Source organism: Allorhodopirellula solitaria (assembly GCF_007859855.1).
In the GTDB taxonomy this organism is placed as follows: Bacteria; Planctomycetota; Planctomycetia; order Pirellulales; family Pirellulaceae; genus Rhodopirellula; species Rhodopirellula solitaria.
This window is the reverse complement of sequence record NZ_SJPK01000005.1, coordinates 221100-336442: the sequence shown is the minus strand read 5'-3', so window position 1 is coordinate 336442 and position 115343 is coordinate 221100. Positions and strand designations below refer to the sequence as shown.

The 115343-nt window shown below is 57.7% G+C and carries 99 protein-coding genes (2 of these 99 cut by a window edge); 36 read left to right on the top strand and 63 right to left on the bottom strand.

Annotated elements, in window-relative coordinates:
- A protein-coding gene (locus CA85_RS12605; protein WP_146391683.1) for an HdeD family acid-resistance protein crosses the window boundary here: on the top strand, positions 1-348 show its 3' portion. The gene continues 291 nt to the left of window position 1, outside the view; only the last 348 of its 639 coding nucleotides appear in the window; the start codon falls outside the window, past its left edge; it ends in the stop codon at positions 346-348.
- Here CA85_RS12605 and CA85_RS12600 read toward each other — a convergent pair.
- The 10 genes from CA85_RS12600 to CA85_RS12555 form a co-directional block, all read right to left on the bottom strand.
- A complete protein-coding gene (locus CA85_RS12600; protein WP_186774908.1) occupies positions 345-2471 on the bottom strand; it encodes a galactose-binding domain-containing protein in 2127 nt (708 codons plus the stop codon). The two genes, CA85_RS12605 and CA85_RS12600, sit on opposite strands and share 4 nt — an antisense overlap.
- Before the next feature lie 55 nt (positions 2472-2526).
- Positions 2527-3231, bottom strand: a complete 705-nt coding sequence (locus CA85_RS12595; RefSeq protein ID WP_146391681.1) for a transposase — start codon at positions 3229-3231, stop codon at positions 2527-2529.
- Positions 3232-3386: 155 nt separating this feature from the next.
- The gene (locus CA85_RS12590; protein ID WP_146391680.1) at positions 3387-3725 is read right to left on the bottom strand and encodes a hypothetical protein; all 339 of its coding nucleotides are present in this window, start codon (positions 3723-3725) and stop codon (positions 3387-3389) included.
- Positions 3722-4480: a hypothetical protein gene (locus CA85_RS12585; protein ID WP_146391679.1), complete on the bottom strand. Its 759-nt coding sequence runs from the start codon at positions 4478-4480 to the stop codon at positions 3722-3724. Before CA85_RS12585 ends, CA85_RS12590 begins: the two co-directional genes overlap by 4 nt.
- The gene (locus CA85_RS12580; RefSeq protein ID WP_146391678.1) at positions 4473-4751 is read right to left on the bottom strand and encodes a hypothetical protein; all 279 of its coding nucleotides are present in this window, start codon (positions 4749-4751) and stop codon (positions 4473-4475) included. The genes CA85_RS12585 and CA85_RS12580 overlap by 8 nt, the downstream gene beginning before the upstream one ends.
- Positions 4752-5007: 256 nt before the next feature.
- A complete protein-coding gene (locus tag CA85_RS12575; RefSeq protein ID WP_146391677.1) occupies positions 5008-6858 on the bottom strand; it encodes a cupredoxin domain-containing protein in 1851 nt (616 codons plus the stop codon).
- Between the two features lie 969 nt (positions 6859-7827).
- Positions 7828-8859, bottom strand: coding sequence for a hypothetical protein (locus CA85_RS12570; RefSeq protein WP_186774907.1), 1032 nt, complete (start codon positions 8857-8859; stop codon positions 7828-7830).
- Between the two features lie 912 nt (positions 8860-9771).
- Entirely contained in the window at positions 9772-10980 is a 1209-nt protein-coding gene (gene rsgA / locus CA85_RS12565; protein ID WP_146391675.1) for a ribosome small subunit-dependent GTPase A, read from the bottom strand.
- 4 nt (positions 10981-10984) lie between these two features.
- Positions 10985-13009 (bottom strand): ATP-dependent zinc metalloprotease FtsH, encoded by a 2025-nt coding sequence (ftsH, locus tag CA85_RS12560; RefSeq protein ID WP_146391674.1) that lies wholly within the window; start codon positions 13007-13009, stop codon positions 10985-10987.
- A gap of 125 nt (positions 13010-13134) precedes the next feature.
- On the bottom strand, positions 13135-14463 hold the full coding sequence (locus tag CA85_RS12555; protein WP_146391673.1) for an outer membrane protein assembly factor BamB family protein: 1329 nt from the start codon (positions 14461-14463) through the stop codon (positions 13135-13137).
- Positions 14464-14606: 143 nt separating this feature from the next.
- On the opposite strand from CA85_RS12555, the gene CA85_RS12550 reads away from it, so the two are divergent.
- A complete protein-coding gene (locus CA85_RS12550) occupies positions 14607-15836 on the top strand; it encodes a M24 family metallopeptidase (protein WP_146391672.1) in 1230 nt (409 codons plus the stop codon).
- Positions 15837-15839: 3 nt separating this feature from the next.
- Here CA85_RS12550 and CA85_RS12545 read toward each other — a convergent pair whose 3' ends face one another.
- The 5 genes from CA85_RS12545 to CA85_RS12525 form a co-directional block, all read right to left on the bottom strand.
- The gene (locus tag CA85_RS12545) at positions 15840-16184 is read right to left on the bottom strand and encodes a hypothetical protein (protein ID WP_146391671.1); all 345 of its coding nucleotides are present in this window, start codon (positions 16182-16184) and stop codon (positions 15840-15842) included.
- A 108-nt stretch (positions 16185-16292) separates the two neighbouring features.
- Positions 16293-16961, bottom strand: a complete 669-nt coding sequence (locus CA85_RS12540) for an SCO family protein (RefSeq protein WP_146391670.1) — start codon at positions 16959-16961, stop codon at positions 16293-16295.
- A 34-nt stretch (positions 16962-16995) separates the two neighbouring features.
- Complete coding sequence (locus CA85_RS12535; protein WP_146391669.1) at positions 16996-17859, bottom strand: ABC transporter permease; 864 nt, start codon at positions 17857-17859, stop codon at positions 16996-16998.
- Positions 17860-18168: 309 nt separating this feature from the next.
- Positions 18169-19788, bottom strand: a complete 1620-nt coding sequence (gene groL, locus CA85_RS12530; protein ID WP_146391668.1) for a chaperonin GroEL — start codon at positions 19786-19788, stop codon at positions 18169-18171.
- Between the two features lie 60 nt (positions 19789-19848).
- Positions 19849-20166 carry a co-chaperone GroES gene (locus CA85_RS12525; protein ID WP_146391667.1) on the bottom strand — a complete coding sequence of 106 codons (318 nt, stop codon included), beginning with the start codon at positions 20164-20166 and terminating at the stop codon, positions 19849-19851.
- Between the two features lie 456 nt (positions 20167-20622).
- Here CA85_RS12525 and CA85_RS12520 point away from each other — a divergent pair, with 456 nt between their 5' ends.
- From CA85_RS12520 to CA85_RS12475, 10 genes are read left to right on the top strand one after another with little or no spacing between them, the layout of a single operon-like run.
- Positions 20623-21171: a Na+/H+ antiporter subunit E gene (locus CA85_RS12520; protein ID WP_146391666.1), complete on the top strand. Its 549-nt coding sequence runs from the start codon at positions 20623-20625 to the stop codon at positions 21169-21171.
- Positions 21168-21491 carry a monovalent cation/H+ antiporter complex subunit F gene (locus CA85_RS12515; protein ID WP_146391665.1) on the top strand — a complete coding sequence of 108 codons (324 nt, stop codon included), beginning with the start codon at positions 21168-21170 and terminating at the stop codon, positions 21489-21491. The genes CA85_RS12520 and CA85_RS12515 overlap by 4 nt, the downstream gene beginning before the upstream one ends.
- Positions 21488-21835, top strand: a complete 348-nt coding sequence (gene mnhG / locus CA85_RS12510; RefSeq protein WP_146391664.1) for a monovalent cation/H(+) antiporter subunit G — start codon at positions 21488-21490, stop codon at positions 21833-21835. Before CA85_RS12515 ends, mnhG begins: the two co-directional genes overlap by 4 nt.
- A complete protein-coding gene (locus CA85_RS12505) occupies positions 21832-22398 on the top strand; it encodes a DUF4040 domain-containing protein (RefSeq protein ID WP_146391663.1) in 567 nt (188 codons plus the stop codon). The genes mnhG and CA85_RS12505 overlap by 4 nt, the downstream gene beginning before the upstream one ends.
- Positions 22395-22841, top strand: a complete 447-nt coding sequence (locus CA85_RS12500) for a Na(+)/H(+) antiporter subunit B (protein ID WP_146391662.1) — start codon at positions 22395-22397, stop codon at positions 22839-22841. The genes CA85_RS12505 and CA85_RS12500 overlap by 4 nt, the downstream gene beginning before the upstream one ends.
- Positions 22831-23361: a sodium:proton antiporter gene (locus CA85_RS12495; protein ID WP_146391661.1), complete on the top strand. Its 531-nt coding sequence runs from the start codon at positions 22831-22833 to the stop codon at positions 23359-23361. Before CA85_RS12500 ends, CA85_RS12495 begins: the two co-directional genes overlap by 11 nt.
- Before the next feature lie 49 nt (positions 23362-23410).
- Positions 23411-24877, top strand: coding sequence for a monovalent cation/H+ antiporter subunit D family protein (locus tag CA85_RS12490; RefSeq protein ID WP_246112739.1), 1467 nt, complete (start codon positions 23411-23413; stop codon positions 24875-24877).
- Positions 24878-26431: a proton-conducting transporter transmembrane domain-containing protein gene (locus CA85_RS12485; RefSeq protein ID WP_186774906.1), complete on the top strand. Its 1554-nt coding sequence runs from the start codon at positions 24878-24880 to the stop codon at positions 26429-26431. It abuts the gene before it with no gap.
- The gene (locus tag CA85_RS12480) at positions 26428-26718 is read left to right on the top strand and encodes a hypothetical protein (RefSeq protein WP_146391659.1); all 291 of its coding nucleotides are present in this window, start codon (positions 26428-26430) and stop codon (positions 26716-26718) included. Before CA85_RS12485 ends, CA85_RS12480 begins: the two co-directional genes overlap by 4 nt.
- Entirely contained in the window at positions 26702-28411 is a 1710-nt protein-coding gene (locus CA85_RS12475) for a Na(+)/H(+) antiporter subunit D (RefSeq protein WP_146391658.1), read from the top strand. The genes CA85_RS12480 and CA85_RS12475 overlap by 17 nt, the downstream gene beginning before the upstream one ends.
- A 91-nt stretch (positions 28412-28502) precedes the next feature.
- On the opposite strand, the gene CA85_RS12470 is transcribed toward CA85_RS12475, so the two are convergent.
- The 3 genes from CA85_RS12470 to CA85_RS12460 are packed head-to-tail and all read right to left on the bottom strand — an operon-like array spanning position 28503 to position 33128.
- Positions 28503-29804 carry a DUF1552 domain-containing protein gene (locus tag CA85_RS12470; protein WP_146391657.1) on the bottom strand — a complete coding sequence of 434 codons (1302 nt, stop codon included), beginning with the start codon at positions 29802-29804 and terminating at the stop codon, positions 28503-28505.
- Positions 29805-29854: 50 nt separating this feature from the next.
- On the bottom strand, positions 29855-32317 hold the full coding sequence (locus CA85_RS12465; RefSeq protein WP_186774905.1) for a DUF1592 domain-containing protein: 2463 nt from the start codon (positions 32315-32317) through the stop codon (positions 29855-29857).
- Between the two features lie 58 nt (positions 32318-32375).
- Entirely contained in the window at positions 32376-33128 is a 753-nt protein-coding gene (locus CA85_RS12460) for an LON peptidase substrate-binding domain-containing protein (RefSeq protein ID WP_246112738.1), read from the bottom strand.
- A gap of 158 nt (positions 33129-33286) precedes the next feature.
- On the opposite strand from CA85_RS12460, the gene CA85_RS12455 reads away from it, so the two are divergent.
- Positions 33287-33871, top strand: a complete 585-nt coding sequence (locus CA85_RS12455; RefSeq protein ID WP_146391655.1) for a dCTP deaminase — start codon at positions 33287-33289, stop codon at positions 33869-33871.
- 114 nt (positions 33872-33985) lie between these two features.
- On the opposite strand, the gene sdhB is transcribed toward CA85_RS12455, so the two are convergent.
- The 4 genes from sdhB to CA85_RS12435 all read right to left on the bottom strand — a co-directional run bounded on the left by sdhB (position 33986) and on the right by CA85_RS12435 (position 38793).
- Positions 33986-34840, bottom strand: coding sequence for a succinate dehydrogenase iron-sulfur subunit (gene sdhB, locus CA85_RS12450; protein WP_146391654.1), 855 nt, complete (start codon positions 34838-34840; stop codon positions 33986-33988).
- Positions 34841-34899: 59 nt separating this feature from the next.
- Positions 34900-36906, bottom strand: coding sequence for a succinate dehydrogenase flavoprotein subunit (sdhA, locus tag CA85_RS12445; protein WP_146391653.1), 2007 nt, complete (start codon positions 36904-36906; stop codon positions 34900-34902).
- 71 nt (positions 36907-36977) lie between these two features.
- Entirely contained in the window at positions 36978-37862 is an 885-nt protein-coding gene (locus CA85_RS12440) for a succinate dehydrogenase cytochrome b558 subunit (RefSeq protein ID WP_146391652.1), read from the bottom strand.
- 166 nt (positions 37863-38028) lie between these two features.
- Complete coding sequence (locus CA85_RS12435) at positions 38029-38793, bottom strand: response regulator transcription factor (protein ID WP_146391651.1); 765 nt, start codon at positions 38791-38793, stop codon at positions 38029-38031.
- Positions 38794-39049: 256 nt separating this feature from the next.
- On the opposite strand from CA85_RS12435, the gene CA85_RS12430 reads away from it, so the two are divergent.
- The 3 genes from CA85_RS12430 (at position 39050) to CA85_RS12420 (ending at position 44121) form a co-directional block, all read left to right on the top strand.
- On the top strand, positions 39050-40366 hold the full coding sequence (locus tag CA85_RS12430) for a citrate synthase (protein WP_146391650.1): 1317 nt from the start codon (positions 39050-39052) through the stop codon (positions 40364-40366).
- 241 nt (positions 40367-40607) lie between these two features.
- Positions 40608-41138 carry a rhodanese-like domain-containing protein gene (locus CA85_RS12425; protein ID WP_146391649.1) on the top strand — a complete coding sequence of 177 codons (531 nt, stop codon included), beginning with the start codon at positions 40608-40610 and terminating at the stop codon, positions 41136-41138.
- Positions 41139-41148: 10 nt separating this feature from the next.
- The gene (locus CA85_RS12420) at positions 41149-44121 is read left to right on the top strand and encodes a VWA domain-containing protein (RefSeq protein WP_146391648.1); all 2973 of its coding nucleotides are present in this window, start codon (positions 41149-41151) and stop codon (positions 44119-44121) included.
- Positions 44122-44155: 34 nt separating this feature from the next.
- Here CA85_RS12420 and CA85_RS12415 read toward each other — a convergent pair whose 3' ends face one another.
- The 8 genes from CA85_RS12415 to CA85_RS12380 form a co-directional block, all read right to left on the bottom strand.
- A complete protein-coding gene (locus CA85_RS12415; protein ID WP_146391647.1) occupies positions 44156-44779 on the bottom strand; it encodes a hypothetical protein in 624 nt (207 codons plus the stop codon).
- A 40-nt stretch (positions 44780-44819) separates the two neighbouring features.
- Positions 44820-46364 (bottom strand): serine/threonine-protein kinase, encoded by a 1545-nt coding sequence (locus CA85_RS12410; protein ID WP_146391646.1) that lies wholly within the window; start codon positions 46362-46364, stop codon positions 44820-44822.
- Positions 46361-47107, bottom strand: coding sequence for an RNA polymerase sigma factor (locus CA85_RS12405; RefSeq protein ID WP_146391645.1), 747 nt, complete (start codon positions 47105-47107; stop codon positions 46361-46363). The genes CA85_RS12410 and CA85_RS12405 overlap by 4 nt, the downstream gene beginning before the upstream one ends.
- Positions 47108-47334: 227 nt before the next feature.
- Positions 47335-48567 (bottom strand): hypothetical protein, encoded by a 1233-nt coding sequence (locus CA85_RS12400; RefSeq protein WP_146391644.1) that lies wholly within the window; start codon positions 48565-48567, stop codon positions 47335-47337.
- Positions 48568-48736: 169 nt separating this feature from the next.
- The gene (locus tag CA85_RS12395) at positions 48737-49546 is read right to left on the bottom strand and encodes a dienelactone hydrolase family protein (RefSeq protein ID WP_315852713.1); all 810 of its coding nucleotides are present in this window, start codon (positions 49544-49546) and stop codon (positions 48737-48739) included.
- Positions 49547-49604: 58 nt separating this feature from the next.
- On the bottom strand, positions 49605-51620 hold the full coding sequence (locus CA85_RS12390; RefSeq protein WP_146391643.1) for a MutS family DNA mismatch repair protein: 2016 nt from the start codon (positions 51618-51620) through the stop codon (positions 49605-49607).
- A gap of 5 nt (positions 51621-51625) precedes the next feature.
- The gene (locus CA85_RS12385) at positions 51626-53125 is read right to left on the bottom strand and encodes a hypothetical protein (RefSeq protein WP_146391642.1); all 1500 of its coding nucleotides are present in this window, start codon (positions 53123-53125) and stop codon (positions 51626-51628) included.
- Between the two features lie 131 nt (positions 53126-53256).
- A complete protein-coding gene (locus tag CA85_RS12380) occupies positions 53257-53925 on the bottom strand; it encodes a DUF502 domain-containing protein (RefSeq protein WP_146391641.1) in 669 nt (222 codons plus the stop codon).
- A 454-nt stretch (positions 53926-54379) separates the two neighbouring features.
- On the opposite strand from CA85_RS12380, the gene CA85_RS12375 reads away from it, so the two are divergent.
- Positions 54380-55315, top strand: coding sequence for a phosphatase PAP2 family protein (locus CA85_RS12375; RefSeq protein WP_146391640.1), 936 nt, complete (start codon positions 54380-54382; stop codon positions 55313-55315).
- A complete protein-coding gene (locus CA85_RS12370) occupies positions 55315-58227 on the top strand; it encodes a mechanosensitive ion channel domain-containing protein (protein ID WP_146391639.1) in 2913 nt (970 codons plus the stop codon). The genes CA85_RS12375 and CA85_RS12370 overlap by 1 nt, the downstream gene beginning before the upstream one ends.
- A gap of 486 nt (positions 58228-58713) precedes the next feature.
- Here the strand turns inward: CA85_RS12370 and CA85_RS12365 are convergent, their stop codons facing one another.
- The 11 genes from CA85_RS12365 to CA85_RS12315 all read right to left on the bottom strand — a co-directional run bounded on the left by CA85_RS12365 (position 58714) and on the right by CA85_RS12315 (position 69278).
- The gene (locus CA85_RS12365; RefSeq protein ID WP_146391638.1) at positions 58714-59250 is read right to left on the bottom strand and encodes a hypothetical protein; all 537 of its coding nucleotides are present in this window, start codon (positions 59248-59250) and stop codon (positions 58714-58716) included.
- Entirely contained in the window at positions 59243-59797 is a 555-nt protein-coding gene (locus CA85_RS12360; protein ID WP_146391637.1) for a response regulator, read from the bottom strand. The genes CA85_RS12365 and CA85_RS12360 overlap by 8 nt, the downstream gene beginning before the upstream one ends.
- A gap of 117 nt (positions 59798-59914) precedes the next feature.
- On the bottom strand, positions 59915-61153 hold the full coding sequence (locus tag CA85_RS12355) for a sensor histidine kinase (RefSeq protein WP_146391636.1): 1239 nt from the start codon (positions 61151-61153) through the stop codon (positions 59915-59917).
- Between the two features lie 11 nt (positions 61154-61164).
- Complete coding sequence (locus CA85_RS12350) at positions 61165-61875, bottom strand: hypothetical protein (protein ID WP_246112737.1); 711 nt, start codon at positions 61873-61875, stop codon at positions 61165-61167.
- 44 nt (positions 61876-61919) lie between these two features.
- Complete coding sequence (locus CA85_RS12345; protein WP_146391635.1) at positions 61920-62810, bottom strand: RAD55 family ATPase; 891 nt, start codon at positions 62808-62810, stop codon at positions 61920-61922.
- Between the two features lie 8 nt (positions 62811-62818).
- Positions 62819-63418, bottom strand: coding sequence for a peroxiredoxin (locus CA85_RS12340; protein WP_146391634.1), 600 nt, complete (start codon positions 63416-63418; stop codon positions 62819-62821).
- A 124-nt stretch (positions 63419-63542) separates the two neighbouring features.
- Positions 63543-63860, bottom strand: coding sequence for a Dabb family protein (locus tag CA85_RS12335; protein WP_146391633.1), 318 nt, complete (start codon positions 63858-63860; stop codon positions 63543-63545).
- Between the two features lie 163 nt (positions 63861-64023).
- Positions 64024-65079: a ferrochelatase gene (locus tag CA85_RS12330; protein WP_146391632.1), complete on the bottom strand. Its 1056-nt coding sequence runs from the start codon at positions 65077-65079 to the stop codon at positions 64024-64026.
- Positions 65079-65594: an acetolactate synthase gene (locus tag CA85_RS12325; protein WP_146391631.1), complete on the bottom strand. Its 516-nt coding sequence runs from the start codon at positions 65592-65594 to the stop codon at positions 65079-65081. Before CA85_RS12325 ends, CA85_RS12330 begins: the two co-directional genes overlap by 1 nt.
- A gap of 124 nt (positions 65595-65718) precedes the next feature.
- A complete protein-coding gene (locus CA85_RS12320) occupies positions 65719-67653 on the bottom strand; it encodes a sulfatase-like hydrolase/transferase (protein WP_246112736.1) in 1935 nt (644 codons plus the stop codon).
- Positions 67654-67859: 206 nt separating this feature from the next.
- The gene (locus CA85_RS12315) at positions 67860-69278 is read right to left on the bottom strand and encodes a dipeptidase (RefSeq protein ID WP_146391630.1); all 1419 of its coding nucleotides are present in this window, start codon (positions 69276-69278) and stop codon (positions 67860-67862) included.
- 172 nt (positions 69279-69450) lie between these two features.
- Between CA85_RS12315 and CA85_RS12310 the strand changes: the two genes are divergently transcribed.
- Genes CA85_RS12310 through CA85_RS12300 form a run of 3 tightly spaced genes read left to right on the top strand, consistent with a single transcriptional unit; the run spans position 69451 to position 70935 of the window.
- Entirely contained in the window at positions 69451-69813 is a 363-nt protein-coding gene (locus CA85_RS12310; protein WP_186774902.1) for an ATP-dependent Clp protease adaptor ClpS, read from the top strand.
- A gap of 2 nt (positions 69814-69815) precedes the next feature.
- Positions 69816-70121 carry a hypothetical protein gene (locus CA85_RS12305; RefSeq protein WP_146391629.1) on the top strand — a complete coding sequence of 102 codons (306 nt, stop codon included), beginning with the start codon at positions 69816-69818 and terminating at the stop codon, positions 70119-70121.
- A gap of 4 nt (positions 70122-70125) precedes the next feature.
- Positions 70126-70935, top strand: coding sequence for a TatD family hydrolase (locus tag CA85_RS12300; protein ID WP_146391628.1), 810 nt, complete (start codon positions 70126-70128; stop codon positions 70933-70935).
- A 256-nt stretch (positions 70936-71191) separates the two neighbouring features.
- Here CA85_RS12300 and CA85_RS12295 read toward each other — a convergent pair whose 3' ends face one another.
- From CA85_RS12295 to rpsM, 8 genes are all read right to left on the bottom strand, one after another.
- Positions 71192-74665, bottom strand: coding sequence for an ATP-binding protein (locus tag CA85_RS12295; RefSeq protein ID WP_246112735.1), 3474 nt, complete (start codon positions 74663-74665; stop codon positions 71192-71194).
- Positions 74666-75039: 374 nt separating this feature from the next.
- Positions 75040-75222, bottom strand: a complete 183-nt coding sequence (locus tag CA85_RS25680; protein ID WP_246112761.1) for a YdeI/OmpD-associated family protein — start codon at positions 75220-75222, stop codon at positions 75040-75042.
- A 910-nt stretch (positions 75223-76132) separates the two neighbouring features.
- Positions 76133-77029 (bottom strand): alpha/beta fold hydrolase, encoded by an 897-nt coding sequence (locus CA85_RS12285; protein ID WP_146391627.1) that lies wholly within the window; start codon positions 77027-77029, stop codon positions 76133-76135.
- 546 nt (positions 77030-77575) lie between these two features.
- Entirely contained in the window at positions 77576-77980 is a 405-nt protein-coding gene (locus CA85_RS12280; protein WP_146391626.1) for a hypothetical protein, read from the bottom strand.
- A gap of 1133 nt (positions 77981-79113) precedes the next feature.
- Positions 79114-79749: a bL17 family ribosomal protein gene (locus tag CA85_RS12275; RefSeq protein WP_146391625.1), complete on the bottom strand. Its 636-nt coding sequence runs from the start codon at positions 79747-79749 to the stop codon at positions 79114-79116.
- Positions 79750-79880: 131 nt separating this feature from the next.
- Positions 79881-80876, bottom strand: coding sequence for a DNA-directed RNA polymerase subunit alpha (locus CA85_RS12270; RefSeq protein WP_146391624.1), 996 nt, complete (start codon positions 80874-80876; stop codon positions 79881-79883).
- Between the two features lie 124 nt (positions 80877-81000).
- Entirely contained in the window at positions 81001-81384 is a 384-nt protein-coding gene (rpsK, locus tag CA85_RS12265; RefSeq protein ID WP_146391623.1) for a 30S ribosomal protein S11, read from the bottom strand.
- 59 nt (positions 81385-81443) lie between these two features.
- Complete coding sequence (rpsM, locus tag CA85_RS12260; RefSeq protein WP_146391771.1) at positions 81444-81815, bottom strand: 30S ribosomal protein S13; 372 nt, start codon at positions 81813-81815, stop codon at positions 81444-81446.
- A gap of 119 nt (positions 81816-81934) precedes the next feature.
- Here rpsM and rpmF point away from each other — a divergent pair, with 119 nt between their 5' ends.
- The 5 genes from rpmF (at position 81935) to fabF (ending at position 86039) form a co-directional block, all read left to right on the top strand.
- The gene (gene rpmF, locus CA85_RS26025; protein ID WP_315852712.1) at positions 81935-82363 is read left to right on the top strand and encodes a 50S ribosomal protein L32; all 429 of its coding nucleotides are present in this window, start codon (positions 81935-81937) and stop codon (positions 82361-82363) included.
- Between the two features lies 1 nt (position 82364).
- Complete coding sequence (gene fabD / locus CA85_RS12250; protein WP_146391621.1) at positions 82365-83294, top strand: ACP S-malonyltransferase; 930 nt, start codon at positions 82365-82367, stop codon at positions 83292-83294.
- A gap of 69 nt (positions 83295-83363) precedes the next feature.
- Complete coding sequence (gene fabG / locus CA85_RS12245; protein WP_146391620.1) at positions 83364-84122, top strand: 3-oxoacyl-[acyl-carrier-protein] reductase; 759 nt, start codon at positions 83364-83366, stop codon at positions 84120-84122.
- 278 nt (positions 84123-84400) lie between these two features.
- Positions 84401-84646 carry an acyl carrier protein gene (locus CA85_RS12240; protein WP_146391619.1) on the top strand — a complete coding sequence of 82 codons (246 nt, stop codon included), beginning with the start codon at positions 84401-84403 and terminating at the stop codon, positions 84644-84646.
- 112 nt (positions 84647-84758) lie between these two features.
- The gene (fabF, locus tag CA85_RS12235) at positions 84759-86039 is read left to right on the top strand and encodes a beta-ketoacyl-ACP synthase II (protein ID WP_146391618.1); all 1281 of its coding nucleotides are present in this window, start codon (positions 84759-84761) and stop codon (positions 86037-86039) included.
- A 4-nt stretch (positions 86040-86043) separates the two neighbouring features.
- Here fabF and CA85_RS12230 read toward each other — a convergent pair whose 3' ends face one another.
- The 4 genes from CA85_RS12230 to CA85_RS12215 form a co-directional block, all read right to left on the bottom strand.
- The gene (locus CA85_RS12230; RefSeq protein ID WP_146391617.1) at positions 86044-86391 is read right to left on the bottom strand and encodes a transposase; all 348 of its coding nucleotides are present in this window, start codon (positions 86389-86391) and stop codon (positions 86044-86046) included.
- A gap of 108 nt (positions 86392-86499) precedes the next feature.
- Complete coding sequence (locus CA85_RS12225; protein WP_146391616.1) at positions 86500-86979, bottom strand: helix-turn-helix domain-containing protein; 480 nt, start codon at positions 86977-86979, stop codon at positions 86500-86502.
- A 177-nt stretch (positions 86980-87156) separates the two neighbouring features.
- Entirely contained in the window at positions 87157-87348 is a 192-nt protein-coding gene (locus CA85_RS12220; RefSeq protein WP_146391615.1) for a hypothetical protein, read from the bottom strand.
- A 106-nt stretch (positions 87349-87454) separates the two neighbouring features.
- The gene (locus tag CA85_RS12215) at positions 87455-88711 is read right to left on the bottom strand and encodes a DUF1559 domain-containing protein (protein WP_146391614.1); all 1257 of its coding nucleotides are present in this window, start codon (positions 88709-88711) and stop codon (positions 87455-87457) included.
- A 401-nt stretch (positions 88712-89112) separates the two neighbouring features.
- Between CA85_RS12215 and fliP the strand changes: the two genes are divergently transcribed.
- The 4 genes from fliP to CA85_RS12195 all read left to right on the top strand — a co-directional run bounded on the left by fliP (position 89113) and on the right by CA85_RS12195 (position 92328).
- A complete protein-coding gene (gene fliP, locus CA85_RS12210; protein ID WP_246112733.1) occupies positions 89113-90102 on the top strand; it encodes a flagellar type III secretion system pore protein FliP in 990 nt (329 codons plus the stop codon).
- Positions 90103-90202: 100 nt separating this feature from the next.
- A complete protein-coding gene (locus CA85_RS12205; protein WP_146391612.1) occupies positions 90203-90469 on the top strand; it encodes a flagellar biosynthetic protein FliQ in 267 nt (88 codons plus the stop codon).
- A gap of 2 nt (positions 90470-90471) precedes the next feature.
- The gene (locus tag CA85_RS12200) at positions 90472-91263 is read left to right on the top strand and encodes a flagellar biosynthetic protein FliR (protein ID WP_146391611.1); all 792 of its coding nucleotides are present in this window, start codon (positions 90472-90474) and stop codon (positions 91261-91263) included.
- A gap of 3 nt (positions 91264-91266) precedes the next feature.
- Positions 91267-92328 carry an EscU/YscU/HrcU family type III secretion system export apparatus switch protein gene (locus tag CA85_RS12195; RefSeq protein ID WP_146391610.1) on the top strand — a complete coding sequence of 354 codons (1062 nt, stop codon included), beginning with the start codon at positions 91267-91269 and terminating at the stop codon, positions 92326-92328.
- A gap of 247 nt (positions 92329-92575) precedes the next feature.
- Here the strand turns inward: CA85_RS12195 and CA85_RS12190 are convergent, their stop codons facing one another.
- Positions 92576-94114 (bottom strand): bifunctional aminoglycoside phosphotransferase/ATP-binding protein, encoded by a 1539-nt coding sequence (locus CA85_RS12190; protein ID WP_146391609.1) that lies wholly within the window; start codon positions 94112-94114, stop codon positions 92576-92578.
- Between the two features lie 105 nt (positions 94115-94219).
- Here CA85_RS12190 and CA85_RS12185 point away from each other — a divergent pair, with 105 nt between their 5' ends.
- From CA85_RS12185 to CA85_RS12160, 6 genes are read left to right on the top strand one after another with little or no spacing between them, the layout of a single operon-like run.
- Positions 94220-94423 carry a hypothetical protein gene (locus CA85_RS12185; protein ID WP_146391608.1) on the top strand — a complete coding sequence of 68 codons (204 nt, stop codon included), beginning with the start codon at positions 94220-94222 and terminating at the stop codon, positions 94421-94423.
- 14 nt (positions 94424-94437) lie between these two features.
- Positions 94438-95367 carry a cytochrome c oxidase subunit II gene (coxB, locus tag CA85_RS12180; RefSeq protein WP_146391607.1) on the top strand — a complete coding sequence of 310 codons (930 nt, stop codon included), beginning with the start codon at positions 94438-94440 and terminating at the stop codon, positions 95365-95367.
- Positions 95364-97847 carry a cytochrome c oxidase subunit I gene (ctaD, locus tag CA85_RS12175; protein WP_146391606.1) on the top strand — a complete coding sequence of 828 codons (2484 nt, stop codon included), beginning with the start codon at positions 95364-95366 and terminating at the stop codon, positions 97845-97847. Before coxB ends, ctaD begins: the two co-directional genes overlap by 4 nt.
- A gap of 5 nt (positions 97848-97852) precedes the next feature.
- Complete coding sequence (locus CA85_RS12170) at positions 97853-98212, top strand: transmembrane prediction (protein ID WP_146391605.1); 360 nt, start codon at positions 97853-97855, stop codon at positions 98210-98212.
- The gene (locus CA85_RS12165) at positions 98212-98925 is read left to right on the top strand and encodes a cytochrome c oxidase assembly protein (RefSeq protein WP_246112732.1); all 714 of its coding nucleotides are present in this window, start codon (positions 98212-98214) and stop codon (positions 98923-98925) included. Before CA85_RS12170 ends, CA85_RS12165 begins: the two co-directional genes overlap by 1 nt.
- A complete protein-coding gene (locus tag CA85_RS12160) occupies positions 98922-100013 on the top strand; it encodes a c-type cytochrome (protein WP_146391603.1) in 1092 nt (363 codons plus the stop codon). The genes CA85_RS12165 and CA85_RS12160 overlap by 4 nt, the downstream gene beginning before the upstream one ends.
- Positions 100014-101295: 1282 nt before the next feature.
- Here CA85_RS12160 and CA85_RS12155 read toward each other — a convergent pair.
- The 9 genes from CA85_RS12155 to CA85_RS12120 form a co-directional block, all read right to left on the bottom strand.
- A complete protein-coding gene (locus CA85_RS12155) occupies positions 101296-103641 on the bottom strand; it encodes an arylsulfatase (RefSeq protein WP_146391602.1) in 2346 nt (781 codons plus the stop codon).
- Positions 103642-104793: 1152 nt separating this feature from the next.
- A complete protein-coding gene (locus CA85_RS12150; protein WP_186774900.1) occupies positions 104794-105750 on the bottom strand; it encodes a DUF1254 domain-containing protein in 957 nt (318 codons plus the stop codon).
- Positions 105751-106302: 552 nt separating this feature from the next.
- Positions 106303-107361, bottom strand: a complete 1059-nt coding sequence (locus tag CA85_RS12145) for a DUF1254 domain-containing protein (RefSeq protein ID WP_222435442.1) — start codon at positions 107359-107361, stop codon at positions 106303-106305.
- Between the two features lie 522 nt (positions 107362-107883).
- A complete protein-coding gene (locus CA85_RS12140) occupies positions 107884-109260 on the bottom strand; it encodes a coiled-coil domain-containing protein (protein WP_146391600.1) in 1377 nt (458 codons plus the stop codon).
- Positions 109261-109385: 125 nt separating this feature from the next.
- Positions 109386-109517 (bottom strand): hypothetical protein, encoded by a 132-nt coding sequence (locus CA85_RS25965; RefSeq protein WP_261344712.1) that lies wholly within the window; start codon positions 109515-109517, stop codon positions 109386-109388.
- 102 nt (positions 109518-109619) lie between these two features.
- Positions 109620-110123: a DUF1269 domain-containing protein gene (locus tag CA85_RS12135; protein ID WP_222435441.1), complete on the bottom strand. Its 504-nt coding sequence runs from the start codon at positions 110121-110123 to the stop codon at positions 109620-109622.
- Between the two features lie 175 nt (positions 110124-110298).
- Complete coding sequence (locus CA85_RS12130; protein WP_146391599.1) at positions 110299-111666, bottom strand: DUF1254 domain-containing protein; 1368 nt, start codon at positions 111664-111666, stop codon at positions 110299-110301.
- 252 nt (positions 111667-111918) lie between these two features.
- A complete protein-coding gene (locus CA85_RS12125; RefSeq protein WP_146391598.1) occupies positions 111919-113616 on the bottom strand; it encodes a sulfatase-like hydrolase/transferase in 1698 nt (565 codons plus the stop codon).
- A gap of 61 nt (positions 113617-113677) precedes the next feature.
- Positions 113678-115343, bottom strand: the 3' portion of a protein-coding gene (locus CA85_RS12120; RefSeq protein WP_222435440.1) for an arylsulfatase. 713 nt of this gene lie beyond the right edge of the window; only the last 1666 of its 2379 coding nucleotides appear in the window; the start codon falls outside the window, past its right edge; it ends in the stop codon at positions 113678-113680.

The window sequence follows — 115343 nt, the reverse complement described above, 5'->3', positions numbered from 1 at the left end:
CTGGTGGGGATCCTCGTGTTCGCCCACCCGGCTCTCGTGGCGGGGATGACGGCGGTCATCATCATGTACATGGTTGCCTTTTCGGCCATCTTCAGTGGCGTGGTCGAGATTGTGGCGGCCATCCGAGATCGTCAATACATCGATGGCGTTGCGGGATACGTCCTCGGCGGCATTCTATCGATCATCTTTGGTGTGCTCTTGATGATGGCGCCCTTCTTTTTCGGGCTGACCATGGTCCGCATCATCGGCATCTTTGCCATCATCACCGGAATTGTGATGATCACGTTGTCGTTCCGACTCAAAGGAATCGGAAACCGGCTGACCTCGCGTCTCGACCAGGCCGACTAATCTTGGCTGGTTCGATGCCCGTAGATTTCGACATCGGCGATCCGCGCGGTGTTGTCCGCTCCGGCGTCGTCGATGATGAGTCGCACGAAGCGCGCATTTACGGGTGAGCACTCCAGATCACTGACGCTGGCAGTGTTGTCCGCGACGGCTCCGACCGTCTGCCAGGACTGCTCGTCGCGGCTCGTCCGAATGGTGAAGCCCCGGGTGTTCTTGTCGCGATTCAAACCGTGCTCTCCAGCGTGCCGGATTACGAACCGTTGGAGTCGACAATCCGAGCCAAGATCCCACTGCAGCCAGGGTGACGGGGCCGAATCGGCAGCCCGCGCTGTCCAAAGCGATGTCGGCGTGCCGTCGGAGACCGCATCGCCAACATCGATGTTGCCCTGACTCGTGGTCGTGGTGGCCGCAGACATGCTGAGGTTCCACGCCAGACCATGGACTTCATTGTACAACGCAAAGTAGTGATCGGCGCGAACGAACTCTGGCGCCCCCGGGTACTGCTCCCTCAACCGGGAGGCAATCTCAACGATCCGGTTCGGTTTCAGTTCGTTCCAAACGTCGACTTGATAGGCGAGGAACAGCGCTTCTTTCCCATCCCAATCGCTCAAGTTTTGCTGGAGTGACGATTCCAGATGCTCGACGGTGCCGGCGTAAGGGATGACGAGTTTCTCGAAGCGCACCCGGTCACTTTCCACGCTGCCGCGAACGCTCGGGACATCACGAAAGTTCTGGACGGTGGCCCCGTAGAGGTTGCGGCACTCACGCTCATAAGCTGCACGCTGCATCGCGGTGGCGTTGTCCCAGATCGTGATCACGCGAATCCCTGAACGCTGCAAGTAGGTCTCGGTCATGCGCGCGTACCCCTTCATTCTCTGGGGGTCTTTCAGGTAAACACCCACCGCTGCGCCGGGTTCGTTCAGTGTGTTCGCAGGCATGGCATAACCCATGCCTGAGGGACCGGTAACAAAGCAATCGTTGCTCGTCGCGGTGCTGTAGTAGTAGTTCAATATCCCGGGACCGATATCAACCAAACCGGGAGCGATCGTCCAGTTCAGTGGCATCTGACTGCGTGCCTCGGTACCGGCGTCCCAACGCAGCCGCATGGCGTGCTGGGTGTACTGGATGTTATCGCCATCGCTAATGAAGATCGCGATATAGGCTTTGTTCTGCAGTTTCGGCTTCTTCGGGACAGCCGGGATCTGAATTCGATGGTCGCCTCCCGACAGAACGCTGGCGTTGGTGTAATGGTCCGCTGGGAGCGTTCCGATCCCGAACTCCGATGCGGCTGTGATCCCGGAGCGTTCGCTGGCGTACCACCCCAACGCAATCGCGTCTCCTGCGGTCATGTCGGCATAAAACTTTCGCATCAAATCTCGCTCGGCGGGAATGCGGCTATCGAGCCACACGACGGCCGCGCCGCACGCAGCGGCGACATCGCGTGTGTGATGAAGATCGCCTCCATCCGCAGGCCGAGCACTGACGATCAGCCTCCGTGTGCAGCGATCCCAATATTCGTCGTAGAGATGCTCGTAAATTTCGATGGGTGTGATCAAGTCAAGCTTCGTGAGATCAACAACGATCTCAGGATCCATTCCCTGATCGCGCATCCGCTCGAGCACGTCATCGGTAACAGGGATTGCACCGGAGATGCCCGCGACAGTCCCCGCCAAATTACGATAGTGCGGGCTGAGCGTTGAGTCATACAGCACTACGCCGCCGAAGTCCGCGGCGTACTTTGCGAACAATTCATACCGCGACTCTCGCTCGTAAACATGGATCGAATCGAGCCCGACGGTGGAGGTTTGAGGCCACGTCCGCCAGCCCTCGTCTGAACGCCGGCTGGCCAGAAAGATCCGTGGCTGCTGCTTGTTGACCCGGCCTTGCAGAGCCGAAAATGTCAGCTGTTCGTCTGCCGAGAGCCTGTCGATTGCAATCGCGTCGAGTTCATCGGCTGGAGCGGCAAAGATTGGCAAGGCTTGACCCTCGGGCCACGAAATCCCTTCATTGACCGGAACAACAGCCGGGTAGGACCGATACTGGTTCTCGCCGAATTCTGCCAACGCGGAGCCTGCCGCCAAAGTGGCAATGCCGAGCATCCAAACGATCAGGGTGCGATGATTCATGGTCGTAGATCGGCCGTGGAAAAAAAGGGGAAGGTGGAAAAAAAGGGGAAGGGGGTCATTTTGGTGCTTTTTGAACCGCCTCAACCTGTGCTTTGCTGCGAGGGCGACCTCGCGGACGCATGGTTGACCAGATCCCCGTCCTTTCGCAAGTCCGCTCCATCCAATCTTTAGAGCCATACGGGCAACCACGCTTGATCGCGTTTTCGATGGCATCAAGCTCCTTCTTGGAGAGGGAGGCATTGACACGGCGCAGCCAATGAGGAGGTCTCCGCATCGGCCAGGGAGTAAGCCAAGGCGAATCCCGGTTGTTGCCGCTGTGCCAACGATGTAGCGAACCGAATTGCCAGTCTTCTGCATTAGAAACAAGTTTACTGCTTAAGGCATTGCGTTCGACGTAGCGGCACACGGTGAGGAAATGTTCATCCGCCTGGCAGGGAAAACTCTTGAACGGACCCTGATAGAGATGCCCCATTCCAACCCGCTGGTTGTGCGCGTTGTACCGAGACGTATGCGTTGCCGAGACCCACCCCAGTAGCTTTCCCATTCGACCGTCTTGGCGAGGCCGAACGACCAAATGCCAATGGTTCGGCATCAGGCAATATGCAAGCAAGTCGACGGGATACTTCTCCAGTCCTTGCTGCAAGGTCCGCTGAAACGCGAGATAGTCCTCCGGTTTATGGAAGATCTCCCTGCGGTCATTGCCTCGGTTCAGCGCATGATAAATACGTCCGGCTTCATCAGCTCGTTTGGTGCGTGGCATATTGCGGACCCATCCATATCTGAAACTGCCTTGCGTGGAGAGAAAGAAGACTAGCAGGAACCCCGGGTAAAACCAACCCCTTCCCCTTTTTCTGCTCTTCCCCGTTTTCTACTTCCAAAAAGTGTGGTGCGACGTTCCTGCGGTTTGCAGATGTGTCAGTAGATGGTCCCCAGCACAACGAAGGTCCACGTACCAAGCGTGACCAAAAGCGGAACGACCGCCACGCATCGGACCAGCCCAGAAGAAACTCGCACAGCCCAAATGGACGATGCGGTCGCGACCATCAGCGAAGCGGACGCGGTCATGCCGAGAGTCCGGCGAAGCGATGCCTCGTTCGGTATCTTGACTCCCGCGAAGCCTGGCCCGCCATAACCGGAATCCAAAATAGCGAGAATGCAAATCACACAGACGACAAGAGCCAGCAATGCCAGCGAGATGAAAAGCGTCGGCGACGCCACAATGGCGACCAAGGCAAATGGGCTACGAGGTTTCATCTTGTCGAGTCGCCTTCAAGAACCAGAACGAAACGTGCCGTGATCAGCTCGTTCAATCCGTCGTCGGCATCCGGACTACCCTTCGTCCACCAGTCGCAACGACAGCCGGGTTTTGGTGGAGTGTCCGCTGGACGGCCGTGACGACCGAAGAACAGTCCGGGAATGTCACCACATTCGACATCACCACTGTTTAGACCGTAGATGCCAAATTTATTTGGAGCGTTACCAGTCATCCCGGCGGGCAATCCTCGAGTTGGTTCAAAGTCAGGGCAGATTTGGTCGTATCCATCGCGACACGCAAACCTGTATTCCTGAAGAGTGGGGAGGCGATAATCGTATTGAGTGTCAAACTTTGATAGCGCTTTTCCGTATCGAAAAACCTCACACCATTCACTGGGAAAACCACCGTTGAAATGCCAATCGATGGTTTCGTAGGCTCCATCCCCGAATGCAGCCTGGCGAAACCGTTTGTGATCTTCATAATGTAGTTCGGTTTCCTGCAAGTAGTAAGACTTCGACGGATACGTCGGCAGGTGCTGCCATTTTTCGACATCGACTTCGACCAGACAGAACGTCATCCCGAACTGGTTCGTGATCCGACGTGGCAATGGCTTCGATTTGGATGCCGATTCAGTTGGCTCGGTCTTCGTTGATAAGTTCGGGTCATTAACGACTGACGTCGATGCTTGATCACCGCAACCGACAAGGACTGCTGTCAACATGGCGGCGAGCGAAGTGACGTTCGTGCTATTCATTTCGCTTGACTCCGGTAATGCGTAAGTCGATGTCTGCGTCGCGAATGTCGAGGAACAATGCGGCACCTTTCTTCTCCAGCTTCTCACCATCTGCCCAAACCTCTGCGTCGTGAAAGTCGTAGTCAGGGTGCTGAATCACAAGCCTTTGTCGACCGATGGGCCAATGGAGCAGTCGTGCGTAGCCTCCTTCATCGGTCACCGCAATGTTGCCGTGATCGGTGACGGCCAGGTAGCCGCGTTCGTCGTCGTGAATGTTGCACTTGATATGCATCAGTGCGGGTTCGCCATATGAAGAAAAGGGGAAGGGGGTCAGATGAAGAAAAGGGGAAGGGGGTCATTGTGGCGCTAAAAACGACCCCTTCCCCTTTTACCGCTCCCGACGTGGCAATGGCTTCGATTTGGATGCTGATTCAGTTGGCTCGGTCTTCGTTGATAAGTTCGGGGCATTAACGACTGACGTCGATGCTTGATCACCGCAACCGACAAGGACTGCTGTCAACATGGCGGCGAGCGAAGTGACGTTCGTGCTATTCATTTCGCTTGACTCTGGTGATGCGTAACTCGATGTCGGCGTCTCGAATATCGAGAAACAATGCGGCACCTTTCTTCTCCAGCTTTTCACCATCTGCCCAAACCTCTGCGTCGTGAAAGTCGTAGTCAGGGTGCTGAATCACAAGCCTTTGTCGACCGATGGGCCAATGGAGCAGTCGTGCGTAGCCTCCTTCATCGGTCACCGCAATGTTGCCGTGATCGGTCACGGCCACGTAGCCGTGTTCGTCGTCGTGGATGTTGCACTTGATATGCATCAGTGCGGGTTCACCACGAGCGACCGTCTCTTGATAAATCAAGGGCGGCTCGATGCGTGGCGTAAAACCTCGCTGCGAATTTCGAAACCACGGCAAATTGATGTTGTGGTCGATGATTGGTCGCGAACCGGTCGCTTCAATCTCAAACGTATCGCCCGCTCGAATCACCGATATTCGAGGTTCAAAACCATTGTCGCCAAGCTTCGTCCGAATTGTTCGCGGGCGTTTTGGTCGTGGCGGACCTTGGACGGGCGGACTGCCACGCTCACGCCAGAGAAATACCAAGTCCTGCAACGGTTGTAGTTCATCGGCGTCCGGCAGAGTGACCTTCGCTTGAATGGTGAGGCTAGCACGATCTTTCGGCCAACTCTCCGAAATTACGTGCCACCGATGGGCGTGCGGGTAGCGGTAGGTGACCAACGGTGTCAACTGTCGAGTGAATACGACATCTCCCTCCAGAGTAATTGAATTGGCATCTCGTTGTTGGACGTTGCGTTTCAACAACGGAAAGGAGTTTGCTTTCCATTGTCTCGTCTGCTGCCAATCGTTGTTGATGAGATGTGTCGCGTAGAGCGACAGTTCATCGCGATCACCTCGCCAAACACCGGCACCAAAGCCATCTCCATTCGGGATCGACAAGAGTGAACGCCGTTCGCCACGCTTTGCTTCCACAAGAAACAGCATCGTCGCGTGTCGACGCAAACTTACCGTCAACAGTTGATCGCCCAGATCAGCTTGCCAAGTCCCAAGCCACTCATCTTCGCCATCACGCGGGATTGGGCTGGATGCGTTTGCTTTGACAGTAGCGGCGAGACTATTCGGTTTTGGGTTGTTGGCTTCAATGACGACGTCAGCATCGGCAGCCGTGTCTGGCACATCGCTCGGAACCAAGAGTGGAACCACCGGCGTATCACGCCAGACATCGATCGCCGTGTAAATCAGTTTGGCACCGATGTAGACTGCCGGCGGCCAATCATTCTGATAGGGCTGGGCATCAAGTAATTGCTCCGCCAACTCGGGATCACAATCAGGTGGTAATAGGTGGCGTTCCGCAATTCGTTTTTTTACCGATTGCACAATTTCATCCGCAGTTACCAACACCCGATCATCCTCTCGGCGTAGTGCGGAGATAGCAGCGGTATCCCAGTGCTCCAAAGGGCTGGTCAGGTTAACCGCGCCGCTGATCCTGAGCAGTTCACCCTCACCACGGGTAAACAGCAGCCAACGAGTTCCAATGATTGGCTTCTTCGGCGGCAAGTACCTAGGATACGGTTGCCGGTACTCGGGATAAACGTGGAACTTCAGCCGGCATCGGTCAATGACCTCATCGGGGATACCGGGGATCGAATGATTCCCTTTGAGTGACCGTTCAATCTCAAAGCTACCTTCCCACGGCGACTCATCATCCGACGCGACAACGGCCTCGTAGATGTGGTCCGCCGAGTCCACTTTCCATTCCAGAGAAGCAGCCGTGCTCGAAACAGTATCGCCCTGGCACTGCTTCGCAATGGCGAACGACCCTAACCCGCAAACGACGGCAAGCACGATCCGCGTTTGGGCACTTCGATTCATCCTGTTCCCCCCTTTACTTGCTTCTTCGTAAATGCAACCTTCGAATTTCTCGCAGTATTTGCACTTGGATGCGATTGCCTGACCAATCGTTCCATTGTATGAGGGACGCGATCGGTGGTGTCGCTGCCGCAATCCGATTCAGAAAACGCGATTGACCGATGAAGAAAAAGGGAGGGGGCAATAGTGTTCGGCCCGGCGTTTGCTGAGTTGCTCCGATCGAGGCGTTTGGGCGTTAAAAACACCCCCCTCCCCTTTAACCGCTCCTGATGCTGGCATCGGCCACACTTCCAATGCTTGAACCCTTATCCTCCCGTTGACCACCAATCTAGCAGCGACTTTGGCCAGTAGGGGTGAGGTAAAGGCATCGCGAAAAATGGCGATTTCGAGGCAACGACTACTGGCATCAGTGGTTGTCGCAGGACTCCATCAGGCAAGTGAGCTCGCCGAAAGAGCGATGTCGATACGTAACTGTCTCGAGATCCGGCAAGATCCATGGGGACACATCGTCCAACCACCCGCGTGGTTTCGGCGTCCAGGTAGTCAGCCCATGATTGCAATTCGCTTCCTAAATTGGGTGTCGACCTGAGCCCCGCCAGTTCGCTAGCTATCCATTCCAGTTTGGCAGGCGAGCTCGATGTACTTTGACGCGAGAAAAGCAGCTCGCCTGGACGATCGTAGGTATACGATTCGCGCGAAGGGGCAGGTTCAAATAGTTCGTTGTTGGCCTGGACGATGTGCCCCCAGACCACAACACCAGTGCGAAATAAGCTTCGTAGAGTACTGTTCTGAACCAGTTTGGCGAGCGGATCACCAAAGCGAAGTTTCGTGACCCAGGGTGGATCGACAAGCAAGAACCGTTCAGTTTCACGATCAAATACTCGAGGAGAATTGCCGAACATAGATCGGCACTCCGCAAGACATTGCTCCCAATAGTGTAGAGGCAGGTGATCGTAGGTTGCGTCAGTGTAATTACGGGCCATCAGAGTTCGGAAGTGTCAAGTCTTCTCGCAACATGTGATAGGTGTAAGTTGGCCAGGCATCCCAGTTGCACGTAATGGTTCCGTCACTGTTCACCGCAACCACCGTTACCGTGTGCCATGACCCAGCGTAGCAAGCTTTGAGTTTTGCGTCCACTTTTACCTCCGTGTCTGCGAGAATCGGCGATTGATCGTCGGGTATCGGTATCGTAATGGGGTAACGCTTCAGCTTGTACGCGGGGTTCGGAGTTGACGGTGCGGCATGCTTGCTCGTGTCAGAGTCTTGCGGGTCAGTCGATTGCGACGCAGTTCGCGGCAGGGATCTCACCTTGGCGGGACGCTGGACAGGGCGACGCTGCATTGTCTCACGTATCCTGGTTCTCTCAGACACCATGTTTTCCTCAGACGCCATGTCTTCCTCGGGCACCGTGGTTTTCTCAGGCACCGTGGTTTTCTCAGGTGCCGTGGCTTTGTAAGTTGCCAGCGATTCCTGAATGGTTTCAAGTGATTGACGTTCGTTGTTCCCAGCCGCAGCCTTGATTTCTCTGCCACCTTTCATTGAAAACACCAAGTGCGTCTTCGGTTTGCCGACAACGTTCATTTCGTCACGGAGTTCGACCGACGCGACATTCGAAAACGGAACGACGACTTCGTTGCCACCGGTTTGCGAGAACGTAGATGCCATTTCAACACGGTCTGGATAGACGCTCACGTGCAATTTGTTGGGGAACAAGAGCGATATCGCGGCCAAGAAGAGCCCCACCGATCCCATGGCAAATCCGAACAGCGCCATGCCCACACGTTGCTTCGAACTGAGCTTATCCTTTGCTGTCACAGTCCGGTTCTTAGGCTTGCGGTCCGGCATCAAGCTCCCTGCGACAGCAATCGCGGCCAACAAGATCAAAGCAAGTCCGAAAACGGTTCGGATCGTCGCCCCGACCGATGAAGTTTGAAACACTTTCGCGTCACCTTCGGTGATCATCTCGGTGCATCCAGAAACCAAGGTGACTGCGAAACAGATCATGACGAATCGTATTACTTGCATTCAGTGCACCTTAAGGTATCCGAAAACGGGGCCCGCCCTTTGGAGGCGAATCATTTGACATGTTTTTCAACGGCCTCGCCGGAGAGGTCAGATCCCTGTCCGGATAGGCTCTTCGAATGTGAATGGGGCAAAGGTACAGGTAGAGATAGTAATAGACCTGGTTCACTTCGCGGCACCACGTGCTAGCGGTTCTCTGCCTGCGTGGGTTCAACCCTAGCCAGGAGGGGCGATTGGGGAACTCCCCGAATACAAACCGGGTGAGTAGGAGCGTTTAACTAATATCGCATGGCGCGCAAGCGGTCAAGCGATATCTCTTTTTCCCGCTCAACTAGCCAGTCGAGAACGCAACCTTGATTCACACGTGCTGCCGGCGAAAGTGTCGGTTGAGTGGGTCGAGACGCGTGAGCGGCCGGGTGGGCGGCGCTACCCGGGGCCTTGCGGCCAATGCTATCGATTGTTCCCCCGTTCGGGGCGTCATCACGATGGTAACCCGACGCGTCACGGCGTGTTGATTTAGTGAGCGGCAAGGCGCTAGCCATTACCGGTAGAACGCCGACTAAATCAACACGCCGGTCAGCGAGGAAAATGCAGTGTTTTGCATGGCGAACAAGTGATCCTCGCTGACGCGTCGGGTTACCAAGACCGCTTCGCGGTCGAAAGTAGATGGCATTGGCTTTGCGGCCCTCGGCTCACTAATGCGGCGATTGCATCGACAGGCCGTCTCACCACCGGCAATGGTTTGCCGTCCGATTCGGGACTCTCACACCAACAACAGCCCGGTCAGGGACGATGGCCCCCTGCTGGGGTTGAAAACCCCTGGAGGCGATACGAATTTCTAGCTACCTCGTGCAAGATACTCTCGGTGCACCGGCGTTCGTTGAACGCTCTGCCTTACTCAGGCAGCAGGTCGTCTTCGAGTAGGTGGCAGTAGGCATCGTAGCGGCGGGCGTCGATGCGCGCATCGGCGACGGCGTCTTTGACCATGCAGCCGTCTTCGTGCAGATGCAGGCAATCGGGGTAGCGGCAACCGCTGACGTAGGGGCGCAGGTCGGGCATTAGTCCGGCGACCTCGGTAGCTTCGATATCCCAGAGCTGGAATTGGCGGATGCCAGGGGTGTCAAACACGGCTCCTCCGCTGGCCAAGGGGATGAGTTTCGATGCCGTCGTGGTGTGGCGGCCTTTTTGGTTCTCGACGCTGACCGTCGATACAGCGAGCGCGAGATCAGGTTCGATCGAGTTGAGCAGGCTGCTCTTACCGACACCGCTTTGCCCAGCCAATGCCGTTTGGCGTTGGTGCAAGAACGCGCGGAGGTATTCGATATTCTGGCCCGTCGTCGCCGAGGTCGGTAGGACGCGAAACCCCAGCGATCCGTAAACGCCGATGAGTGCTTGCAATTGCAGCGGATCGACAAGATCGATCTTGTTGATGACGACGACCGGTTCGATCTCATGCTGAGCTGCGGTCAGTAACATGCGGTCGATCAGAGTGGGTTTGATCCCTGGTTCGGCGGCACTCGCGATGATCAGCAGCGCGTCGACATTGGCGGCGATCACGTGCTGCTTGCCACGGCTGGTACGACTGATGATACCGTGCCGGGGCTCGACCCGCTCGATCATTCCATCGGCGGTGATGACCTCATCGCTCGGCCGCTTGGATTGCCCATCGTCGCCTTGGCGAGCCTCGATGCGAAACCAGACCCGGTCTCCCGCCACGACCACGCCTCGTTGATCGGTGGCGAGGGATTTGAGGACTTGCCGGATGGCGCAGGCATAGATTTTGCCATCCTCGGTTTGAACCTTGCTCTGCCGTCCGTGGACGCTGAGCACGCGTCCGTGGGTCAGGCTGGTTTCATCGACATGGACGTCGACTTGGATGCCATCATTTCCCCGCGCCGAGCTATCGGCGCCTGAGATTGTCTTCCGGCGGGTCAGTTCTCCTTTCCCGCTCAACCTCTCGCTGTGGGCGACGTCGTCGAGCCGCGTCGAGTCATCTTGCTGAAACTCTCGCGTCAGGTCGCTGGTACGGACGCGTCCCTGATGCTTCTTGCGAAACTCAGCCCGCAGTTTACCCTTCGACTTGGCGTCTCTTTTCTTGGCCAACGTGTCATTCTTCTTGAGGGATCGAGGCGCCAGGCGTGCGTTCGGCGGCACCTTCGGGGGCCATGATCTGTTCGACCTTGCCCTCGCGGTCGCCCTTGCGTTTGTGGATCGATGGGCCGATCAATTCGGTCAGTTCGACCTCGCTGAGTTCCTCTCGTTCGAGCAGCCCTCGCGTGATCGTCTCGAGTTGCCCGCGGTGTTCCCGGAGCAGTTGTTCCGCTTTCTGGTCGGCTTCGAGCAGCAACCTCGCGACCTCTTCGTCGATCAGTTCTTGGGTATGCTCACTGAATTGACGCTGTTGGTGGATTTCGCGGCCGAGGAACGGATCCTCATCGCTCGTTTTGTAACTAACCGGCCCGATCTTGGGGCTCATGCCCCAGTGGGTCACCATTCGCCGCGCGATGCTGGTGGCTCGCTCGAGATCATTTTCAGCTCCGACACAGGTTTCGCTGTAGATGATTTTCTCCGCCGCACGGCCGCCCAGGAGAACGATCAGTTGATGCAAGAGTTCCTTCTTGCTCATGCTGAGCCGGTCTTCATTGGGCACGTACTGGGTGACGCCGAGTGCCCGGCCACGAGGGATGATGGTGACCTTGTGAACGATGTGGGAGCCTTCGAGGTGCCACGCGGTCAACGTGTGACCGGCTTCGTGGTAGGCCGTTTTCTCTTTCTCGTCGTCCTGCAAGACCTCCTCACGTTTGGCTCCCATCAAGATCTTGTCGCGAGCGTAATCGAAATCTTCCATCTCGACGACTTTCTTGTCCTGTCGAGCGGCCCACAGGGCGGCTTCGTTGACCATGTTCCGGATGTCGGCTCCAGTCAAACCAACGGTTCCTGCGGCGAGTCGATGCAGGTCAACATCTTCGGCGAGCGGGACATCACGGACATGGACTTTGAAGATTTCCTCGCGTCCTTTCATCGTTGGCCGACCAACGGTGACGTGTCGATCGAATCGGCCAGGCCGCAGCAACGCGGGATCGAGCACGTCGGGGCGGTTGGTTGCCGCGATCACGATGACGGCGTGGTTGCCACTGAAACCATCCATTTCACCGAGGATTTGGTTGAGGGTTTGCTCGCGCTCATCGTGGCCACCGCCCAAACCGGCACCGCGTTGGCGACCGACGGCATCGATTTCATCAATGAAGATAATGGACGGTGAATTCTCTTTGGCGGTTTTGAACAAGTCTCGCACGCGGCTGGCACCGACACCGACGAACATTTGAATGAACTCGCTGCCGTTGACGCTGTAGAAGGGCACCTCTGCCTCACCAGCGACCGCTCGGGCGAGCAGCGTTTTGCCTGTTCCGGGAGGCCCATTGAGCAGCACGCCCTTGGGTACCTGGCCACCGAGCCGAGAGAACTTGTCAGGTGTTTTGAGGTACTCGACGATCTCTTGAAGATCGGCTTTAACGCCCTGCAGCCCCGCGACATCGTCAAACGTGATGACTTTGTCGGTGGCTTCAAATCGTTTGGCCGGACTCTTGCTGAATCCAGACAGGAAGCCACCGCCGCCCATCATCTCGTTGCGGCTGCGGCGGATCATCGTGAAGATGAGGAAGAGAATCCCCAGCGGCAGGACCAGCATGAGCAGTACCTGCATGATGGCAGCGGTCGAGTCGGGCTTTCGAAATTCGTAGTTCTCGACTTGGTCGCCCTTGGACTCTAACTGCTTGGCCAATTCGGTGGCGTACTCGGTCCCGGCCGGCCGGGTGAAGACAAACTCCTTGCGGTATTCCTCTGGTTTGGTGTCCTCGTCAATGTTTTTGCCCTCGGGGAAAGGCTTCTCCGGTGCCACTTTGAACTTGCCGGTCACCTCGAGATCGCCGATCTGAACCGATTCAATATTGTTCTTGCCCAGTTGATCCTGGAAGAACTTGGCGGTGATGGTGTCGCGTTCTTCCCCACGATTGAGGAACAACAGCGCCGCGAGAGCCGCGATCACCAGCGCAATCATGACCGGATTGCCGCTGCGGCGACCGCCGTCTTGGTCAGTCGGTTCTTTAGAAGGGGACGGTGAGTCCTTGGCCATGTCGTTTTCCTATCGAGTCGCGAGCCACATGGCTGGGTCGGAAGCCCAGCGAACTCGCGTTTTCATTGGTAAGTGAGATAGTGGGAGTGTAACGCGAATTCGAATTCGCGACTAACCGAGTATTGTCAGTTGCCCATCAAGTAGAGATGGCTCTTCGTCCGCAGCCCGAGTTGCCCGCTCATCGGCACGGGGCTGGCCACAGTATACTCCTCATTGTCGTCAACCTGATTGGTCGCGACGACTTCGGCGTTTTCTTCGAGCGGTTCGATCACGTTCGTCACCGCGTCTTCGCTCGTGATATACATCCGATCGCCCACCAAGAGCGGCGAACTGCTATAGCTCCGACGCGTCCGCGGCAAATCGACGCTCCAGCGAGTTTCGCCTGTTTCGGCGTCCAGGGCGTAGGCGGTTCCCTTGTCGTGTTTGACGTCGGAGATCAGGTAGACGACGCCGTCGCGGAGAGCGGGAGTGGGCACGTCGACGCCGATGTCGTCACGAAACCAGACGATCGCGTCCTGGCCCGCGCCGGCGACCAGTTTCGACATGTCGACGGCCGTCAGGGTAGCTCCGCGGGAGTAGGGGCAGATGATCAAGTTGCCCTCTGCGACGGGGGATGCAATGGAGCGGAAGAATTTTTCGCCGCCGGGATTGAAACCGCCTAGGCGTCCCAGTTCTTTTCCGTCGGCGGCATTGTGAATCGTCAAATGGTCCGCGCCCATGGTTGCAATCGCGGGTTGGCCGTTGATTTCTACTGCCAACGGCGTGGTGTAGCTCTGAGCGGCTTCCTCGGGGGCGTCGGTGATGCGATCCGTTTTCCACTTCAGTTCACCGGTAGCGATGTCAAAGGCGGCCAGGTAGCTCGGCCCGGTCTGCATCACGGCGACGACGACCAGCGAGCCGACCTTGACCGGCGAGGATCCCAGATCCCACCACAGCGAATCTTCCCCGAATTGCTCCTGCACATTCTTGTGCCAGATAATCTCCCCTGCGGTGTCGACGCACGCTAGGTCGCCACTGCGGAAATAGGCAACGACGCGTTCGCCGTCGATGATGGCAGATGGATTGCTGCCGCTACCCTTGCGGTGCTTGTTGCCCCGGTCCTCGCCGAGGTCGACTTGCCAAAGAATTTCCGGTGCGTCCAGTTCGGGATCAACGTCGATGGCGATGAGAGTGTTTTTGCCGTCCACGCCACTGGTGAGATACGCCGTCTGCCCCGCGACGACGGGCGTGCTGCCTCCGCTACCAGGGAGTTCGATGCGTTTGGTGGCCGCCTCATCCCACTGGATCGGTAGATCGATCTGGCCGGCGACACCCTGCTGTGACTCTCCCCGCCACTGCGGCCACGTCGTGGCGTCCCCCGCTTGCGCAGCATCGTTGGCTGCACTGCGGTTAGCAGCGATTGATGCGACCAAGAGCAATCCGACAGCCGCGGCTGGAACCGATACCTTGAACATTCTCGTTCCTTTGATGTGGGGGACTTATGCGACGTTTGAGAGGTGTCATTGTGAAGCAAACCGCGGGCTATCGCTAGTAGCAGCCCCCCGGGACGAATCTCGGCCACTTGGGAGGGCTGCCTCGGTGCGTTAAACTAGGCTCTATGATTCACCAAACCATGATTCACGCGTCGAGGAACGCCTCGCCACCCGTCCCTCATTCCTCCGGATCGGCAACCTTGCTCGCAGGTTTGCCCGATCGGAATCCAAGCCTCTTTCGTCGCGTCGGACTGCCACTGGGCGATCCCTCAGCGTGCATCGGATTGCCTTCGGGCAACAAAATCCGGATTGTGCGCGACCTCGAGATGGATCGCGTCCAGGCGGTCGGGTCCGATACGGGCGATGATAGCGTCGCGATCGAATTGGGGACCGTCTTTTGTCCGGCCGATTTCACGCCGATCGACGGCGAACTCAGCGCCGATCGCGATACGGCCACCGCGCAAGCCGTGGCCGCCTGTTTGCTCAAGGAAGGCGTCTCGCGGGTCCGCTGCGACCGGACGCTCCCGATGGTCTACGCCTATCACGTTGCTGCAGCGGGAATCGAAGTCGATTACGACGATGAGCTCGGCGTGGTCGATCGCCGCGTCAAGACGGAAGCCGAGATCACCTCACTGCGTCAAGCTCAGCATGTGACCGAACAGGTCATGCTGCAGATTTGTCGCCGGATCGCCACGGCCTCCGTGGATGATGACGGGCACCTGATCGATGAGGCCTACCTGTTAACGAGCGAGCGGCTTCGCGCTTTCGCAGCGCGGCTGTTCATGGACCGGGGGTTCACGATGAGCCACGGCGCCATCGTCGCATCGGCCCCTGATTCAGCCGATTGTCACCACGCGGGCACGGGGCCGCTGTCGACGGGCGTGCCGATCATCGTCGACCTATTTCCCCGCGATGAATCAACCCGATACAACGGCGACTGCACCCGCACCGTCGTGCACGGCACGATCAGCGAAGAGCTCGCTCGGATGCATGCGGCTGTGGCCGCGTCGAAGGCCGCAGGTGAGGCGGAATTGGTTCCCGGAGGAACAGGCGACGCCGTGCACCGCGCCGTGCTCAGTTCGCTCGAAGCTTCGGGGTATGAGTCACACCGAGGCGAGCTGACCGACGAGCCGTCGATCCAGCACGGCACCGGCCACGGCATCGGGCTCGACGTGCACGAGCCCATCCTGCTCGACGAGGGTGGCGGTGAGCTGCTCGCCGGCGAGGTCTTTACCGTCGAACCGGGGCTCTATGGGCGGCGGACCGGTGGCATGCGTCTCGAAGACATGCTCGTTGTCACCGAGAACGGCCCTGAGAACCTGAACGATCTGCCGCTTGACCTGGACTGGACCTAAAGCCTAGCCGAGCGTGCGAGGGGGCAGCGATTCCGGCGATTCGTTGTCGGGGGCGTGGTCGTCAAATCGCGAGGCTTGCTCGTAGAGTCGTGAGACCTTGGCGACGACACCATCGATCGCCGCGCCGCGATGGATTGCTGGCTCGGGGCACTGCGTGCGGACCCGGTCTTTCAGCACTGTCGACAGAGGCGGGCCCTCTTTGGAATGCTGCTTCCAGCCATTTGTGGCGAGGTTCACCGTCAACCGCTCTGCCTGTTCGTCGTTGAACTCGCCATCGCCCTGCAGTGCGTCACAGCACAAATCGGTCAGTTGGCTCAAAGTTGCTTCGATTTCGGGCGTATTTTGCATAGGATCGTGCTCCGCAGCGGAGGAAAGGATTTTAACCCTGCGCTGAGGTGCATGTTCTATGCCAAATCAGCCGGCTCGAGATCAGGCCGTCTCACCTGCCGCTGCAGCTCAGCCGTCGATCAGTTCATCGATCCGTTGCTGTAGCTTGTTAAACTGCTTTTCCTCAGGCCAATTGTAAAAGCCCTCGATCTTTCCCTCTCCATCTACCAGCACGAAGCGTTCAGTGTGGAACTGCTTGTTGACCGGCTGGCGAAAGATTTCAGCCCCGATGCGGCGGATGTAATTCAGGTCTCCGGTCAAAAACAGCCACTGGTCGGGATCGGCGCCGAACCGTGCCGAGTAGTCGCGCAGTACCTCAGGAGTGTCGGTTTCCGGGTCGACCGAGATCGCGACAAACTTCACGCCACGGCCCTTGAATTTCTCCTGCAGCTCTTGGATTTTTTGGTTCTGCTGCACGCAGATGCTCGGGCAGGTGCTGAAGAAAAAGCTGACGACATAAGGGGTGCCCTCCAAGTCGTTACTGGAGACGGTTTCGCCGCTGCGTTCGGTCAGTTCAAACCGACTGAGCCATTCTTCGTCCTCGGGTGGCTTCGTCGGAGTGTCGTTCTCGACATCAGCGGCAGCGAGTGAAACATTGTCAGCTGCTGCATTTTCGTCTGTGTAGACAACCTCGCCCGGGGGAGGGCCAGCGTGACGGGGAGCCCGCATTTCGCGGACGATGGCACCCAGGACAAACCCAGAGGCCAAAATCAGGGCGACGTTGATAGCGGTTTTCATGGCGAACTAAATATCGGAAGGAGGTGGGGAGGGGTCAAACCATCGTGTCGGCGCGGCGACTGCCACGCATCAGCATCCAGGCGATTGCGACGGTCACTGCCGTTGCTACGAGTGTCACCGTCCAACAGGTCAGTGAGCTGGGGGAAAAACCTGCAGAAGATAGGTCCAGCCCCGGGTTAATCAACCGCCGCAGTTCGAGCATGGAATAGCTCAGCGGATTGGCTCGCATGATCCCAGCGAGCACCCATCCGCCCCACCCGACGTCTCCGGCGGGGCCGTGAATACTCCACTGCGGGATGGGAAAGAACGTCCCCGCCAACAACCACATCGGCATCAAGCCGAGCATCATGATCGCGTGGAAACCCTGCGTGCTTTCCATTGGCCAAGCAACGATCATCCCGAGCGCGCACATGGCGATCGCGATCACAGCGAGCAGCAGCATGAGTAGCGGCAGCGAGGCGCCAACGGTAGGCAGCGCCGTCGACTGAGTGATCGCAGCAACGAGATACACTAAAACCAGGAACAGCATTGCCTGGACCCACGCGATGGCACCGCCGCCAAGCACCTTGCCGATCAGGACAGGGAAACGTCCCACGGGGGACACGAGTACGGACTGCATAAAACCTTCTCGGCGATCCTCAATCACGGAAATCGTGGCAAAGATCGCCGTGAACAGCACGATCAAAGCGACCGTGCCGGGCAAGAAGAATTGCATAAAACTCTCGCCTCCGGCGGACGCAAATGATCCGCTCAGCCCCGTTCCGAACAGTAGCCAGAACAGCAGTGGCTGCAGGACAGCGGCGGTGACCCGATTGCGCTGCCGAAAGAAGCGTGTCCATTCACGCCGCGCCAGCATCCAGGCAGCGTTCAGGCGAGAGGAGAGTGAGAGCTCATTCATGATGAAAAAAGTAGGCAAGGTAGCTTGGGACGTTCGCCCCGAGCGGCGGGTGAACCTCGAGTGGATCCGGTGGAATCGTTTCATGGGCCTTCCTGCGAAACGCGTTCTCCATCGTATCGTTTGACTCTAATCCATGCGGCGTTCGCTCGGTAGGTAACACTGTGCATCGTCTAGATGGTAGGGGCTCGCTAGGGCGAGCGAGGCATGACAGTTCACGACGCCCGCACGGCGGCGATTGCCATAAAAAAACCCCCTCGCTGAAGCGAGAGGGTTTTCAAGAGTCGTTCAACGATCAGCTCGCCGGGAGGCTCAGTACATATCGTTTCCGCCGGAGTGACCGGACTTGCCATCCGACTTGGGCTTCTCGGCGATCAGTGCGTCGCTAGTCAGCAGCAACGTCGCAACGCTGGCGGCATTCCCGAGTGCCGTGCGGGTCACCTTGGTCGGGTCGATGACACCGGCCTTGACGAGATCTTCGTACACGTCGGTCAACGCGTTGTAGCCTTCGTTGCCCTTCATGGCGAGAACTTTCTCGCACACGATGCCACCATCTTGACCAGCATTTTCGCTGATCATGTGCAGCGGTGCGCGGCACGAACGCAGCACGATGTTGTAACCGACGCGTTGGTCGTCGGTCATGTCTTCGGTAGGGCTGACCTTGCCCGAAGCACGCAGCAGGGCCACGCCACCACCGGGCAGGATGCCTTCTTCGACGGCCGCGCGGGTAGCGTGCAGGGCGTCTTCGACGCGTGCTTTCTTTTCCTTCATTTCGCTTTCGGTCGCGGCGCCCACGTTGACTTTGGCGACACCACCGGCGAGTTTTGCCAGTCGTTCTTCGAGCTTCTCGCGATCGTAATCGCTGCTGCAGTTCTCGATCTCGCGGCGAATCTGTGCGATCCGAGCTTGGATGTCAGCCGACTTGCCAGCACCTTCGATGATCGTGGTGTTGTCTTTGTCGATGATGACCTTCTTGGCACGGCCGAGTTGTGGCAGGTCGACGCTGTCGAGCTTGACACCGAGTGCTTCGAAGATGGCGCTACCGCCGGTCAGGATGGCGATATCTTCCATCATTGCCTTGCGGCGATCGCCATAGCCAGGTGCCTTGACCGCAGCGACGGTGAAGGTGCCACGCAGGCGGTTGATCACGAGCGTCGCCAGGGCTTCGCCGTCGACATCTTCGGCGATGATCAACAAAGGCTTGCCTTGCTGGACAACCTTCTCGAGCATCGGCACCATGTCTTTGATGTTGCTGATCTTCTTCTCGTAAACGAGCACATAGGCGTCTTCGAGGACGACTTCCATGCTGGCCGAATCGGTCACGAAGTAAGGCGAGAGGTAGCCGCGATCGAACTGCATGCCTTCGACCCATTCCTGTTCGGTCTGCAGGCTCTTGCCTTCGTCGACGGTGATCACGCCGTCTTTGCCGACCTTGCTCATCGCGTCGGCGAGCAGGTCGCCGATTTCGCGATCGTTGTTGCTAGCGATGGTCGCGACGTTTGCCATCGCTTCCTTGTCCTTGACCTTCACGGCCATGGAGTGCAGTTGTGCGGTGATATCGGCAACAGCTGCTTCAATGCCGGCTTTCATTTGGATTGGGTTGACGCCAGCAACAACGGCCTTGAGGCCTTCGTTGAAGATCGCTTCGGCCATCACGGTCGCGGTGGTGGTACCGTCACCGGCCACGTCGCTGGTCTTGCTAGCGACTTCGCGGACCATGCGAGCGCCCATGTTCTCATAGACGTCCTCGAGGTCGATTTCCTTGGCGACGGTGACACCGTCTTTGGTGACCGTGGGGCTGCCGAAGCTCTTCTGCAGAATCACGTTGCGGCCCTTGGGACCGAGCGTGACCTTGACGGTACGAGCGAGCTTTCCGACGCCGCGACGGATCGCTTCGCGGGCTTCTTGATCGAATGCAATGATTTTTGGCATGGTGTACTGATATATGGTTGGAATGGTTGGAAAGATGAAAGACTCAGGCGGAGCCGAGCACTAGCCGATCACGGCAAGTACATCGTCTTCACGCATCAACAGGTATTCGACGTCGTCGATTTCGATCGTTTCGCCAGCATAGCTGCTGAACAAAACGCGATCGCCCGCATTGAGTTGGCTGGGGGCACGACTGCCATCGTCGAGTTGCTTGCCGGTCCCGAGGGCGATCACGGTGCCGCGAGCGGGCTTCTCCTGAGCCGAATCCGGCAGCACGATTCCGCCCGCAGTGGTGCTCTCGCGTTCTTCACGTTGGATAACAATCCGCTCGCCGAGGGGTTGCAAGCGATTCTTCGAAGCCTTTTTCGTGGCAGTTGCCATGTCCGTGACACCTTTCTGTATCGTGGTCGGTAGTGGGAAAATGTGGGATGCCGTGGAGTCAGTATGCCGAGATTTTTTTCGACAGCGGGCCGCGCGACCGAGCACCTCCAGGGTGCCGCAGCGGCGGCGAGTGACCGAGGGCTGGCCAATGTGGCAGCGACGCGGCGTTAGCGAGCCCACTGGAGCAATCCGCGTGCCGACCGCTGGTTTGCGATCGTAAGCCTTGTTGTCACAGTGCTTTGCGTGGATTTGGTCTAGGCCTGGTGGGTTCGGTCCGTTCAGATTGGCAGTCCGTCCCAGCGGCCTCGGGCGTTGCTAGGTTCGCCGGGGGACGTAGCCAACAGTCTGGTTGCCTTGCCCGGGCACTGCGGTTTAGATTATGGCCGCGGTCGGACTGCCACTGCGGTGAGCTCAGCCTTCGCACGCGTCTTCTCCCACGGATTGTCTGCTATTCACGTGAAAAACGGCCTCGCTCTCTTCGTTGCCCTGCTAGCCAATTGGCTGCTCTGGTCGGGGCACTTCGATAATGCCTTTCTAATCGCCCTGGGCATTGTCTCGTGTTGGATCTGCCTGTGGCTGACCACGCGGATGCGAATCGTCGATGAAGAGGGGGCGCCTGCTCATCTGGGCCTGCTATCGGTGGTCTTCTACGCCATCTGGCTGACCCGGGAGATCGTCAGAGCGAACATCGCGGCAGCCAAGATTATTCTGTCGCCGGTGATGCCGCTGCGGCGAAATTTGATTCGCGTGCCCGCCAATCAAAAAAGCGAGCTCGGCCGGGTGGTGTTCGCCAATTCGATCACGCTCACGCCCGGAACCGTGGCGGTGAGACTGCGTGGTAACGAGGTTCTCGTCCATGGCCTCGCCTTGCTCGAGACCAAGGAAGACATGTCCGGGGGGATCGGGCGACGGGTTTGTCGGCTCGAACGCAGTGGTAGTGATTCGTTTGACGTCGCTGTGAGCAAGAAATCCACTAAGGCATCTGACAAAAAGAGGTCGCGATGACCCCTGATTTACTTCCCTCTGATCTAACCAGCGCCATGCTGATGGCGACGTCGGTCGGCGTGCTGGTCACGATGTCACTCGCACTGGTCAGGGCGACTCTCGGCCCAACAGTGTTTGACCGAGTCCTGGCCTTGAATATGTTCGGCACCAAGACCGTGTTGTTAATCAGCGTGGTCAGTTTTCTCACCGGCCGCAGCGATTTCCTCGACCTGGCGCTGCTTTACAGCCTGATCAATTTTGTCGGCATGGTCGCGCTGCTGCGTTTTACCCAATACAACAGTTTCAGCGACAACGTTCCGCCGCGAGAGGAATCACCATGATCGCACTCGAAGTCATCAGCTACTGCTTCTTGATCGCTGGTGCGTTGTTCTCGATCATCGGCGGGATCGGCCTGGTGCGTTTGCCCGAGTTCTATTCCCGCATGCACGGTGGCGGGATCACGGACACGATGGGTGCGGGCCTGGTGATTGTGGGTTTGATTTTGCTCGCCGGTCCCACCTTGGCTGCCTTCAAATTGTTTGTGATTCTGTTCTTTCTGACGATCACGACTCCGAGTTCGTCCCACGCGTTGGCCAAATCAGCATTATCGAAAGGCTTGCAGCCAGAACTGGATGTTGAGTCAGAGGTGGAACTGCCGATGCTGGGAGAAGGAATCCGTCAATGAACATAATCGTATTTGCCTTGCTCGCACTGCTCGCGATCACGGCGGTGGCGATTGCCCGCCTGCGCGAATTGTGGGCGGCGATCATGTTCACAGGGATCTACAGCTTTCTGAGCGCGAGCTGGATGATGATCTTGGACGCTCCAGACGTCGCGTTCACCGAAGCTGCGGTCGGAGCAGGGATTTCGACTGTGTTGATGCTCAGTACGATGGCATTGACGGGCCAAGGCGAGGACATTCCCCGCAAGTCCTCGTGGATGCCGATATTAATCGTCGTCGTCACCGGAGCGACTTTGGTCTACGGGACGCTGGATATGCCCGCTCTCGGCGCCCCCGACGCGCCGGTACAGCTTTATCCGTCGCCCTCTTATGTCGAGCGTTCGGTGGAGGACATGCATGGACTCCCCAATGTCGTGACAGCTTTGCTGGCGAGTTATCGAGGCTACGACACGCTTGGTGAAACGACAGTGGTCCTGACCGCTGGGATTGCGGTCTTATTGATTCTGCGTCGGGACCCCAAAGAGGCATCCGCTACCGAGCCTTCTGCGGGAGACGAGCCCGCATGAGCCGCTTTCCGATCATCCGAATCATCACGAAGCTGTTGATTCCCTACATCCTGTTGTTCGCACTCTACGTGCAGTTCCATGGCGACTACGGCCCCGGTGGCGGCTTTCAAGCGGGCGTGATTTTTGCCTCGGCTTTGATCTTGTATGGATTGGTGTTCGGGCTCGAAGCGATTCAGCGGGTGGCTCCTCCGCGGATTATCGAGAAGGGCATGGCGTTGGGTGTGCTCGTTTATGCGGGAACAGGCGTGCTGACGATGTCCCTCGGTGGTCAGTTTCTCGACTACAGCGTGCTCGAACATCACGTGCTGACGCAGTGGCATGTGCCAAGCGGTCAGCACCTGGGGATTTTCTTGGTTGAGCTCGGCGTGGGAATCACGGTGGCGTCGGTGATGACGATGATCTTCTATGCGTTCGCGGGAAGGAAACACGCTCATGACACTTGAAACGATCGCGGGGCTGTACAACTACTGGATGGTGATCTTCTTGATGATGACGGGTTTCTACATCGTGCTAGCACGTAAGAACCTGATCAAATCAGTGATTGGATTGAATATCTTTCAGACCTCCGTGTTCTTGCTTTACATCACGATGGGTAAGGTCAACAACGGGACCGCGCCGATCATTCCACCAGCAATTGTCGAAGCCCAAAAATCGGCCCATGAGTCTCATGCTGGCGCGGCAGCGGGCGGCGTCGCCGAGCACGGAGCGGGCGTCGCGGAGCACGGGGCGGGCGTCGCCGAGCACGGCGCGGTGGTCGCCGAGCACGGAGCGGGCGCCGCGGAGGCGGTTCATGCCGCAGGCGACATCGTGTACTCCAATCCGCTGCCGAGTGTTTTGATGCTGACGGCGATCGTAGTTGGGATTGCAACGACGGCCTTGGCTCTCGCATTGGTTGTGCGGATTCGAGAGGACTACGGAACGGTCGACGAAGAACGTATCCTCGAACTGGATCGCGGCGAATGAGGCAACAGGATGCGAGGCAAATTCATTGATCGACGCGATTGATTCTCACTTGGCTATTCTGCTGATCGTGCTGCCACTGATGGCGGCACCGATCTGCGTTCTGCTGGGCAACGGACGCGCTGCCTACACGCTCGCGCTCCTTGTCTCGATCCTGACGTTTGCATGCAGCGTCACGATGCTCGACGAGGCGCTCGAACATGGTGTGATCTATTATGACCTGGGCAATTGGCATCCGCCCTACGGCATTGAATACCGTGTCGATGTGTTTTCGGGGTTCGTGCTGACGTTCGTTTCTGGCATCGGCGCGGCGGTGTTGTTGTACGCGCCGATGAGCGTTCGCGACGAGATTCCCGCCTCCAAGCACTACTTGTTTTACGCGACATACCTGCTGTGCCTGACCGGTCTGCTCGGCATGTGTGTGACGGGTGACTTGTTCAACGTGTTTGTCTTTTTGGAGATTTCATCGCTATCGTCCTACGCGCTGATCAGCTTGGGGAAAACCCGTCGGGCACCGCTCGCCGCGTTCCAGTATCTGATTCTCGGCAGCATCGGGGCGACGTTCATTTTGATCGGCATCGGCCTGCTCTATCAAATGACCGGAGCGCTGAACATGGACGAGATTGCCGCGCGGGTGCCGCACGAGGACGGGCCTCGGACGGTCCTCGTTGCGTTTGCATTCTTGACCGTTGGCTTGTGTATCAAGATGGCGGTTTTCCCTGTGCACACCTGGTTGCCCAACGCCTACACATACGCCCCTTCGGTGGTGACGTGCTTCATCGCGGCGACGTCAACGAAAGTTTCGGTGTACGTCTTTGTCCGTTTGATTTATGGCATTATCTCTCCAGGGTTCGCTTTCAATTTCCTGCCGCTCGATACCGAGCTGATGTTCTTTTCCTTGGCGGGGATCTTCATCGCGTCGACGGCAGCGATCTACCAGGACAATATCAAACGCATGCTCGCCTATTCGAGCGTCGCTCAGGTCGGCTACATGCTACTGGGGATCTCACTGGCGACGCCGACCGGGCTCTCGGGCGGGATCGTTCACATGTTCAATCACGCATTGATCAAAGGTGGTCTGTTCATGGTGGTGGGCTGCTTTGTGTTGCGTTTAGGCAGCGTTCAGATGTCGGACTGGAAGGGGGCTGGGCGGACGATGCCTTGGACGGCGACGGCCTGGGTGATCGGCGGGCTGGGGCTGATCGGTGTGCCACTGACGGCGGGCTTTATCAGCAAGTGGTTGTTGCTGACGAGTATTTTCGAAGCGGGCTGGTGGCCGATCGCGGTGCTCATGCTCGTCAGTTCGCTGTTGGCCGTTGTCTACATCTGGCGGGTGGTGGAGACGCTATTTTTTGCTGAGCCGAGTGAAGCGGCAGCGATGGCCACCGAAGCGCCGCTGCGAATGCTGATCCCTACCTATCTGTTGATCGGAGGGACGCTGGTGTTTGGTGTTTGGACGACCTACTCGGCAGGCATTGCCCATGCTGCAGCGATCGCGCTGTTAGGGGAGGCTCCCTAGGTGGCTCCCGAAACACTGATTGGAATCTCGCTCGGCCTGCCGCTCGTGGCGGTCGTGCTGGTCGTCTTGTTTGGCCGGATGCCCAACCTCCGAGACGGATGCTCGGGGGTCGTGGCTGGATTGGTGTTTATTTCCACGGTGTGGTTGTCGACGACCGTATTCTCGGGAGGCCGGCCTCAGTGGTCACTTGGCGAGATGCTGCCCGGGTTCGAAATCGCTTTTCGCGTCGAACCGCTTGGCATGCTGTTCGCCCTGGTTGCGGCGGGATTGTGGATCCTGACAACCGCTTACGCCGTCGGCTACATGCGGGGGCATCATGAGCAACATCAAACGCGGTTCTTTGTTTGTTTTGCGATCGCAATTTTTGCAGCCTTGGCGGCGGCCTTCTCCGCGAACTTGTTCACTCTTTTCGTCGCCTATGAATTGATGACGATATCGACCTACCCACTCGTCACGCATCATGGCACGCGGGAAGCATGTCGCGGTGGCCGCGTGTACCTCGGGATTCTGCTATCGACATCGATCGGCCTGTTCATGCTGGCGATCGTGTGGACCTGGTCGCTCGCCGGGACGCTGGATTTTCGCATCGGCGGGATTCTGTCGGAAGCCGTTGCCAGCGGGCGGATTTCGCAAACTGGACTGGGCATCCTCATCGGTTTGTTTACATTCGGGATCGGCAAAGCGGCGTTGATGCCGTTTCATCGCTGGCTACCCGCTGCGATGGTGGCACCGACTCCGGTCAGCGCGCTGTTGCACGCCGTCGCCGTGGTGAAGGTCGGTGTGTTCTCCGTCTTGAAAATTTGCATTTACATCTTCGGTCTGGAACTGCTGCGGGAAAGCGGTGTGAGTCTGTATCTGGCCTATGTGGCGGGCTTCACGCTGGTTGTGGCGTCGCTGGTGGCGATGACCAAGGATAACTTGAAGGCTCGGTTGGCCTATTCCACGATCGGCCAGCTCGCCTACATCACCCTCGGCGCCATGCTGGCGACTCCGAACAGTGTGATTGGTGGTGGGATGCATATCGCGATGCACGCGGTCGGCAAGATCACGCTCTTTTTCTGCGCCGGAGCGATCTATGTCGCCGCTCACAAGAAAAACATCAGCGAGCTCGACGGGCTCGGTCGGAAGATGCCACTGACCTTTGCTGCGTTCCTGATTGCCTCGGTCAGCATTATCGGGCTGCCTCCCGGTGGCGGCGCGTGGAGCAAGTGGTTTCTGGCCATCGGCACTGTAGAAACGCATCAGTACTGGCTCACGGCAGCACTGATGGTGAGTTCGCTACTGAACATCGCTTACTTGGTGCCCATTCCTATCCGTGCGTTCATGAAGTCTCCCTCCAGTTCCACCGATGGCGAGACAACGGCTAAGTCGAGTTGGTTCTCGGAGATGCAGGAAGCGCCACTTCTATGTGTTGTGCCGCTGTGTATCACGGCCATTGGCAGCGTTGCCTTGTTCTTTGCCGCTCAATGGATTTATGAAATTCTGTTGCCGGTGACCGAGAGTGCATCGGCGATGATGAATATCCCCGGATCCACCCCAGGGGCAACAAAATGAAAACGACGCCGACACCGAGCGATCCCAGTTGGTTTGAACGTCCATCCAATATCCGCAAGATGATCATTGCGTTAGTCATCATCTGTACTGGGTTGGCATTGGCCGACCTGTTTTACACCAACCCTCATCCACATTTCCCGATTGAAACGAGCTTCGCATTCCAGGCTTGGTTTGGATTCGTTTCGTTCGTCGTGATCGTCTTCTTGGGTCGGTTGCTGCGTGTGTTTGTATCGCGGCCCGAGGATTACTACGAATCTCAGGAGGCTGATCATGACAGCGATCGCTGATCTGCCGCCGGGGTTCTTGATGATTGCCGGTTCGCTATTGCTACCCTCGCTGGGACGACGAATGCAGGCATGGGCGGTGCTCATGCTCTCTGCGGCCAGTCTCGTGGTCTTTGTTCTGACGCCGGTTGGAAACTATGGCAACATGACACTGTTTGGGGCGGATCTGAATCTGGTGCGAATTGATTCGATTTCGCGTCCTTTTGGGATCGTGTTCCATTTAGCAGCGATCATTTCCGCGATCTATGCGCTGCATGTCCGTGATACTCGGCAACATGTTGCGGGCGTGTTGTACGCCGGTGCCGCGATCGCTGCTGCCTGTTCAGGTGATCTGCTGACGCTGTTCGTGTTCTGGGAATTGACAGCGATCTCGAGCGTATTCCTGGTTTGGGCGAGTGACAGCGAACGCTCCTACCACGCGGGCATGCGATATCTGATCATCCAGGTCACCTCCGGCGTGTTGCTGCTCTCCGGCGCGATCGTACAGTATGTCGAGACGGGATCGCTCACGTTTGCATCCATGGTCGGCCCCGACGACAGCTTGACGCTGGCAGGCAAACTGATTTTGGTAGCCTTCGGGATTAAGTGTGCCTTTCCGCTACTGCACAATTGGTTGCAGGATGCCTACCCCAAGGCGACCGTGACGGGCACCGTGTTTTTGAGTGCGTTCACGACGAAGCTCGCTGTGTATTCCCTGATACGCGGCTTCGCCGGTTTCGAGCCGTTGATCTGGGTCGGCTGCACGATGACGTTGTTCCCCATCGTCTTTGCCGTGATCGAGAACGATCTGCGTCGAGTCTTGGCCTACAGCCTCAACAATCAGCTCGGATTCATGGTCGTGGGAATTGGCATCGGCACCGAGCTCGCCATCAATGGCACGGTGGCTCACGCATTCTGCCACATTATCTATAAATCACTGCTGTTCATGTCGATGGGCGCGGTGCTGTACCGGGTCGGCACGATCAAAGCAACCGAACTCGGTGGGCTTCACAAGTCGATGCCATGGACGACCACATTCTGCTTGATCGGAGCGGGCGCGATTTCAGGATTTCCGCTGCTGAGTGGATTTGTTAGCAAGTCGATGATCATTTCAGCGGCGGCTGAGCAACACATGTTGGGCGTGTGGATCGTATTGCTTATCGCCTCGGCGGGCGTGATGGAGCATTCCGGGATCAAGATACCTTTCTTCGCGTTCTTTGCTCACGACAGTGGCAAACGGGTGCCCGAGGCGCCGCGGAATATGTTGGTAGCGATGGCGCTGGCGTCGGCGGGGTGCATCGTTCTCGGAATCGCCTACCCGCTGTTGTACGCGTTGTTGCCGCACTCGCTGGAGTACCGGCCGTACACGACAACGCACGTGGTCACACAGCTACAACTGTTGATGTTTGCGTGTCTGGCGTTTGTGTTCTTGATGAAAACGGGGTGGTATCCAGCGGAGCAGCGGGCGACCATCCTGGACACCGATTGGTTCTACCGGGTGGCGATTCCTCGAGTCGTTTCCAAGCTACGCAGTGGCATCATCACCATCGATCATGCGGTTCGCAACGCGTGCCTGAAGGGGATCGGACGCATGCTCGTCTCGGCCGGCAATCTGTTTTCCCAAACGGGTTTACTCGGCCGCACCTGGTCGACGAACTCCATGGCTTTTTGGGCCTCTGCGCTCCTCGCTGCATCGCTGGTCATTTACTACCTCTAAAGCCGATGCGTGCAGGCGGTATGCTCGTCAAACCCGCGGGTTTGAACGCCACCCCATCATACAGAAACTTCGAGCTGGTGTCGCCGCGAGGTCACGACGCGGAGTGTGATCGAAGCAAACCAGTTAGGGTGCCCGTTGCTGACGAGAAGCGGTCTGTTTCCAATCCCAAGAACTGGAGATAGTCGACCAGCAGATTGCAGAGTGGCGGGGAATCCTGAGGCTCGAATTTCAAGTGCTGGCCGTGCTGGAAATGCCCACCCGCTGCGATGATCGGGAGATTGGCATTGCTATGGCTCGAGGCGTTTCCCAAGTTTGATCCCATGAGGACTGCTGTCTGGTCGAGCAACCGGTGCTCGCCCTCCTCAACGCTATCGAGTTTCTGGAGCAGTTCCGCGAACAGACGCATTTCTTCCTTCTCGATGATCGTCAGCATCTCGAGTTTCTCTGGATCGCGACCATGATGGCTGAGGTTGTGCCAGCCATCATCGACACCTTCGAGCTGGACGACTTCATGGCCCCCGGCTCCCTGGAAGGTAATCAACCGCGTCGAATCGGTTTGCAGTGCCAGAAAAATCATGTCATACATCAACCGCATTCGACCAGAGAAATTCTCTCGCTCGTCGATGTCCGTCGGTGGTTGGTAGTCGACATCTGGCTTGGGGTGCTTTGCCCACTGAGCAGATTGCACCAAGCGTTGCTCGAGTTCACGGACGCTCGTTAAATATTGATCCAAGGTGCGGTTGTCCTCCTTACCAGCGACTCGGGTGAGACGTCTGGTTTGTTCTCGCACCAAATCCATGACGCTTTGCCCGTCCTCGATGCGGCGCATTTTCGCTGCTTTTTCCGTTTCATTGCCCTCCAAGAACAGGTCCGCAAACAGTCGTGAGGGGCGTTTCTGTGACGGTATTTGCACGCCTGAGCGTGTGTAGGAAAGACTGCTGTTGTTCGCCGATAAGACGAGCGAAGGGTACCGGGTGAGGTGGCCGAGTTGTTCGGCTGCCAATTGGTCCACCGAGATCGTGTTCTGGAAGCTGGGTTGTCCCGGATGGGCGGCACCGGTCAAAAAACTGTTCTCGGCTGTATGTCCGCCATCGACGTCCGGGTGCATCAGTCCCGAAATGATCGTGAACTTTTCCCGCAGTGGTTGGAGAGGCTCGAGATATGGGGTGACCTCGTATTCGCGGCCAGCTTGGGCGGGGAACAGGTGAGGAGTGTGCAAGCCCAGTGGCGCATTGATCGCCAACAATCTGCGGACCTGGGTCGGATCGCCGGCGCCCTGAGCGGACTGCTGGGCCCGTGCTTCGTTTCGGTGATGCATGCACTGCAACAGTGGCAGGCTGATGGCCACGCCAGCAGACCGCAGGAGTGTGCGTCGATCGAGGTTTGATTTCATGGCTTGATTTGCAGACGACGTAGAAGCAGTTCCAACGATTCAGCTTGCTACTAAGGTTTCCAAAACAGGTCGCTCGTGGTCACGGCATGGATCATCGACCGAAGCCCCCACCGATGGCCGCGTGTTGATTCGACGATCGAATCAATCGTAGCACGATCGGCCAGCGACAAGGGGCGACCCGTGGCATAGACCAACAACTTGGTCGCGATCGCCCGCGCGACAGCCTCTTCATTCGCCAGGAGACACGCGCGAAACTCTCGAAAGTTCTCGAACGACCGGCCATCGGGCAGCGTCGCCGCCAGATCGAGGTCGGGACCTTTTGCGTAGGGCAGTTTGCCGGGTAAGGGGTCGCCACCTCCGATCGCTCGATACCATTGACGCTGGCCACCGATCGCATCAAAGCGTTCCAGAGCAAAGCCGGCTGGATCGATCCGGCGGTGGCAGGTAGCGCATGTACCGATCTCGGTATGCTTGGCCAACTGTTGGCGAATCGTGGTTGCGCCTCGGATATCGGGCTCCACCGCCGGGATGCCTGGTGGTGGCGGTGGCAAAGGTTGGGCGAGCAAGCGGTCTTGCACCCAAACACCACGCAGTACCGGTGAAGTCGATGTGCCGTTGGCAGTCACCTTGAGAATGCTCGCTTGAGTCAGCAACCCGCCGCGGATGCTCGTCTCGGGGAGTTCCACCTTGCGAAATTCTTCATGCCCTTTGACGCCCGGAATCCCATAATGACGTGCTAGTCGCTCGTTGAGAAAGGTGAAGTCCGAGTCGATGAAGTGGAGCACACTCGAATCGTGATCGAGAAGGTACCGAAAGAAGTGCCGCGTTTCGCTCAGCATCGCGACTTGCAGCAGCGGGTCGAACTCGGGGTACATTCTTTTGTCGGGCGTCGTGAATTCGATATCACGCAGGTCCAACCATTGTCCCGTGAAATTATCAACAAACCGTTCGCGGCGTTGATCGGCTAGCATTCGATCGACCGTGGCAGCGAACGTTTTTGGGTCACTGAGTTGGTCGTTCGACGCGAGTTTCAGGAGTTCTTCATCGGGCATCGAGGACCACAGGAAATAGGAGAGCCGCGAAGCCAGAGCGAAGGGATCAATGCGATTGCGATCTGCCGGTGAGGGGGCGTTGCCAGTGGGGTTTTCGTTGAGCAGCAAGAATTGTGGAGAACATAAAACCGCGGTCACGCCGGCGCGGACGGCTTGCTCAAACGACCGGCCCGCGGCCAAACGATCCCATGCCAGCTCGACAAAAGGCAGGACCTCTTCATCGCGGAGCGGACGGCGAAAGGCACGACGCGCCAGCTTATCGATGATGCGGGCCGCATCCACTCGGGGATCCGAGGATGTCACCACATGTCGTTTCACGCCTTTACGATGCCGCAGATAGATTCCTTCGGCCGGGACCAATTCGATGGTAGGTGAGTCGCCAAAGAGTCGCTGCTGTGCTGCGGATGGGAAACTTTGGTCCAGGGGACCGTAGGTTTCGGCCCACGCGATGCCAATTCCTGGCCGATCTTCTTTCTTCTTGTCGCGCCACGTCACATGCTCGGGCCAGATCCGTGAGCGGATATGGATGGTTTCGCCAGCCTCCATGTCGGCGGTGAACTCGATGATGCGTGGGTTACTCGAGGTTCCCGTGACATCGAAAACACCGATTGGTGTCTGGGTGCCTGGCCCGAACAAGGGACCGACAAACAGGGCAACGGCGAGCGTCCGCTCATTTGGATTGTGAGGCCATACGGCCACGCGGCAACGGTATCGCCCCGGTTCAATGGGATGTGCCGGATCGATTCGTACCGGCGGCCACCCGGGCGTGAAGTCAACAAAGGAGCCATCGACCTCGATCACACCGCCTTTCTTCTTCTTCACCGCGTCGATGTTGTCCTTCACCTGCATCATTTCGGCGCGGCGGGTGGCGGGCGGCAAGGGCTTGATCCGGCGGATGGTTGCATCGAACGCGGTATCAGCCGCCTCGAGATAGCGTTCCATCAGCACGGCCGAAATGCTGAGCCCGTCACTGACATTATCGAACCCCTGCACGCTGCTGTCTTCGGGCAGCACGTCGGCTAAGGGGGCATCGATACCGAGCAAGTCGTGAACGATGTTCTCGTACTCTCGCCGATTCATGCGTCGTAGCGACGTCGAGGGCGTCTGCCATGAATCGGCGAAGGCTGTCCCGAGTTCATCGAGGACGCGATCGATGTCATCCGGTTTGGGACGCTCCATCCCCGCGGGCGGCATCTCGCCCGATTCGATCACTTCGAGCACGCGAGTCCAGGTTTGCGCAACCGGCCCGGGCTGCGTCGGCAGCGGTATTCGGTCCAAGCGAATGTCCGCTTCCGCCGTATCCGGCCCATGACACTCCAAGCAATGCTGGCTGAAAAACCCCCCGATGCCACTGGGCTGTTCTGGGGTAATCACCGAGTCCTCCGCCGCAGATGGGCCAGCGATGGCGAACGTCAGCAACGCTCCGGCGAAGAGTCTCTGTAAGGGGCTACGCAATTTCATCGCCTCATTGTAAATCAACCGAAGCGACGGTGCGGACCATCGGCTCCGCATCGACTGCTCAGTTCATGCTGAATGGGGGCGGGAAAGAATCGTCATCGGGTCGGTGAGGCGACTCTTCTTGGAGACCGATTTCCTGCTCACTCATGCCGACCGATTGCAAGTCGATATCACTGCGGTCGATCAACTCGATGAGGTGCTCAGCCCTGCCGTCGACGTCGTTCATTTCGAGCAGAGTTAGCTTGTCGGTGGTTGGGAAGGGCATCATGTAGGCGATGATGTCGGTGATCGGGCCCACGCCCATTTGCCCTGCCATCAGGTCGTGCAGTGCCTGGTGCGAACCGGCTTTGGGAGGAATGATTTTTCCAAATGCGGTCAACAGGCGGCGTTTCAGAGCACCGCGTTTCTCCGTCGCCGCCGGCACGTAGAAATCGTTGATGAGATCGACATGAGCCGTTCGAAATGACTGGGTCGTCTCCAGCTCACGGCGAATTTTGGCTCGGCGCACACCGACCATTAGGATATTGTGACGGTCTCCTTCGAGTTCAGCGTGCGAGATGATTTTGCCAACACAGACGATCGGCGCGACCTCAGGGACGGGGATCGTCGGGGCGGCGACGGGCTCGACGAGGGTGGCGAGAGTGATCAATCGGTCCGACGCCAACGATTCTCGCAGCATTTCGACGTAGCGCGGCTCGAAAATGTGCAGAGGTTGCATGGCATGCGGGAACATCACCAACCCGGGGAGCGGAAAGAGCCGTACGTTTCCGTCAAAATCCTCTGGTAGCTCGGTCACATCAGAAAACGGATTCAATTTGGATCCTCTCGGGAGCTCGATCCCCAACGACGGAGGGACCTCAACAAAAATGACAATCGATCGTCTATTATATCCGAACACGCGCACGCAAACGGGTTAAATTACATGTTCATCGCCAGCCTCCGCCAGCCACTTGTATCCGATGGGCCTTCCGCATGATTCTATCCAGCCAAGAAATCGTTGCTCGGATGGGCAAGGATCTGTTGATCGAACCGTTCGATCCTGAGCGGCTCAACGCGAACAGTTACAACCTTTCGCTCTACCACGAGTTGCTCGTCTACGAGGAAGTGGTGCTCGATGCTGCCAGCCCGAATCGGTTTCGACGCATCGAGATTCCTCCCGAGGGACTGAACCTGCATCCGGGTGTCCTGTATCTCGGTCGCACGGTCGAGCAGACGCAGACTCATCACGTGGTGCCGATGCTTCATGCCCGCTCGTCGCTAGGGCGGCTCGGGCTGATTCTCAATCCCGGCGGATCGTTGGGCCAAGCAGGCTACTGTGGCACGTGGACACTTGAAATGCACTGCATTCAACCGGTGCGAATCTATCCCGGGATGCAGGTATGCCAGATCTCGTATCACGAGCTCATCGGGCAGTGCGAACCCTGCAGCGATCAAAAGTACCACAACAGCACCGACATCCAGCCCAGTCTTCTGCACCGAGAACTCGGCTTTGACGACCGCGACACCCAGCTCGAACTGGAACTGAACTTTGATGAAGCGATCGAAGCGGCGAGGTAGGTCTTCAGCAGCCGATGCAGGCAGCCGATCATTACCGGCTATTTTCTAAAAATGCCTTGGGCGTCGAGAAACCGGTGGGTGCAGGACACCCAGCGGGAAGAGCCGCGGTAGCGTCTACCGCTCAAACCACTTTTTGATCGCATGCAGCGTGGTGGCTCGCCCGGTGCGGGCGATCGACCGCGTCAATGGAATCTCCTTCGGGCACACCGCGACACAGTTCTGCGCGTTTCCGCAGGTCGTGATGCCTCCCGGTCCCGATAGCGCCTCGAGACGTTCGGCGGCGAGAGCCTTGCCGGTCGGATGATTGTTAAACAGCATGGCTTGCGAAATAGCGGCTGCGCCGATGAAGGCCTCGTCAAACTCAGCGTTCTGACGCTGCTCGAATTCCTCGTCGCTCTCACCTTCGTTCTGGGTCAGTTCGATCTTCTGGTATTGCGGGCAAGCATCGAGGCAGCAGCCACAGCTCATGCACTGGCTCAGTGGATAGTTGCGTTCTTGGTCTTCCCGCGGGATCCGCTCACCGGGGCCAAGGTTGTAATAGCTGTCCACGGGGACCCAGCCCTGGATACGTTTGAGGCTTCGGAAGAGTCTCGCGCGATCGACCATCAGGTCGCGAACCACGGGGAACTTGGTCATCGGTTCGAGTACGATTTCGTCAGGGTTGTCCGCCAGCAATCGGTCCACCAACGCGCTGCAGCTCTGCCGAACTCGGCCATTGATCACCATCGTACAGGATCCGCAGACCTCTTCGAGGCATCCGCAATCCCAGGCCACCGGCGTCACTTTCTTGCCGTCGACGGTGGTGGCCTGAGCCGCAATCCGCTGCAGAACGCTGATGACGTTCATCTCACGCTCGTATTTGATCTTGTGCAGCTCCCAATAGGACTTGGCCCCCGGTTCGTCCTGGCGGAGGACACGAACGTTGATGAACTGGGGACGGTTCTTAATCGAGGTTTCCGGCGCGGTCATCGTTGACAAGACTCGTTAAGCGGCAAAAAGAATGAGGGAGAGGTATTTCAAGGAGTGGGTCAGTGCGAATCGGCGTAGCGATTGGTGTCATCGTCGGCGGCCGTCGCGGCGGCTCGCTCGTTCCAGACCTCCTCGATCGCCTCGGCACCAACGAGCCCGTAGAGTCTCGGACGTGGCGGGATGAGCGAAGTGTCGACATCTTCATACGTCAGATCGGGCTGGTTGGTTTCAGCGTTCCAGGTCGCGATCGTGCTCTTGAGGTATTTCTCATTATTAGCCTGGAAAGCGTCACACCAGGCTTCGGCTTGCCGCCGGCGTTCGGTGGGATCTTCCGACGTCAGCGGCGGTTTAATGAAATCCGGTTTGAAGTGGGCCCCGCGGCATTCGTCGCGTTGGAGGGCGCCCTTGAGCAGCGCTTTGGCGACCGGAAACATGTCTTGGAGCGCTTTAGCAAAGACGACGTTCTGATTGGTCCAGGCACCTGTGTCGGCGAGGTTGACACGCATGGCCCGCTCATGCAGTTCGTCGATCTTCCCCATGGCTTCGGACAGCTGATCGTTTTTGCGAACCACTGTCGCGACGCGGGTCATTAAGTCGCCGAGTTCCTGGTGGATCAAGTACGGGTTCTCGTCGCTGTCTTTGTTGCCGTGCAGCAGATGATCGTGTCGCTCCTGCTGGGCCTGGACGGCGCTGGCTAAGAGAGATTCTGGAACGTCATCGGCACCGGAGGTTTGAGAGGCCGCGTAGTTGACGATCGACGAGCCCGTGAACAGACCGGTGAAGATGCACGACAGCAGCGAGTTTGCGCCGAGTCGATTGGCGCCATGGTAGTGGTAGTCACACTCGCCCATCGCATAGAGGCCTTCGATGTTGGTCATGTGGTTGCGAGGCGCGCCGGCCTCGAGCCCACCGTCGGCACTCTTGACGTAGTCTGCCCACAATCCGCCCATGCTGTAGTGCACCGCGGGGAAAATTTTCATCGGCTCGTCACGCGGGTCGACGCCCTGGAACTTCTCGTAGATTTCGAGAATCCCGCCGAGCTTCCGGTCGAGTTCATGGCGGGGGATGTGGGTGAGATCCAGGTACACGCACATCCGGTCGGATTCGACACTGAGTCCCTCGTTGACACAGATATCGAAAATCTCGCGGGTGGCGATGTCACGCGGCACGAGATTGCCGTATTCGGGATAGCGTTCTTCTAAGAAGTAGTAGCGTTCGGAATCCGGGATCTGTTTCGGTTCACGCGGGTCGTGGGCCTTGCGGGGAACCCACACACGGCCGCCCTCGCCACGGGCTGACTCGCTCATCAATCGCAGCTTATCGGCACCGGGAATAGCGGTGGGGTGCACCTGGATGAACTCCGCATTGCCGTACTTCGCCCCGGCTTGGAAACAACGGCTGGCCGCGCTGCCGGTGCAGAACACACTCATCGTGCTGCGGCCGTAAATCAGTCCGCAACCGCCCGTGGCGACCACGACCGCGTCGGCAGGGAAGGCTCGGATTTCCATCGTCGTCAGATTTTGAGCGACCGCTCCGCGGCAGCGTCCGGTTTCATCTTGAATCGGTCCCAGGAAATCCCAGAACTCGAACTTACGCACCGAGCCCTCGCTCTCACAGCGACGGACCTGTTCGTCGAGCGCGTAGAGCAGTTGTTGGCCCGTGGTAGCACCGGCGAAAGCAGTTCGTTTGAAGAGCGTCCCCCCGAACCGACGGCGGTCAATGAAACCCTCTTCGGTGCGGTTGAACGGCACGCCGAGGCGGTCCATCAGCTCGATGACCTTCGGCGCCCACATCGCCATCTCTTTGACAGGCGGTTGATGGTTCAGGAAATCGCCACCGTAGACGGTATCGTCGAGGTGGTTCCACTCGGCATCACCGAGTTGGCGGGTCTGATCGTTGCAGCTATTGATCCCGCCCTGGGCGCAAACACTGTGCGAACGCTTGACCGGCGTGAGGCTGATCAGGTCGACCGTTGCGCCGAGTTCGGCGAGTTTCATCGTCGATGCGAGTCCGGCGAGACCGCCACCGATGACGACTACACGGGCGGGTTGATTGGACGCTGCCATGTTGAAAAACCTTCGTGTCCGGACGGAACCAGGAGGACAATTAAAATAGGGATGAGGGAGGGGAAAAGAAGTTACTGCGAGTCGGGTTCGACTACGATGGTTTCTTCGATGATAACAGCCTCGACATCGACTTCGCTCAACGGTTCGGCATGGTCATTGCCGGCACGTTTGTGCGGGTCGTCAAAGGCCAGTCCCGTGGCGACGGCGGCATCGTACATCTCCTGCTCCTTCTCGCGGGCTGCGGCGATGTCCGCAGGTCCCATCGAGACGGCAGCCCACCAGGCAGTGAGCGCGACCATGCCGAGCAACACGCCGAACACCGTGCAGACCTTGGTGGCACGTTGCATCGCGGTCGCGGAGGTCCATAGTCCCCACGTGATCCCAGCCGTCCATAACCCGTTAGCAAGGTGGTAGACCGTTGCCATTACACCGACCAGGTAAAATGCGGGCCAAAAACCCCAGATCCACTGGTCCATGGCTGCCGCGAGCGAGGAAGCCGCGTTGTACGGATAGAACTGCGCGAACCCGAGCGGTTGCATCACTGCCAACCACGGCGTGATGTGAAACCAACCGTGTAGGTGCAAGACGTGAAACATGAGGAATACAAACGCGATCAGACCCGTCCACCGCTGCCACTTATAACGCTTGTTCGACGTGAAAGAATACTGGCTGGTGTTGGATTTCCCGGTCCGGATAATCCACACGCCGATGATTGCATGGAACAGCAGCGGCAGGAAAATCCCGCCCCATTCGAGGATCGGGAGCGCTGGGCCGAGCGAGTGAATCCAGAAAACGGCATGCTGGAACGGTGCCGCTCCACCCATCAAACTAGCGTTGGTGACCAGGTGAATGCACATATACAGCCCGAGCGGCACAATGCCTAAGAGCGAGTGCAGTCGCCGAATCCCGAATTCGTGACGAATGAAGAACGATTGAGAGCGTGTGAGTTCGGCCACGGGTGTCGGATGGGTGCGAGGGAGAAGTTTTTGCGCAGGATCAGCTCGGCGACCTTAGAATAGAGAGTTCAGGGGCCAGAGTGAAGAAGGGTCACCGGAAGTGTTTTGAGACTGAGAGGGAGATCGAGGTTGATGGGGGATTTCGGGACTCGAAATCGCCTTTGGCTTACTTTTCTTTCTCCGGGTCGATCACAAACCGATAGCCCGCATCACGCAGCGTCAGCAGATGCACAGGCTCGGCCGTCGAGGGTTCGATCACCTTGCGCAGCCTCGCGATAAACTGATCGACCGCTCGCGTCTGAACATTCCCCGGCACCTCCCAAACCTGGACCAGTAATTCGGCGCGGCTAATCACGCGTTCGGGATTCTCGACGAAATATCTCAGCAGACGAAGTTCCTTGGGTGTCATTCGCACCGGCTTGTCGTCGACGCGCACCTGGTGCGTGCGGAAATCGACTGAGACTTTGCCAAACTCGATGAAGTCGACTGCTTGGGAACTGGCCGCCACGGGCTTGCTGTCGGTGGGGTTCGATCCATTCGCTGGCGCCGGTCCAGCGTGACGCGAGATCTGCAGCAAGTTTTTCACGCGACTGAGTAACTCGTCGAGTTCGAAGGGCTTGCTCATGTATTGGTTCGCGCCCACATCAAAGCCACGGGTGCGGTCCTCTGGCAGTGTCCGGGCAGACAGCATCAATACAGGCAGCCCCAATCCGGCCTCACGAATTTTCTGGCAGACCGTGTATCCACTCATCCCCGGCAGCATCAGGTCGAGAACGATCAAATCGATACTGTGAGGGGCCACGTCAACCAGTTTGAGCGCTGCCGGCCCGTCCTCGACTAACGAAACACGGTAGCCTTCGGCTTCGAGGTTGTACTTGATGCCAATGCCGAGGTGCTGCTCGTCCTCAACGACCATGATGTGTGCACGCAAACGTCGTCATCCTCTGGAGCCAAGAAATCGGGGTTCACCCCGATCTTACCATGTTTACCGATAAATCGAATCCGACCGATGGCAGCGCAGAATCGATTGCCAAAAGTGTTTTGCGGGCGAGGGAAAAATGGTCCGCTGATTGTCGCGCATCCCGCACAGGGCTACACTATCAACGTCGTCGGCGAAAGTGGGTCGCACCTCCATTTTTGCCCATGTTCTTTTTGCTCACCATGACTCCACCTGAATCGTAACCATTATGAAGTCCTCAGACGGTTTTGAGATAGAACAACTTGACACGGTTCGAGTCCAGATGGGCGACCAGAGCTGTGATCTTCCTTTGATCGAAGGGTCCGAGGGCGAGCGGGCGCTCGATATCAGTCGGCTCCGCGCTGAAACCGGCGCGATCACACTCGATGAAGGTTTCGTGAACACGGGCAGCACCCGCAGCGCGATCACTTTCCTCGATGGCGAGAAAGGCGTCTTGCGATACCGTGGTTATCCGATCGAAAAACTCGCTGCAAGCTGCGATTTCATTGAAACGGCGTTCTTGCTGATCTACGGCGAGTTGCCCAATGCCAAAGAGATTGAAACTTTTCGAGCAGGCATTCGCGAGCACACGATGCTCCACCAGGACATGAAATCGTTCTACAACGGTTTCCCTCGGGACGCCCACCCGATGGCAATCTTGGCCAGTGTCGTCGGCGCCCTCTCGACGTTCTACCAAGACTCCCTCGACCTCGACGATGACCGTCAAGTCGAGATCTCCATCTATCGGCTGTTGGCAAAACTCCCCACGATCGCGGCCTACAGCTACAAGAAATCGATCGGCCAGCCGTTCATGTATCCCAAGAACAGCCTGGATTACACCGAGAACTTCCTGCACATGATGTTCGCGACTCCCACCGAGGAGTACGAGCTCGACCCCGATTTTGCCGAAGCGTTGAACCTGCTCCTGATCGTTCACGCCGATCACGAACAGAACTGCAGCACGTCCACCGTGCGGATGGTCGGCAGCAGCAATGCGAACCTGTTCGCATCCATTTCCGCCGGCATCAGTGCCCTCTGGGGACCTCTGCACGGCGGTGCCAATGAAGCCTGTGTGAACATGCTCGAACAAATCGCACGCGACGGCGGCGACGTCAAGAAGTACGTCGACATGGCCAAAGACAAAGACAACCCGTTCCGCCTGATGGGGTTCGGCCACCGCGTCTACAAAAACTTCGACCCGCGGGCGACCATCATTCGCGCCTGCTGCGACAAGTTGTTGGACAAACTCAACCTCGACGACCCCTTGTTCGAAGTTGCTCAACAACTCCAGGAAGTTGCTCTCAAAGACGAGTACTTTATCGAGCGGAAGCTCTATCCGAACGTCGACTTCTATTCCGGCGTCATCTATCGAGCCCTCGGCATTCCCGTCCAGATGTTCACAGTGCTCTTCGCGATCGGACGCCTCCCCGGCTGGATCGCTCACTGGCGTGAAATGCACAACAGCCCTGGGTTCCGCATCAACCGGCCCCGCCAGATCTACACCGGCCACACCGAACGCAACGTCACTCCGCTGGAATCCCGCTGAACGATCGGCAAAACGTTGCTTCCCGAGTGACCAGCACCTGAGGGGGCAGGTTGGTAGGTGTCTCAACAGCCCTCGGTGCCCTTGGCGCCGTCGGAGGTTACGAGAGGTTGTTCTCGCGATCCCGCGCGGCGAGAGTCGATGTAGGGCGACCGGATTTCTCAGCACATCGGTGCCCCACTGCGTTATATTGGGGCCAACCGATACCGCTCCAAATCCAACCCACTAAGAACTCCGCCTCGTCATGAATCGAACATTTACGTTCCTCGCCTTGCTTCTTCTCAGCGCGATTTCGTCCCAACTTGCATCCGCTCAGTTCAGCAGATTATTCAGTAGCGGGCCTGCGATCGAAACGATTCAGACGAGCGACCTGCAGCAGATGCTAAGCGAGCAGAAACAGGCAGCGGAGAAAGCGAAAGCGGCCGGAGAGACCCCGCCGGCATCGGATTTCGTCGTGGTCGATGTGCGTAGCGATGCCGAAATCCAAGTGTCGGTCATCCCTGGATCGATCACCAAAGCGGAATATGAAAAGAACGCGAAGAAGTATCAAGGCCGCACGGCGATCGCCTACTGTCTCAGCGGAGGGCGTAGCAAGAAGTATGCTCAGAAGCTCGCTGGCGAGGGCGTGAAGGTAAAAAACTATCAGGACAGTATTCTCGGTTGGGTCGAGGCGGGGCTGCCGCTCGTCACGGTCGAAGGGAAACCAACCCGCCGTGTGCACACCTTTAGCGATCGCTATTCGGTGCCCGCCGGGTACGAACAAGTCACTCAGTGATGTTCTCGGCATGCAATTGACCTTCGACGCTCCGGAATACTTGTGGCTGCTAGTCCTGCTGCCGCTGGTGGCTGTCTATGGTTATCGCCGTCTACAGAGTCTCGGTCGCCTGCGTTGTCTTGTAGCGATTCTCTTGCGCGCGGCCGTGATCGGTGCGGTGGTGCTCGCGATCGCGGGCACACGCTTGGCGTGGACGACCGATCGTGTCTCGGTGATGTACGTGCTCGATCAATCCGACAGCATCCAATCGGATCAGCGCGATCGGTTGTATGAGTACGCGCGTCGCAACGCCGCTGAGCATCGCAGCGCCTCGCGAGAAGACCTCGCGGGCGTGATTCTGTTTGGTGCAGATGCGTCGATCGAGATCCCTCCCTTCCACGATGACTTGCCGAGCGGATCGGGCCGGGGCCAAGTCGAAATCCGGACCGATGCGACCAATTTGGAGCAAGCCCTGACGCTGGCGGCAGCATCGATGCCGACGGACACCCGGCGGCGGATCGTCGTGTTCACCGACGGCAACGAGACTCAGGGCCACGTCGAAACCGTCGCGTCCCCCATTATCGCCTCGGGTATCGGCATCGACTTCGTCGCTGTCCCGCCCCACGCGGGCGCCGATGTGATTGTCGAGCGGATCGACATGCCCACCGAAATTCGCACCGGGCAACCACTCGAAGCGCGCGTGGTCGTCGAGAGCATTGGGCAGAGCGATCCAGACCTGTCGGAGTCCGACGGGCCCGCAGGGACGGTCGACTCCGGCCAACCCGGCGGAGAAAAACAGGGCATCGTGAAAGGACGGCTTCGCATCACGCGGACCTTCAATGGCGAGGAGGAGTTGTTGGCCGAGCAAACCGTGGAGGTCACCCCTGGCAAGAACGTCTTCCCACTGCAGCACACGATCACACGGCCTGCGCCCTACACGTACGCGGCCCAGTTCATTGCCGATACCGCGTCGAGCGACACTCGCGATCAGAACAATCGTTCGAGCACATTTGTGAACGTGCGTGGCAAGAGTCGTGTGCTGTTGATCGAGCCCGCTAAGGCGTCGGAGGATTGGTCCCAGTTCGTTGACATGCTTCGCGATGAGGCGATCGAAGTCACTGTCCAACCCAGCGATGCGACCTTCACGTCGCTGGCTGAACTGCAGGCCTACGATGCCGTCATCCTGGCCAACGTGCCGCGGGTGAGCGGGGATTCGGCCAGCACGATTTCGCAGTTCACAGACGATCAAATCTCACTTCTCGTTCGCAACACCCAACAACTCGGGGCGGGCTTGCTGATGATCGGAGGTCCCGACTCGCTCGGCGCAGGTGGTTGGACAGGGACCGAGATCGAAACCGCCATGCCAGTGGATTTTGAGATCAAGAACTCCAAGGTCAACGCGGTAGGCGCTCTCTCCCTGGTCATTGATAGTTCGGGGTCGATGGACGGCGAAAAGATGTTGCTCTGCAAGGCAGCCGCGCGGGCTGCCGTGATGATGCTCGGCCCCAACGATTCGCTCGGCGTGATTTCGTTTGACTCCGCCGCACACGAAGTCATCCCGATGCAGAAGATTGGCCAGCGTTCCCATATGCTGCCCATGATCGGTCGTATTCGTCCGGGCGGCGGAACGGATATGTATCCTGCGATGCGACAAGCCTATGCGGATCTCGTCCGCGCCGATGCAGCCGTCAAGCACATGATTGTGCTGACCGACGGGCAGACCAGCCCAGGCGCATTCTTGGAATTGGTCCAGCAGATGAAGGATGCGGGTATTACCGTCACCTCGGTCGCGATCGGACAGGGCGCGGACGTGAATTTGTTGCGGCGGATCGCCAATTCGGGAGGTGGCAAGCTCTATCATGTGATTTCGCCTAAGGCGATTCCCCAGATCGTGATGCGGGAATCACGCCGTGTCTCACGCCCGCTGATTTTTGAGAGTGGGCCTGGCGTGCAGCCGCAAATCACCTACTCGCATGAGTTACTCGCCGGTATCGATACGCCGCCACCGATCCACGGCTACGTGATGACGACGATGAAGGACAGCCCGCTGGCTCAATCACTGATCGCGGCCCCCGGCCCTCAAGAGATGAGCCATCCCATTCTCGCCGTTTGGCAGTACGGGCTCGGTCGATCGGCCGTTCTTACCACCGACGGTGGACAGCGATGGGCCCATGATTGGAATGCGTGGTCGGGCGATTCCAAACTGATGAGCCAACTCGTCCGCTGGTTGATGCGCCCGGCGGGCGACACGGGCCAGTTCTCACTCGCGACAATTGTCCGCGATGGTGACGTCGAGGTGGTCGTCAACGCGCTCGATGCCGAAGATCGCTTTTTGAACTTTCTCGAGCCCGCCGCATCCGTACTCGGCCCCGATCTCGAACCGGTCGGGCTGTCCCTCAGCCAATCGTCACCGGGGCGCTACTCAGGCACGTTCTCAGCCGATCAAGCGGGGAACTACTTCATTCAAGTCGTTCCCGATGCCTCGTCGGCGCCGCTGACGACAGCCGTGACTGTATCAGCCAGCAAGGAGTACCGGGCCCGCCAGACCAATGTACCGCTGATGGATCGAGTTGCGAAATCTGAAACGGACGAAGCGTCCAGTGGTGAAGTCGTGAGACTCGCGGGAGCCGACGTCGGGGGCATCATAGAATTGAATCCGTATCGCAGTGGCTTGGCGGCTATCGGCTCCATTCGAGACGCATGGCCGATGTTGGTATTGCTCGCCTGTTGCTTGTTTTTTCTCGACGTGATGGTCCGCCGCATCGCACCCCGTTTCGGTTGGCTCAAACAGTTCGTATCGCCGTCGCCGAGTCAAAGCGATGGAGTCGCCGCAAGCGTCGACCGGCTCGACGCACTGCGGCAGGCTAAATCACAAGCGCACGCGGGCAAGCGGTCGTTCACCGTCGACGAGACACCTGCAGAGCGCGAGAACGAGCCACCCGCGGAAGAGCTTAGCTACAGCGAGCGGTTGCTGCGGGCCAAGCAGAATGCCCGTCGGCCGTAGGTCAACGCAGCTGCCTGCCGCCGGGGCGGTCGATTCAGTGGATCTCGTAGCCCATTGAATCCCCCATCTCCCCGGCACCCATACCCGATGCCGGTTGCAGACTATTCAGGTCGAGCAGCCCTTCGGCGGCGAGGATGACCGATTGCATCTGCAACTTGACCACACGGTCCTTGGCAGCAGCCCGCTTCTGCAAATCGGCTTCGAGTTTCGCGAGACGCTCTTGGAGCCGATTCAAATCTTTGGTGCGGCGAGCGATCATCTCGTCGTACTGTTCCTGCAAAGCCGTTTGAGTGTATTTCAACAAAGCTTCTTTCTCGGCAGCATCTTCGGATTCGCTAATCCGTGAGATGGCCACCCGCAACCGCTTGCGAAACAAGTCCTTGCCCGATGGGCCCCCCAACGCGCCCATGCCAGCACTTCCGTACGCAGCTCCCATCTCCATGTTCATTCCGCTGTCCATTCCCATTCCCATATCCATTCCCATGCCCATGTCCATCCCCATGCCCATGGAGCCTGGTGCATCATAATTGGGGACGTGCAGCTCAAACGGGTTTGCGACGTAGGGAGGAGGCTCTGCAGGCGTTTGAGATTTGTCCTGGGCATTCGCTGCCGACAGACCGAGCAGAGTGGTGGACAGGACCAGTGCGGAAATCTTCATTGTTCGGTGACCTCGAAGAGAATTGTTGCGGGGAGAAGGACTACGGGGAATAGAAAGTTGGTTCGGAACCCAGGAGCTGTGTGATTTCATGGTCAATCGCAGACACATCGCGATCCCATGATTCCTTCGTGAACCAAGCGTGTTCGGAGAACAGTCGCGCGCCGTCGGAGGCGGTCAGAAGATCGGCATTTTTCAGGCGTTGCTCCAGGTCTCGATACTGTTGGTTGAGTCGCGGATCGTTAATCGATGCTGCGATCTTGCTCGCTGCCTGGCTGAACTTGCCGCTGGGGGCCTCCGCGATGACGTTCGCGGTGGTGCGGGATGGGAGACCCTGCGGCGGCGCGTTGTAGGCCGGCCGCGGAAGTGGGGCGTTGCGCGTGAGGTAGTGCACCGATAGTCGGTTCACCCACACCGCCACCAGCAACAAAGCGGCGGCGGAAACACCGAGTTTCATCCATCGTCGGCGTGGCGTGTTGACGCGCGATCGACGGGCTGGCGGGCTTTGTTTCTCGGTTTGTGATTTTGCGATTTCGTTGATCACGGCGGAGCAATCCTGGGGTCGACGGTCGATCGTTCGCTGGAGGAGTGATTGAACCAATCGGACGAACCGGGGTGGTAAATCGTCACGCAGCGGAGCGAGCGGGGGTGGATCTTCGGTCACAATCTTGTGCAGCACGGCGAGCGTATTGTCGGCCTCGAACGGAGGCTTGGCGGTGCAGAGGAAGTACAGCACACAGCCGAGGCTGAACAGATCGCTGCGATGATCGATCGGCTGGCCCCGCGCTTGCTCGGGGCTCATGTAGTGCGGTGTCCCGGCGATCACGCCGGTTTGAGTAAGGGTTACTGAATCGGCGGCGCGGGCCAAGCCAAAATCGGTGATCCAAACTCGCTCGATATTCTCCCCGACGAGCACGTTGCCAGGCTTGATATCGCGGTGGACGAGGCCACGGCGATGGGCGGCGGCGAGCCCCTCGGCGAGCTGGCCGGCGACGCGCAGGATCGTTCCCGCGCTGAGCGGTCCATGCGTGTGGACCCAACGCTGCAGCGTCATGCCGGGGACGTACCGCATCACGAGGTAGGGCAGTTTCGCGTTGGCATCGACGTTGTAGATCGGAATCACATTCTCATGAGCGACACTGGCGGCGGCCTCAGCCTCCCGCGCGAATCGCTGTCTCGCGACCGCAGACATGGCCCAATGCGGCGCCAGCACCTTGACCGCAACGGCCCGCTGCAGGTCGCTGTCGTGGGCGCGAAAGACCACCCCCATCCCGCCCTGGCCCAACAAACTCTCGATCTCATAGCGGCCGATTCGCCCCAACATTTCCGGATGAGTCGCTGGCTCGAGAAAACTCAGATCGACGGTGGGTTGAAAGACGCTCGACGGGTCGAGCTCATCGGCCTGTGGCTGACAGTCCGCGAGGCATTCTTGCGTTGCGGTCCAGTCTCGTTTTTCGCCACCGAGTCGCACCAGCTCATCACGGCATGACTCGCACTGTTCCAGGTGAGCTGCCACCGCGTCGGCTTCCTCGCCCGGTTCGCTGCTCTGCAGCACGAGCGTTGCTAAGATTTCAGGGTTGCAGTTCATGGGTTCCCCGTCGGTCCGTCTTCGCCTATCGGGGCAACCTGCCACTGAGCAACCGACTTGCGCAGCCGCGCCATCACCCGGCTACGAGCGACATAAACCATGCCCTCACGCATCTGTAGATCGGTGGCAACCTCGGCGACTGGTTCACCTTGTACCGCCGTGCGATGGAAGGCTTGCCAGGTCGAGGGGCTGACCTGTTGCTGCACCTTGGCAGCCGCCCATGCATAGATCTGTTGTTTTTGATTCCAGTCCCAAACGCTCGCGTCGGAGGTGTTTCCCGCCACCTGATCGAGCCAGCGACGGACATCGGAATCTCCGGATGCGGATTCGCGCCGCCGAGCCCGACTGAGGTGATCGGCCAGTTTGTTGCGGGTGATCGCGGCGAGCCAACCGCGAAATGCACCGGCGTGTTGGTCGCGATCGAAACTGGGAATCGCCTTGGCAACCGCCAACAAAGTCTCCTGGACCACTTCCAAAGCGTCCGCTTGCTGCAGCCCCCATCGGGTCGCCAAACGCAGCAACAGTGGTTCGTAGATTTGCAGGAACTCGGACCAAGCCGAATCGTCAGCCGGATCGCCCAGCCGCAAAATCAGACTCGCTCTCGTCTCAGGATGGATCGTCAACAATGTCTCAGCCTCCAGTGGTTGGTAGTTAAATCTTACCAGGGGCGAGAACCTTGCACGAAAAATGGTGGAAACGCGTAATAGTTTCCTGTGAGCCGAGGGCCGTGAGGCCAATGCCATCTACTTTCGACCGCGAAGCGGTCTTGGTAACCCGACGCGTCAGCGAGGATCACTTGTTCGCCACGCAAAACACTGCATTGTCCTCGCTGACGCGTCGGGTTACCATCGTGATGATGCCCCGAACGGGGGCAAAGTAGATGGCATTGGGCGTGAGGCCCCGGGTGGCCTCACGGCACTCGGCTCATTGCGGTGGTTACATGTTGGCGATCCCGCATTTTCTTCGGTACTCATCGCGCGGCGGGCGGGCCGATTCCGATATCGAGTGATTGGTCGGTTCCGCTCTCGGGGGCGATCTCACCTCCATCGTCTTTGCCGTTCTTGCCCACGCTGTAGATGATCCAGCCGTCCTCAGTCGATTTGGCAATCAGCGGTTCTCCGCGATAGGGATCGATGATCGCGTCTGCAGGTAGGCCCAAATCGTTGAGTTCGACCGAGGACTCCGAATCAGGCCGCGACTGGGACGCATTGAGGATTCTCAGGCAACGCTCGATCGTGAGCGTGCGGAACATCGTGTCGTGAGCGTTTTGGATCGAAGGTACGAGGAGTTCAGTCATCCCAACGGCAGTCACTTTGGTTTTCGGTGACGATTCGAATGGCATCGCGGTCCCAATCTCAATTTGCTCATTCATGTATTCGATGTAGTTCTCTAGCTGGGGTGTCAACGGAGAAGCTAGCATGGAAAACCCACGAAAACTCTCGATCCCAAAAACGCGTTCGGTCTTGAGCGTCTGCGTGAAAGAATCGGTAATCGCGTGCCGATTGAGCTCTTCTTCGATCGCGGCATGGGTCTCTGGCTGCAGCGTTTCGGTCTGCAAGATACCGTTGAGCTCGGTGAGGATCTGAACACGACAAACGCTATTGACCAGCCATGAGACCAGCAGGGGCGTGTCCGCCTGCAGCCGGATCAAGCGTAGTTCTTCCAGGCAGACTGCAGCCGCCTCATCTGGCTTATCAATCGCGGCGAGATAGCGAACACGAAAAGCTTGGATCCGTGCGATTGAACGCACATCTTGATTCACTTGCAGCACCTGTTCCGTCAGATCGTTGGGCCCTGAATCGTAGTCCAGCGGCCAGGCAAGTTTGCTACACCGAGATGACTTGGCGAGTTGATCTGCAAAGTTGGGATGAGCGTCCAGGATTGTGCGCAGTTTTGCGGTCTGATCCTGCGTCAATCCAGTCCGCCAGGAAAAGTCTTCGGCATAAGCAATTGAGTATGCTTCATTGACGACCTGCTCAATCTCTCGGACCATCGGCGTGAGGAAGGTGGCAGCGTTCTCATCGTCCGCGACCGGAGCGGGCTTGAGATCCACGATCGACACGGGCTCGCCACGCTCTCGAATCGGTTCCAACGCCGCTTCCACGGCAGCAAAAGATCGCCAGCTGAAAAACGCCACAACGATGACCAAAATGGCGATCAAGGCGAGACAAATTTTAAATAGTTGTTTCAGTCGATGTTTCACTGGGAGTGCTCCGTAATCAAAGAACTGGCATCGCCGAGTGAGTGAATGTTCATGAGTTCGCTCATTCCGCTTTCCGATCGGGTTCAACAGCACAGGCCCATTCGGGCGCCGAACAGGTTGGACGAACTGGAGTTTTTCTTAGAAAAAAAGAAAACGGCTCACCGAGGGCCTACTCAGCGTTCTGCTTCAAAACATCCTGATCAAACAGCTCTGCAAAGAAGACTCGCATGGCCGCCCAAGACCGACGATCGGCTTCGGCGTTGTAGGCGGCGCCGCGTGAGTTGTCATCGCCCGCCATCGGCTGGGTGAACGAATGCACGGCTCCCGAATAGACGTTCATCTGCCAGTCCACGTCGGCGGCGTCGAGTTCGTCCAAGCAAGCCTTCACGTCGGCCTCGGGGACGAACGGATCGTCCGCTCCGTGGCAGATCAGCATTTTAGCAGTGATGTTCTTTCCGTCGGCGGGACTGGGCGAATCCAAGCCACCGTGAAAACTAACAACCCCGTTGATCTCTGCGCCGCTGCGGGCCAGTTCGATCACGCCGGTACCACCAAAGCAGTATCCGATCGCGACGAGATTTTCTTTGTCGACACCAGATTGCTGGCGCAGTTGTTCCAAACCGAGATTGAGCCGGCGGCGATACAAATCTCGATCCTCCTTGTAGATCGTGGCCGTCTGGCCAGCTTCCTGGACCGTATCAGGTCGCACGTCTTGGCCGTAGATATCCAGCGCAAAGGCGACATACCCCAGTTCAGCGAGTTGCTGACAACGCCCTTTCTCGTACTTCGTTAGCCCCATCCATTGATGCACGACAAGCACTCCGGGAACGGGATGCCCGGTCACCTCGGGGTCCCAGGCGACGTATCCAGACAACGTCACATCACCGTCCTGATACTCAACGGTTTTCGTTTGAACTTCCGCGACCGCTTGTTGGCAGGCCATCAAGGATACCAGTAGAAGGAGTAGGGAACGCATCATGTGAATCTCCAGTTTTCGAGGGAGGGACAGAGGGGAAGTGAATATCAACTGCTTGGGCCTAAACGGGCTTGGGACCTTCTTCTCCCAACCCAACCATCTCGAGCAGACGCAGGGCATTGGTGGTTGGCGAGACGCCTTGTCGCATGACGTAATCGAAGGTCATTCGCTCATCACCGTCCGCGTCGGGGGTGATTGTCTCGCGGAAGTGAACTGTGTGGGCGATGCGTGCCAACTCCGGTTCGTCGGCCAACTCGAGATCATGGGTCGTGATCGCGCCGATGGCTCCGCTATCGACGAGCATGCCCAAGACACGCGCGACGGCGATCTGTCGCTCGCGGCTATTAGTGCCCTGCAGGATTTCATCGAGCAAGAACAGCAGGCGACGCGGATGCGCCGCCGAGGACTCGCCGGTCACTTTCGAGTTACCATGCAGTTCGCGGGCATGATCCACCACGGCGGCGAGCCGTTTCAGCTCAGCCATGTAGAACGACACACCTTGGCTCAAATCGTCGCTGACCCGAATACTGGTGGCCATCTCAATCGGCGGCAACCGCATCGCTCGGCAGCACACCGGACCGCCCGCCATTGCCAGCGCAACGTTCAGTCCCACGCTCCGCAACATCGTGCTTTTGCCCGACATATTGCTGCCCGTCACCAACAACAGCGTCCCGGCTGGACCGATCGAGACATCGTTTCGCACACGCGACTGGTCGGGGAGCAGGGGATGGCCGAGTTGCTCGCAGCTCAGCAGCGTCTCAGTGTCGGGGGAGTCTGCCGAAGCTTGGATCCAATCCGGCGACGCCCAACTGGGGTACTCATCGGCGAGAGCGGCGAGCGAGAGCAACGATTCGAGTTCGCCCAACGCGACGAACCACTCTTCGGCGTGGCGGCGGTACCGTTCTTTCCAGCCCTCGAGTCGCTTCAGCACGCGAACGTCCCATAAGCCGAAGGCTTGCAGGGGTAGGTACAGCAAAAACGTCGCGGCTGAGTTCTTGAGCGAACCCGCTTTGGCGATCGAGGCCAGTTCCGTCATCGCGTGACCAGCCGATTCCTGGTCAGCGGCTGTCCCCAGCAGTGTGCCCCGAATGCTCTCGGTCGTGTGCTTCTCTTGATCACTCTCAGGTGCAGCGGTCGGTAGTAGATCGGCAGATCGAAACAACTCGGCGTAGTCCTCGACGCTGCGGCGAGACTGAATCGCGATCGAAAATATCTGAGCGACTGGCCCGAGCAGCAGTGACCCGATCGATAGGTTCACGACAGCGATCGTGATCAAGACCACCAGCGAAATTCGCGAGAGATCACGGTTTTCGGCCATGGTGGCATAGACCAGCATAGCGATCGCGGCGACAGCGAGCGCCGCAGTCAAATTGCCCCAGGGGATCAGCCACCGGCGTGACGGCAGCCACATCGGGCTCTGAGCCCACTTCACAAACGAATCCGGATCGCCCGTCGACGACCCGACTTCTCGGGCGAGCGTGTAGAACTGCAGTCTTTCCTGCCGCGCCGGGGCGAGCGACTTGACCGCGTGGTGTCGCTGCACGGCGACCTCCGGGTCGACCGGGCGGGTGAGCCAATTCGCCAGGGTGCGTTGACCAGGCGTGGTGGCGGCCATGGAAACGAGCTGGAATAGGGAAGCGTCACCGACCAAGTCGAGGTCGTGGGCCAATGCGTTCTGACGTGCATCGAGCTGGAGCGTCGCGGCGGTTTTGCCCAGTGCATCGGCGGCAAGAGCCTGCCAATCCCGGTCCAGGCGACGGACGAGACGGCGCAGCGTTCGGGACTGGCTCTGCCGAATCTCCATCTCGCTACGCACCGATTCGTTCCGCACCACCGCGACGAGAAAGGCGACCAACGCCGCTACGGCGACAAAGACCCAAAACGGATGCCCCGTGGTGATGGCAAATCCAAACCCAATGACGAGGAGGAAGAAGATGCCAACACGGATGCTGCCCAGCTTCGTATCGCGAGCGGTCAGGGCCTCGAGTTCACAATCAATACCGGCGAGTTGATCGGCATAGCGTTCGCGAGCTTCGCGGCAACCACCCGGTTCACCTAAAGGGAGAGGGTTCGACATCCGATTCAGGCTGCTTCCATTTTGGTGGGAGGACTGGGCGCTTGCGAGCGGGAGTAAGGCTTGACCACCTTCAACGCGATGCGGTCTTGTAGGTTGGGACGGAAAATGGTCAGTAATAGCAGTGGCAGGAACCACCCCATGTACATGCCGCCTCCGTAGCCATGCCAGAATTGAGCGGCAATCATCAATCCTGCCGAGCAACTGATCAGGATCCCGAGATTCTTTTGAGCGGGCCAAATGGCAAAAAAGAAACTGAGGATCACATAGGCGACGATGACTGGCAATCTCCAGACGGGATTCCAACCCAGTTCCCAGATTCCTCGTGGGTCTTGAGTTGGAAAGAACAATCCAAACATCTGCCGCAAATGCTCAAAGAACGGGTCGGTTCCGCCCAGAACCAGCAGGGCCATCAACAGGCAGAGCATCGACAAGACGCCAATCCCGAAGCGCCGGGCACCACGCTGCCAGTAGAAACTGAACCAGAGCGGCAGCAGGAACATGGGGTAGTAAACCAACCCCACGGCGGCACCGACGAACAACCCCGAAAAGAAAGGTTTGCGATACAGAAGGATCGCCCATAGCAACAACGCAGCGGGCACGAAGTGGTCGACACGGCCGGTCATCTGAGCGGTGTAGGGCATCAAGAGGTACAGCGTGGCACAGCCTGCACCGGAGCGAAGGTTCCCAAAGTGACGGTTTCCGATCAACAGAATCCCAATCAGAATCGCCGTCTGACTGATGATGGCGATGATTTTTGCAATCGCAGCGACACGTTGCTGGGCGGGTGAGAGTTCATCGAGAGTGGGCGGCTCTGCGCCCGCAAGGGCCTCGCTCACCGGGCGCACCGGGATCGTCGGTAGCATGTTCATCAGCGCATAGCCCGGCCCCAATTCAGGTCCCTGCTCACGCTGGATCTCGGGCGTGCTGGCAACAACATTTGCCATCATGAAAATAAACAACGAGATGCCGAGAAAGTTCAAGCCTCCCGTGGTGAGGTTGGGATCCAAGAGGGGACGCCGGACCATCAGGGGGTCGAGCAACATCCGAATCAACAACGCCATCTCGATCACAAAGAGCCAGATAAATCCACCCCGCCGCAAGGCGACGGCGGAGTCGTACGCCTCGGTCCGGGGTGCCTCTTCGATCGCCTCGGCGAGAGTGGTGCCGCTGTCGTTGCCATCGTTCTCCCAGACCAGCGTTTGGGTGGACGCGGCAGCGAGCTGGCCGGCCGCGGCCCCGGTTTCGATCGCGGGCGCATCGGGCCGCGAACTGGCGTGCTGCTCGACGATGGCTTGGACATGTTCTCGGTCCAAGCGGGTCTGCCGGCGATAGCCCTCGTTGACCATCAACAGGCCCGGAGCGAGCAGGATCAACAATGCGATGTCGAGGTTGCGAATGCTCCAAAATCGCCGAAACACGAAGAACAGCCCAATCGTCAGGAACGACGACATGTAGACCCACGTCGTGGGGTCGGGACGGCGGTAGTAGACGAGAAATTCGCTCATCGCAGTTCAGTCCGACCGGCACGACCCAATGCAGCGCCAGTCCGGTGGAGAAATCGCCCAGCGGAGAGAGTGGTGAATTGCACTAGGATAAACGTAGCTGGCGGCTGACGATATCCCCAGCGACCACCCGCCTACTCGTACACCGACTCGCCCCGCAAAATCTTCTGCGAATCCTGGCCGAGCTTCTCAAAGGCACCGAGCACATCAGGAAACGGCGTCTCGATCGGGCTGACCCGATCCGGGGAAACATTGATGACCGTGCCGGTCCACGGATCCGGCGATCCCGGTAGGAACACAGTCACCAGTTCGTCGTGCATGTTCTGTCGCTCTCCCTCGATGGCATCGACAGTCTCTCGCTCGGTGCGTTCGACTTCGAATCCCAGGCGGGTATAGCCTTCGAGCTGCACGCAGACTGGATGGAGCTGGTTTTTGGCGATCTCGCCACCAATATTGCCACTGAGCTGCTCTTTAAAGATCGCGTAACGAGGGAACATCATCAGCAGGTATTTTTCCACCGTCGATGTGAATCGCCGTGCGATCGAGCGACCGGCCATCATGCCCGCCATGAAACACAACAGCACGATCACCAACACCACAATGGCAACGATCAAGGCGTATCCGGCCGGCCCGTCGATCCCCAACCAATCGTGCAGTATGGGCTGGACCTGCACCACCACGGCATAGATCACTTGCCCGACCTTGCCGAGCAACACGCCCAAGACGACTAGGGGCAAGAGAAAGAAAATGCCCCCGATGGCCGTTGCACGCAGAAACGAAAAGTGACGGTTGACGTGATTCATGGCATTCGTCCACGGAGGGCATGGTAGCCGGACCGTCCAGCTGGTCCGAGCTGAGAGCATTTTAGCCAACGGGCCTAAGTTCGTCTGGGGAAGTCTTTCCGCATATCTCAATGAGCCGATGGGCGTTAGCCCCGGTTTGCTACCGCCCAACGCGAAGCGTTGAAGGAACCGGGGCTAGCGCCCACCGGCTAATAAGCCAGAACAACTCCCCCGACGTGCTTAATTGGACGGGCGGCGCCGTCGCTCGACGATTGGGGGCTGCCGACGGGCGGAGCCGTCGGTCGACATTAGTCAATCGGTCGTTGGGGGAGGGATTGATCACCCAGAGTCGTTTTTTTCGCTCTGATCTATCGGCCGCTGGCCGTGATTGGGTAGGCATCAGAAACGACTTTCTGCGTCCAGGTTCCCAATTAACACGCTCGATCAAAAGGACATTCCCTTGGATCGCTCTCAAATGCATGATTCTCAATCGGAAACCGTTGGCGCGGTGCCTGCCAGTCCTCGTCTGGACGGACCGCAACGAACGACCTGGGCGAGTCGCCCCGGGATCAATCCCGCAACGACGGAGGCGACGACGGTCTACCGGCCGATCACACTGGTCTACATGGCCGCGATCATGGGCATGATGGTTCCCGTCCTGACCCTGGTGGACGCGAGCGTGGCCGCGTTTTTTAACTCCTCACCGCTACCGCGTGACCTGGATTCGGCGCTCGAATTATCGCTGATTTTCTCCCACGGTACCGGTGTCTTTCTGGTGCTGATGACGATCATGTTGCTGGCTCCTCGGATGCGATGGCAGGTGCCCCGATTGGCCACCCTTGCCTTGGGAGGGGGGGCTGTGGCCACGATCACGAAGTGGTTTATTCTCCGCCCACGTCCGAACAGCCTGGATTTGGCATACTTCGGCAGCGATTCAGCTTGGCTCTGGGCGTTTGACTGGGACCTCAGCGAAATCGCGGCATTCGATGCCAGCACGCGGGCGTTCCCCAGTGCCAACGTGGTCACCGCCACCGCGCTGACGATCGGATTGTGGATCATGTTGCCACGCGGCCGCGTGCTCTTTGCAACGATCTGGGTCGGCGTATTGCTCGAACGGCTCCATACCGGGGCTCACTTTCTCAGCGACGCCTGCGGTGGAATTGCCATCGGGTTGCTGTGGTCGTTTGTCTGCTATCACCCCAAACTGATGGGCACACTGTTTGACCGGATGGCCCCCGAACCACGCCGCCGGAGAAGACCTCGCCCCCCAGTCTCAGCGGAACCTGAGCGGCTCGAGGCTGCGATTGCGCTGGCCGCCAGCCCGAATTCCGAAACCAGCTCCGGTGCCGAGCCGCAGTCACCCGGGGAGCCTCTCGTAGACCAAACACATTTTGACGAACGGGCTGCTTGATGAATCGGAATCCAGGTCTGCCATCGGCCCGTTGGACGTTGCGAAATGTTCTGCTGATCACTGCCGTGATCGTGGCGCAGTCAGCTCATCAAACCTGCATCGCACAACAGCCGCGGTTTTTCTCCTACCAGGATGGCGGGGCGCGATTTGAGCCACCACGCCGAGAGCCGCGTCCAGCCGAGCCACGCTACGCGTTGCTGCCCTCGAAGGCACAGTGGGGCCACACACCTGCCTATCAGAACACGGGCTGGGACGACCAGCAGAGCCGCTTGCGGTCGGCCCAGCAGTCGGCGGAGCGATTTCGTGAAATCGCGAACGCTCATGTCGGCCCCGTCGCCGAGGTCGCTGAGGAAAATGCCCAATTTGTTCAGCAGTGGATCGACCTGGCCCAGCGACATGCCGACCTGGCGGAACGACTCGACGAAGCAACCGCGAAATTTCAGTCCACGTCGCACGACCTCGAAGACATCACAGCCAAGGTCGAACGATACGGTTTGACGCCCACGATCGGGCTGCTCCTGCGCAGCAAACAGGATCAAATCGACCAGTGGCAGGTCCGCGACTCGTCCAACTCCATCGCCAGCAGCGATTTGACCGAGTCGCGAGCATTGCAGTTGGCGATTGAATTGGTGGAACTCGATGGCAGTGACCCCATCCAACAGAGCAAACGGCTGCTGGCGCTCGCGGATTCGGAGACGCAGCCAGCTCAGAATTTTGCCAATCAGGCCCAGCTTCAGAGCCTGCTGCGTGAGCGACACCAATGGCTCACAGCCCTCCGGCAGGGCCATGAAAGCTACCAACAGAAAATCGGCGAACTCGATGCCGCCAACGCGGCATCGACACAACTGACCGATGACTACCGCACATTAGTCGATCGTCACATCACCTGGATACGCAGCGGCGATCCGCTTTCGGTCAGCGACCTGAAGCAGCTTCGCAGCGGCTTGGCGGCCTTGTTTGACTCGGGACGCACCGGAGAGTTCGGTTTCAGCCTGCAGCGTAAATGGTCGACCGAACCGAGCGCCGGGATCGGACTGATGATTTGGATCTTTGCCATCTTGATCGTCCGCTGGCGCACGAAGACTTGGCTGATCGGCATCGGCGACCGTAAGCGATTGCGGCATGCGACAGCCGACACACGTACGCTCGCCGCCAGTGCGTTGACGGTCATGGTGGCATTGACGCTGCCGGCTGTGCTGTACGCGATCGCCCGTTGGCTCGGTAGCGGCTATGTCTCGGAATCCACTCTCAATGCATCGAGCGGATTCTATGCCGCCAGCCTGGTGGCGTTGATGGTCGAGATGCCGCGTCAATTGCTACGCAATTCCGGGTTCGTCGACAAGCATGTGGCTGTCGAGCTACCCCGCCGCGAGCGGGCTTCGAACTATCTCAAACTGATCGGATTCGCGCTGGTATTGTCGGCTTATCTGATCACGCTGACGGCTCAAATAGACCATGGGATCTGGCGTGGCTCGGTTGCCCGTGTCGGCTTCCTCCTCACGATGCTATTGGTGGCTTGGACGCTTCATCTGGCGCTGCGACCGACCGGCGGCGTGCTGGAACCCTTGATCGCCAAGTTTGGCGGCCGCGTGATCTATCATGCCCGTATACTGATCTACGTCGTCGCGATCGGGTTCCCACTGCTGATGGCCGCCCTGACGGCACTCGGATATGGATTCACGGCAGTAGCGATTATCCAGCGCGCTATCATCACGCTTGTCGGTTTCTTGATCGCAGCGACCTTGTGGCCGGCGGTGAAGATACTGGCCGCCCGCAGCTGGGCGATGCTCACCGGAACCACACCGACGCCTGTCGTTGCCGACCCTTACAGCGATCAAGCCGCTTCATCGGATGCTCCAGCCTCGGGCGTCCTGGCAGAGCATTTTCTTGAACTCAAGCATCAACTCGCATTCCTTTGTCAGTGTGCATTGCTGTTCGCAATGATCGCGAGTGTGGCTTGGCTCTGGATTGATATCTTTCCGAGCATGCAGATGGGCAACCCAGTTGTCTGGAACATCCACGACACGGTGACGCAATCGACGACCAACGAGGCCGGTCAAACGGTCATCACTTCGGCAGTGGAAACGACCCCCATCACGATGCTGCACCTCGTCTTCGCGGCCGTGACACTCTTCGTCGCCTTTCAGCTGGCTAAGCTCCTACCGGCATTGTTCGATGCGTTGGTATTGCAGCGGGTGTCCTTTGACGAAGGCATGGAGCACTTCTCGCTAGTGCTGGGGCGGTTTCTACTCTTTGCGGTAGGCTGCTTCATCGCATGCAAAGCGATTGGCATTCGCTGGCAAACGATCCAGTGGCTGGCGGTCGGCCTCACCATTGGTCTGGGGTTTGGGCTGCAGGACATGGTCCGCAATCTGTTTGGCGGTTTGATCGTGCTGTTTGAGAAACCCGCTCACCTGGGCGATTTCATCTCGGTGGGCAACTTTCGCGGGCGGATCGCCGCTCAGCGTCTACGGACAACGGTCCTGTCCGACGATGAAGGCCGGGAGGTGATCATTCCCAACCAGAAGTTTGTTGGGGAACAGGTCGTCAATTGGCGTGGGGCGGGGAGGCTGAGGGTGATCCCGATCGAGGTCGCCGTCAGTCGCGAAGAACGCCCCGCCGACGTTTGCCGGTTGCTCACCGAACTGGCGATCGAACAGGACGATGTGCTGTTAACCCCGTCACCACAAGCCACCTTGGTCTGTGTAGGAAAACGCTCGCAGCGAATCGAACTGAGAGTCTGGATCGAGGACGGCCACGACGCGGAGATCTATCGTGATACGTTACTAAGGCTGGTTCGTCGCTATCTCGCCGAAAGAAATTGGCTCGACAAAACCCAGCCGACTCAGCCGCGATTGCGGACGGCACTCGATGAAATGGAGCTCGAAAAACCACGCCGCCGAGTAGCATGATTTGCAGGTCGATTCGAGGTTGGCCTGGGTAAGCATCGCGTGATCAATCAGTGGCGAATTTTGCGAGATCTTTTCTGTGGTGGACGAGGCAATGAGCTGTAGATCTCCCACAAGTTTTCCTACGCCGAAGGCGTTGAAGAAAATAGCCGGTGGTTTGAGCGTAAGCGAACACCACCGGATAGGTCGCCAAACGCAAGAGCCAACCCCGAATGGGGTTGAAGATCATTCACGACGGGATCTGCGACCCACTTCGGGGTCGACGTTCCACGGCCAACGAACCACCGTAGGTGGTGCTACGGCTATTGTCGATAATCCCTGACGGGATACTTCTGGGTATCCAACAGCTCGTTGCTTCGTCCAATACGACACTTATTACTCCCGCGTTTTTAAGCAGGCGTCAGAATCCCCAGGCGTTGCGTGGGGCTGTCATCGGACTGCCCCGTTGGGACGTCGCCGAAACTTAGGAATCCCTATCTGCCGGCCGTTTTACTCGATCGATTTCGGTGGGCTCGCGATCAGCTCCCAGCAGTCGGGTTGGCTGAGCAGTTCGACCATCTCCGCCCAGCCCGCCCATAGCGAAGCGGCGACCGTTTCGGGTAGCTCGCCAGCGACGGTTTCGAGGGAATCGAGTGATTCGGTGACGGAATCCTCTCGGAACTCACCCTGATGCAGTAGGTAGGTGACCGGTGGATTGATCATCCAATCGACAAAATGTGCTGCAAGCCGGGCCGTCGTGTCGGGCTGCGCATCAGGATAGTGGCCATCGGCGATCAGCAAGAAATGACTCACTTTCATCTGTTTCGGATAGAGTCGATCGCAGCCCCGCTGGAGAACTCCTGCAAAGCGATGCCGCAAGAACGAAAGCTGGGCATCGGGTTCCAGGTCGCGATATTCGTCGAGGTTACCATCCTCCGAACGCAGCAGTGGAATCACTTGGGCACCGCTCCCGATCGCGGCCACGTGCCAGCGAAGGGAGGCAGTATCGATCATTACGACCAATAAAGCTGGCTGACGTTCAGGCATCCGATCCTCTCAGGCATTGCAGGTAACCACGAAGTTGATCTGTCCGTGACTTGAACTTTTCGATCGACGCGGCGTCTCGATCGGCTGGATCATCGCTGCTAGCGAGCTGCACCGCATCGGTTAGATAGGCATCGAGTTGGTCGAGCAGTTCGGACTCCGCGATCGACTCATTGTACTTCTGAGCCGCGTCTCGCAACATTTCGATCAAGTTATCGGGGTCCCAGGGCTTGCTGATGTAGCGATACAGCTCGCCGCTATTGATCGCATCGACGACGGCGCGCGTGTCTGCGTATCCGGTGAAGATGATCCGCACCGCATCGGGGTGCTCCGCTCGCACTTTCCCCATCAGTTCGGTGCCGGTCATGCTCGGCATCCGCTGATCGGTCATGATTACATGCACGTCCTGCTCGGCCATGACCTCCATCGCCTCGGCACCGCTCTGGGCGGTGAAGACTTGGAAATCTCGTCGCAGCAACCCCTTGAGAGAAAAAAGCACATCTGGCTCGTCGTCAACAATCAGGACGCTAGACTTCGTCGTGGTGGGCATCTTGCAGACTCGGGTGGGGGCAGCTGGTTAGATGGATCGCAATCGTCGCCGGGGAGTGTCATCCGCGTTCTGGTGAAGGCAGCTTTCATTAGTCGGTCCACGTTCTGGCAAACGCCGCTATGCGGGTGACTCACTTTTGCTCGAACGCGCCGACGCCAGCGGCAAATCGATCGTGACTGTCGTGCCACAGTTTAGTTGACTCTCTAAGCTCATGGTACCGCCGTGGTCGCGGACAATACCATAGCTGACCGACATCCCCAGCCCCGTGCCCGTACCGACGGGCTTGGTCGTGAAAAACGGCTCAAAAACTCGCCCCAGGGTTTCGCTGTCCATCCCGCTACCGGAATCTTCCACCTCGATCCGGGCGGCCTCGGGTAGCGGGCTCAAGCGGATCTTCAGTGATGCCCCCTCGGGACTCGCCTGGATCGCATTGAGCAGCACGTTGTAGAGGACGTGGTTGATCTTATCACCACGTCCCAAGAATGTGGGAACCGGCTGCAGATCCGTATCGATGTGGATCTGTTTCTCATCGATTTCGTGTCGCAGCACCTCGACCGTGGTGGTGATCGCACGGCCTAGGTCCACGTCATCCTGAGTCGCTTGGTCCAAGCGAGCAAAGTCACGTAGGTTGTTGACGATGTCGCGGACGCGGGACAAACCATCGTTCGATGAACGCAGCAGTTCGGGCAGATGATCGCGCAGCCAAGAGAAGTCACAATCGCTCTCGATCTGAGCCAACTCGTCCATCAGCCCCGGAGGTGCCTCGCGGATGTATTGCCGCGTCTCTTCGTACTTGTCCACCAACGCGACGATTTCACCGAGGTCGCGGCGCAGCACGGCGAGATTGTTGGTGACAAACGCAATCGGATTGTTGATCTCATGTGCCATGCCCGCTGCGAGTTGCCCCAGGCTGGCGAGCTTTTCACTTTCGACCAATGCCGCTTGCGTCTCCCGCAACTGTCGATTCTGCTCGACCAGTTCGCGTTCCAAGCGAATGATGCGTTCGCCCTCGCGGATCCGCACCCGCAGCTCCTCGCGGTCATACGGCTTGACTAGAAAATCGTCTGCGCCCGCTTCCATTGCGGTGATCAAGTCCTCCTTCTCTGTTTTCGCCGTCAGCAGGATGACGTAGCAATATCCTGGTCGCTGGGAGGCGCGGATGCGACGGGTCAGCTCCAGCCCGTCGACGTGGGGCATCATCCAGTCCGAGAGCACGATCGAAAATGTTTCCGACTGAAACCGTTGCCAAGCTTCCTCGCCGTCGACACATTCGACCACGTCATAGTCCCACTGCCTCAGGTAGCCAACGAGAAGTCGGCGCATGACCTTGCTGTCTTCGGCGACGAGGACTCTCACGGGGCTCGCCCTCATGCGGTCAGGGGAAGAGGAGTTTGGCAGAGCTGGGAGCAGTAATCCGCGAGTTCATCCGCTGAGACGCCATCCTCACTGCGGTCCATGATGATCCAAGGGCGTGTTTTGCGAATCACCCCCTTCTCCAAGAAGTCGCCGAAGATCCGTAGGTCCAACCGGGTTCGACTGCAACGATCCTTGGTAAAGGGGGCGTCGTTGGGGCCCAGCAAGACGATGACTTGGCCAGTGTCCGGTGCGCTGACAGCACAGATCGAAACCTGGGCAGCCAAAGCGTCGGCGACCTCAGCGACGCGCCGGTCCGATTCCCCGCGGGCCGTCAATTCCAATGAGGGCGCGGAATCGAGCAGCGAGGTTTGGATCGAGAAGGTCGGCTCCCAGACGATCCGGGTTTCGCTCGCCTGGACGACCCGAACGGACAAGCGGAGTGAGTACTGCCCGGTCGCCTGTGGGAAATGAATCTTCCAGGCATCGCCGCACACGTACTGCTCGCCCGCAGTGGGCAAGGCATCGTCACCGACGTTGGCGATATTCAATTGCAACGCACCCGCTTGATCGCCGAGGGTGATTCCCGCTCTGCCACCGGTGGCGCAGCAGGTCCACTCGCCCGCGTCGGCGGCATGGCTACCGCGTTGATCGCCCTCGATCGACCACTGACCGATATTCTTTCCAGGCTGCTCGGCATTACCGCTGTTTTGAATCTGCCACATGGTGGGGGTTCTTCGAAATAAGGGGAGGGACCCGGGGAGGTCCGCTAATCCGTCAATAATCGCAGGCCCGATTCTTCGATGACGAAGGGCATAATCGATTCATCACAGGCACTGCCGCGATGTTTGGCGATGTACAAGGCCCGGCTCATCTTGTTTCCGTCGCGAACCTTCCCCATCAGGATAATCGTATTGGCGTTCGATAGCACGTCGCCACTTTGAATCGGTCGTGAAATGAGGTCATCGAGCATCACCTCGTGGCTCGTCGCCATCAAGAGGCTACCGAGCTGATCCCGATCATAGGCGGACTGAGCCACACGATCGGCGTTTTCCCGGTAGTGCACACGGAAGAGGTCGCGGGCCAACCAATCGCACTCTTTGCGAATGATTTGCCCGTAGACATACTCGACCAATTCAAACTGGATCGATTCAGCGGCCCGGTCGACCGGTTCAACGCCATCGATGACAACGCGGCGGACACCATGGACGAAATTGCCATAGAAAAAGGCGATCGCTTTGTCCAATCGTTTGGCTTGCTCGTACTTCCATTCACGCCAGGCATCGGGACCCATGTCATCCGCCGTGACGCGGCGACCGACATCGTGGAACAGATGCATGCAGTCACGCCGCACGCGGTCGCGATCCCAGACCGCTTCCGGACTCCATTGCTGGCGGATGTCGGCCTGGGTCAATTCCCAGCCAAAGAGACGCTGGGCGTAGTCGGCGTGACTCTGGGAATCACCTCGAGCGGTGAGGTCGAACAAGATCCCTCGTTCGCCCTCCTCCGCGAGGCCCTGATTGGCGAAGCTAATCCCAAGCTGCGTCTTGCCGATACCGGTTGCGCCCAGCACCACGGTCAGTGTACCGGGCAACAGACCGCCACCCAACATATCGTCGAGCGCGGGGATGCCTGTCTGCAGTCGCTGCTTGGTCGCCATCGCCATCCCTAGCCTGCCGAATATTCAGCGTCGAAGAATTCCTTGCTGCCTTCGACGTCCGCTTTGATCGTCCGCGATCCTTCCTGCCAGTTCGCTGGGCAGACCTCGCCGTTGGTTTCGAAGAACTGCAATGCCTTGACCATCCGCAGCGCTTCGTCGACGCTGCGGCCGAGCGGCAGGTCGTTGACGACTTGGTGCCGCACGACGCCTTCCTTGTCGATCAAGAACAATCCACGCAGCGCCACGCCGTTGTCCAACAGCACGTCGTAATCGCGCGAGATTTGCTTGCTGAAGTCAGCAACCAATGGGTACGCCGTCTTGCCGATCCCACCCTGATTGCGTTCCGTGTTCGTCCATGCCAAGTGCGAGAAGTGGCTGTCGGTGGAAACGCCGATGATGTTCACGCCGAGCGCTTCAAACTCTTTGGCGCGGTCGCTAAAGGCGATGATTTCTGTTGGGCAAACGAACGTGAAGTCCAAAGGCCAAAAGAACATCAGAACGTACTTTCCCTGGTAGTCGCTCAAGGAAAAATCGTCCTTGAACTGCCCATCGGGCATGACGGCAGTCGCGGTGAAATCAGGGGCTTGTTGGGTAACCAAAACGCTCATGAGAGTCTCTCTGTGGGAAGGGAAAGTAGGGGATCTCCGCTAGCGGAGGGGCGCGAGCGGACGATTGGTATCGTCAAATTCCGTGTCGCGAATGATCAAAACGATCGCTCTCGCGAACGAATGCCTAGGCGTCGTCTCGCAGGTTGCTATCGAAAACTTGGACGACGTCCCAGTTTGGTTTCTGTTGCTCGAAGAACTCGAGGTGCCGCGGGGCGACTTGATAAGCGTCATGGGCGGCTTGATCGACAAACACGACATGCAAGGCAACGTCGTAATCCGCATTGACGGGACGGTCATAACGGGGCTCACGCACTCCCACGCTGAAATCCAGGGTGCCATCGTGACCCGTCAGGTATTTCTGGCAAGCGTTGACGAGCGATTCTACCGATGCGTCATCGCGATTTTTGAGCTTAAAGAATACTTGGTGTGCCAGTCGTGACATGGTGAAGTCTAGTGGGGAAGGAGGGGGCAAAACGGCGAATCGTTGCCACTGATCATACAAGCTTGATTCACCGTGCAAAGGCGAGGCCGCGTCAAACCGTAGGCTCGAGGCCGGGTCGCGGCCATCCGCCGCGATGCAGCATCGCCCCCAATAGGTGCCTGGTTCACCCTTGCCCCGAAGCGCCTTCAGGTCGACTCGCCGGGCGGCGCGGGGTGTACGTGCAGCAGTCGGCTGGACAGACGTCGTGCCAGGGGCCGAGATCGCCCAACGCAGGCCGCTCGTCGACGCGTTCGAGCCGCTCTTCGACCAGCGAGCGGATCATTTTGACAAACGCGGGTGAGGTCCCCGCTGAGGCGGCCCGGGCCATCGGGATCCCTCGCTCAGCACACAGCTCGGCGGCCTCCTCGTCGAGGTCAAACATCACCTCCATGTGATCACTGACGAAGCCGATGGGCAAAATCACCAGCGCCGGGATCTTTTGCTCGTCGTCGAGGCGGGCAATCTCGTCGAGCACGTCAGGTTCGAGCCAGGGCTGGGTCGGCGGTCCGCTGCGGCTCTGGTAGACCAAGTCCCAATCACTCGCCCCACAGGCTTCGGCGACTAAGCGGCTCGCTTCTCGCAATTGGATTTCATAATCACAATTTTCAGCCATGGATAGCGGGATGCTGTGAGCGGTCAACAACAACTTGACGTCGCTGGGCGGGCAATCGATCGACGCAGCGGCCGCCTTCACATGCTCCGCCATGGCCGCGATGAAACCGGGGTGGTTGAATCCCATACGGACTTTTTCAACTAGCGGAGCCTCGTCACCTACCTGTTGGCGAGCTGCCGCAATGTTCTCCCGGTATTGGCGGCAACCACTGTAGGAACTGAACATGCTGGTGAAGAACGCCAGAGTCCGCTGACATCCATCCGCCTTCATCTGCTCGAGCGTATCGGCAAAATAGGGGGCCCAGTTTCGATTGCCCCAGTAGACCGGCAGATCGATTCCAGTGGATTGAAACTCAGCCTTGATCGCCGTCAACAGCTCGCGATTCTGTTCGTTGATGGGGCTGACGCCGCCGAAATGCGCGTAGTGCTCGGCAACCTCCAGCATTCGCTCGCGCGGCACGTTCTTACCACGGAGCACATTTTCAAGAAACGGAATCACATCGTCGGGGCCCTCGGGACCGCCGAACGAGACGAGCAGAAAGGAATCGTATGGAGGCAAACTCGACATCAGAGGGGCCCACCGTCACCGGTGACGTCGTCGCCGTCCAAATCGGCTTCGGTGATGATGCGAAAGCCTTTCTCATTGAGCGTCTTCATCGCTTCATCAATCCCTTCAACCATGATCGCCACGGCCGGCTTGCCATGCGGCCGGACGATCAACGGGTAGGCCTGAACGATATTTAGCTCCGCTTGCAACAGCGCCGTGCAAACCCGCAGCAGCGGTTGTGGCCCCTCTGGCAATTCGACGCCGATCAAATCGGTTTCAACAATCGCCAGCCCCGATCGCTCGAGAATTTCTCGACCGCGATCGGCATCACTGATCAGAAACCGCACGAACGCACATTCGGCGGCGTCATTGATCGATAGGGCAACAATTCGAATCCCCGTCCCTTCAAAGCGACGGATGACTTCAAGCAGCTGGCCGAGCCGATTCTCCAGGAAAATCGTAAACTGCCGGATCGCGGGGAACGCACGGCCCCTTAGCGTCTCGTAAGGGGTGTTCACATCGGAACCAAAGCTCATGCGACCATTCTTTTACAGGTGGGCGGGGACGGAGATGGATGTCGCCCCGAAGCGGGACCAGTCCTCTTATCGGATCGAACCACCCGCAAGTGTAGCGAGAGCCACGAATACGGGCAAACTGGTCTCATTGGCCAAGCGTTTCTAGCAGACGTTGAACGTAATCGCCTCCACGTTTGGGCGCGTTGTCATGCTTGCCGTCAATGGAATCCAACGACTGGCCCGTGGCGTCCTGCACCACGTCGCGATGGACATCGACCACATTCAACGCGGCGATACCGACGTAGTATCCCTCGCTCGGCAGATCGGACAATCGCATCAGTTCTGTGGCGGCAGCGGCCTGCAACTGCTCGTTGTCCACCTGGATCAACCCGTCGGCGGCAGCCAAGCGGACACTCGGATTGGAATCCTCGAGCAGGTCTGCGAGCGTTTGAGTCGCACCAGTGGCTGCTTGCGAAGACAATGCGTCGCGGTGCGCCTCCAGTCCGAGCGCCAAGCCGCGGGTCCCCCAGAATCGCACGCCACTGTCCTCGCTGCTACATAGCTCCGTCATCTTCGCAATGACATCATCGTCACAAGCACGCCAGGCATCGCTGGCGTCCCACGCTGCTGAAAGCAGGCTATCGACATCGAACTGGTCCGACAGGGCATAGGTGCGAGGGGCGACATCCTTCGTGCGTCGATGCATTTCGGCTTCGGTCAACAGCCCCAGGTCGCGGGTCGATTGCATCCAATCCCGCGTTGCTTCCCGCAGTTCGGCGAGCTTCTCTTGGTGCTCCGGCGAGTCGGCGAGGTTGTTGACTTCATCGGGATCCGACTGCAGATCAAACAGGTCCTCGACCGCTTTGGTCTGCCAGGCCTGAGATTGCACTTCGTTCAGTTTCCCGGCATCAAACATCTCTTTCCAAATCCGGGTCGTCGGCGTTTGGAACATGTAACCAACATGCTTGAGATAGGGTCGGTCCGGATAGAAGTGCCGGAGATAGACGAACCGTCCATCAGTACAGCTGCGAACCATCTCGATCCGCTCGTCCATCCGTCCCCGGTAGCCAAAGAGGTATTTCTTGGATTCTCCATTGTTCTGGCCCATGAAGGGCACGCCCTGCATGTTGGCCGGTGGTGCTGCTCCGGCCAAGCTGATCGCGGTTGGCCCGAGGTCGACGAAGCTGACCAGGCGGTCGGTCATCTCGCCAGGCGCGTAGTCGGCGGGAGCGAGGTCGCGGTATGCTTCGGGGACGTGAACGACCAGGGGCACTTGCAGGCCCGAGTTGAACGGCCAGCGTTTGCTGCGTGGCATGCCGCTGCCGTGGTCGCCGTAGTAAAAGACGATCGTGGAATCGGCCAGTCCGTCTTCCTCCAGCTCAGCGAGGGCATGGCCGACCTTTGCATCCATCTCGCTCAGGCGGTCGTAGTACTGGGCCCAGTCGCGTCGGACCTCCGGTGTATCGGGATGATACGATGGCACGGGCGCTTCGGCGGGGTCATGCACCAGGGTATGTGGCTGATTGCGAATCTTGCTCTCGTGCGAGATCGTGTAGTTGAAAATGCTGAAGAAAGGTGTCGATGCATCGGGACGGTTTTTCCAGTGCGCTTTGCCTCCATTCTCATGCCATCCCACGTCGCCAAGGGGTAGGTCGAGGTTGTAATCAGTCTTGGAATTGTTGGTGCAGTAATATCCGGCTTCGCGTAGAACCTGCGGGTACAGCTTCATGCCCTTGGGCAACGCCACGCTGCTCCGCATGTTTTCGCCGCCGAGGCTCGTCGCATACATGCCTGAAATGATGGTGGTCCGTGCCGGCGCGCAGACGGGTGCGTTGGACCAACACATCCGGTATCGCAGCGACTCGGCAGCCAATTCATCGATGTGGGGCGTGTCGGCGTAGGAATCTCCATAGCACCCCAGTTCCGGACCGTTGTCCTCACTCGTTAGCCACAAGATATTCGGTGGCCGAAGTTCGCTCGCCTGTTCGTCGGCGTGGCCTGTCGCGTTCGTCATCAGGACCGCCAGGACGGCGAGTCCACTGGCAAAGGTAACGGTCAATCGAGTTATCGTCTGATTCATGGTCTCGGCCTCTGGGGGAAGGTGGTGGGAAGCAGCAGTCATCGAATTGCCCCGCTGGGACATCGGTTTTATTGCGGCAGATATTCTATCTACTGTTCGAACGAGCTGGTGACGACGCCCCAACGGGGCAGCCCTATGATAGCCCCAGGCAGCGTCTGGGGTTCCCTATCAGCTCGCAAAAGCTCCGGCGGGGCGGTGCTGTTTGCTCACGCTGCGGCGGGCTCGGTTTTCGAGATCGCTTGCCAGAGCGCTGCCGAGGCGTGGATGCCGCGGTGGAAATCGGCCAGCGAGAATTTTTCGTTGGGACTGTGGGCGGCGTCGTCGTTCTGCCCCCAACCGAGCAACAACACGTCGCACTGGAGCACTTCCTGGAATCTCGCAAGGATCGGGATAGAGCCGCCTTCGCGAATCATCACCGGTGCCACGCCAAAGGCGGATTCAACGGCTTCGGCGGCCGCGATCGTGTAGGGACTGGTCGCGTCGGCCAGCATGGCTGCCGCCCCATGGTCAGGCCTGAGCTCTATCCACACACCGGAGGGGAGGTGCCGGGCCAAATGCTCCTCGATGACTTGGGTGATGCGTTGGGGCTGTTGGCCGGGGACCAACCGGCAACTGAACTTGGCCGATGCCTTCGCGGGCAAGACCGTTTTCACGCCCTCGCCTTGGTGACCCGAGGTGAGCCCGTTGATGTCGAGCGACGGGCGTCCCCACCGACGTTCGTCGGTCGTGTAGCCCGGTTCACCCGCCAACGCCTCCGCGCCCACACTGCGGGCGAACTCCGCGTCGTCGCTGCCGAGTTGTTTCCAGGCCTCGCGCTCGATCTCGGGCATCGGCAGAACGTCGTCATAGAATCCATCGACAGCGATCTTGCCATCTTCGTCCATCATGCTCGAGAGCAGTTGGCAGAGAGCCATCGCTGGGTTCTTCACCGCGCCACCAAAGGAACCGCTGTGCAGATCGTGGCTGGGGCCTTTTACGAATAGCTCGTACGTTGCAATCCCACGCAGGCCGCACGTGATCGCCGGCCGATCGACGGCGTACTGACTGCTGTCGCTGACGACGACGACGTCACAGGCGAGTTTGTCGGCGAGTTCGGGCAAATCCTTCTCGAGATTTTCGCTACCCACTTCCTCCTCGCCCTCGATCAGCAACTTGATCTGGATCGGCAGTGACCGGCCGCTGGCAAACCACTCCGCCACGGCGAGCACGTGAGTGAGGACTTGACCCTTGTCATCGGTTGCCCCCCGTGCGTAGATTTTTCCGTCCCGGATTACTGGCTCGAACGGGGGGCTGTCCCAGAGATCCAGCGGCTCGGGAGGTTGCACATCATAGTGTCCATAAACGAGCGCCACCGTCGCTTTTTTTCCATCGATGGGCTCGGGCAGCGGGGTTTCGGCGTAAATCAAAGGGAATCCATCGGTGGCAATGGACTCAGTCCTCAGCCCTGCGGAGGCCAGCTTCTCCTTGACCCAATCCGCCGCAGCGTGAACATTCTCTGTTGCCGACGAGTCGCTGCTGATGCTGGCAATCCGCAACCACTCGATCAATTCTCGCTCGAAGCGATCGGAGTTTTCGGTCAAAAAAGCGAGAAATTCGGCGGGCAAGAGCGGAGTCGATGATGTCATGTTGAGGTTCTTAGGAGAGGTCAGCCAGAGCATGCGGGTTAGGAAGACTTTGGGGCGGCAAGCCGCTGGTCTTCTAGGAAAATCCGCATATCGGGCCTAACAAGTGGATTCGATTCGCCACTACAATAACGTTTTTGCGGTACAATCGTGATTGAAGGAGAACGAAGAAATCATGTCTGACGAAGAAAACATGTTTAACGAAGTCGTTACGGTTGCCGTTGCCGAACCGAAAACCAAAGAACGACCCAAAAACAAGCCGAAACGTCAACCACCGTATCACGTGATTCTGTGGGATGACACCGATCACACGTTTGACTATGTCATCCGAATGATGAATCAGCTGTTCCGGATGTCGCGCGAGAAAGGCTACCAGTTGGCCAAAGAGGTCGACGCGAGCGGTCGTGCGATTTGCATGACGACGACGCTCGAACTCGCCGAACTCAAACGAGACCAGATTCATGCGTTCGGACGTGACGACGCGTCGGCACATTGTAAAGGCAGCATGTCCGCGACGATCGAACCCGCCGAAGGTTGAAAATGACATCTCATACGGCCCAGACCGTTTTAGACGAATGCTACTTGGAAACACGTGCCAAGTTGCTCGAAATTGCTGCCGTGTTGGACCGCGTCGATCGAGCGGAGGGCACGCCGGCACCGCTGACGGGGGGCGCGGCTGCACGGCGCGACCAGATCTCTGCAGCGATCCAGATTCTCTTGCGCGACGCCCCCGACCGGGCCGAACTCATCCAACAGTTGTTCTCTCGCCAATACGACCCGCAGTGGCGATCGACCTTCGGGCTGCAGGTCGAACACGCCGCTTCATCCAACACACGAGAAAACTGACACAATGGATTTTATCGATCCGCACATTCACATGGTCAGCCGCACGACGGACGACTACGAGACGCTGGCTCGAATGGGATGCGTTGCGATCAGCGAGCCCGCCTTCTGGGCCGGCTTCGATCGTGGCAGCGCCGATGGGTTTCGCGACTACTTCGAACAGCTGACGGCGGTCGAACCTCGCCGGGCCGCCCAGTTCGGAATCGAGCATCACTGCTGGCTGTGCATCAACGCCAAAGAAGCGGAGAATGTCTCGCTCTCACGCGAGGTGATCTCGATGATCCCCGAGTTCCTCGATCGACCCGGTGTGCTGGGGATTGGCGAAATCGGGCTCAACAAGAACACGAAGAACGAAGCCACGATCTTTCTCGAGCACCTCGATTTGGCAGTCGAGCACGATCAATTGATCCTGATCCACACGCCGCACCTCGAGGACAAGTATCAAGGGACGCGGATGATCCTGGACATGCTCTGCGATGACTCGCGGATCAATCCCGATCGTGTGCTGGTCGATCACGTCGAAGAGCACACGATTGGCGAAGTGCTCGATCGAGGTTTTTGGGCGGGCATGACCCTCTATCCGGTTACCAAATGCACGCCCGATCGGGCTGCAGATATGATCGAGCGATTTGGCGGCGAGCGACTGTTGGCGAATTCCGCCGGTGATTGGGGAGTGAGCAAACCCACGGCGATCCCGGATTTGATTTTTCAGATGCGCCGCCGCGGCTACGACGAAGCCTTGATCCGCCGCGTCGTGTACGACAACCCCGCCGAATTCTTTGCCAAGAGCGGTAAGTTCGTCCAGCCGGTGCGGTAGGTTAGCTGACGCCACTGCGGGACCGATTGTTTGTGCGGACGAACCACCGACACGATCGGATTCCGAGCAACGCATGATCGATATGTGGCGAATCTTGCGAACGCTTTTGTGTGGTCGACAAGCCGACGAGATGTTGATCCTCCGCAAGTTTTGCTACGCCGAAGGCGTTTAAGAAAATAGCCGGTGGTTTGATCGAAAGCGAACACCACCGGAAAAGACTTAAAAACTGCAGGACCTCCAAGCCGACACTTCTGCGTCAAAGAACGGGCGGCGCTCCGTCTGGTAACAAGTGGCTTGTTTCATTCGATGGAGGCGTTTGGGCACGTGCAGCCCATTCTTTCGCAACTTCCTGAACGCGGCGCAACTCGGTGAGTTCGCCCCCTGCCGCGTCAGGTAGCGACGTATCGGCGGTGGTGGCGTGAGTCTGGGAATCCTGGTGCAGGCGATCAAACCAATCAGGGTCGTTGCTGTTCCGTTCCAGCTCCGATGCGAGACGATTGTGAGCGGGTGGGGCCACATATCGTAGGCACGATTTCAGCGTATGGGCCGCCGTTATGAAGGTCCGGGCATTTCCCTGGGCTGCGGCCTGATTGAGGCGGTGGATGAGATCGGGGATCTCCATGCAAATACCTTCGCAGACCGATAGCATGGTCGACGTGTCGTTACCACAGTGCCCCGCCAGTCGCCCCCACCATGCGTCAGCGTCTTCATCCTCGAGTTCGGCATCAGTAACAGGCGGCGGTTCGTCGCTGGGCTGCGACTCGTTAGGGGGTTGCTCCGAGAGACTGACCTGCCCCTCAACGGCGCTCTCGATTTCCGCCAATAGTGGTTCCATGTGAACGGGCTTGGTGATGTATCCCACCATCCCCGCATTGCGGCACATCTCACGGTGCTGGTCAGTGACGTGGGCGGTCAGTGCGATCACCGGTGGCAGAGAGCGGCCCGATTGCTCGGCAAGTGCTGCGAGTTTTGCCACCACCTCCGTGCCATCCATCCCCGGCATCTGCAGATCCATCAAGATGCAGTCATACGTTGCCCGCTTGAACTGCGCCAAAGCGGCCGCCCCGCCCTCGGCGGTGCTCACGCGATGGCCGTTGGAGACCAGTTGATCATGAATCACCAACCGATTGGTCGGGCTATCGTCGACGACGAGCAGGTGATAGTGGCCGGCCGCACGCATGGAACTGTCGCTCGGTTCGCTAGAGCCGAGCAGGGGTTCGGTGTCGCCCGCGGGCAGCCCCGCGACCGAGTTTCCTCGGCCCGATTGGCGCAGTGACTCCCCGCGAAGCCATCGCCGCAACTCATCGGGATGAACGGGTTCAATGATGACCGTGTCCTTCGTCTTTGCTCGCCGCGGTGCCGACTCTCCCGTATGGGTGAGCCATAGAACGCGGTCGGCAGCCTTGCGCGCCCGGGCTCTCCATGCGGCGTCCGCGGTCTGATGGACAAGGATCCAATAGATCGGCTGGACAGAACTCGCCGCAGCGCCATCCTGGTCGTTGTTGAGAGTGTTCTGGTGTGCCGCGATCTGGTCCGGTCGGCAGATCGTCCAGCCGTCGTAGGCCAGTGTCTCTCTGAGAGCGGATTCGACCGGCTCGCTGTCGACCGATACGACGACGATCCCCCTGCCCGCCGGGACGGGTTGGATCTCCAATGCCTTCTTTTGACTGGCGGGTGTTTCGGCAAGCTGCAACTTCAAACGCACGCGAAAACAACTTCCTGAACCGACTTCGCTATCGAGTTCGATCCCGCCGCCCATTCGCTCGGCCAGCCCACGGGCGATCGCTAGCCCCAACCCGGTGCCCCCGTAGCGTTTGTTCGTGCCCCGATCGGCCTGTTCGAACGCGTCGAAAATCCTTGCTTGATTGTCCGCTTCAATTCCGATCCCAGTGTCCACGATCGTGATCTCGAATGTGCGAATGCTCCCCGGTTCGATCGCCTCCGCGGCGTCCTCATCGGCCAACTGCAGACGCAGGCTCACCAAGCCCTTGGGGGTGAATTTGATCGCGTTTCCGACGAGATTGACAATTACTTGGCGGATTCGCTTGGCATCAGCGATCACGTGCCGTGGCAGCCCTGGTTGGATCGAGAGGCACAGCCGAACCGGCTTGTCGGCAACTCGAATTGCGAGGCAGCCGAATGCGTCACCGACCGTTTCGTGCAGATCGACCAAGTGTGGGTCGATCGCCACCCGCCCTGCTTCGATGGCAGAGAAATCGAGGATGTCTTCGATCGCGTCGTGGAGTAGTTCGGTGTTCTGTGAGATCAGGTTGACATACCGGCGGGAGAGGGCCGAAAGCGATTGGGCCGACAGCAATTCCGTCAGCCCGCGGATCCCGCCCAGGGGCGTGCGGAGTTCGTGCGAAATGCCCGCCATGAACTGGGTCTTGGTCCGGTTGGCTTGCTCGGCAGCGGCCTTGGCCTCTCGCATTGTGTCAAAGGCCTGCTGCTGCAGTGTCACGTCGCGAATGATGACGGCGCGCCCATCCCGCTCGCCCAGCGGAATGGGGTGAACGGAAACCTCGCTGTCGAACGCAACGCCATCGCCCCGCCGCAACCGAAGCTGGTGTCGCTCGGTGAACGATAGGGTTCGCCAAGTAGTGGCTTCCTGACGAAACGCTTCGTTTGCAGAGCGGGGTTGCTCATTCGTGCCCACTGGCATGATCAGGTCTTCGAGCGGACGGCCGACCAATCGTCCACCACCTGCCTGCAGCAGATTCATCGCTGCGGGGTTGGCTTCCATGGTCACGCCACGGTCATCAACCAACAGCACGGCGTCGGCGGCGGCTTCGAACAACGCTCGCTTCCGCGCCTCGCTGTCCTGCAACGCAATCGCGCCGCGGTGCTTCTCCGTCACATCCCAGAAGATGGCTTGGATACCACTGCACTTACCGTGCTCGTCATACTCGGGCGCTTTGAAAACCTGGACAAATCCCGAGCGTCCGTCGATGCCAGGATGCTCCGCAACACGGTCTACATGCACCCCCGTTGCCATCACACTGAGATCATCGGCGCGATAGCGGGCGGCCAGATCGGGAGAGTACAAATCGGCGTCGGTGCTGCCAATCACATCGACTGGTTTCCGTCCCAACTCGGCACAGAACGGGCCATTGGCATAGGTGAAGACGCCCTCGGCGTTCTTGCGAGCCACCTGCAGATGCATCCGGTCCATGATCGACTGATAGGTGGTCTCGCTTTGGTCGAGACGATGCTGAGTCGCTTGCCGCCGCGCCACTTCCTCGCGCAGGGCGTGGTTCACCCGGGCAACTTCCTGAGATCGCCGCCGCATCGCCTGCTGCAACCACTGCTGATGCTTCAGCCGCATCCTCAATCGTCCCCTCAGGAAGATATGGAAATACCCAGCAGCCATCAGCGCCAGAAAGGTCCAAAATCGAATGGGGTCAAAATACAGTGATTGGGGCGCTTGCTCCTCCACTGTCAGATGCCCGCTGAGCCAGGTCGCCTCCGGCATCAACCGCACGAGCACGGGGCCGTAGATCGCATGCCAGAGCCCAGCGATGGCAACCGCGGCGGCTTGGATGGCAGTGATCCGAGTGATCACCCGCCGATGCAAGAAACGCCAGGCAAGTGGCAGCATGACGAGATGCAGGACGCACAGCCCCCAGTGCGGAGGGGCGGCGATGTCGGCAAACATCAACACGATAATCGCAAGCGTCCACAACGAGGAACGCCACGGATGACCGATATTCGATTTAGGAAAACTCGTCATAAGCTCACTTGTCGCGATTTCGAACCTTGATTCTCGTTGCGATCGCTGCATCTGCTCGCCACGCAAAACACTGCATCTTCCTCGCTGACGCGTTGGGATACCAACCCAGTCATGCCCCGAACCGGGACCACGGTAAGCGTCATTCCGCTAACGCCTGCCGACCAATATACATGACAAGTGACGCACTTCCGAAAGGAGGGGCGCCGACGATGTATCAGTTGATGGTCTTCGCCACCAATCTCACAAACGGATACGAATCAGGAAATGGATTTCATTCGTGTTGCTTCGAGCGATCCGTGGCTGACTTCTTCGGTGATAGATCGCATGCTCATGCGGTAGCCACGCCTTGTTATGCTCATTTGGTTTCAGTGTGGCTATTCTTCCCGCTCGAGCATATCGACGAACTGTTGGAATCTCCGTAACCTGGTTTCTGGCTTCTTCGCGGACGCCAGTCGGTAAGCTATTGCATTTCGATTTGCTTTGTTCAGCGAGCTGAAAAACTCTTTTGCCTTAGGTCTGTTCTCCAGTGCTTCTAGAAAATCCGCAGGCACCTTCATCTCACTCGGTGGGGCATAAGCGTTCTCCCACCGACCATCTTCCTTCGCTGCGCGAACATGCGAAAGACCCGGTTCCTCCATCCGGCCTTCTCTAAACAATCGTTCAACGTGTTCCGTATTCCGCCTCGACCAATTGCTCTTCGACCTCCTTGGGGTGATCCGTTGGAGATATGCGTCGTCATCGAGCGACTTCTTGAGGGTCCTTCCGGGTTTGTCGTGGGTAACTCCAGCGTGGTGGATTTTCCAGGCATCTGCTCCTGCGTCCAGTAGTTTTGTATTTCAGGGACCACTCCGATCCATTTTTAGATGCTCGCCACTCGATTCTGAGAAGAACCAATGCCGAAGGCGACCGCCGCTACGCTGGAGCGGAGTTACTCCGGTGCATCGCAATTGTTTGTATTCCACTTTGGATTGGGAGTTGTATTCGAGCGTTGGACGGTGCGGGTGGTTGTGCACTGGAATGAGTTGAGTCTGCGGGCGAGCAATGGAAGCCGATTGGAAACTCCAACCCCAGCTATTCCGCCGACTACACCGGATGCTAGCATGGCGAGCAAGCCGACCCAGTGGAATACGCGAGGAATAAACCAGATGGTCAATTGCAAGCAAACTAAAGCCGCGAAGAGCGAAAACACTGCAAACAACGCGGTTCCGTAGACGATGCGTTCGCGTCGATTCAAACGCAACTGGACATCCTCTTCGGACTGAGATTTGAACGGCATTTAGTCAGCAACTATAGCGAGAGCAAGCCTGCGAAGATGATCGATAAGCCAGCGAACGACACGGGACTGGCGGGTCAGGGCCTATTCGCACCAGCAGGCCGATGGAGCGAGCTTGCTCCCAATCGCCGAGCCGCCCGAGTAGCGGTCCCGCATGCTAGGTGGTGTGGGAGGGGGCCCGGGTAACCGGGACGCTATTCCGATTCGCATGGTTCGCCGTCCTTGGTATTGCCAAAGAAAGCCGCGAGTCTGTTCGCGAGCCAAGTGCGAAAATCAGATGTTGCCGGAGGGCAATGTTTGCAATCCTGAATTACGTGACCCTGGGCGCGTGGCGCGATTGCACAAATACGTCGTACAACCTCCACGCCGGGGAATGAGATGTCCTCTGAGCCACCGAGAGCCAAAACCGGCATTGTCAGATCTTGCAGATCCTGATCGGATGCGACTGGCGGAATTCGATAGTCGAATGGCATGTCAAGCACTGCGTCGCCCGTGTAGCCAGTCCATTCTTCATCCCAAGACGTAAAAATGGGAACGAGCAAACGCCGCAAGTTATTGTCTGTTCGCCACAGTTGATAGCGAAGCATCGGCAGGGCCATTTTGGTCAGACCTTTAAGGTGGGACCCATTGGCAATGCCAGCGGGCACAAGGAGAGCGAGCTTTTCAACTCTGTCGGGTAGATTTGTCGCGAACTGACGTGCAACAAAGCCGCCCCAACTAACTCCAAACAATTTTGTCGATCCGAGATCAAGCTCGTTCAGTATGTCTGCAAGCCAGTCAACGTGAGAGCTATCGCTTAGTGGTAGCCGCGTTTGCAGCCCACGAACTGATTGTCCAGGCAAGTCAGGAGCGATGACGCGGTATCGATCGAGAATGGGGTTCAATTCAGAAACCAAGAAGGAGGAACCAGTCCGCATCGCGTGAAGACAGACGAGGGGAATGCCATCCGGTGGACCCGCAACCAGAACATGATTTGGCCCAAAACGGGTCGGCACCTCGAAGCTCTCAGTAGGAGAATCGATGCGATCACGAAATCTACTAAACCAACGTTCCAGTCTCTGTCGCGCTTCTTCGTTTCGCCAGGTAATCATGCCGGATGCAATTCCATTTGGGCGAACGGCGACAATCACCCGGCGGCGACGGGAGATTCTCCACTTCGAAACACCAGACTTCGCCGCTCGGTGTGAATTGATTGATTCTGCGACGCGGGTTGGGGTGCGAACCTAGAATTTGCCAACCCGACCGAGCCAGCATCCGATTGTACCTGACCAGAGCAGGGCCGAGCAACTATCGCCGCGCATCGACAGGCAGGGACGGGCCTTGGCTATCGACCGAACAACGACCGCGGCTTCGGGCATTGGCATCGAAAGCGCATCGACAGAATCGCCGGGCATTGGGGTCGAGTATTAGCGACTTACCTGGGTCGAAGAAAAGGTAGCCGGTACCGTTGCAGCTATTCGGTACCGGACACCTTTTCTTCTCCCACCTTTTCTTCTCCCGGTACCGTTGCAGCTATTCGGTACCGGACACCTTTTCTTCTCCGGACACCTTTTCTTCTCCCGGACACCTTTTCTTCGTCCCGCCACTCCGCATTCATCGAATGGTTATCCGCAATTGTGAATTTACCGTGCAATTAGCTAGATCTCTCCCAGAGCGCCGAGCGAGGGCAATGGCAGTCCAATTCCAAGTTCATGATCGACGAATTCATCATTCGAACCGCGAATCCACATGTGCCTGGAGATTTCCAAGTGAAGTCGGCTCTGGTCGTCGGAGTAAACCTGATACCAATATAGCTTCCCTTTGGGAAAGCTGTCTGATTGCCGATGCCGCCATCCGATGTGCAAGTGTCCATAGAACTTGACGCCGGGATGTTCGAAGCAGAGCCGGAAATGATCCGGCAAATCAGTGACTTTGGCAGCCTCATCAGCAGCAAGCAATTGTGAAGTGAGATGACTGTGCTCGATTTCCCTGCCGGCGAGAGAATCGACGACTTGCTTTCTCGCAGTCGTCGCTGGCAGTTCTTTTGGGATTGGTCGCATCATCGGATCCCAGCCTAAATACAGATCATGTATTGAATCGCCGCCAAAGTTTCGAACGGACAGCGCATCTGTTGCAAGTTTAGGAAAGTGCGATTTGTCGATTAGTAGATCGCTCTCTGCTTCCACGATATAAGGGTCGCCCAATCGACTCTTTTCGGATTTTTCTAGTGAAGATTCTGCAAGCGAGACGGCTCTTTCGATTTTCGCGTCAATTTCATGAGATGAGTTACTGTCTGAGGCAATTGTGTACACACTGAGAGCAAGCGCTAGCCAGGCGGGGCCATGAACTAGCGTTCTGCGAGCGAGGTTTCTTGAAGGTTGGGGGGCTGACTGGGTGTTCATTTACGCTCCGGCGTTGTGGTTGTTTAACAGTAACAGGCCGGATTGCCACAGAAATGAGGCGCGAAAAGGCGAGATTTCAGTCGGCGAACTACTACGCTGTCCCCGGGTGAGTGGGGGGGGGGGGTAATACCCGAATCGTATTGATGCGCCCCTACTGAGTCAAGAATTTTGACTGATATCCCTCGATGGCATGGAACGGTGGTTTGGGGATTTGGGCAATGGTTTTTGTCCGTGAGGAGTTTGCTGGGCATGGTCTAGCTGCAACTTGAACGTGAGCTGCTAGGCGATCGATGGGGGGAGAATGATCAGGTTTGGCTTCCCCGCTGGCTGAGATGGTATGCGATGACCGTGAAGTGCAGCTGGGTGACGCGTATTTCTAGCCACGCCAGCAGACATGGAAGTGGGCTCTGCGGTGGCGCTGGCCTCTCGAGGGAGGATCGCGGTCGGGGTGTGCCAAGTGTGCTTCGCGTTGATGCATCGGAACTAGCCCGAAGGGCGACACATCAGACGTTGTGTCGCCCTTCGGGCTAGCAGTTCATTCGGCGCGGCTTGACGTTGGCTAACGCCAACGGCAGGGGGTGTGTCGGCCTGCGGCCTGGAAACGCGGAGCAGTTGCGACCGCGACAAAATTGGTGTCGATACCACCTTTTTTTATCAGCCCAGCATAGTGCCGATGTCGGAGGATCTCATCCGAGCCTGAGCCCGTGCGAAGTGTCTATGCATAAAAAACGCCCTGACGAATCAGGGCGTTTTTTGAATTTCGAATTGTGCGGGATCGCAGGCCGGTTGGAAACCTAGTTGGCTGCCGTTTCTTCCGCTGGCTCTTCGCTGGCTGCGTTCTCTGCAGGTGCTTCGTCTTCGGGAGCAGTATCGAAGGCAGGTTTAGAAGCTGTGCGTTTGACCTTGTCGTTGGATCCGCCGACCAATTCGAGGATGGCGCGGGTACCGCCGTCGCCGAGGCGGGGCGTTGCCAGTCGCATGATGCGGGTGTATCCACCGGGGCGATCGACGTAGCGTCCGGCAATGGTGTCGAACAAGATCGCAACGGCTTCGCGGTCACCGATCAATTGCAATGCACGTCGCTGGGCGTTGACATAAGGGGCACGAGCATCGGCCCACTGCTGCCACTGGTCGCTCGCTCGCCATTTCTTGTATTCGTCGCTGCCACGTTCGGCAGTGGTCGCGAACTGTTCCGCGTTTTCCTTGGCCACAAGGGCTTTCTTGGCCAAGGTGATGCATTTCTCGACGTTCGGGCGAATCTCTTTTGCCTTTTGCAGGGTCGTGATGACGCGGCCCTTTACCTTAGGGGCATTGTCATCGAGGCTGGCGTCACGCTCAGTCAAAAACAAGGCGGCGGTGAGATTCTTGAACATCGCTTTACGGTGCGATGGGGAGCGACCGAGAACACGGCCTTTGCGACGGTGACGCATAACGGATGTCTACTGAGCTAAATGTGTGAACTGGATCTGGGATGGGAATCGGCTCGCCCGTGCGAGCGTATCCAGGTGTTGAATTTGGTCTGGGTGATTCGGCGGGTATCGATCTACCTGCCGTTTCTTTGCTAAAACAGCGGCTGGTTCGGCACTCGCATGCCCAGGTGCAGCCCGTACTGAGATAGTTTTTCGCGGACTTCGTTGAGCGTGGTGTCGCCGAAGTTGCGAACTTCCAAGAGTGCGTCTTCGTTGCGTTGAACGAGATCACGCACGGTCATGATGTTTTCGCTCTCGAGGCAATTGTTGGCTCGCACCGACAGTCGCAGGTCAGCCAGCGTCATGTTCAGCTTGGCTTCGAGTTGGGCCTCGGGTGAACCGGCACCGCCGCGTGCGGCCGAGAAGATGCTCGGGCCGAGTTCACGGTACTGGACAAACGGGTTGAGGTGTTTGCGGAAGATTTTGGCCGCTTCGGTCAACGCCATTTCGGGGTTGATCGTGCCGTCGGTCCAAATCTCAAGGTTGAGGCGATCATAGTTGGTTTTCTGGCCCACCCGGGTCGCTTCGACTTCATAACGCACCCGCGTGATGGGGCTGAAGACCGCATCGATCGGGATAATGCCGATCTCGTGGTCCACGCTGCTGTGTTCGGTGCTCGGCACGTATCCGCGACCGCTCTCGACCACCATTTCCATCATGAAAGGCTTGTCATCGGTCAGCGTGGCGATGACGTGATCTTTGTTGATCACTTCGACGTCCGCATCGGTTTCGATATCGCCGCCGGTGATCACGCCCGCCGAGTTGCTCTCGACCGTGATCACGCGGGTGGCGTCGCTGTTATTGCGAACGACCAACGCCTTCACGTTCAGGACGATATCGGTGACATCTTCGAGCACGCCGGGGATCGAGGTGAACTCGTGCTGGGCGCCACGAATTTTGATCTGGGTCACTGCGCTACCGACGAGGCTACTCAGCAGCACGCGACGCATGCTATTGCCAATGCTCGCACCGAAGCCGCGTTCGAACGGTTCGGCAGAGAACTTGCCATAGGTCTGAGTCAGCGTATTGCGATCGACTTCGAGCGTACTGGGCAATTCCATGCCACGCCAACGGATATGCATCGACATCTTGGAGGAGCTTTCGGCGTATTGAGGTTGCGATTTTGGAGGTCTGGTCACGCACAGAGGCGGGACCAGAACGGTGGGGCGAGGTGAGAGTGCAGCGTGGGGTGGCGGTAGCGCCACAACCGAGCTAGACGCGACGTTTCTTTCGCGGACGACACCCGTTGTGTGGAATCGGAGTCACTTCTTCGATCAATTTGACGTTCAGCCCAGCAGCTTGCAGAGATGTGATCGCGCTTTCGCGTCCCGAACCAGGACCTTTGACGCGGACTTCGACGTCCCGCATCCCGAACTTCGTTGCTTTTTCAGCGGCCTGTTGGGCGGCACACTGGCCAGCAAAGGGGGTGCTCTTACGGCTTCCCTTGAAGCCACTCGTGCCCGCACTCGCCCAGCAAAGCGTGTCGCCTTTGGTATCGGTAATGGTTACCGTGGTGTTATTGAACGTCGCATGGATGTGGGCAACGCCATTGCTGACATTGCGGCGAACGCGTTTCTTCTTGTTGGTCTTAGCCACCGGTGGGTCTCAAACAAGCATACGTGAAAATGAAATGGGAGAGAGATTTGCGAGCAAAACTAGCGCAAATCCTTGACGCCCTTCTTACCAGCAACCGTCTTACGAGGGCCTTTGCGGGTACGGGCATTGGTCTTGGTGCGTTGGCCGCGAACAGGCAGGCCGACGCGATGCCGGATGCCGCGAAAAGATTTCACTTCGCGCAAACGGCTGATGTTTTGGGTGACTTGGCGACGAAGCGGCCCCTCGACGATGTAATCTCGTTCGAGCAGCGCGGCGATCTGGCCGACTTCTTCGTCGCTGATTTCACTCGCCGGAGTGACTGGATCGATACCAACCTTCTCACACACCTCACGAGCGCGGAACAAGCCGAGCCCATAGAGGTACGTCAGGGAATACTGGATCTGTTTGTCGTTGGGGAGGTCAACGCCCATCAAGCGGGGCATGGCAAAAACTCCGAGAGCAACTGCGTGATATTAATTTGATTTTTTCGTGCGATTGAGACGCACGCGTGAATGCCCTGTGAGGGGCTCGCGGAGCCGATCCGCATGACATGCACGCCGGCGGGGAGAGCGCATCTCGACACTTTGCCCGCCATTGCGAATCGCGAACTATAGCAGTCTCCTGCCGTTTTGCTCAAGTGGAAGGATTGCCAGGAAACAGATTTTTTTTCTGGGGGCCGCAAATAGGCTGCCAGATATTGACGAAACCGGCGGCGGTTGTTTATTCTTCGCGGCTTGCGCGATTCAACCGCTGGCAAATTCCACCCCTTACATATCTCCCACATCGGACCCCTGCCATGGCCGTCCCCAAAAGAAAACACTCTAACAGCCGAACCGGCAAACGCCGCAGCCACGACGCACTGAAGAAACGTTCAATTGGCTACTGCCCTCAATGCAGCTCGGCTGTCCCGACTCACCATGTCTGCCCCAAGTGCGGTTATTACCAAGGCCGTACAGTCGTCAAGCAGGAAGAGTCCTGAATTGTCTCTCGATGTTTCTAGCCCAGGGATTCTGTTTCCTGGCCAAGGAGCCCAGACGCCTGGTATGGGCGTTTGGATGTGCGAAAACCACTCGCTTGCCAATGACCTGTTCGAGCAAGCGGGCGAGATTCTTGGCTACGATTTGAAGCAGCTCTGCGCCGATGGCCCGGCTGAAAAGCTGAACGAAACCGTCTACAGCCAGCCTGCACTGTTCGTCGCGGGTGTTGCGGCGGGGCAAGTTTTTTCTGAGCTGCACGGCGACGTCGCTGCGAAAATTCAAGCCACTGCCGGTTTGAGCCTGGGCGAATACACCGCTGTTTGCTTCGCCGGTGGCCTGAGTTTTGAAGACGGGTTGCGATTGGTGCAGAAGCGCGGCGAGGCGATGCAGGCCTGCGCCGACGCCGTGGAATCGGGCATGTCGAGTGTGCTCGGCCTCAAACTGGATCAGTTGACGGCCGTCTGCGACGAATGTCGTCAAGAGGGCGAAGTGCTGCAGCCAGCCAATTTGCTGTGTCCTGGCAACATCGCTGTTTCTGGACACCTTTCGGCCCTGGCGCGGCTCGAGCCGGTTGCCTTGGAAGCCGGTGCGATGAAAGTCGTTCCGCTGAGTGTCGCAGGAGCCTTCCACACGCCACTGATGCAGGACGCGGTCGGCAAGCTTACCGAGGCGCTGGCGAGTGTGGAGATCCAACCCACCCGCATCCCCGTCTACAGCAACGTTGACGCGGCCCCGCACAGCGATCCGGCTGAAATCCGCGAGCTGTTGGCTAAACAAGTCGTCAATCCAGTGCTCTGGGAGGCATCGATCTCCCGCCTGTTGGCTGACGGTGTCAATGGTTTCTTAGAAGCAGGAACCGGTCGTGTCTTGCGTGGCACGATCAAGCGAATTGCTCGCAAGACGCCTACCGATGGCTTCGGCGACGCCCCCTGAGGCCGTCAGTGCCTCCCTTTCCCCACGCTCCCTGAGCCACCTCTCCTTTTTTATAGCAATTGGCTACCCATGAATTTATCCCTCTCGGTTGACCTCAAGGACCAAGTCGCGATCGTTACCGGCGCCAGCCAGGGGCTAGGTCGAGCCGTGGCGGTGGCGCTCGCCCAAAACGGCGCCCATGTTGTGTGCGTCGCCCGCAATGCCGAGAAGCTAGCCCAGACTGTCGCTGAGATCGAAGCTGCTGGCGGTCAGGGCGAAGCCTTGCCGTGCGACGTGACCGATCGCGCCGCGGCAGCTGAGGCGATCGAGCAAACCAACAAGAAGCATGGTCGTCTCGATATCCTGATCAATAACGCTGGGATCACCCGCGACAAGTTGATGCGGGGCATGTCCGATGAGGAGTGGGACTCGGTGATCGCGACCAATCTGACGAGCTGCTTCGTCTGTTGTCGCGCTGCCGCGGGCGTGATGCGTCGCAAGAAATACGGGCGGATCATCAACATGGCTAGCATCTCGGGTTTGATCGGTAACCCCGGTCAAGCCAACTACTCGGCCAGCAAGGCGGGGATGATCGGCATGACGCGGACGATGAGCAAGGAGCTGATCGCACGCGGGGTGACCGTCAACGCGGTCGCGCCTGGTTTCATCGCCAGCGAGATGACCGCCGAGCTCGGCGAAGTCGTGTTGGAAGAGGTCAAGAAGCGAATCCCCGCCAAGCGAGTCGGCACGCCAGAAGATGTCGCCGCAGCGGTTCTGTTCCTCGCTAGTAAAGATGCCAGCTATATCTCGGGCCAAACCATCGTCGTCGACGGTGGGATGGTCGGTTAGCGTTGCGAGGCTTAGCAGGCCGATCCTGTCGATCGGCCACCCACTTAATCCAGCCCACTGAAAAATCAACGGGATATTGACGGGTTTTAGCCGTTTCCCCTATCTTCACGGCCCCGCGAGAAGAAAGTCTCGGCGGTATTCGCTTTGCGGGATGCTCAGGTCCGGGCCTCCCGGCCTCACCGGCAAGCGATCAAGCCAATTCCGTTCTGGCGTTTCCCAACCATTTTTGATTTCCCAATCACCTGTCCCCAATCCCATCCAAACTTGGAGTTACGCCCGTGGCGTCTATCGAAGAACGCGTTATCGACATTGTGTCCGAACAACTCGGTGTTGACAAAGACAAAATCACACGCGAGACATCCTTTGTCAACGATCTCGGTGCCGACTCGCTCGACACCGTTGAGCTCGTAATGGAACTCGAAGAAGAATTCGACATCAGCATCCCCGACGACTCGGCTGAAAAGATCCAGAAGGTCGGCGAAGCTGTTGATTTCATCGAGAAGGAGAAGGGCGAGGACGCGTAACACGCTGCCCGCTTTCCATTCTCTTTATTCTTTCTAAACATCAACCACTCAGGGTTCCTGATTACCCCGAGTGGTTGGTTGACCAAATAGCGATCGACACTCCGGCTCACACATGACGGTTTCAACGGAACCCTTTCAATTTGTTCCCAGCGATGGAAGTCCGCGCCGAGTCGTGATTACCGGGGTGGGTGTGGTCACTTCACTCGCCAGTGACGTGACGACTTTCTGGGATCGGCTGACGGCTGGCGCCAGCGGCATCCATCCGCTCTCGATTATGGACACGAGCCGCTACAAGGTTCACTTTGGTGGTGACATCCCCGATTTTGATGTCTCGCAGTATGTTGTCCCGAAAGAGGCGAAGCGACTCGATCGGTTCACTCAGTTCGCCGTTCATGCGGGCGGCCAAGCCGTTGCTGACAGCGGGATCGACTTCGCCAGTCTCGATCCGGCGCGCTGTGGCGTTATCCTCGGTTCGGGGATTGGCGGTCTGAACGAGATCGAGGATCAGATTGAGCGGATGCTCAGCAAGGGTCCCGACCGGGTCAGTCCGTTCACTGTACCCAAGATGATGCTCAACGCCGCCGGCGGCAATCTATCGATCCGGTACGGACTCAAAGGCCCTAACTACGCCGTCGCCACGGCCTGTGCCAGTGCGACCAACGCGATGGGCGATGCCGTCCGCAGTATCCGCAGCGGCGAAACCGATGTCGTCGTTACCGGTGGCTGCGAAGCGGCGATCACCCGCATGGGCTTGGCCGCATTTCAAAACATGAAGGCGCTCTCGACCCGCAATGACGAACCCGAGCGAGCGAGTCGTCCCTTCGACACTGGCCGTGACGGATTTGTGCTCGCCGAAGGTGCAGGATTGCTGATCTTCGAAGAGTACGAGCAGGCCAAGGCACGCGGCGCGAAGATCTATGCTGAGGTCCTCGGCTATGGAACGACGAGCGATGCCGGGCACATCACCGCACCGGACCCCGAGGGATCGGGAGCGGCCAACGCCATGAGATTGGCCATCGCCGATTCGGGGCGGAACGTCGAGCAAATCGACTACATCAACGCGCACGGCACCAGCACGCCGCTGGGCGATAAGGCGGAAACGCAAGCGATCAAGGCCGTCCTTGGCGAGCACGCCAACAAGGTAGCGATCAGCAGCACCAAGGGTGCTCTGGGGCACTCGCTCGGTGCCAGTGGCGGTATCGAAGCGGTGATTCTCTGCAAGACGATCGAGACCGATACGATTGCACCGACGATCAATCTCGAGTCACCGGACCCCGCCTGCGACCTCGACTATGTGCCCCTCAAAGCACGCGATCAAAAGGTCGACGTCGCGATGAGCAATAGTTTCGGTTTCGGCGGACACAATGCCTGCGTGGTGCTCGGGCGAATCTAGTATTCTATCGCAGCTCAATTCGGTTCAGGATGCGAAACGCTTCGTCGGCGGCGAAGGCCGCATAGAGCGATCCGGCCCAGTGCGTGTTTAAGTTGTCACACACCAAAGTGATTCTCTTTGCGTTTTTGTAGCGAGGGTGATCCACGAGCCACTGAACGTAGCCCGCCCAATCGATCGCCTTTTTTGTCGTGCTGACATGAACTTCGCGCCAACCGCCCAGCGGTTCGACGAACATGAACGCGTTACACATCCCTTCGCGGACATATTCGTAGTCAATTTTTTCACAACTTCCAGGTCGCATCGGCAACGACGGACGCGAGTCAGAGATCAGCTGAATCGATTGCTCGTCCATGTTCACAACCGGATAGAGCGGATCTTAGGGACGATGATAGACGGCCAAAACCTGTTCATCGCCGCGACGAATGCCGCATCCTGCTGCGGTGGAATGCACCACATGGACCTAAGCCAAGGCTTCAACTCGTTTTTTTTGGACACGGCCCACCGTATCCGCCGAGATCGACTCGACCACCTCAAGCTCAACCAATTTGTCGGCAAGCAATTGAAGAGTCCATCGGGATCGACCATCGGGCGGCGTGGAACAAGCGAGCTTGGTCAACTGAGCTTCTTTTTGACCATCGAGTATCGCGGGCGTCGGCGGCATCTCGCGTTGTTTTCTTTCGAGCAAGCTCGTCGGGCCTCGCAGAGCGGCCTGCTTTCGCCAGTTCTCGATTGATCGGGTTGTCGTTCCGACTGCTTCGGCAATCTTCTGGTCTGACCAAGCCGGGCCGCATTCGCTCTCATCGCACTTGAGCATTGCTGTGGCTCGCTGCACTTTCCAGGCAGCGATGTTCAGTTTTCCACGCTTCCCTTTTGCGACTTCGGCAAAGGCTTCGCGTTCATCCGCAGTCAGCTTGATATGGTAGATTTTTCGGTTCGACACGGGACCTTCCTTGATCCTGGCAAGTTCGGAAGTGGATTCACGAACTGCTTTCTACCCGAGAACCAAGCTGCGGCGCAATGCTAGTCTTGGCTCGGCGATTTGCCTGCGAGGAGCCTGTCCGGCGCAGGACTGCGTCGGAGGTATTCGAGTTATCGCATTTGCGCCATTCAGGGGCCTCTATCTTTTGCCACGAGACTTCTTGGCACTTTCTTCCGCCTCTTTCATGGCGGCTTCCATGGCACCTTCGGGGACGTGGTACTTTTTGGCTTCCTCCTTGTCCACCACAATGCTGGTTCCGTCCGAATCGCAGCCAACGAGGGCGCAGGCGGGCAACAGGCAACAGCTCAACAGAATACGTTTCATCATCATCGTAGAAGCTCAATCAAAGAATTGGGGGGAGTGCCCGGGCTCTCGACCAGAGAGCCCGAGCAGCGAAATTTCGGAGGCGTGGGTCCAATCGACCCGTTTGGGCCGTCTAGAAATCGGTGGCGATTACTTCTCGCGAGGCCGCTGTACCCAACGCTCCCCATACACCAAACGGACTGGCACTACCGGGCTGTGAACTTGTCATCGTGGCGTTACTACTGACCTGTTCCGCCTGCATGTTCCCCGAATCGATCGAATCGGTGATGAACTTTACTGCCCCGTCGACCATGCAAACATGCGCACCACCTTGGTGGCGACTGCTGGCGGTGAAGTTGCCACCATGGACATCGGGGAACCAGTCACCTGCATTGAATGCGCAGCTGGGTTTGTTGGGAGGAAGTATCGTCTTGAAGCCACTGTTGGCTTCAAAGCCGCTGTGCCAGCGGAACCCGCGGCCATAGCGGGCCGTCCATCCAACCGTGGGGCTGATCGACACATCAGGAACAGTTGCCATGTTCCAAAACTGGGGGCGTTCTGGATCACCAAATTGCATGGCATAATCGACGTCTGAGTTGCATTCGACAGCATTGAGTGCGTTGGTCCGTCGATCGTTGTCGCCCATGTCTGTTGCGATTTCGCCGATCATGATCGTGTTGGAGGTCCCGTCGAGAACATCGCGGAACCGAACGTCTTGGCGGTTGCGAAACACACCTCGGTGCGATTCATTGGCACGCTGTGCCCAGCCGCTGTTCTCTTGATAGCCAACCTGGTCCCATTGCCACGGCCCATAGGTCATCGACGTGTCGTTGTTCCAAGGTGCAGACCACCAAGCATCACCGGAGCAGGCCGCGTAGTTGGTGCGCCCGCGGGCTGGCAAGCCTTTTCCCGGGTCACTTGGGCATCGAAACGCTGCTAATTCAGTGATCCAGGGTGTGTAGTTGTCACCCTGATCACTGTCGGGTGCTGGGCCGAACGCGCCCCAGGTGAACCCGCTGCCGTCACTGAAGGGGTTGGAGATCATCTGCCAGATCGCTTGCTGCTCGATGAAGGGCGTGACCGAAATGAGCCAGCTGTTGCCCATCTGGCAGGTGGCATTGCCCTGCGAATTTCCCCACGTCGGGATGTTCCCAGTAACAGGTCCAGACTGCTGCATTGGCAGTTGTTTGAATGCGTCGTGATAATTGTGAATCGACAACCCCAATTGCTTGACGTTGTTACTGCAGCTCATCCGCCGGGCAGCTTCTCGAGCTGCCTGCACGGCTGGTAACAAGAGACCTACCAACACACCGATAATGGCGATGACGACCAACAGCTCGACCAGCGTGAAGCCGGCTCGAGCGTGACGAAGATGTTTCGTTCGAATCATTTTCCCAGTCCCAGTAAATAGTATGAAATCCTAAAACAGCGATGCGCGTCACCGCATCTAAAATGCGAACAACCTCTAATCGTTTCCCGCTCAGATATAAGGGGGGTTGCACGCTCTTTAGGAGGCTGTAGCGTTCCATAATGAACCGATAGTAGTTTGGGCGTGCGGAGTGAGTCGATAGAAAATCGCTGTTTTTGCTGGACTTTTTACTGGATAGAGGCTTTGTCAACCCCTGTAGAGGCAATGGCCCGGCATGCTACGCGAGGGGGTGATTGGGATGGGCATCGCATCGAATGGGCGATTTCAATCCGGCAGAACAGATCTTTCGCCAAAAGGTCAAATTTTCCTAAAGTTCGAGAACTTCGCTTGATTCAGCGTCCTCTCTCGACGGTATCCGCTCCGTGTTCATCGCTCCCGCCTGCCGCATTCTCGCCCTCGGCGCCGCTACGCTGTGGATTGCGATGGGCCTGATGCCAGTCGCATCGTGGGCAGAATCCACGGTGACTCAGTCGCAACGCTTTGCAGTTGCACGAGTGGAAGTACCTGCGCCCGTTCGCGTCGGTGCGGGAGACCGAATCGCGTCGTCACTGCTGAGCGAAGCGAATCTTTCAGCCGGCGGAGGCTCGGATCGGGTGGATTCGGTTAGTGAGAGTTCCGATCGAGCAAGCTCTGAGCTGAACCACGGACCGTTGGATTTTCTCCATGGCGGCCCTGAAAACTGGACCAGCCCTGAAGGGCTTTCCGGCAGCCTGCAATCGATGTTGTTGTTAGCGGTGCTCTCGCTCGCACCTGCGGTGTTGCTGATGACCACCTGTTACGTGCGGATCATCGTCGTCCTGGGGTTGCTGCGACAAGCCATCGGGCTGCAGTCGCTGCCTCCCACACAAGTCATGACGAGCGTCGCCTTGTTCATGACACTATTTGTCATGACCCCGGTTTGGACCCGCGTTTACGATGACGCCGTCGCACCTTACACCGATCCCGAGATCGACATGTCATTGGTCGACGCCTACGAGGCTGGCTCGATCCCCGTTCGTGAGTTCATGTCTCGGCAGATCGACACCGCTGGCAATCACGATGATGTGCACTTGTTTTACAGTTACATGGATGCCGACGCGCCGCTGCCGAGCACATTTTCGGATGTGCCGATGCGCGTGCTTCTGCCCGCGTTCATTCTGAGCGAACTCAAGACAGCATTTTTGATGGGCTTCCAGATTTACTTGCCGTTCTTGATCGTGGACCTCGTCGTCGCCAGTGTCACGATTTCGATGGGCATGTTGATGCTCCCACCGGCAGTGATTTCGCTCCCCTTCAAACTGCTGCTTTTCGTCCTCGTTGATGGCTGGCGTCTGGTCGTTGAAATGCTCATGAACAGCTTCGGGACGTTTTAGCTCTTCGTTTTCTGCCAGGCGTCTTTCCTGAGCAGAGGCGGGCCCTTTTTAGACTTGTCCTTCGTTGTGTTTTATCTCTTGTCTCTGAACCCTGCGTGATATGCTCGAACCATCTTCGGCTGTTGATCTGATTCGTGAAACGTTGCTGACCGCTGTTGTTTTGGCGGCGCCCTTGCTGCTTGTTGGCATGGCTGCGGGGCTGGTCATCGGGCTCGTTCAAGCGCTCACGCAGATTCAGGATCAAACGGTTTCCTTTGTTCCGAAGCTCTTAGCGATGGCGGCGGTATTGGTCGCTTGCATGCCTTGGCTCATGACTCGGATGATCGAGTTCACCCGGAGCGTCTTTGAAACCGCCGGCGGACTTTAGGCATGGATGTCCTGGTCGAGTGGCTGGTCGAGCACATGGTCGTCGCTGTGCTGGTGCTCACCCGTTTGAGTGCGATGTTGATGGCGATGCCTGCGATCGGAGTGGGGATCCCACGCCGGGTCCGCGTGATGTTAGCGCTGACGATGACGGGGCTCTTGTTACCGACCATTGCCGAGCGGCCAGCCATGCAGAGCCTGCCTGATTTCGATCATTTGGTCGAATTGGCCATCGTGGTCGCCCAAGAGGCAATGATCGGCATGCTGATCGGGGCGACGGTGCAGATCGTGATTACCGGCATTCAGCTTGCCGGAGAAGTGATCACGGGTACCGGTGGCATGCAGTTAGGTGAGTCGATGGACGAAGCCACTCAGAGTAGCATGCCAGCGTTAGCGAAGATGGTGGGGATGCTGGTCACGGCGGTGATGTTGCTCAGTGGTGGACACCGCATGATGCTGAGCCTGCTCCTGGAGAGTTTTGACAAGATGCCTCCCGGCAATGTGGTTTTCCACGAAACCATGCTGCAAGCGGTGATCGACTGCATGAGCGGAGCGCTTGCATCGGGTGTGCGTGTCTCAGCTCCGATCGTGGCGGCTCTGCTCCTGAGCAATTTGGTGACGGGACTGATCAGCCGCACGATGCCCCAGATCAACGTCTTGGCGGTTGGACTGAGCGTGAACGCCCTGGCGCTGTTGGTGGTGACATCGCTGACGATCGGCTCGGTTGCTTGGATCTTTCAAGACGATCTGGCCGCCAACGTCGAGCGTTTATCCTCGGTTTGGGTGGAGGGTGGCTAGGCGATGTCCGACGGCGAAAAGAAGCACATAGCAACCGACCGGAAACGGAAACAGGCTCGCGAACAGGGCCAGGTAGCCAAGAGCCAGGACCTGACGTCAGCCTCCCTGTTGCTGGCGGCGATCGGCGCGATCTATTATTTCGGTGGGCAATCGGCCTCGATCCTCGTTCATGGGATGAAGTCTGCATTCTCTCACACACGCTTAGAAGCTTATTCCGCGCAAGACGCGACTCACGAGCTGCTGCGGTTAGCGGGACAGGTCGGTCTGGCGACCACCCCGATACTATTGCTGATGCTGGTCGGAGCAGTCGCAATCAATGTCTCGCAGGTCGGCCTGATTCTTTCGCCCGACAAACTGATGCCGAAGTTCAGCAACATCAGCCCGCTCTCGGGTGCACAGCGAATCTTCTCGATCCGGGGGCTCATGCGATTGCTCTTTAGTACCGTCAAAGTCGGTGCGATCATCGCTGTCGCCTACTATGCCCTGCAGGCACACCAGAACCGAGTGGTTGGCATGGCGAGTATGTCGGTACCGCAAATCGCCTCCGCCATGTTCCACACATTGCTCGGCGTGTGCTTGTGGATTGCATCGGCATTGTTCCTGCTGGCGCTGCTCGAGTGGATGTTTCAAAAGTGGCAGCTGGAACAGGACTTGATGATGACGGATCAGGAGCTGCGTGATGAGATGAAAGAGCTTGAGGGCGGCCCGAAGGTCACCGATCGTCGCCGAGAGGTGTCGCGGCAGCTAGCCGTTGATCAGGTCACCAACGAGGTACGGGCTGCCGATGTCATCATCAAGACTCCGCATGAGCTCGCGATCGCGATACGTTACGACCCCGCCACCATGGCTTCTCCGGTTATGGTCGCGAAGGGGGCTGGATTGCTCGGTCAGCAGATCTGCCGTACGGCATTTCAAAGCCGCATTGCCGTTGTCGAGCGAGAACTGCTCGCCAAGTTCCTCTATCAGCACGCCGACGTCGGCCAAGAGGTCCCCGCGACTCAGTATCGTGCAGTCGCCGAGGCACTGCGTGACGCAGGCGCCTCGCGGATGGGAGCCGAGCACTAGGAAAACGCATCTATTGCTTTGAAACCGTGACTGAGCCCTCCCCCGACGAAGGAGACTGCTGAAACAGTCGCTGCTCCGTTTTTTTCACCGCAATACAAGCCCGGATAGCTAGCGAGTGGAGGCAGGTAAACCCTCGCTTGCGCGTCGAGCTCGTATTTCAGCAGTCTCCGAAATCGGGGGAAGGTCGAACCGAGCGAAGCAAGGTGAATGATCTTCGGCCCCATTCGGGGTTGGCTCGTGCGTTGAGCTATCGATCTGTTGACTGCAGGAATTTTGGCAGGTTTGTCCGCAGGCTGGCGAGTTGGCTTTCGGTGTCCGACGTCGTATCAATTTCTAGCTGCGGCCATGGAGAGGGTACCGATTCGACCTGATCGAGTTGTTGGTGGAATACAGCTTGATCCGCCTCCGATTCGCTCTCGCCGTCCGCTTGCCGCTCCCGGATACGTTTTAGCGCCAGGTCGTCAGAGCAGGTACAGGTAACGAATGCAAACTTCACACAGGCAGATTGGCATGCATCAGCCGCTAATTGCATCTGTGGAGCCGTCAAGAATGTGCCGTCGAGTACGACAGACTGGCCGTCTTGGCATTTCTCGATGGCACGAGCTTGCAGCGATCGGTAGACCGCGAGCCGATCCGCTTCGCTGTAGTTCGCGGCGTCGTCGGATTGGCTGCGAATTCGATCGGTGGACAAGTGGGTGGCACCGAGAGCTGTGGCTAACGAGGTAGCCAGCGTTGTCTTTCCCGTCCCACTGAGTCCGCGTACGATCACGGCGACCGGTTGATGGATCCGGCCCGCATGGCGGTCGGCGACCAGCAAGTACGTCTCGGCCCGTTGCTGCGTGTTTCGTTCTCGATTGCCGGTAGCAATGGTGGCCCGTAGGGCCTGGACCTTTCCGCGGACGCACGCGCGGTAGCAATGGAAGAAATGCAGCAAAGACTCATCCGGTTGATCGTCCATGGCATCGAGCACGCCGCGTAGAACCCGCTTGCCGACCTCCGGTGCATCGAGAATCTCGCACGTCATCGCGAAGAAACTGAGCTCGTCGGCAATATCCACAATCCTCAGTTCACGGCTGAACTCGATGCCATCGATAACGACTGGTGGATCCGTGACGTAGATATGGTCGACACGCAAATCTCCGTGTCCCTCAACGACTCGGTCCTCAGCACGCCGTTGGTGGAACACCTCTTGATTGAGAAACAAGTACTGTCGCTGAGCAGCGTGAACTCGTCGGACCAAATCGGCATCCAGCTCATGCTCGGACTTTTGCAGTTCTTCTTGATTGTCAACGACATGTTCAAAGTGTTTTTGCGGTGCATCGTTAACGGGTTCGAGCGACTGATAGAACGCCGCGAGCCGATCGACGATGGCATCGAGATGGCTATCCTGCCAATTTTCTGCCTCGACCATCGTTTCCAGACAGCGGTCGCTCGGCAGTCGCGACATTTTCACCAACCAATCCTCGGCCTCGATGTCCTGGCCAAGTCGCCAATTCCCCCCATCATCGCGTCCGATCGCCGTGACCTCGAGATAGACATCGGGAGCGAGTTGACGATTGATCTTGATTTCATTCAGGCACGCGGCGTGACGCTTATCGACAGTGGAGTAGTCGAGAAAACCAAAGTCGACCTGTTTCTTCAGCTTATAGACATGCTCGTCAGTCAAAAACAGGTAGGAGATATGCGTCTCGATCACCTCGGGGGTATCGCTACAGTCTTCATAGAGGTGGGAAGAACGCAGAGCATCGAGCGGACTGTCGGTTCGCTGTGATGGGTGTTGGGGCATCGTGAAATCTCCGAGGGAGTTATCAATTCGGGCAGTTTTTTAGCAGACGCGAGGTGGCGGTGTCTGAAAGCCCCTTTCATAGGACTGCCCCGCCGGGGCGTTGTCATGAGCTATCCTCTGCAATGCGAATGCCACTGGGCCGGCAACCCGCCTTCTGCCTCGATGCGGCAGGCCGTGCTACTCGGCGTGTGGCGCGTGGCACAGCGTTTGCTCCCACGGCAAACGATGTTGATAAAAGCTGAGAATTGTTCGCTCTTGGATCAACTGGACCAGATGCTCGGCCTGCGAGTCCCTCAACGCCCACTGTGAACGATAGTCAACCAATGAACATTTCGGCGTCACAGTCAGCACTTGATTTTGCGGGAAAGGGTGCTGAGCGAATCGCCGAGCTCTTTTACTGGATGACAGGTGGGGCGATCGTGATCTGGATCGTGGTGATCGGTTTGGCGGTTTATGCGGTGATGTCGCGGCGTGCGCACCCGGTGCGAATGACGCATTGGTTGGTGATCGGTGGCGGCGCCGTCATTCCGACGATCACCTTGACTGCGCTGCTGAGTTACGGTTTGGCGATGTTGCCGGAGCTGCAGGAACCGGCGCCGAAAGGAAGCACCACAATCGAAGTCGCTGGCGTTCGTTGGTGGTGGCGGGTGAACTATCTCGATCCATCGGGCGGACGCATTGTCACAGCGAACGAGATCTACTTGCCGGTCGATCAGCCGGTTGAGTTCAAGCTGACCAGTGAAGACGTGATCCATTCATTTTGGATTCCCTCGCTCGGAGGGAAGATCGACATGGTCCCGGGACGCACCAATCGGTTGAAACTTCATCCGACCCGCGAAGGAGTTTTTCACGGTGTGTGTGCTGAGTTCTGTGGGGAGGCTCATGCGCAGATGCGGTTTCGAGTCGTCGTCACCGATCAGAACGCATTCGACGAGTGGCTCGAAACGCAGTCCCAGGCCAGCAAGAGCAGTTCGGAGATGGCCGAGGGGGAAGCAATGTTTTTGTCCCGAGGCTGTTCTGCCTGTCACACCATTCGAGGCACGTCGGCCGACGGGATGGTCGGTCCTGACCTCACTCATTTTGGTTCGCGATTGTCCATTGCCGCGGGCGTGCTGGACAACACGCCGCAGAATCTGGCCCGGTGGCTCGTCGATACACACGGCGTGAAACCCGGTGTTGAAATGCCTGCGTTTGAATCGCTCAGCGGTGAGGAAGTGGATACGTTGGTTCGATACTTAGGGGCGTTGCAGTGAATGAATCTGCCGAGCGTTTGCTCAAAGCCTGGCGGACGCCGAAAGGCTGGCGATACTGGTCCGCCGTCAACAACTCGAAGATTGGTTTGTGGTACACCATTACCGCATTCGGGTTTCTGCTGTTCGGTGGCTTGCTGGCGCTGGTCATGCGAATCCAACTCGCCTTCCCCGAGAACGACTTCTTGACGGCGGACCAGTACAACCAGGTCTTCACGATGCACGGCAGCGTGATGATGTTTCTGTTCGCTGTACCGATTCTCGAAGCGATCTCGATTCTGTTGCTGCCCGAGATGATGGGGGCGCGAGACTTGCCGTTTCCGCGTTTGTCGGCGTACGGATTCTGGGCGTTCTTGATTGGCGGGGTCTTCGTATGCGGATCTCTGTTCTTCGGTGCCGGGCCGCGGGGTGGATGGTTCATGTACCCACCGATGACGACTCAGTATCAAACCGGTGTGGGAGCTGATATCTGGTTGTTGGGTTTGTCGTTCATCGAAATCGCATCCATCGCTGCGGCAGTGGAGTTGATTGTCGGCGTGCTGAAGTGTCGCCCGCCGGGAATGCGGCTGAACCTGATTCCCCTCTATGCTTGGTATATCTTGGTCGTCGCGGTGATGATCCTGTTCGCCTTCCCGCCGTTGATCGCTGGCGACCTCCTGATGGAATTGGAACGGGCCCTGGACTGGCCGTTTTTCGATGCGTCGCGTGGCGGCGATCCGATGTTGTGGCAACATTTGTTTTGGATCTTTGGGCATCCGGAAGTTTACATCGTGTTTCTGCCGTCGATCGCTTTGGTGGCGATGATCGTGCCGACTTTTGCTCGCACGCCGATGGTGGGATACGGCTGGATTGTCTTGGCGGCGGTCGGGACTGGTTTTCTCAGCTTCGGTTTGTGGGTGCACCATATGTTCACAACCGGACTGCCTGGGATCACGATCGGAATATTTTCAGCGGCCTCTCAGGCCGTTGCGATTCCGACTGGAATACAGATATTTTGCTTCATCGCCACTCTGCTCGTCGGCCGGGTCACGAGGTCGGTGTGTTTGCTTTTTGTGCTTGCCGGACTCGCAACCTTCATCATTGGCGGCTTGACTGGCGTGATGGTGGCCATCGCACCGTTTGACTATCAGGCTCATGACACCTACTTCATCGTCGGTCACCTGCACTACGTCTTGGTCGGGGGCACCATCTTTCCGATCGTCGCCGGTTTCTATTACTTCTACCCGCTGATCACCGGCAAACAGCTTTCCGAGCGGCTCGGAACGATCGCGTTCTGGTTGATGATGATCGGTTTCAATGTCAGCTTCTTTCCGATGCACATTACGGGCATGATTGGAATGCCTCGGCGTGTCTATACGTATCCAGCGGGGATGGGATTCGACAATCTGAATCTGATCTCGTCGGTGGGGGCTTTTGTCTTGGCTGGTGGATTCGTTGTGTTCCTATGGGATCTGTTGCGTCCCAAGGGCGGGCAACCGACCGCCCCACGAAACGTCTGGAATGCGGGAACCTTGGAATGGTTGGCTGAGGTGCCCGACCAGCCTTGGGGCGTTCGCAGCATTCCAATTGTCGAGTCGCGTTATCCACTTTGGGACCAAGAGAACTTTGTTCGCGATGTGGACGAAGGGAATTTCTACCTTCCGGACGCGGAAGAGGGTTTGCGTGAAACGCTGGTGACATCGACTGTCGAAGCCACACCCATCCAGTGTTTGCGAGTGCCTGGGCCGACATTCCTACCGATGTGGGCGGCTGCCTTCACGGGGGGCGTGTTTATCTTTGGCACGTTTCATTGGTACATCATGGCCGGTGTCAGCGGTGTCCTCGCCTTCTTCACGATCCTGGCTTGGCTCTGGACCGGCACCGCGATCATCCCCGAGAAGACCGAGAAAAATGTTGGCTTGGGTTTGACGCTCCCGACCTACGTCTCGGGGCCCGCAGCGGTCGGATGGTGGGCCATGTTCATAACGATGCTCGGTGACATGACTGCGTTCATGTCGTTGGTATTCGGTTATTTCTTCTATTGGACGGTGCACGAGGACTTTCCACCCAAAGATGTCGAGGGACCTGGAGTTCTCTGGCCATTGGTATCCGTGTTCTGTGCATTGGCTGCTTGGGGGTTGATGCTGCTCTCGCGAAAACTCAACTCTCGCAAAAACGGCAGTCTCTTCTACGTCAGCACATTGACGTCGGTGCTGATGACGTTCGCAGCTGCCGGTGCACTGATCGCTGGTCCATGGCTGCACAATATGGACCCCACCGAACATGTCTACCAAGCATCAGTTTGCGTTTTGGTTTTGTGGACAGTGATTCATCTCGCGTTGGGAGCCGTGATGCAACTGTACGCTGTGGCTCGCCGGGCGGCGGGAAAGATGACACATCGATTCAATGCCGACATCGTCAACGTGACGCTTTATTGGCATTTCATGATGCTGACAGCTGGCATCACGGGACTGACGATTGCTTTGTTTCCATTGGTGTCGTGACTGTTATGAAGATCAAATTATGGTGGTTGACCTTCTCGCCACTCTGCTGGGCAGGGCATTTTCTGGCAAGCTATCTGACCACGGCAATCTACTGCGCCAAGTTTGCTTCCCCAGAGGGTGATGCCTTGCCGGTCCGGATCGCTGTTGCCGTTTTCACTATTGTCGCCCTGTCGTTGATTACGTTTTTTGGCGTGAGAAGTTTGCGTTTGCACCGCAGGGGAGATGCGACGTTGCCTCATGACGACGACACGGTTGACGATGAACAGCGATTTCTTGGATTCGCCGCGCTGCTGCTGGCGATACTGAGCGGTATCGCCACCCTCTACACCGCTCTCGTCTTCGTGCTGATGGAGACTTGTCACTGATGCGTTTGGCAAGTTGGAATCTCGGTTGGTTGCTGCTTGGCTTGGGGTGGTTGGGGCCGCTGCCACGCTGGGCCGAAAGTTCGTTTGCAGCACACATGTCACTACACATGTTGATTGTTGCCATCGTCGCACCGCTCCTCGCTCTTGCCATGGCGGGGCTCCGATACGATCCGGTTTTAAGATTCCCGGCTTTGTTCTCGCCAATCCCAGCTTCGGTAGGCGAGCTGCTGATCGTCTGGGCGTGGCACGCGCCGGGATTGCATCACTGGGCACGCCATGACGCGTTGGGATTGGTCGTTGAACAGGGGATGTTCTTAGCCGCTGGGATGTGGGTATGGCTGTCTGCGTTCGGAGGCAGCCATCCCCGGAGTCTTGCGAGAGCTGGTTCGGGAGTGATTGGTTTGCTGTTGACTTCGATGCACATGACTTTCCTGGGCGCCTTGCTCGCTTTGTCACCCCGTTTGCTATATCAGCATCACCACGCGGGTTCAGGGCTTTCGCCGTTAACGGACCAGCATCTCGGCGGCGCGGTGATGTTAGTGGTCGGTGGGATCGCCTACCTGGCCGGCGGTCTCTGGCTGACGAAGGATTTGGTCCGTGGCGAAGTCTTCCCGCACATTGGGATCAAGCCTGCTCAATCGTCCGGCGTGGCCAGAGCCGATGAGACTGCATCCTGTCGTTCCCACTCGAACTTCGACAAAGTAATCCAATGAAGCGACGACTGAAAGAACTGGCGATCTTACTTACCGGCCTCGGCATTCTTGGCGTCATCGTCCTGGTCTCGGGGATTGTGCCGATCAAAGCGAGCAGCGGGCACTGGCCTATCACGCGGTGGATTCTGGACTTCGCCAGCAATCGTTCTGTTGGCTTGCATAGCAGTCGCATCGAGGTTCCTCCACTGGATGAGCCCGGAATGATCCGGCTCGGTGCGGCGACGTTCGACAGCAATTGTCGCTGGTGTCACGGTGCGCCCGGATTCTCCCAGCCACCGGTTGCCGCACAAATGACGCCCCATCCGCCGGAGTTGTCCGAGGCAGCCGGATCGTGGGACGACGCCGAATTGTTTTACATCATCCAACACGGTATCAAGTTCGCTGGCATGCCTGCCTGGCCGACACAGAAACGCAATGAGGAAATTTGGCCTGTCGTCGCGTTCCTGCGTGCGCTGCCGCATCTGGATGCCGGTCAGTATCTTGATTTCACTCAGGGCGACGGCGTAGGAATACACGCGGCCGAAACGCCAATCGATCGCCAAGTACAGTCGTTGTGTGCCGCATGTCACGGGACCACAGGCAGCAAGCCGACAAATGATCGGGTGCCTGTTCTCGCGTCGCAATCACGTGTCTACTTGAAACGTTCCTTGCAATCCTTTCGGGATGGCAACCGATATAGCGGCGTGATGATGCCGATTGCTCACCGCCTCACGAGCCAACAGATCGACAAGATGGCGAGCTACTTTGCTGAGCAGCCTCGGGATACTTCACCACCGACAGATTCGCGAGACGAAGGATTGATTGAAAGAGGTCGCGTACTCGCCCATCATGGTGACCAGGCGGCGAAGATTCCGTCGTGCATCGATTGCCATGGTCCTGGCGAGAACGCGCCGAGCGATGAGTACCCCAGGCTGGCTGGTCAACCGGCACGGTATCTCCAACGGCAACTTGAGTTGATCGCTCAAGGAAATCGCGGCGGTAGCGACAACGCATCCATCATGCACCCCATCGCGAACAAACTGGACAAGTCAGAGCGACGAGCTCTGGCTGCATTCTATGCTTCCATCAGCGGTAGCGACACAGAATAGAGTGTGCTAAACGAAGCGAGTGCCTGCGGGCATCGTTGTCACGTCGTCACGCGAGGCGGCGGAGACCGAACTCTTATGGTGTTTTGAATGGACGCCAAACGGGCTCATCCGGCGGAAGGGTGCGTTGGAGGTTTTGAAGGCATGGCTCCATTATCCGATGATTGATTTGTCGGAGGTGATAGTGAAAGTTAGCTTGGAGCCGCCGGGAGAAACGGAGCCGAGCTCGAATGGCGTGGACGTAGTGAGCCGACGGCGCTAGCCGAATGGCACTTACTTGAGACTGCAAAGCGGTCTTGGTAACCCGACGCGTGAGCGAGGATCATCAATTGACCACGCAAATCACTGCATTTTCCTCGCTGACGCATCGGGTTACCAACCGAGCAATGCCCCAAATGGGTCCAAAGTAAGTGCCATTCGGCGCTAGCCGCGGGTTCTTCATACCGCTATTTCCGGGTTCATCCGACGGAAACGTGCGCAGAGCACAGCTCCGTTTCTCCCGGCAGTGCCAGTCTAACATTGATAATCACATCCCACAAATAAATCCTTGGATACGAGAGCCATGGAGTGCCGGGATAAAACCGGTTCGCAATAGAGAATGAAAGTTTCTTGCGAAGAAGGTCTAGCCAATCACTTTGGCCTCCGACGGAGGGACGAATGCGGTAACGCGAGCGTTCTAAACGTCCGTGCAGGGGGAAGCGTAGGCCAGCTAATTGAGCTGCCCAGTGTTCATTGAAGCATGGCAGATAGGTCCGTAGTACCGTCGACGCGGGTGAACAAAGCTGCGACGGCAGTGGCGGAGTCCGTCGAGGAAAGGGACCTCACTGAAGGGAAGTATTGCCGAATTGGCGTCGATGCTCCGGACTCTGTACCGGACCAAATATCAATTGGACCGTCACGGGAAATCACGACAGGTAGCGACACAATGTGTCGCGATCGTTTGACCCAACGGAGGAGCCGTATGAGTCAAGGCTCACGTACGGATCTGTGCGGGGGGCGGATGGCAACAGCCGTCCCTACCGCGATCCTAGAAAATCCCGCACACTTGGCTCACCGCAGCGAATCCCACAATAGCATCTGATGAACCCTTTGTTTTGGCATCAATGGACGCAGGAGAAAGTGACTGAAAAATCCAACCTCCTGGAATTCGGCCACTAAGATGCGCGAGGAACTAATCTCATAGCGTTGCTGCCCCGTGTGACGAGCACATGGGGCAGCTAGCTCGTGGACGACAGGCAATTCATCGCCTCGTCCACGATGACGCTGGATATTCCAGCGTTCCGAATCATTTCAATTCAACAGTCACTCGTTCGATCTCACCGGTGAACTTGTTGGGCGGCTGGTAGTCGTGGGTCACGGGCTGGCCGGTGTCCTCTCCGACGCCGAAGGTATCGGTGCCGAAGCGACCGGGGACGGTGGCCTCCAACTTCTCCTGGGCGAGATGTTTTCCGTCTTGAGTGAAGGTGACCGTACCGCCAGCGCCCGGTTTGTCGCCGCCGTCATAGGCGAAATCAACGACCAGCGTGGCTTCGCCGTCGATGGGAGCGGAGCCCTTGAGTTTCGTATAGTCGCCGAAGTAATTGTAGACGAACACCGGCACGCCTCTCTCGAGGTAGAGGGAAAGGCCAGCGGCGAGTCCACCATAGCCCATGATGGTACCGCTGGTCTTGTCTCCCTCGGCCTTCACCTTGGCAGTCAGCGTCCACGATTGATTCTTCATCGAGGGTGCGGCATTCTCGGGAATGCGGATGGCACCTTCGTGGTAGGTGAAGACCTTTCCTTCCGGATCACCGCCGGGAACATTGGGCTTGGGAACCGAGAGGCGGCCAGCACCGCGATCGTCGAGTGGCTGCACGTCGAACTCTTTCATGGCCTCAGCGAATTTTGCCTTCAGCTCCGCTAGCTTCTCGGGGTTCTCAGCGGCCAGATTCACCGCTTCGGAGAAATCATCGGGTAGGTAGTAGAGCTCCCATTGGTCCTCATCCCAATTCCCTGGAGCGAGATCCTGACGCCATGGCAGTGTGTGCTGAGCATTCGCCTTCCAACCGTCTTCGTACAACGAGCGGTTGCTGAGAATTTCGAAGTATTGCGACTTCCGGCCCTCGAAGGTTGGGTCGGTGAAACTGGCCAGGAAGGAGGCTCCCTCGAGCGGTTTCTGCTCGACACCGTCGACGGATTCCGGCATCGGCAGGCCAGCGGCCTCGAGCACGGTTGGGAACACGTCGATCACATGCAGGAATGCCTCACGCGGCTTGTCGTCATGCTGGATCTTCGCGGGCCAGCTCACGACCATCGGATTGCGCGTTCCGCCGAGGTGCGAAGCGACCTGTTTGACCCACTGGAAGGGCGCGTTGCCGGCCCAGGCCCAGCCCATGGGGTAGTGCGGCTCGGAGCCAGGTTGGCCGACGGTGTCGAGCAGCGGAACGAGGTCCTCCAACGGGGTTTGCACGCCGTTGAGCGAGGCCATTTCGTTGAAGGTTCCGTTGGGGCCACCTTCGGAGGAGGCACCGTTGTCGCCGATGATGTAGAGCACCATCGTATTGTCAGCATCGGGTAGTTCTTTGATTGCGGCGAGCAAGCGGCCGACCTCGTGATCGGTGAACGACATGTAGGCTGCGTAGTTTTCCATCAACACGGCATAAACCTTCTTCTGGGTATCATCGAGCGTGTCCCAGGCAGGCACCCACTCGGGCCGCGGTGTCAGCTTCGTCTCCTTGGGCAGCAGACCGCTTTCCAATTGGCGTTCAAAGATCGCTTCGCGGTAAACGTCCCAGCCCTCGTCGAAGGCACCCTTGAAGGGTTCTCGCCACTCGGCGGGGGCCTGGTGCGGGGCATGCATCGCGCCGGGCGCGAAGTACATGAAGAACGGCTTCTCGGGTGCGACCGACTCGGAGAACTTCATCCGCGAGATCGCCCGATCAGCCATGTCCGTGAGCAGGTGATAACCTTCCTCGGGAGTCTTGTCGGGCTCGACCGGCGTCGTGTTCTCAAAGAGCACTGGATAGTATTGGTCGGTTTCCCCGGCATTGAAGCCATAGAAATAATCGAACCCCAGCCCGGTCGGCCAACGGTCAAAGGGGCCCGCCACGGTGGTCTCCCAATCGGGCGTGTTGTGGTTCTTCCCATACCACCACGTGGTGTAGCCATTGCCCTTGAGCACCCGGCCGATCGTAGCGGTCTGTTGCTGGATCATGGTCGAGTAGCTCGGGAAGCCCGTCGCCCATTCCATCAGGAACCCATTGCCAGCGACATGGTGATTGCGCCCGGTCAGCAGAGCGGCACGGGTTGGACCACAGATCGCCGTGGTGTGGAAACGCGTGTACTTCAATCCCTCGCCCGCGAGTTTGTCGAGTGCCGGGGTTGGGATCTGGCCACCGAAGGTGCCGGTCTGGCCGAACCCGACGTCGTCGAGCATGATGACGACCACGTTGGGCGCCCCCTCCGGCGCAGCGACTGGATCCTGCCAGTCCATTTTCGATTCTTGGTAGTTCTCGCCGATTTCGCCTTCAAAGGGAGACAGTGGGATCGGCAAGGAGGTCCGGTCCGGCCATTCCTCAGCAGAAGCGGATAGAGACAGGAGTGCCAAACAGCAGGCCGCCAGGCCAGTGAGGTAGGGCGATATCGTTTTCATGGCTTTCACAGGTTGCAAGGTAGTTTGGTTCACTCGAGATCGAAGAGGATCCCTTGTCTCTCGGTAACCGGGTGGACGGGATCACTCAGGCATCGATCATCGACCCGTTCGGGTTATAGGATTTCTCAGAGGGACCGTCCATACATGATACCGGATGTCAAGGCACGGAGTGGTGTTGGTTTGGAACACAGAGACCGTGCGTGGCGTGTTTTCATTCACTCTTCCTCCCGGAGGGTCGAGTGAAGCGAGGGGACGGTGACGCTGGATTGTTAGCAATTGTGGAGAGTCCCGATAGGGACGGCGGCACTCTGCTGGGGACGCCAGCCCAATGCCATCTACTTTCGACCGCGAGGGACGTCGATTTTATTACTGCAGCTTTTCCACCGGGCTTGTCCGGTGCATGTCGGCATGGGTTTACCAGCAATTGTGTATAGTCCCGATAGGGACGGCAGCACTCTGCCGGGGACGTCAGTCCCCGGTCCAGCCTGCAGTTTCCGACTCAGCCCCGGCAGGTAACGCTGTGAAGCATTTTTTTGCCGTAAAACACGGGGAAACTTGTTCCCAGGCTCCCGCCTGGGAACACAATGCCTTGGAGGCTCCGCCTCCCGATCATGTCAGCAGGCGGAGCCTGCGGTGCAGTGCGTTCCCAGGCGAGAGCCTGGGAACGAGTTGCAAATGCTTCACAGCGTTGCCCGGCAGGGGCGACAGCAGCGGCAAGATAGCACGTTCATTTCGGTTTCGCTGTCCTCCCTTCGGGACTTTGCCTCGTTGTTCTCCCGTGTTCCGGGGACTAGCGTCCCCGGCAGGGTGCTGCCGTCCCTCACGGGACTCAGGACACTTGGCTCGGCCCTGAGGAATTGCTAACAAATCATGCAGTAATACAATCGACGTCACCCGAGACTCGGGCGCGAACATGGAACGCGAGTCTCGGAGGATATCGATTTTGTTAATAGATCATTTGATGCTGGTCAATACTTCCAAAATCCAACAAGCTGAATTTTCCACGACACTCCTAGGTGGACCGCTCTTTCAACGAATGTTGCGCCGGAGAATCGGAGAACATTCTTTCGATCGTCGGACTCGAAGCCCTGCATCTTTTGCGGCGCAAAGCCACCCTGGCGTTGGTTCTCTGGGCGACGCACACGAAGAAAACTATTTCGTCGACAGCACCTGGTGGTTCTCGTCAACATCCTTCTGGAATGCGACGATGTCGTCGAGTGAGTTGGGCAGGTAGCAGCGGAACAGAGCATTCCAGTTCTGCGGGGCTTTGATGTTGTTGATCGATCCCTCGGGGCCATTGAAATTCAACGTGTAACTGCCGTCTTCATTCGGCTTTGCCTCCAGCGAACTCAACTTGAACGGGTCGGTCTTCACCCAGCCCTCAGCGGAGTAAACGGTGAGCGACCAATAGCCCGCGCGTTTGTACTGCAGCGGCGGTGCCTCGAAGGTGATGCTGGAGGCTCCGCCCTTCCTCGCAGCGTCATCGGCTGGGGCGACGACGAAGTAGTAGGCGTGGCGAGCTGGCAGACCGCCCCAACCGGCGAGATTGGTCATCTGGTAGTAGGGCTCGATGATGGCGTCGAGGCTCTCGACGAAGCCTTTATAGACGACGTCCTCTTTCGGCGCGCGGGCAATCAGGTCGTTGCGCAGCTTGTTGAAGGAATCGACGTCGTATTGTACCGGTGGAACGTAAGGCTTCGCCGAGCCGGCCTTGATCACCACGGAATCCTGACGCTCGTGGAGCTTTTTCATGCCAGCCGCGTCGGTCGACGGTGGCTGGGTGCGCATGAAGAGATACACGTGGTCGCCGTAGGTCAGCTGATCATGGCCGATCGTCTTGGTCTTGCCCGGATAGACCACCTCGAGCGTGACGTGATTGCCGTCGAAGACCTGGACCGAGTGGTAAAGGTCGTAATCGGGCACCGTGATCTCGAGTCCCGTGCTCGCGTCGAAGACGGCATAGGAGTAGATCAGGTCAAAGTTCGAGCGGATGATCGTCTGATTGTCGAGCTGGATACCATCGCGCTCGTGACGGAAGTTGTTCGGTCCGGACTTGATCGTCTCCTCGGCGAAATACTTGGCGGTCTCGGCGCGGACGATGTTTTCCATCGTCGCTTTTTCACCCCCTTCGGCGGTGAACGCAGGGCTGGAGGCGAGAGCGACCCCGTTGGGGCCAACGCCCGTTTTCTCGTCGGCGTGAACGAGCGGCGTGATGGCCAACAAGGCGGCCGTGATGATGAGATTGAAATAGGTTTTCATGGTGCCAGTTACGTGGGGTTTTTGGGCGGGGAGCAGAAAAGAATTCACCGTAGTGGACGAGGCGACGAGCTGTCGACTACCCACAAGTTTGCTCCCCCGTGTGCTTGTCACACGCCGAAGCGACGTTTTCAAATTAGAAAACCGCGGTATCGACACACGTTCCCCTGTCAGCTTGTCTGACAGGAAACCAAGTCGATCAACTTTGCTGTCATGCGGGGCAAGCCCGCATGGGAGCGGGGTGAATGCTCCATCTTTATCTAATCACAAAACGGAGATTCCTGTCAGACAAGCTGACAGGGGATCCGGTTTTTTGGGGAATCAACAGAAGGCGACGAGTCCATATCCTTGGGGACTCGTCGCCTCGTCCAATACGATCCGCAACAGGTGATTGCGAATCAAGTCTCAGGGAGTTTGCTCGACGAGTTCAGGCATTTTGTAATCGCCTGCAAGAACGCTATCTCCCGGCATGTAGACACGGAAGCATGTCCAAAACGGTGCAGTGGGGATAATGAGTTCATTTGGGTGTTCACCCTTCCCGAACTCGCTCTCCGGCACGAACCAGATATCAAAGGTCTTACCATCGGCATTCAACTGGATTGTTTTGTTGTTAAGAATAGAGCCTTGATCAGTTTTCAGGTGCTGGTCCTCTCCATAGATCGTTATGGAGTAAAAACCGAGATCGGCGTTTGCCAGTTCAGGCACCGAGTAGGTCGCTTTGTAGGCCTTGCCCTCTTCTACTTCATGTTTTTCGGTATAGTACGTAGCATCTTTGTCCGGCAGCAGCCCTTCGGCGATTGACACGCCCCGATTGCGATCTTCCAGGGACACTGGGTGTTCCACCGTACCCATCGTTCCTACAACGCCTTCCTGCTGTGCAATTGCCACCCATTTAGCGCGAACCTTGGCGAAGTCTTCCATATTCCAGTTGGTAACCTGGAAGGATTCCGGTTTATAACCATTAAGATGCTCGACTTTTAGTTGATCTTGATAGCCGTTTACTTTCTTGACGTCAGCTGGATCACTGGCATCCAATTGCATGCGAACATTGGCAAAGTAGAAATCTGTCGTTTCGTCCGCCGGTATCACATAGCGTCCAGGGCCATAGAGAACCTTGTAGGTGACATGATCGTGGTTCATCACATGCAGCGACATGTAGCGGCCATCATTCTCAGGCAGCGTGATCGCAACATCACCCCGGCCGTCAAGCATGGCGAAGGAGTAAAGCGTGTCACGGTTCATCAGCGGCGCAGGTTGCTCATCGAGAGGCATCGGCTTGCGGTGATGATTCCAGGTGTTATCGGCGCCCTGTGCAAACTCCTTGTGCATCGCGAGGTCATTCATCGCGCGAGCGAAATTCTCGTCCGTGACGGGAACCGGGTCGGCGGCCTGCAGTGCGGTAGAGACAAGGGTCAGTGCAAACGCCAAAGCGGCGACGGGGAAATTAAAATAATCTGGTTTCAACTGTCTTCTCCGGTAATTGTTCGATGGTAAAAAATCAGGCTCATCCGACGGAAGCGTGCGCGGAGCACAGGGGGAAGGTTTTTCTAGGCATGGCTCTAGTATCCAATAATCTTACAAAAATGCGTCGCTGACGAACGAATGTCCGCCAGGGACCGGCAACATCATTGGCGTACCGTCGACCGAGATATCCCTTGCCAAGCCAGCACCTCTGCAGAGCTCGGCTCCGTTTCTACCGGCAGCTCCAGGCTAACATCCACTATCGCCTCCGACAAATCAATCATTGGATACTGGAGCCATGCCTCCAAAACCTCCAGCGCACGCTTTCGTCGGATGAGCCAAAAAAAACATGGGTGAACACACATTGGACGGCAACTTGCAACAGTGACCCACCGGATGTGAGCCTCGTGATCTGCTGTCTCAAGTCTATATGGTGTTTGAGCCACGAATGCAAATTCATTGAGTAGCGACAACGGACGCGGGCCGCCCAGTGGCGGATGACGCGGCACGCAAAATCGCATTCTTCTAACCCTGCTTCTCGTCTCGACTCTGCAGACGCTTTTTTGCGTCTTCCAACTCCGCTTGGCGTGCTTCAATCGCTTTGATTAATCGTTCTCGGTGTTTTTGATCCACGTCATCAAGTTGCTGCTGCATCCACTCGATGTCGGCTTTGAGTGTGGCCATATAAGTATCGTAGTCGGACTCGAGCTGACGTCGAACCTCCTGGCGTCTGACCTCAAGAGCTGCTTGCTGGCCCTCCAGTTCCTGCTTGACAACTCCTTCGGCGTCCTGAGCACGTTGTTTGACGTCTGCGACCCGCTCATCGATCCACTCGCCGTAGCCGATCCAACCTTGGACCATCTCAGATTGCAGTTTACACAGGGATGCGGAAACTTGCTCAACTTCAGCCTGAAACTCTGCATCTGCATCTGCACCGGCCTGCTGAACCTCTCTTTTCATGACAGCAAGATAGTCATCTGTCTTTGCGGTCGTGTCTTGATAGGCGTTCTGCAGTTCCTCATGCAGAGTTCCCAGCTCTTTGGACAGCGATTCAGACATCCCGTCTAGCTTCACACGCACTTGATCGGAGGCATTTGCCGCGACCTGATCAAGCCGGGCGACCTCTTTTTCCAATTCGTTGATCCCTTCTCGATAGGACGCTCGCATCTGCCTTGCCGTCGCCTGGTATTTCTCGTAGAGATCAAAACGGGTGTCATCCCATTTCTTCCCCAGCGATTCATTAGCAGCCTGGGCCTGCAGTTCCAGAGAGTCAAGCTCTCCCTGCAAATAGGTGATCTGCTGCTGATACGAATCACCAAGTTCGTCATGTGCCTTCGACCATGATTGGCGAGTCCGCTCCAACTCGTTCACAGCCGCTGCGTTGAGTTCGGTTCCATCGGCGACCATTTGCTTCCACACTTCGTCAATCGCACGTGATCGGTTCTGCAACTCCACATCAACGGTTGACTGCAGCTCCACATATGTATCGGCTACCGCATCCCTCGTCACTTCCACCTCCGCTCGGAGGTTCGATTTGGCTTGCTCTGAAACAGCGAGCAATTTTTCTCGGAGAACTTTCAGTTGCGTCTGCAGTTCGGTCACCTTTGCGTCCAGCTGGGCAGTCCGCTCTTGACGACCGGAGTTCTCTTGCGCCACGCCTTTGCTGACGGGAATGAGCAAGCCAAAGACTGGCAGGCACACAAGAAGCATACGAACAGATTGCTGAAGATTGTTTGAAAACATCATCTGAGCGGTCCTTTTTAGATTGATATCCGAAGTCGTCGTCGATAAAAAATAAAAAACTACACTTACCTGCTCAGACGTAGTTCCAGATCCGTCTTGCACTCGTCGAGGCGGTTTTGCAGTTTTGCCGCGATGCGTCTTAGAAACCGCAGCAGCCATCGCGCCCACTGCGCGTTAGCTTGTCTCCGATAGTGAACGCTAATTTCCATGCGTCCGATTCAAAAAGATCAACGCGGAGCACCAATGCATACCGCGTTGATCGAGCTTCCCGGTGACACGGCGGTCTAGACCGCGTCGAATGTATCCATCAGGTCGAGGTCCTTGTACATCGACTTGACGGCATCGTAGTCCGCTTCGGCTGAGTCGACGCCGTCATACGTTGCCGCACAGACGGTCAAGTTAATGAGATCATCCATTGTGATTTTTCCATGATTGACTTGCAAATACTGAGATCGCGGGCGCAATTCCGTGTGGAACTTACGCCCTTCATCGGTACTGGCCTGCCATCACGCTGCAGGCTAGCTCTTGGCCTTATCGAGTGCCGACTGCAGTTTTTCCTCCTGCTCGTGTGTCAGGGACGTCTGCAGAATCGTGCCGCCGTATCCCTTGAGTTCCTCCAGAACTTTATCAGGAGTGGCCTTTCGAACGAGCACGAACAAGGCGGAACGCCCCGGTTCTAATTGGCCAGCGATTTGTTTCATAAAGCCGTCCTCGATCCCGATATCCGAAAGTGCACCCGAGAGGCCACCGGTGGCGGCTCCTACCGCAGCCCCAATCAAGGGAGCAAATGGATTGAAGAAAAAGCAGCCGATCAGCGTGCCCCACAGTCCACCATAGGCGGCTCCCGTGCCGGTCAGGCTCACCGGCTGGTGCAGTTTGACCTTTCCTTTTTCGGTCTTCACGGCGACGACCGCATCCTCCAGGTCGACCAAATAGTCTTGCTGCATCTTCACCAGTGCAAGCCGCACCTCTTCTGCCTTGAATTGATCGTCATAACCGACGACAACGAGATTAGCCATCATTTTGTCCTTCTTATTGGAAGTCGAGAAATCATTGAATCGCAGAAAAGCGATCCAACAAGTAGAGTAACAACGTATTCGTTTTTGACGTCAATATTGCGTCGTGGCAGTTCTCAGCACGAGTGTCATTCACCGCCGATGTCAACCTGACGCCGTTCTTCAGGATTGATGAATCTGATTACTTCACCGGAGTCGGCTGGTAAGCCGGGGTGTTGTAGGTGCCCTTGATGATCGCCTCGTCAGGGCCGTAGCTGCGAAGCACAGTCCAAAACGGGGTTTTCGGGGCGGGGAGCCAGTTGCTTTCCAGATCCTTGCCGGGTGATTCGGCGGAGACGTGAATGATCAGCGAGCCGTCGTCTTCATACTTCAGTCCGGGGGTGGCGCTGCCGATTGAGTAGCGTTTGATCGGGTTCTCCACGAGGAAGCGCTGAGGCAGGTTGTAGAGCGTGATCGACCAGAAGTATTCCACCGGAGGAAGATTCTCCTTGGTGAAGGTCAGGGTGTAGGAGTTTTTGGAACCGTCGAGCGGCTGCCCTTTCGAATCTGCCGGCATCGAGATATAGAAAGACTGGTCGGAGGTGTTGGCAAAGATCCCCATGTAGACACCCATGGCACGGTCGCGGTAGCGGGTGCCCAGAAGCTTGCGTGGGCCAAAGAGCTTATTGGCATCGAGATCCCCTTCGCCGAGTTTCTTCATTTCAGCGCGGGCGTCATCGATTCCGGCTTTCAGCGCGGTCTGGGTGGCGGCGTCGAGATCCGCAGTTTTCCATCCGCCTTCGGCGCTCATGCCGAGCGAGGCCAGCTGGTCATACAGCGGCTGATCGTCGGCGTTGCGTGTGATGAAGGGCAGCACGAAGCTGAAATAATCCCAGTATTTCAAGGTCTCCTCATCACCTTCGGTCCAGGCTGGCCAATCGACTGCAGGAGCGGCCGCAGGCGCTTTGCCGCCGGTGTAGGCGCTAAGCGGCTGGAGCTTGTAGCCTTGCTGGATCTCACTAACGCGAGGCATGTCGGATTCGCCGCCAATGACTTGAGTGCGGGTCAGGGATCCGAGCAGGTCGCTCTCGCCCTGGATGACCCGATCGACCCCCTCGGGGATGTCCCCTTTCCACGATGGGGAGGCGAGCAGAACTTTGACGACGTCGTTGCCGTCGTTAACCGAACCGGCATTGTCGACCACGAAGCCGAACATGTCGTTCCACTGACTGGTGATGAAACGCTTGGGTTCTACCTTCGGCACGGTGAGCACCCAGGGTTCGGCGCGGAGGTCGAGCCAGGCATACGAATAGGGGGTGTCGTTGTTCGGCGTGACGATGTCGGTGTCGGACGGTTTCGAGAGTCCGAGATGGATCCACTTGCCGAACTCGCGATCACCCTTGATGGCTTGCGCATACATGGTGCGGTAGTCCATCACCACGGGATAGGCGAAGAAATACGCCTGCTTGGCGATTTCCCGGGCCTGTTCCGGAGTCGGCGCGTCGGCCGCGTGGAGATTGCCGCAGAGCGCAAAGAGCCCGGCCAATGCGGATAGTAGTAGTTGTTTCATTGGTTTGCCTATTCAGTTGGAACGTCGATTGACTCAGTGGATGGAACTGGAAACAAGGCGCCGGATTCGCTTGGTGAACCCGACGCCGGATTGAAGGCTTGTTCTCGAGCGACTATTTCAGGGTCACTTTGACTTCGCCGAGCTTGCCTTGGAAATCGAAAGGTTCGCGATAATCGAAAGCGCGCCAGCGGTAACTTCGTCTACGAGAAACCACCGCTGGCAAAACACCTGTCTATGACGAACTTTTCGTGATCACTTGCTGCTGCCGGGCATCGCCACCGTGATATTGGGCGGATACTTCTTAAGAACCCCCATATAGCGGCTTGCCTCTTGGCCCATCAGAGTGACAATCGGGAGATAACGATTGCCGATGTTAAGGTTTTCCTGCGGATTCTCGTAGAGATTCACCATGGTTGTGCCGCCCGTTTCTGAGACGATGGCACCGCTGAATCCGCCTTTGAGACCCTGAGAGAAAATCGCATCCTGCAACTGAACGACCATGTGAAACTTGAACTCATCCATACGGATGGCTGCAAGATGCGCGTTCATCGTGTAGATCATGCTCTTTCGCGCCGACTGGCCCTCATCGGCCAAAAGGAAGGCCGTCTGATCGATGCCGTCAACATACCGGTCTTTGGGGAGGTATTTTGTGACCTCCGTGCCCGGCGCACCGGCCAGCGACAAGGCCGTATTGAATAGGTCCCCATAGAAGAACAGACCCTCGGACTTACGCGGCTCGATCATGCCCTTCCAGTAGAAGAAGGTCGGGACGCGTGTTCCGCCCTCCCAGGTCGAACCTTTGCCACCACGGAAAGGCGAGCGACCGTAAGGCGCCACTTCCTGTTCGGGACCGTTGTCGGAGCCTACAAAGATGAAGGTGTTCTCCAACTGACCGGTTTTTTCAAGCTTTGCCAGCAATCGTCCGAAAATATCATCGAGCTCGACAATCGTGTCCGAATAGCTGTTTCGAGCCCGTGACTTACCTGCGTAGTCATCATTCGGGTAGTTGTCGAAATGCGCACCGCGTGTCCCGTGATACAGGAACCATGGCTGATCTGTGTCGGCCTGTGAGTCGATGAACTCTTCGGAGTAGCGTGCCCAGTCCTGATCGAGGTTCTTGATTGACTCCAGATCGATTTCGTAGACGTTTTCAATGCCATCTTTGGGCGTGGCATGGACGTTGTAATGATTGAAGTTCAATTCCGTCATGTACTTCATCCGCTCGGGGCTGAGCGCGATTTCCGGGTTGACGTAGACATCACGCCATTCGGTGTACATGTCCGACACCCCGAGAAAGCCGTAGTAGTCGTCAAAGCCGACATCGTTTGGAACGGAGCCTTCGACCTCGCCCATATGCCACTTGCCGACACCCTGTGTCGCGTATCCTAACTTCTTCAGGATGGAGGCGACCGTTTCTACGCCACCCAGCCCGCCAGGTTCACCATACATCGGCGGACGCAGAAGGCCGTGATGCAAAGGATTCTGCCCCGTCATGACCGTTGCGCGAGTAGGCGTGCAGGACGGCGTGGAATACGCCGAGGTCAGGATCAAGCCCTTGGCCGCGAGCTGGTCGAGATTTGGCGTATCATTGCCCACCGCGATACCACCACCATTAAAGCCAAAGTCCATCCAGCCCACGTCGTCGGTCAGGAAGAACAGAATATTCGGCTTCTGGCCGGTTCGTTTTTCAAAATCGGCCAACTTCTGCCGGGCCTGATCGACATCATCCTGATGGATGATAACCGGCTCCATGTTATCAGCGATCTGTGTCGCCTGAACATGCAGATATTGGTTTGGATGGGAAAAACCGGGGGCAGTCGTTGCGCCGTCAGTCGAGCCACGCGGGTTCGCGGGCTGATTGGCGTAATCGACATCCTGCGCTGCCACGGGCTGTCCAAGACAGAGCGCAGTCAGGGCAATTGCCGGCAGGCGAGTTAGTTTCGTTTTCATTTGTATCTTCCAGTTAGCTAGGAAAAAAGCATTTTGCTTGGTTCAATAGTGTAGAGTTAATTCACTCAACGATAGTGGTTGTAACGCTTTCAATGTCTTGGTTGAAAACAAACGGGGCTTGGTACTCTTTGCTGACAGCACCACCTTCATCTTCACCTACGCCGACACCGTCATCTAATGAATACAGACTACTGATGGTATTAGAGATGAACTCCTGCGCTACTTGCTCACCATTGAGGTACAGGTAAGCATTGCCGCCTTTGCCAAGGCCGACATTGTTGCCCTCACCGCCTTCGCCATTTTCGTCGTAACGAAATTTGACAACAATTTCATTGTCGCCCTTCTTGAGCTTAGCACTGCTGGTGACTGGAGTGTATTCGTAGCCCAACCAATTGTATTCGAACGTTGGGGTACCGTCCTGGACGTACAAGGACCAGCCAGCAAAGTTTCCGCCCTGGGCGATGATAACACCATGCGTTTCTTGTGCATTCGCAGTTGTTATTCTTGCCGTCAGGTCAAATGACTTGTTTTTGATGTTGAGAAACGAGTTCTCAGGAATGCCCGTTGCACCGGAGTAGAGAGTCAACGTCTTTTTGCCAAACATTGCGTCGGGACGACCTGCAATTTCAGCATTCATACGCTCGAGAGTTCGGTCATCCAATGGGTACACGTGATACTTAGTCGCTTCCTTGTCGAACAGCTCCTTCATGCTCTTCAGTTTTTCCGGATACTCATCTGCCACATCATTTGCCAAAGCAAAATCCTTGCTTACGTCAAACAGTTCCCATGTGTCATCCTGGAGAGTGCTGAATTTCTTAGCGTCCTCCCAAAGCGGCCAATGAATCACGCGAGCAAACCATCCATCGCTATAAATTGCGCGGTTGCCGGCGAGTTCGAAATATTGTGTCGTATGCTTGCTCTTAGCCTTCGGGTCGTTGAACGAATTCGTGAAACTCTTGCCCGCCATTGAAATCTGCTTTACGCCATCAACCTCCGTGGGTTGAGGGAGATGAGCGGCATCAAGAATGGTTGGCGTGATATCAGTGACATGAGTCCATTGGCTGCGAATGGTGTCTTTGTCTTTTTTGATGCCGCTAGGCCAGCTTATCGCCATGCCATTACCGGAGCCACCAAAATCAGAAGCAGTCCCTTTCATCCAAGCAAATGGTGCATCACCGGCAATAGCCCAGCCTTTCGCATAGTGCCCAAAGCTGTCTCTGCTGCCCAGTTTGGCCAGGTTGTCAAGGATGAACTGCGGGTCTTCCTCAACTCCATTGTAGAAAGACAATGAGTTGAAACTACCATTGCGATTGCCTTCAGCGCTGGCGCCATTGTCACCGACAATATAGAAAATCAATGTGTTGTCAAACTGTCCTGTTTTCTTCAGGCTGTCGATTACTCGGCCAATTTCATGATCTGTGTGAGCAAGGAACCCTGCAAACACTTCCATCTGGCGGGCGAAGATTCTCTTCTCATCTTCGGTCAGCGAGTTCCAGCGGGGAACCCCATCCGGCATAGACGGCAGAACCGTATCCTGGGGAATGATGCCCATTTGCTTTTGGCGATTGTAGACATCTTCACGCAGTTGATCCCAGCCCATATCGAACTTGCCCTTGTACTTGTCTATCCATTCTTTGGGGGCTTGGTGAGGGGCATGGGTAGCTCCTGGCGCATAGTATGCAAAAAATGGCGTATCCGGGTTGTAGCTATACTGCAGATCCAACCAA

What these genes read in the sequence shown, in the direction of transcription:
- CA85_RS12385 (WP_146391642.1), bottom strand. Translation starts at nt 53,125, where the DNA reads ATGAGCGAATTTCTCGTCTACTACCGCCGTCCCGACCCCACGACGTGG.
- CA85_RS12340 (WP_146391634.1), bottom strand. Translation starts at nt 63,418, where the DNA reads ATGAGCGTTTTGGTTACCCAACAAGCCCCTGATTTCACCGCGACTGCC.
- CA85_RS12130 (WP_146391599.1), bottom strand. Translation starts at nt 111,666, where the DNA reads ATGAAACAACTACTACTATCCGCATTGGCCGGGCTCTTTGCGCTCTGC.
- CA85_RS12135 (WP_222435441.1), bottom strand. Translation starts at nt 110,123, where the DNA reads ATGATGGCTAATCTCGTTGTCGTCGGTTATGACGATCAATTCAAGGCA.
- CA85_RS12345 (WP_146391635.1), bottom strand. Translation starts at nt 62,810, where the DNA reads ATGGCGACCAAGCAGCGACTGCAGACAGGCATCCCCGCGCTCGACGAT.
- CA85_RS12585 (WP_146391679.1), bottom strand. Translation starts at nt 4,480, where the DNA reads ATGAATAGCACGAACGTCACTTCGCTCGCCGCCATGTTGACAGCAGTC.
- CA85_RS12330 (WP_146391632.1), bottom strand. Translation starts at nt 65,079, where the DNA reads ATGTCGAGTTTGCCTCCATACGATTCCTTTCTGCTCGTCTCGTTCGGC.
- CA85_RS12550 (WP_146391672.1), top strand. Translation starts at nt 14,607, where the DNA reads ATGATTCACCAAACCATGATTCACGCGTCGAGGAACGCCTCGCCACCC.
- CA85_RS12155 (WP_146391602.1), bottom strand. Translation starts at nt 103,641, where the DNA reads ATGAAAACGATATCGCCCTACCTCACTGGCCTGGCGGCCTGCTGTTTG.
- CA85_RS12125 (WP_146391598.1), bottom strand. Translation starts at nt 113,616, where the DNA reads ATGAAAACGAAACTAACTCGCCTGCCGGCAATTGCCCTGACTGCGCTC.
- CA85_RS12545 (WP_146391671.1), bottom strand. Translation starts at nt 16,184, where the DNA reads ATGCAAAATACGCCCGAAATCGAAGCAACTTTGAGCCAACTGACCGAT.
- CA85_RS12230 (WP_146391617.1), bottom strand. Translation starts at nt 86,391, where the DNA reads ATGGACGAGCAATCGATTCAGCTGATCTCTGACTCGCGTCCGTCGTTG.
- CA85_RS12280 (WP_146391626.1), bottom strand. Translation starts at nt 77,980, where the DNA reads ATGATGCGACCAATCCCAAAAGAACTGCCAGCGACGACTGCGAGAAAG.
- CA85_RS12140 (WP_146391600.1), bottom strand. Translation starts at nt 109,260, where the DNA reads ATGGCTGCTGCGGTTTCTAAGACGCATCGCGGCAAAACTGCAAAACCG.
- CA85_RS12370 (WP_146391639.1), top strand. Translation starts at nt 55,315, where the DNA reads ATGAATCGGAATCCAGGTCTGCCATCGGCCCGTTGGACGTTGCGAAAT.
- CA85_RS12185 (WP_146391608.1), top strand. Translation starts at nt 94,220, where the DNA reads ATGAGCTATCCTCTGCAATGCGAATGCCACTGGGCCGGCAACCCGCCT.
- CA85_RS12310 (WP_186774902.1), top strand. Translation starts at nt 69,451, where the DNA reads ATGTCTGACGAAGAAAACATGTTTAACGAAGTCGTTACGGTTGCCGTT.
- CA85_RS12275 (WP_146391625.1), bottom strand. Translation starts at nt 79,749, where the DNA reads ATGCGTCACCGTCGCAAAGGCCGTGTTCTCGGTCGCTCCCCATCGCAC.
- CA85_RS12205 (WP_146391612.1), top strand. Translation starts at nt 90,203, where the DNA reads ATGCTCGAACCATCTTCGGCTGTTGATCTGATTCGTGAAACGTTGCTG.
- CA85_RS12575 (WP_146391677.1), bottom strand. Translation starts at nt 6,858, where the DNA reads ATGAATCGAAGTGCCCAAACGCGGATCGTGCTTGCCGTCGTTTGCGGG.
- CA85_RS12150 (WP_186774900.1), bottom strand. Translation starts at nt 105,750, where the DNA reads ATGGAAAACATCGTCCGCGCCGAGACCGCCAAGTATTTCGCCGAGGAG.
- CA85_RS12285 (WP_146391627.1), bottom strand. Translation starts at nt 77,029, where the DNA reads ATGATTACCTGGCGAAACGAAGAAGCGCGACAGAGACTGGAACGTTGG.
- CA85_RS12595 (WP_146391681.1), bottom strand. Translation starts at nt 3,231, where the DNA reads ATGCCACGCACCAAACGAGCTGATGAAGCCGGACGTATTTATCATGCG.
- mnhG (WP_146391664.1), top strand. Translation starts at nt 21,488, where the DNA reads ATGATCGCACTCGAAGTCATCAGCTACTGCTTCTTGATCGCTGGTGCG.
- CA85_RS12195 (WP_146391610.1), top strand. Translation starts at nt 91,267, where the DNA reads ATGTCCGACGGCGAAAAGAAGCACATAGCAACCGACCGGAAACGGAAA.
- CA85_RS12500 (WP_146391662.1), top strand. Translation starts at nt 22,395, where the DNA reads ATGAGCCGCTTTCCGATCATCCGAATCATCACGAAGCTGTTGATTCCC.
- CA85_RS12600 (WP_186774908.1), bottom strand. Translation starts at nt 2,471, where the DNA reads ATGAATCATCGCACCCTGATCGTTTGGATGCTCGGCATTGCCACTTTG.
- CA85_RS12360 (WP_146391637.1), bottom strand. Translation starts at nt 59,797, where the DNA reads ATGCCCACCACGACGAAGTCTAGCGTCCTGATTGTTGACGACGAGCCA.
- CA85_RS12410 (WP_146391646.1), bottom strand. Translation starts at nt 46,364, where the DNA reads ATGAACTGCAACCCTGAAATCTTAGCAACGCTCGTGCTGCAGAGCAGC.
- CA85_RS12480 (WP_146391659.1), top strand. Translation starts at nt 26,428, where the DNA reads ATGAAAACGACGCCGACACCGAGCGATCCCAGTTGGTTTGAACGTCCA.
- CA85_RS12540 (WP_146391670.1), bottom strand. Translation starts at nt 16,961, where the DNA reads ATGAAAACCGCTATCAACGTCGCCCTGATTTTGGCCTCTGGGTTTGTC.
- CA85_RS12305 (WP_146391629.1), top strand. Translation starts at nt 69,816, where the DNA reads ATGACATCTCATACGGCCCAGACCGTTTTAGACGAATGCTACTTGGAA.
- CA85_RS25680 (WP_246112761.1), bottom strand. Translation starts at nt 75,222, where the DNA reads ATGAAGGTGCCTGCGGATTTTCTAGAAGCACTGGAGAACAGACCTAAG.
- ftsH (WP_146391674.1), bottom strand. Translation starts at nt 13,009, where the DNA reads ATGGCCAAGGACTCACCGTCCCCTTCTAAAGAACCGACTGACCAAGAC.
- CA85_RS12300 (WP_146391628.1), top strand. Translation starts at nt 70,126, where the DNA reads ATGGATTTTATCGATCCGCACATTCACATGGTCAGCCGCACGACGGAC.
- CA85_RS12220 (WP_146391615.1), bottom strand. Translation starts at nt 87,348, where the DNA reads ATGATGATGAAACGTATTCTGTTGAGCTGTTGCCTGTTGCCCGCCTGC.
- fabF (WP_146391618.1), top strand. Translation starts at nt 84,759, where the DNA reads ATGACGGTTTCAACGGAACCCTTTCAATTTGTTCCCAGCGATGGAAGT.
- CA85_RS12315 (WP_146391630.1), bottom strand. Translation starts at nt 69,278, where the DNA reads ATGACATCATCGACTCCGCTCTTGCCCGCCGAATTTCTCGCTTTTTTG.
- CA85_RS12580 (WP_146391678.1), bottom strand. Translation starts at nt 4,751, where the DNA reads ATGCATATCAAGTGCAACATTCACGACGACGAACGCGGCTACCTGGCC.
- CA85_RS12465 (WP_186774905.1), bottom strand. Translation starts at nt 32,317, where the DNA reads ATGAAATTGCGTAGCCCCTTACAGAGACTCTTCGCCGGAGCGTTGCTG.
- CA85_RS12375 (WP_146391640.1), top strand. Translation starts at nt 54,380, where the DNA reads ATGCATGATTCTCAATCGGAAACCGTTGGCGCGGTGCCTGCCAGTCCT.
- CA85_RS12160 (WP_146391603.1), top strand. Translation starts at nt 98,922, where the DNA reads ATGAAGCGACGACTGAAAGAACTGGCGATCTTACTTACCGGCCTCGGC.
- CA85_RS12215 (WP_146391614.1), bottom strand. Translation starts at nt 88,711, where the DNA reads ATGATTCGAACGAAACATCTTCGTCACGCTCGAGCCGGCTTCACGCTG.
- CA85_RS12475 (WP_146391658.1), top strand. Translation starts at nt 26,702, where the DNA reads ATGACAGCGATCGCTGATCTGCCGCCGGGGTTCTTGATGATTGCCGGT.
- fabG (WP_146391620.1), top strand. Translation starts at nt 83,364, where the DNA reads ATGAATTTATCCCTCTCGGTTGACCTCAAGGACCAAGTCGCGATCGTT.
- CA85_RS12200 (WP_146391611.1), top strand. Translation starts at nt 90,472, where the DNA reads ATGGATGTCCTGGTCGAGTGGCTGGTCGAGCACATGGTCGTCGCTGTG.
- CA85_RS12390 (WP_146391643.1), bottom strand. Translation starts at nt 51,620, where the DNA reads ATGTCGAACCCTCTCCCTTTAGGTGAACCGGGTGGTTGCCGCGAAGCT.
- CA85_RS12590 (WP_146391680.1), bottom strand. Translation starts at nt 3,725, where the DNA reads ATGAAACCTCGTAGCCCATTTGCCTTGGTCGCCATTGTGGCGTCGCCG.
- CA85_RS12170 (WP_146391605.1), top strand. Translation starts at nt 97,853, where the DNA reads ATGAAGATCAAATTATGGTGGTTGACCTTCTCGCCACTCTGCTGGGCA.
- CA85_RS12405 (WP_146391645.1), bottom strand. Translation starts at nt 47,107, where the DNA reads ATGGCATTGGCCTCACGGCCCTCGGCTCACAGGAAACTATTACGCGTT.
- CA85_RS12415 (WP_146391647.1), bottom strand. Translation starts at nt 44,779, where the DNA reads ATGAAGATTTCCGCACTGGTCCTGTCCACCACTCTGCTCGGTCTGTCG.
- CA85_RS12350 (WP_246112737.1), bottom strand. Translation starts at nt 61,875, where the DNA reads ATGTGGCAGATTCAAAACAGCGGTAATGCCGAGCAGCCTGGAAAGAAT.
- CA85_RS12295 (WP_246112735.1), bottom strand. Translation starts at nt 74,665, where the DNA reads ATGACGAGTTTTCCTAAATCGAATATCGGTCATCCGTGGCGTTCCTCG.
- CA85_RS12335 (WP_146391633.1), bottom strand. Translation starts at nt 63,860, where the DNA reads ATGTCACGACTGGCACACCAAGTATTCTTTAAGCTCAAAAATCGCGAT.
- CA85_RS12190 (WP_146391609.1), bottom strand. Translation starts at nt 94,114, where the DNA reads ATGCCCCAACACCCATCACAGCGAACCGACAGTCCGCTCGATGCTCTG.
- CA85_RS12320 (WP_246112736.1), bottom strand. Translation starts at nt 67,653, where the DNA reads ATGAATCAGACGATAACTCGATTGACCGTTACCTTTGCCAGTGGACTC.
- CA85_RS12420 (WP_146391648.1), top strand. Translation starts at nt 41,149, where the DNA reads ATGCAATTGACCTTCGACGCTCCGGAATACTTGTGGCTGCTAGTCCTG.
- CA85_RS12425 (WP_146391649.1), top strand. Translation starts at nt 40,608, where the DNA reads ATGAATCGAACATTTACGTTCCTCGCCTTGCTTCTTCTCAGCGCGATT.
- CA85_RS12455 (WP_146391655.1), top strand. Translation starts at nt 33,287, where the DNA reads ATGATTCTATCCAGCCAAGAAATCGTTGCTCGGATGGGCAAGGATCTG.
- sdhA (WP_146391653.1), bottom strand. Translation starts at nt 36,906, where the DNA reads ATGGCAGCGTCCAATCAACCCGCCCGTGTAGTCGTCATCGGTGGCGGT.
- CA85_RS12395 (WP_315852713.1), bottom strand. Translation starts at nt 49,546, where the DNA reads ATGATGCGTTCCCTACTCCTTCTACTGGTATCCTTGATGGCCTGCCAA.
- CA85_RS12495 (WP_146391661.1), top strand. Translation starts at nt 22,831, where the DNA reads ATGACACTTGAAACGATCGCGGGGCTGTACAACTACTGGATGGTGATC.
- CA85_RS12515 (WP_146391665.1), top strand. Translation starts at nt 21,168, where the DNA reads ATGACCCCTGATTTACTTCCCTCTGATCTAACCAGCGCCATGCTGATG.
- sdhB (WP_146391654.1), bottom strand. Translation starts at nt 34,840, where the DNA reads ATGACCGCGCCGGAAACCTCGATTAAGAACCGTCCCCAGTTCATCAAC.
- CA85_RS12505 (WP_146391663.1), top strand. Translation starts at nt 21,832, where the DNA reads ATGAACATAATCGTATTTGCCTTGCTCGCACTGCTCGCGATCACGGCG.
- CA85_RS12470 (WP_146391657.1), bottom strand. Translation starts at nt 29,804, where the DNA reads ATGAAATCAAACCTCGATCGACGCACACTCCTGCGGTCTGCTGGCGTG.
- CA85_RS25965 (WP_261344712.1), bottom strand. Translation starts at nt 109,517, where the DNA reads ATGGATGATCTCATTAACTTGACCGTCTGTGCGGCAACGTATGACGGC.
- coxB (WP_146391607.1), top strand. Translation starts at nt 94,438, where the DNA reads ATGAACATTTCGGCGTCACAGTCAGCACTTGATTTTGCGGGAAAGGGT.
- CA85_RS12555 (WP_146391673.1), bottom strand. Translation starts at nt 14,463, where the DNA reads ATGTTCAAGGTATCGGTTCCAGCCGCGGCTGTCGGATTGCTCTTGGTC.
- rpsM (WP_146391771.1), bottom strand. Translation starts at nt 81,815, where the DNA reads ATGGGCGTTGACCTCCCCAACGACAAACAGATCCAGTATTCCCTGACG.
- CA85_RS12430 (WP_146391650.1), top strand. Translation starts at nt 39,050, where the DNA reads ATGAAGTCCTCAGACGGTTTTGAGATAGAACAACTTGACACGGTTCGA.
- CA85_RS12270 (WP_146391624.1), bottom strand. Translation starts at nt 80,876, where the DNA reads ATGTCGATGCATATCCGTTGGCGTGGCATGGAATTGCCCAGTACGCTC.
- CA85_RS12380 (WP_146391641.1), bottom strand. Translation starts at nt 53,925, where the DNA reads ATGAATCACGTCAACCGTCACTTTTCGTTTCTGCGTGCAACGGCCATC.
- rpmF (WP_315852712.1), top strand. Translation starts at nt 81,935, where the DNA reads ATGCACGCCGGCGGGGAGAGCGCATCTCGACACTTTGCCCGCCATTGC.
- CA85_RS12325 (WP_146391631.1), bottom strand. Translation starts at nt 65,594, where the DNA reads ATGAGCTTTGGTTCCGATGTGAACACCCCTTACGAGACGCTAAGGGGC.
- CA85_RS12365 (WP_146391638.1), bottom strand. Translation starts at nt 59,250, where the DNA reads ATGCCTGAACGTCAGCCAGCTTTATTGGTCGTAATGATCGATACTGCC.
- CA85_RS12535 (WP_146391669.1), bottom strand. Translation starts at nt 17,859, where the DNA reads ATGAATGAGCTCTCACTCTCCTCTCGCCTGAACGCTGCCTGGATGCTG.
- CA85_RS12570 (WP_186774907.1), bottom strand. Translation starts at nt 8,859, where the DNA reads ATGATCTGTTTCGCAGTCACCTTGGTTTCTGGATGCACCGAGATGATC.
- CA85_RS12525 (WP_146391667.1), bottom strand. Translation starts at nt 20,166, where the DNA reads ATGGCAACTGCCACGAAAAAGGCTTCGAAGAATCGCTTGCAACCCCTC.
- CA85_RS12165 (WP_246112732.1), top strand. Translation starts at nt 98,212, where the DNA reads ATGCGTTTGGCAAGTTGGAATCTCGGTTGGTTGCTGCTTGGCTTGGGG.
- groL (WP_146391668.1), bottom strand. Translation starts at nt 19,788, where the DNA reads ATGCCAAAAATCATTGCATTCGATCAAGAAGCCCGCGAAGCGATCCGT.